This is a genomic window from Streptomyces sp. NPDC039736 (assembly GCF_055596485.1).
The window spans coordinates 168,460-252,378 of record NZ_JBVIUQ010000011.1; the positions used below are offsets into that span (position 1 = coordinate 168,460).

Annotated in this window: 89 protein-coding genes and 4 tRNA genes; 73 read left to right on the plus strand and 20 right to left on the minus strand. The window is 70.4% G+C overall.

All coding sequences use genetic code 11. The features are described from left to right. Positions 1–89 precede the first annotated feature (89 nt). The gene (locus ACZ56L_RS29745; RefSeq protein WP_345228987.1) at positions 90–1,406 is read right to left on the minus strand and encodes a sensor histidine kinase; all 1,317 of its coding nucleotides are present in this window, start codon (positions 1,404–1,406) and stop codon (positions 90–92) included. A gap of 200 nt (positions 1,407–1,606) precedes the next feature. Beyond that, the gene (locus ACZ56L_RS29750; protein WP_471067446.1) at positions 1,607–2,875 is read right to left on the minus strand and encodes a sensor histidine kinase; all 1,269 of its coding nucleotides are present in this window, start codon (positions 2,873–2,875) and stop codon (positions 1,607–1,609) included. Positions 2,876–3,188: 313 nt separating this feature from the next. On the opposite strand from ACZ56L_RS29750, the gene ACZ56L_RS29755 reads away from it, so the two are divergent. The 13 genes from ACZ56L_RS29755 (at position 3,189) to ACZ56L_RS29815 (ending at position 15,425) form a co-directional block, all read left to right on the plus strand. Further along, positions 3,189–3,602: an NADH-quinone oxidoreductase subunit A gene (locus ACZ56L_RS29755; protein WP_471067561.1), complete on the plus strand. Its 414-nt coding sequence runs from the start codon at positions 3,189–3,191 to the stop codon at positions 3,600–3,602. Next, positions 3,593–4,276, plus strand: a complete 684-nt coding sequence (locus ACZ56L_RS29760; protein WP_471067448.1) for an NADH-quinone oxidoreductase subunit B — start codon at positions 3,593–3,595, stop codon at positions 4,274–4,276. Before ACZ56L_RS29755 ends, ACZ56L_RS29760 begins: the two co-directional genes overlap by 10 nt. Further along, on the plus strand, positions 4,273–5,670 hold the full coding sequence (locus ACZ56L_RS29765; protein WP_471067450.1) for an NADH-quinone oxidoreductase subunit C: 1,398 nt from the start codon (positions 4,273–4,275) through the stop codon (positions 5,668–5,670). Before ACZ56L_RS29760 ends, ACZ56L_RS29765 begins: the two co-directional genes overlap by 4 nt. After that, positions 5,667–6,635, plus strand: a complete 969-nt coding sequence (locus ACZ56L_RS29770) for a complex I subunit 1/NuoH family protein (RefSeq protein ID WP_345228983.1) — start codon at positions 5,667–5,669, stop codon at positions 6,633–6,635. The genes ACZ56L_RS29765 and ACZ56L_RS29770 overlap by 4 nt, the downstream gene beginning before the upstream one ends. Positions 6,636–6,637: 2 nt before the next feature. Further along, positions 6,638–7,261 carry a NuoI/complex I 23 kDa subunit family protein gene (locus tag ACZ56L_RS29775; protein WP_471067452.1) on the plus strand — a complete coding sequence of 208 codons (624 nt, stop codon included), beginning with the start codon at positions 6,638–6,640 and terminating at the stop codon, positions 7,259–7,261. Then, complete coding sequence (locus ACZ56L_RS29780) at positions 7,258–7,908, plus strand: NADH-quinone oxidoreductase subunit J family protein (protein WP_471067454.1); 651 nt, start codon at positions 7,258–7,260, stop codon at positions 7,906–7,908. Before ACZ56L_RS29775 ends, ACZ56L_RS29780 begins: the two co-directional genes overlap by 4 nt. Further along, positions 7,908–8,327: an NADH-quinone oxidoreductase subunit NuoK gene (gene nuoK / locus ACZ56L_RS29785; protein WP_468686385.1), complete on the plus strand. Its 420-nt coding sequence runs from the start codon at positions 7,908–7,910 to the stop codon at positions 8,325–8,327. Before ACZ56L_RS29780 ends, nuoK begins: the two co-directional genes overlap by 1 nt. Further along, positions 8,324–10,399: an NADH-quinone oxidoreductase subunit 5 family protein gene (locus ACZ56L_RS29790; RefSeq protein ID WP_471067457.1), complete on the plus strand. Its 2,076-nt coding sequence runs from the start codon at positions 8,324–8,326 to the stop codon at positions 10,397–10,399. The genes nuoK and ACZ56L_RS29790 overlap by 4 nt, the downstream gene beginning before the upstream one ends. Positions 10,400–10,402: 3 nt before the next feature. Continuing rightward, positions 10,403–11,986: a complex I subunit 4 family protein gene (locus tag ACZ56L_RS29795; RefSeq protein WP_471067460.1), complete on the plus strand. Its 1,584-nt coding sequence runs from the start codon at positions 10,403–10,405 to the stop codon at positions 11,984–11,986. Between the two features lie 17 nt (positions 11,987–12,003). Then, positions 12,004–13,602, plus strand: a complete 1,599-nt coding sequence (locus ACZ56L_RS29800) for an NADH-quinone oxidoreductase subunit N (protein ID WP_471067564.1) — start codon at positions 12,004–12,006, stop codon at positions 13,600–13,602. A gap of 158 nt (positions 13,603–13,760) precedes the next feature. Beyond that, entirely contained in the window at positions 13,761–14,624 is an 864-nt protein-coding gene (gene htpX / locus ACZ56L_RS29805; protein WP_345228977.1) for a zinc metalloprotease HtpX, read from the plus strand. After that, a complete protein-coding gene (locus tag ACZ56L_RS29810) occupies positions 14,621–15,013 on the plus strand; it encodes a YccF domain-containing protein (RefSeq protein ID WP_401756810.1) in 393 nt (130 codons plus the stop codon). Before htpX ends, ACZ56L_RS29810 begins: the two co-directional genes overlap by 4 nt. Before the next feature lie 139 nt (positions 15,014–15,152). Then, positions 15,153–15,425: a GlsB/YeaQ/YmgE family stress response membrane protein gene (locus ACZ56L_RS29815; protein WP_345228975.1), complete on the plus strand. Its 273-nt coding sequence runs from the start codon at positions 15,153–15,155 to the stop codon at positions 15,423–15,425. On the opposite strand, the gene ACZ56L_RS29820 is transcribed toward ACZ56L_RS29815, so the two are convergent. The 3 genes from ACZ56L_RS29820 to ACZ56L_RS29830 form a co-directional block, all read right to left on the minus strand. Further along, complete coding sequence (locus ACZ56L_RS29820; protein ID WP_468686388.1) at positions 15,414–16,079, minus strand: alpha-ketoglutarate-dependent dioxygenase AlkB family protein; 666 nt, start codon at positions 16,077–16,079, stop codon at positions 15,414–15,416. The genes ACZ56L_RS29815 and ACZ56L_RS29820 overlap by 12 nt on opposite strands. Beyond that, entirely contained in the window at positions 16,076–16,618 is a 543-nt protein-coding gene (locus ACZ56L_RS29825; RefSeq protein WP_471067465.1) for a methylated-DNA--[protein]-cysteine S-methyltransferase, read from the minus strand. Before ACZ56L_RS29825 ends, ACZ56L_RS29820 begins: the two co-directional genes overlap by 4 nt. A 180-nt stretch (positions 16,619–16,798) precedes the next feature. Continuing rightward, on the minus strand, positions 16,799–17,287 hold the full coding sequence (locus ACZ56L_RS29830) for a YajQ family cyclic di-GMP-binding protein (protein ID WP_189821138.1): 489 nt from the start codon (positions 17,285–17,287) through the stop codon (positions 16,799–16,801). 214 nt (positions 17,288–17,501) lie between these two features. Here ACZ56L_RS29830 and ACZ56L_RS29835 point away from each other — a divergent pair. Then, positions 17,502–17,583: transfer RNA gene (locus ACZ56L_RS29835), tRNA-Tyr, on the plus strand. Between the two features lie 121 nt (positions 17,584–17,704). On the opposite strand, the gene ACZ56L_RS29840 is transcribed toward ACZ56L_RS29835, so the two are convergent. From ACZ56L_RS29840 to ACZ56L_RS29850, 3 genes are all read right to left on the minus strand, one after another. Then, a complete protein-coding gene (locus tag ACZ56L_RS29840; protein WP_345228972.1) occupies positions 17,705–18,202 on the minus strand; it encodes a GyrI-like domain-containing protein in 498 nt (165 codons plus the stop codon). Positions 18,203–18,328: 126 nt separating this feature from the next. Next, positions 18,329–18,985 (minus strand): SDR family oxidoreductase, encoded by a 657-nt coding sequence (locus ACZ56L_RS29845; RefSeq protein ID WP_345228971.1) that lies wholly within the window; start codon positions 18,983–18,985, stop codon positions 18,329–18,331. Between the two features lie 139 nt (positions 18,986–19,124). Further along, positions 19,125–20,399: an amidohydrolase family protein gene (locus ACZ56L_RS29850; protein WP_471067469.1), complete on the minus strand. Its 1,275-nt coding sequence runs from the start codon at positions 20,397–20,399 to the stop codon at positions 19,125–19,127. Between the two features lie 253 nt (positions 20,400–20,652). Here ACZ56L_RS29850 and ACZ56L_RS29855 point away from each other — a divergent pair. From ACZ56L_RS29855 to ACZ56L_RS29880, 6 genes are all read left to right on the plus strand, one after another. Further along, positions 20,653–20,725 (plus strand) — tRNA-Thr (locus ACZ56L_RS29855). Between the two features lie 48 nt (positions 20,726–20,773). Next, positions 20,774–20,846 (plus strand) — tRNA-Met (locus ACZ56L_RS29860). Positions 20,847–20,935: 89 nt separating this feature from the next. Continuing rightward, positions 20,936–21,100, plus strand: coding sequence for a 50S ribosomal protein L33 (gene rpmG / locus ACZ56L_RS29865; protein ID WP_007265873.1), 165 nt, complete (start codon positions 20,936–20,938; stop codon positions 21,098–21,100). A gap of 134 nt (positions 21,101–21,234) precedes the next feature. After that, complete coding sequence (locus ACZ56L_RS29870; protein WP_401756802.1) at positions 21,235–21,690, plus strand: FAS1-like dehydratase domain-containing protein; 456 nt, start codon at positions 21,235–21,237, stop codon at positions 21,688–21,690. Between the two features lies 1 nt (position 21,691). Then, a complete protein-coding gene (locus tag ACZ56L_RS29875) occupies positions 21,692–22,120 on the plus strand; it encodes a MaoC family dehydratase (protein ID WP_468686391.1) in 429 nt (142 codons plus the stop codon). Between the two features lie 94 nt (positions 22,121–22,214). Next, on the plus strand, positions 22,215–23,270 hold the full coding sequence (locus ACZ56L_RS29880; RefSeq protein WP_471067473.1) for a UDP-N-acetylmuramate dehydrogenase: 1,056 nt from the start codon (positions 22,215–22,217) through the stop codon (positions 23,268–23,270). An 8-nt stretch (positions 23,271–23,278) separates the two neighbouring features. Here ACZ56L_RS29880 and ACZ56L_RS29885 read toward each other — a convergent pair whose 3' ends face one another. Next, positions 23,279–23,911, minus strand: coding sequence for an NAD(P)-dependent oxidoreductase (locus tag ACZ56L_RS29885; RefSeq protein ID WP_471067476.1), 633 nt, complete (start codon positions 23,909–23,911; stop codon positions 23,279–23,281). Between the two features lie 134 nt (positions 23,912–24,045). Between ACZ56L_RS29885 and ACZ56L_RS29890 the strand changes: the two genes are divergently transcribed. Continuing rightward, positions 24,046–24,648: a TetR/AcrR family transcriptional regulator gene (locus ACZ56L_RS29890; protein ID WP_471067479.1), complete on the plus strand. Its 603-nt coding sequence runs from the start codon at positions 24,046–24,048 to the stop codon at positions 24,646–24,648. A 1-nt stretch (position 24,649) separates the two neighbouring features. On the opposite strand, the gene ACZ56L_RS29895 is transcribed toward ACZ56L_RS29890, so the two are convergent. Further along, a complete protein-coding gene (locus ACZ56L_RS29895; protein ID WP_345228965.1) occupies positions 24,650–25,702 on the minus strand; it encodes an adenosine deaminase in 1,053 nt (350 codons plus the stop codon). 122 nt (positions 25,703–25,824) lie between these two features. Continuing rightward, complete coding sequence (locus ACZ56L_RS29900) at positions 25,825–27,051, minus strand: pyridoxal phosphate-dependent aminotransferase (RefSeq protein WP_345228964.1); 1,227 nt, start codon at positions 27,049–27,051, stop codon at positions 25,825–25,827. 196 nt (positions 27,052–27,247) lie between these two features. Between ACZ56L_RS29900 and ACZ56L_RS29905 the strand changes: the two genes are divergently transcribed. The 10 genes from ACZ56L_RS29905 (at position 27,248) to ACZ56L_RS29950 (ending at position 40,809) form a co-directional block, all read left to right on the plus strand. Beyond that, positions 27,248–27,320 (plus strand) — tRNA-Trp (locus tag ACZ56L_RS29905). A 107-nt stretch (positions 27,321–27,427) separates the two neighbouring features. Continuing rightward, the gene (gene secE, locus ACZ56L_RS29910; RefSeq protein ID WP_345228963.1) at positions 27,428–27,706 is read left to right on the plus strand and encodes a preprotein translocase subunit SecE; all 279 of its coding nucleotides are present in this window, start codon (positions 27,428–27,430) and stop codon (positions 27,704–27,706) included. A gap of 82 nt (positions 27,707–27,788) precedes the next feature. Further along, entirely contained in the window at positions 27,789–28,733 is a 945-nt protein-coding gene (nusG, locus tag ACZ56L_RS29915) for a transcription termination/antitermination protein NusG (RefSeq protein ID WP_468686395.1), read from the plus strand. A 176-nt stretch (positions 28,734–28,909) separates the two neighbouring features. After that, positions 28,910–29,344 (plus strand): 50S ribosomal protein L11, encoded by a 435-nt coding sequence (gene rplK / locus ACZ56L_RS29920; RefSeq protein ID WP_185027986.1) that lies wholly within the window; start codon positions 28,910–28,912, stop codon positions 29,342–29,344. Between the two features lie 129 nt (positions 29,345–29,473). Beyond that, the gene (gene rplA, locus ACZ56L_RS29925; RefSeq protein ID WP_189821124.1) at positions 29,474–30,196 is read left to right on the plus strand and encodes a 50S ribosomal protein L1; all 723 of its coding nucleotides are present in this window, start codon (positions 29,474–29,476) and stop codon (positions 30,194–30,196) included. 182 nt (positions 30,197–30,378) lie between these two features. Beyond that, positions 30,379–31,302 (plus strand): SCO4651 family lipoprotein, encoded by a 924-nt coding sequence (locus ACZ56L_RS29930; RefSeq protein WP_401756790.1) that lies wholly within the window; start codon positions 30,379–30,381, stop codon positions 31,300–31,302. A gap of 313 nt (positions 31,303–31,615) precedes the next feature. After that, positions 31,616–32,146 carry a 50S ribosomal protein L10 gene (gene rplJ, locus ACZ56L_RS29935; RefSeq protein ID WP_189821122.1) on the plus strand — a complete coding sequence of 177 codons (531 nt, stop codon included), beginning with the start codon at positions 31,616–31,618 and terminating at the stop codon, positions 32,144–32,146. Positions 32,147–32,257: 111 nt separating this feature from the next. After that, on the plus strand, positions 32,258–32,641 hold the full coding sequence (gene rplL / locus ACZ56L_RS29940; protein WP_345228960.1) for a 50S ribosomal protein L7/L12: 384 nt from the start codon (positions 32,258–32,260) through the stop codon (positions 32,639–32,641). 651 nt (positions 32,642–33,292) lie between these two features. Beyond that, positions 33,293–36,778 (plus strand): DNA-directed RNA polymerase subunit beta, encoded by a 3,486-nt coding sequence (rpoB, locus tag ACZ56L_RS29945; RefSeq protein ID WP_345228959.1) that lies wholly within the window; start codon positions 33,293–33,295, stop codon positions 36,776–36,778. A 131-nt stretch (positions 36,779–36,909) separates the two neighbouring features. After that, positions 36,910–40,809 (plus strand): DNA-directed RNA polymerase subunit beta', encoded by a 3,900-nt coding sequence (locus ACZ56L_RS29950; protein WP_345228958.1) that lies wholly within the window; start codon positions 36,910–36,912, stop codon positions 40,807–40,809. A gap of 80 nt (positions 40,810–40,889) precedes the next feature. Here ACZ56L_RS29950 and ACZ56L_RS29955 read toward each other — a convergent pair whose 3' ends face one another. The 5 genes from ACZ56L_RS29955 to ACZ56L_RS29975 form a co-directional block, all read right to left on the minus strand. Next, positions 40,890–42,275 (minus strand): M48 family metalloprotease, encoded by a 1,386-nt coding sequence (locus tag ACZ56L_RS29955; RefSeq protein ID WP_471067491.1) that lies wholly within the window; start codon positions 42,273–42,275, stop codon positions 40,890–40,892. Then, the gene (locus ACZ56L_RS29960; protein WP_471067494.1) at positions 42,272–43,396 is read right to left on the minus strand and encodes a PE-PGRS family protein; all 1,125 of its coding nucleotides are present in this window, start codon (positions 43,394–43,396) and stop codon (positions 42,272–42,274) included. Before ACZ56L_RS29960 ends, ACZ56L_RS29955 begins: the two co-directional genes overlap by 4 nt. Beyond that, positions 43,393–45,576 carry a hypothetical protein gene (locus ACZ56L_RS29965; RefSeq protein ID WP_468686399.1) on the minus strand — a complete coding sequence of 728 codons (2,184 nt, stop codon included), beginning with the start codon at positions 45,574–45,576 and terminating at the stop codon, positions 43,393–43,395. Before ACZ56L_RS29965 ends, ACZ56L_RS29960 begins: the two co-directional genes overlap by 4 nt. After that, complete coding sequence (locus ACZ56L_RS29970; RefSeq protein WP_471067497.1) at positions 45,573–46,379, minus strand: hypothetical protein; 807 nt, start codon at positions 46,377–46,379, stop codon at positions 45,573–45,575. The genes ACZ56L_RS29965 and ACZ56L_RS29970 overlap by 4 nt, the downstream gene beginning before the upstream one ends. Before the next feature lie 88 nt (positions 46,380–46,467). Then, positions 46,468–47,178 (minus strand): Crp/Fnr family transcriptional regulator, encoded by a 711-nt coding sequence (locus tag ACZ56L_RS29975; protein ID WP_345228953.1) that lies wholly within the window; start codon positions 47,176–47,178, stop codon positions 46,468–46,470. 380 nt (positions 47,179–47,558) lie between these two features. Between ACZ56L_RS29975 and rpsL the strand changes: the two genes are divergently transcribed. The 4 genes from rpsL (at position 47,559) to tuf (ending at position 51,982) form a co-directional block, all read left to right on the plus strand. Then, the gene (gene rpsL, locus ACZ56L_RS29980) at positions 47,559–47,930 is read left to right on the plus strand and encodes a 30S ribosomal protein S12 (RefSeq protein ID WP_003948652.1); all 372 of its coding nucleotides are present in this window, start codon (positions 47,559–47,561) and stop codon (positions 47,928–47,930) included. 2 nt (positions 47,931–47,932) lie between these two features. Continuing rightward, positions 47,933–48,403 (plus strand): 30S ribosomal protein S7, encoded by a 471-nt coding sequence (rpsG, locus tag ACZ56L_RS29985; RefSeq protein ID WP_189821113.1) that lies wholly within the window; start codon positions 47,933–47,935, stop codon positions 48,401–48,403. Positions 48,404–48,441: 38 nt separating this feature from the next. Continuing rightward, entirely contained in the window at positions 48,442–50,571 is a 2,130-nt protein-coding gene (gene fusA / locus ACZ56L_RS29990; RefSeq protein WP_345228952.1) for an elongation factor G, read from the plus strand. A 217-nt stretch (positions 50,572–50,788) separates the two neighbouring features. After that, the gene (tuf, locus tag ACZ56L_RS29995) at positions 50,789–51,982 is read left to right on the plus strand and encodes an elongation factor Tu (RefSeq protein ID WP_189821111.1); all 1,194 of its coding nucleotides are present in this window, start codon (positions 50,789–50,791) and stop codon (positions 51,980–51,982) included. A gap of 141 nt (positions 51,983–52,123) precedes the next feature. Here tuf and ACZ56L_RS30000 read toward each other — a convergent pair whose 3' ends face one another. Beyond that, a complete protein-coding gene (locus ACZ56L_RS30000) occupies positions 52,124–54,148 on the minus strand; it encodes a PIG-L family deacetylase (RefSeq protein WP_471067504.1) in 2,025 nt (674 codons plus the stop codon). A 697-nt stretch (positions 54,149–54,845) separates the two neighbouring features. Between ACZ56L_RS30000 and rpsJ the strand changes: the two genes are divergently transcribed. The 32 genes from rpsJ (at position 54,846) to ACZ56L_RS30160 (ending at position 73,045) form a co-directional block, all read left to right on the plus strand. Continuing rightward, entirely contained in the window at positions 54,846–55,154 is a 309-nt protein-coding gene (gene rpsJ, locus ACZ56L_RS30005) for a 30S ribosomal protein S10 (protein WP_003948644.1), read from the plus strand. Between the two features lie 14 nt (positions 55,155–55,168). Continuing rightward, positions 55,169–55,813 (plus strand): 50S ribosomal protein L3, encoded by a 645-nt coding sequence (gene rplC, locus ACZ56L_RS30010; protein WP_189821109.1) that lies wholly within the window; start codon positions 55,169–55,171, stop codon positions 55,811–55,813. Positions 55,814–55,820: 7 nt separating this feature from the next. After that, positions 55,821–56,471 carry a 50S ribosomal protein L4 gene (gene rplD, locus ACZ56L_RS30015; protein ID WP_345228950.1) on the plus strand — a complete coding sequence of 217 codons (651 nt, stop codon included), beginning with the start codon at positions 55,821–55,823 and terminating at the stop codon, positions 56,469–56,471. Then, positions 56,471–56,788, plus strand: a complete 318-nt coding sequence (rplW, locus tag ACZ56L_RS30020; protein ID WP_185028010.1) for a 50S ribosomal protein L23 — start codon at positions 56,471–56,473, stop codon at positions 56,786–56,788. The genes rplD and rplW overlap by 1 nt, the downstream gene beginning before the upstream one ends. Positions 56,789–56,828: 40 nt before the next feature. Further along, complete coding sequence (gene rplB, locus ACZ56L_RS30025) at positions 56,829–57,665, plus strand: 50S ribosomal protein L2 (RefSeq protein WP_345228949.1); 837 nt, start codon at positions 56,829–56,831, stop codon at positions 57,663–57,665. A 12-nt stretch (positions 57,666–57,677) separates the two neighbouring features. After that, a complete protein-coding gene (gene rpsS, locus ACZ56L_RS30030) occupies positions 57,678–57,959 on the plus strand; it encodes a 30S ribosomal protein S19 (RefSeq protein ID WP_138894198.1) in 282 nt (93 codons plus the stop codon). Between the two features lie 41 nt (positions 57,960–58,000). After that, on the plus strand, positions 58,001–58,348 hold the full coding sequence (gene rplV / locus ACZ56L_RS30035; RefSeq protein ID WP_135332555.1) for a 50S ribosomal protein L22: 348 nt from the start codon (positions 58,001–58,003) through the stop codon (positions 58,346–58,348). After that, on the plus strand, positions 58,348–59,184 hold the full coding sequence (gene rpsC / locus ACZ56L_RS30040; RefSeq protein ID WP_345228948.1) for a 30S ribosomal protein S3: 837 nt from the start codon (positions 58,348–58,350) through the stop codon (positions 59,182–59,184). Before rplV ends, rpsC begins: the two co-directional genes overlap by 1 nt. 5 nt (positions 59,185–59,189) lie before the next feature. Then, positions 59,190–59,609 carry a 50S ribosomal protein L16 gene (rplP, locus tag ACZ56L_RS30045; protein WP_189821106.1) on the plus strand — a complete coding sequence of 140 codons (420 nt, stop codon included), beginning with the start codon at positions 59,190–59,192 and terminating at the stop codon, positions 59,607–59,609. Beyond that, positions 59,609–59,833: a 50S ribosomal protein L29 gene (gene rpmC / locus ACZ56L_RS30050; protein WP_028812369.1), complete on the plus strand. Its 225-nt coding sequence runs from the start codon at positions 59,609–59,611 to the stop codon at positions 59,831–59,833. Before rplP ends, rpmC begins: the two co-directional genes overlap by 1 nt. Continuing rightward, complete coding sequence (gene rpsQ / locus ACZ56L_RS30055) at positions 59,833–60,117, plus strand: 30S ribosomal protein S17 (protein WP_028812368.1); 285 nt, start codon at positions 59,833–59,835, stop codon at positions 60,115–60,117. The genes rpmC and rpsQ overlap by 1 nt, the downstream gene beginning before the upstream one ends. 138 nt (positions 60,118–60,255) lie before the next feature. Then, on the plus strand, positions 60,256–60,624 hold the full coding sequence (gene rplN, locus ACZ56L_RS30060; protein ID WP_003966950.1) for a 50S ribosomal protein L14: 369 nt from the start codon (positions 60,256–60,258) through the stop codon (positions 60,622–60,624). Between the two features lie 2 nt (positions 60,625–60,626). Then, positions 60,627–60,938 (plus strand): 50S ribosomal protein L24, encoded by a 312-nt coding sequence (gene rplX / locus ACZ56L_RS30065; protein WP_345228947.1) that lies wholly within the window; start codon positions 60,627–60,629, stop codon positions 60,936–60,938. Then, the gene (gene rplE / locus ACZ56L_RS30070) at positions 60,938–61,495 is read left to right on the plus strand and encodes a 50S ribosomal protein L5 (RefSeq protein WP_345228946.1); all 558 of its coding nucleotides are present in this window, start codon (positions 60,938–60,940) and stop codon (positions 61,493–61,495) included. The genes rplX and rplE overlap by 1 nt, the downstream gene beginning before the upstream one ends. Positions 61,496–61,500: 5 nt before the next feature. Continuing rightward, positions 61,501–61,686 (plus strand): type Z 30S ribosomal protein S14, encoded by a 186-nt coding sequence (locus ACZ56L_RS30075; protein WP_003956452.1) that lies wholly within the window; start codon positions 61,501–61,503, stop codon positions 61,684–61,686. Between the two features lie 222 nt (positions 61,687–61,908). Further along, positions 61,909–62,307: a 30S ribosomal protein S8 gene (gene rpsH / locus ACZ56L_RS30080; protein WP_067163170.1), complete on the plus strand. Its 399-nt coding sequence runs from the start codon at positions 61,909–61,911 to the stop codon at positions 62,305–62,307. A gap of 21 nt (positions 62,308–62,328) precedes the next feature. After that, complete coding sequence (gene rplF / locus ACZ56L_RS30085; RefSeq protein ID WP_345228945.1) at positions 62,329–62,868, plus strand: 50S ribosomal protein L6; 540 nt, start codon at positions 62,329–62,331, stop codon at positions 62,866–62,868. A 3-nt stretch (positions 62,869–62,871) separates the two neighbouring features. After that, entirely contained in the window at positions 62,872–63,255 is a 384-nt protein-coding gene (gene rplR, locus ACZ56L_RS30090) for a 50S ribosomal protein L18 (protein WP_345228944.1), read from the plus strand. A 46-nt stretch (positions 63,256–63,301) separates the two neighbouring features. Then, the gene (gene rpsE / locus ACZ56L_RS30095; RefSeq protein ID WP_345228943.1) at positions 63,302–63,904 is read left to right on the plus strand and encodes a 30S ribosomal protein S5; all 603 of its coding nucleotides are present in this window, start codon (positions 63,302–63,304) and stop codon (positions 63,902–63,904) included. Next, entirely contained in the window at positions 63,904–64,086 is a 183-nt protein-coding gene (rpmD, locus tag ACZ56L_RS30100; RefSeq protein ID WP_345228942.1) for a 50S ribosomal protein L30, read from the plus strand. Before rpsE ends, rpmD begins: the two co-directional genes overlap by 1 nt. A gap of 1 nt (position 64,087) precedes the next feature. Then, positions 64,088–64,543: a 50S ribosomal protein L15 gene (rplO, locus tag ACZ56L_RS30105; protein ID WP_345228941.1), complete on the plus strand. Its 456-nt coding sequence runs from the start codon at positions 64,088–64,090 to the stop codon at positions 64,541–64,543. A 224-nt stretch (positions 64,544–64,767) separates the two neighbouring features. After that, on the plus strand, positions 64,768–66,090 hold the full coding sequence (gene secY, locus ACZ56L_RS30110) for a preprotein translocase subunit SecY (RefSeq protein ID WP_345228940.1): 1,323 nt from the start codon (positions 64,768–64,770) through the stop codon (positions 66,088–66,090). After that, entirely contained in the window at positions 66,090–66,755 is a 666-nt protein-coding gene (locus ACZ56L_RS30115; RefSeq protein ID WP_345228939.1) for an adenylate kinase, read from the plus strand. The genes secY and ACZ56L_RS30115 overlap by 1 nt, the downstream gene beginning before the upstream one ends. A 102-nt stretch (positions 66,756–66,857) precedes the next feature. Continuing rightward, positions 66,858–67,694 carry a type I methionyl aminopeptidase gene (gene map / locus ACZ56L_RS30120; protein WP_345229178.1) on the plus strand — a complete coding sequence of 279 codons (837 nt, stop codon included), beginning with the start codon at positions 66,858–66,860 and terminating at the stop codon, positions 67,692–67,694. Positions 67,695–67,882: 188 nt separating this feature from the next. Next, positions 67,883–68,104, plus strand: a complete 222-nt coding sequence (infA, locus tag ACZ56L_RS30125) for a translation initiation factor IF-1 (protein WP_003956442.1) — start codon at positions 67,883–67,885, stop codon at positions 68,102–68,104. Positions 68,105–68,162: 58 nt separating this feature from the next. After that, the gene (gene rpmJ, locus ACZ56L_RS30130) at positions 68,163–68,276 is read left to right on the plus strand and encodes a 50S ribosomal protein L36 (RefSeq protein ID WP_009740505.1); all 114 of its coding nucleotides are present in this window, start codon (positions 68,163–68,165) and stop codon (positions 68,274–68,276) included. Positions 68,277–68,474: 198 nt separating this feature from the next. Further along, the gene (rpsM, locus tag ACZ56L_RS30135) at positions 68,475–68,855 is read left to right on the plus strand and encodes a 30S ribosomal protein S13 (protein ID WP_345228938.1); all 381 of its coding nucleotides are present in this window, start codon (positions 68,475–68,477) and stop codon (positions 68,853–68,855) included. A 72-nt stretch (positions 68,856–68,927) separates the two neighbouring features. Then, positions 68,928–69,332, plus strand: coding sequence for a 30S ribosomal protein S11 (rpsK, locus tag ACZ56L_RS30140; RefSeq protein WP_003948617.1), 405 nt, complete (start codon positions 68,928–68,930; stop codon positions 69,330–69,332). 182 nt (positions 69,333–69,514) lie between these two features. After that, entirely contained in the window at positions 69,515–70,537 is a 1,023-nt protein-coding gene (locus ACZ56L_RS30145) for a DNA-directed RNA polymerase subunit alpha (protein ID WP_185028035.1), read from the plus strand. Between the two features lie 98 nt (positions 70,538–70,635). Continuing rightward, positions 70,636–71,133 (plus strand): 50S ribosomal protein L17, encoded by a 498-nt coding sequence (gene rplQ, locus ACZ56L_RS30150; RefSeq protein WP_345228937.1) that lies wholly within the window; start codon positions 70,636–70,638, stop codon positions 71,131–71,133. A gap of 111 nt (positions 71,134–71,244) precedes the next feature. Beyond that, positions 71,245–72,126, plus strand: coding sequence for a tRNA pseudouridine(38-40) synthase TruA (gene truA, locus ACZ56L_RS30155; RefSeq protein WP_401756762.1), 882 nt, complete (start codon positions 71,245–71,247; stop codon positions 72,124–72,126). A gap of 127 nt (positions 72,127–72,253) precedes the next feature. Beyond that, positions 72,254–73,045 carry an LppU/SCO3897 family protein gene (locus ACZ56L_RS30160; protein ID WP_471067526.1) on the plus strand — a complete coding sequence of 264 codons (792 nt, stop codon included), beginning with the start codon at positions 72,254–72,256 and terminating at the stop codon, positions 73,043–73,045. 24 nt (positions 73,046–73,069) lie between these two features. On the opposite strand, the gene ACZ56L_RS30165 is transcribed toward ACZ56L_RS30160, so the two are convergent. Further along, the gene (locus ACZ56L_RS30165; protein ID WP_471067529.1) at positions 73,070–74,299 is read right to left on the minus strand and encodes a hypothetical protein; all 1,230 of its coding nucleotides are present in this window, start codon (positions 74,297–74,299) and stop codon (positions 73,070–73,072) included. A 132-nt stretch (positions 74,300–74,431) separates the two neighbouring features. Then, positions 74,432–75,649, minus strand: a complete 1,218-nt coding sequence (locus tag ACZ56L_RS30170) for a hypothetical protein (protein WP_471067532.1) — start codon at positions 75,647–75,649, stop codon at positions 74,432–74,434. An 86-nt stretch (positions 75,650–75,735) separates the two neighbouring features. Here ACZ56L_RS30170 and ACZ56L_RS30175 point away from each other — a divergent pair, with 86 nt between their 5' ends. The 4 genes from ACZ56L_RS30175 (at position 75,736) to glmM (ending at position 80,240) form a co-directional block, all read left to right on the plus strand. After that, on the plus strand, positions 75,736–77,355 hold the full coding sequence (locus ACZ56L_RS30175) for an ABC-F family ATP-binding cassette domain-containing protein (RefSeq protein ID WP_345228933.1): 1,620 nt from the start codon (positions 75,736–75,738) through the stop codon (positions 77,353–77,355). Positions 77,356–77,651: 296 nt separating this feature from the next. Then, a complete protein-coding gene (gene rplM, locus ACZ56L_RS30180; protein ID WP_189821091.1) occupies positions 77,652–78,095 on the plus strand; it encodes a 50S ribosomal protein L13 in 444 nt (147 codons plus the stop codon). A 44-nt stretch (positions 78,096–78,139) separates the two neighbouring features. Then, on the plus strand, positions 78,140–78,664 hold the full coding sequence (gene rpsI, locus ACZ56L_RS30185) for a 30S ribosomal protein S9 (protein WP_345228932.1): 525 nt from the start codon (positions 78,140–78,142) through the stop codon (positions 78,662–78,664). A gap of 217 nt (positions 78,665–78,881) precedes the next feature. Then, positions 78,882–80,240, plus strand: coding sequence for a phosphoglucosamine mutase (gene glmM / locus ACZ56L_RS30190; RefSeq protein WP_345228931.1), 1,359 nt, complete (start codon positions 78,882–78,884; stop codon positions 80,238–80,240). 74 nt (positions 80,241–80,314) lie between these two features. Here the strand turns inward: glmM and coaA are convergent, their stop codons facing one another. Beyond that, positions 80,315–81,301: a type I pantothenate kinase gene (gene coaA, locus ACZ56L_RS30195; RefSeq protein ID WP_345228930.1), complete on the minus strand. Its 987-nt coding sequence runs from the start codon at positions 81,299–81,301 to the stop codon at positions 80,315–80,317. Positions 81,302–81,584: 283 nt separating this feature from the next. Between coaA and ACZ56L_RS30200 the strand changes: the two genes are divergently transcribed. Together ACZ56L_RS30200 and glmS are read left to right on the plus strand one after the other, a co-directional pair. Beyond that, the gene (locus ACZ56L_RS30200; protein ID WP_471067538.1) at positions 81,585–82,388 is read left to right on the plus strand and encodes a hypothetical protein; all 804 of its coding nucleotides are present in this window, start codon (positions 81,585–81,587) and stop codon (positions 82,386–82,388) included. Between the two features lie 101 nt (positions 82,389–82,489). Continuing rightward, positions 82,490–83,919 (plus strand): glutamine--fructose-6-phosphate transaminase (isomerizing) (gene glmS / locus ACZ56L_RS30205; protein WP_471067541.1); only part of this gene is annotated, 1,430 nt, incomplete at its 3' end.

Sequence of the window (83,919 nt, forward strand, 5' to 3'; positions counted from 1 at the left end):
CGAACCGTCGTGCCCCCGTGTGCGCGCCCGCGCACGCACGAACCGGGCCCCCCGGACGGTTCCGGAGGGCCCGCGTCACGGGTCGGGGCTCAGCCCCGCCACGGCAGTTCGGCGGTGACGGTGGTCGGGCCGCCTGCCGGGGAGTCCACCACCAGAACCCCGTCCACGGCGTCCAGCCGCTCGCCCAGCCCGGCGAGACCCGAGCCGCGCGAGGCGTCCGCGCCGCCCCGCCCGTCGTCGGAGACCTGGAGCATCAGACGCCCGTCGGCGGCCCACACGTCGACCGAGGCACGGGTGGCCCGGGCGTGCTTGCTCACGTTCTGGAGCAGCTCCGAGACGGTGAAGTACGCGATGCCCTCGATCGCCGCCGCCGGGCGGGCCGGCAGGTCCACCTCCACCTGCACCGGCACCGTGCAGCGCGAGGCGATGGCGGACAGCGCCGCGTCCAGACCCCGGTCGGTGAGGACCGCCGGGTGGATGCCACGGGCCAGGTCGCGCAGCTCCTGAAGGGCGACCTTCACCTCGCCGTGCGCCTCGTCGACCATCCTCGCGGCGGCCTCCGGGTCCTCGGTCAGCTTCTCCTTCGCCAGCCCCAGGTCCATGGCCAGCGCCACCAGGCGCGCCTGCGCCCCGTCGTGCAGGTCGCGCTCGATACGGCGCAGGTCGGCGGCGGCGGTGTCCACGACCACGCCCCGGTCCGACTCCAGCTCGCTGACCCGGTGGTCCAGCGCGGACGCCCCGAGCAGCGCGGACACCGCGAACCGGTCCACGGACACCAGCGCCCGGGTCACCCACGGCGCGGCCAGCAGGACCACCAGGCCGACCGCGCTGGTCAGCAGCATGGCCACGGGCGCGTCGAGGCGGACCTCGTGGGACAGGTCGGTGTAGAGCAGGACGCCGCCGTCACCGGGGGCGGTCCAGGCGTACAGCGGATACGTGAACCCGGCCAGCCCGACGGACCAGAACACCGTCGCCACCACGAAGGAGAAGATCGCCCACGGCAGGTGCAGGAAGCCGTACAGCAGGTGCCGCCAGGACACGCCGGACTTCAGCACTGCCCCGATCCAGCCCATCACCCCCGGCTTGGCCCCGCGCGCCGGACGCGGCGGCGCCACGTCCAGGCCGAGCAGCGCCCGCGCCCGCTCCCGCTCCACCGCGCCGAGGCCGCGCATCGCCATCAGGCCGCCCGCCAGCAACGGGATGCCGATGAAGGTGACCAGCAGGCCGGCCCCGAGCGAGAGGGTGGTGGCCGCGAGGGAGAAGCCGACGAAGGCGAGCGGCAGGCCGACCAGTACGTAGGCCAGCTCCCGCCAGGCGCGGCCCTCGAACGGCGCACGCAGCACCGCCGGGACGCGGTGCCGCCGGGGCAGGTGTTCCCGGGTGCGGGGTGCGTAGTCCGTGGCCATGATTCGGGTCCGTTTCCTCAGGGGGCTCGTCGGCGGCGGGGCGCCGCGCGGGGGTTCCGGCGGGGTGCCGGGCGGGGAGTGCCGGTGGGGTGCCGGGCGGGCGGGGTCGTACCAAGACTGCACTGGCCGGGCGGGCGGAGCCGTGCCGGACGGTGCCTTCCCAGACTGCCCCCGCCCGGCGGTGCGGACCATGCGGTCAGTCACCGTCTCTTACGGGGGTTTTCCCTACCGGCACCGCCGGCACCGGCCCCCGCGCCGCTCCCGGCCGTGCGCGGCCGCCAGGGCAGCTCGGCCGTCACCGTGGTGCCCGCGCCGGGCGGCGAGTCCACCGTGAACAGCCCGTCCACCGCGCCCAGCCGCTCCGCGAGCCCGGACATCCCGGTGCCGCCGTCCAGCCGGGCCCCGCCGCGCCCGTCGTCCCGTACCTGGATCAGCAGCCGGGTACCCGACCGCCACACCTCCACCGTCGCCGTACGCGCCCCGCTGTGCTTGCTGACGTTCTGGAGCAGCTCCGAGACGGTGAAGTACGCGATGCCCTCGATGGCCTCCGCCGGCCGCTCGGCCAGCTCGGCGCTGACCTTCACCGGCACCGTGCAGCGCGAGGCGATCGCGGAGAGGGCGGCGTCCAGGCCCCGGTCGGTGAGCACCGCCGGATGGATGCCCCGGGCCAGGTCCCGCAGCTCCTGCAGAGCGAGCTTCACCTCGCCGTGCGCCTCGCCGACCATCAGCGCCGCCGCCTCCGGGTCCTCCAGCAGCTTCTCCTTGGCGAGCCCGAGCCCCATCGCGAGGGCCACCAGCCGGGCCTGCGCCCCGTCGTGCAGGTCGCGTTCGATGCGCCGCAGGTCGGCGGCGGCGGTGTCCACCACGACGCCCCGGTCCGATTCCAGCTCCGCGATACGCCGCTCCAGCTCACCGGAGGGGAACAGCAGCCCGCGCACCATCGTCCGGTCGACATTGGTCAGGCCCCGCACCACGAAGCCGAGCACCGGCCACAGCAGGAGGAGGCTCACCAGCGTCACCGCGAACGTCAGTACGCCCCACGGCAGCCGGACCACCGAGTACAGGATGCTCCGCCAGGCCACCGGGTCCTTCAGCGTCGACCACAGCCACGGGAAGAAGCCGTGCTGCGCGCGCGCCGCCCGCAGCGGACTCGGCTCCTCCACCCGCACCCCCAGCAGCGCGCGCGCCCGGGCCCGCTCCCAACGGCCGAGCCCGCGCGCGCCCGTCAGCCCGGCGGCCAGCAACGGCAGCCCGACCACCGTCACGGACAGCGCGACGCCGAAGGCGACGACGAGCACCGCGTACACGAAGCCCACCAGTGCCAGGGGGAGGTCGAGCAGCAGCTGCCCGACCTCCTTCCAGGTCTGCTTGCCGTACGCGAAGGCGGCGGGAGGCGGGAGCGGCGCGTCGGGAGGGGACGACGGGGGCGGCGGAGAGCCGGGCGGGTACGCACCGGGGCTGGCGGTCATGGCACAAGCCTGCCGGGTGCGGTCGCCCCGCCGCCATGGGGTGGGCGTGTCACCGGAGGTGGGGACAACCCCACCCCCCCCGCCGGGCCCGCTGGCTCGTACGCGACTGCTTACCAAGGGTTTACCAGGCCCTAGACTCCCGTGTCGTACAGATCGACGACGGACGGCGCCCCGAACGGCGGGAGCCGCGAGGCCAGGGAGCGAGGTTCGGGACGTGCCGGAACCGACCGTGCCGATCCAGGCGGCAACCCACCACGCGGCGGCGGCCGATCACGCGGCGGCAGCCGATCACGTGATGGCGGCCGACCACGTGATGACGGCCCACCACGCGGTGGTGGCCGATCACGCGGTGGTGGCCGCCTCCTACTTCCAGAGCTACTCGGTCGTCGGCCTGCTCGCCGTGATCGGCGTGCTCTTCGTCGCCGTGGCGTTCGGCGCGGGCCGCCTGCTGCGCCCGGTCGTGCCCACTCCCGAGAAGCTCCTGACGTACGAGTGCGGAGTCGACCCCGTCGGCGACGGCTGGGCGCACACTCAGGTCCGCTACTACGTCTACGCGTTCCTGTACGTGATCTTCGCCGTCGACGCGATCTTCCTCTTCCCGTGGGCGACGGTGTTCGCGGCGCCCGGATACGGCGCCACGACGCTGGTCGAGATGTTCGTCTTCCTCGGCTTCCTGGCCGTGGGTCTGCTGTACGCATACAAGAAGGGCGTCCTCGAATGGACGTGACCCCTGAGCCCCAGTCCGCCCCGGAGCCCCAGCCGCTCCCGGAACCGCGGCGCCTGGGAGTCCTCTCCCGCCTGGCCCCCGAGCCGATGAAGGTGGTCCTCAACTGGGGCCGCCGATACAGCCTCTGGGTCTTCAACTTCGGCCTGGCCTGCTGCGCCATCGAGTTCATCGCGGCTTCCATGGCCCGCCACGACTTCATCCGGCTCGGCGTGATCCCCTTCGCGCCGGGCCCGCGCCAGGCCGACCTGATGGTCGTCTCGGGCACGGTCACCGACAAGATGGCCCCGGCCGTCAAGCGCCTGTACGAGCAGATGCCGGAGCCCAAGTACGTCATCTCCTTCGGCGCCTGCTCCAACTGCGGCGGCCCCTACTGGGACTCGTACTCCGTCACCAAGGGCGTCGACCAGATCATCCCGGTGGACGTGTACGTCCCGGGCTGCCCGCCGCGCCCCGAGGCGCTCCTGCAGGGCATCCTCAAACTCCAGGAGAAGATCGCCCGCGAGTCCCTGGCGGACCGCTACGGGGACGCACCCGCCCGCCCGTCCGCCGCCTCCCTGCGCAGCGGCCTGCTTCCGCCTCCGCCCGCCCCGGGCACGGCCTCCCCCGGTACGGACACGGGGCCGTCCGCCTCCGGTACGGGAGCCACCGACGCGACCGGAGGCGGGGCCCGATGACGATCGCCCACGACGGCCTGCCCGAGAACGTCACCGAGGTCTTCGGCCCGGAGGCCCGCGCCGAGCGCGCGTACGACCTGCTGACGGTCGACGTGCCGCCCGGCGCCTGGATCTCCGCCCTCGAAACCGCCCGCACCGAGCTGGCCTGCACCTACTTCGACTGGCTGAGCGCGGTCGACGAACCCGGCACGGGCTTCCTCGTCTCCGCCCACCTCGTCTCCCTCGAAGGCCGTACGGTCCGCCGCCTGCTCGTGCGCACCACGGTCCCGCACTCCGCTCCCGCCCTGCCCACCGCGGTGGACGTCTTCGCGGGCGCGGCCTGGCACGAGCGCGAGACGCACGAGATGTTCGGCATCGACTTCACCGGCCACCCGCACCTGGCCCCGCTCCTGCTCCCGGACACCTTCGAGGGCCACCCCCTGCGCAAGGACTTCGTCCTGGCCGCCCGGGTGGCGAAGGCGTGGCCGGGCGCGAAGGAACCCGGCGAGTCCGAGCACGGCGGCCCCAAGCGCCGCCAGATGCTCCCCCCGGGCGTCCCCGACCCGAACGAATGGGGCCCCCTCAAGGGCCAGCTCCCGGCCGCTCCGGCCCGCCCGGCCCGCGCCCCCCGCACGGCAGGCGCAGCCCCGGCGACGGACCGCCCCGCCCGCCGCACCCGCACCGCGGGCGAGGGCTCGGCGTCGCAGGCCGAGGGTGCGGCTCCGGTCCGTCGCTCCCGCACCGCGGGTGAAGGCTCGGCGTCGCAGGCCGAGGGCGCGGCTCCGGTCCGTCGCACCCGCACCGCGGGTGAAGGCTCGGCGTCGCAGGCCGAGGGCGCGGCTCCGCTCCGCCGTTCCCGTTCGGCGAGCGAGGGCTCGGCCTCGCAGGCCGCGCCGGGGGAGACGTCCGCCGCTCCGGACACGCCCGAGGCCGCCCCGGCACGCCCGCCGCGCCGCACCCGCACCGCGAGCGAGGGCTCGGCGTCCCAGACCGCCCCCACGTCCCCCGACACCCCTGCGCTCCCCGCCGACCCCGTTGCCCCCGACGCCGCCGGCCCCCTCGCGCCCGACGCCGGCAGCCCCCTTGGGCGGCGGGGCCGCCCCCCGGGGGCGGAACGGGCGGGCAAGGGGGCGGCCCCCGGCGGAGCCGAACCCCCCGTCACCCCCCGGTCCGCCCCCGACCCCGCCTCCCCGCCCCGCCCCCCGGCGACCTCGGACGCCCCCTGGCACCACGCCCGCCCGGCCTTCGAGACCCCCGACCCGGGGCCCGGACCCGGGACCGAACCCGGTCCCGCGGCCGAAGAGGCCGCGCCGGACAGCCCCCCGGACACGGACGCCCCGAAAAGCCGCAACGCCCCCGACGACATCCCCGACGACCACACCCCCGACACCCCCGCCGGAGGCGATCCCGCGTGAACGACGTACTCGACGTCGCCCTCCGCCTGCTCCTCGTCTTCGTGCTGTTCCTGGTCCTGCCCCTCCTGGTCGGCCAGACCGAGCACAAGGTGATGGCCCACATGCAGGGCCGCCTCGGCCCCATGTACGCCGGCGGCTTCCACGGCTGGGCCCAGCTCGTCGCCGACGGCGTGAAGTTCGCGCAGAAGGAGGACGTCGTACCGGCCGGCGCCGACCGCCGCGTCTTCCAGCTCGCCCCCGCCGTCGCCCTCCTCCCGTACCTCCTGGTCCTGCTCGTCATCCCGGTCGGCCCGAGCGAGTCCGCCGTCGGCCAGCAGATCGACGCGGGCATCTTCTACGTACTGGCCGTCATGGGCGTCGGCGTGCTCGGCTCCCTGATGGCGGGCTGGGCGTCGGCGAACAAGTTCTCCCTGCTGGGCGGCCTGCGCACCGCCGCCCAGCTCCTCGCGTACGAACTCCCCATGCTGCTGGCCGCCGCCTCGGTGGCCATGGCGGCGGGCACGCTCTCCCTCCCCGGCATCCTCGACGCCTGGCAGTGGTGGTGGCTGCCCTGGCAGTTGATCGGCGCGTTCGTCTTCTTCACGGCGGGCCTCGCCGAGCTGCAACGGCCTCCCTTCGACGCCCCGATCGCCGATTCGGAGATCATCTTCGGCGCGTACACGGAGTACACGGGCCTGCGCTTCGCCCTGTTCCTGCTCGCCGAGTACGCCGGCATCGTGATCGTCTGCGGCCTCACCACCGTCCTCTTCCTCGGCGGCTGGCACGGCCCCTGGGGCGCCGACGGGCTCGGCTGGGTCTGGACCCTGCTCAAGACCGCTGTCCTGGCCTTCGTCGTCATCTGGCTCCGCGTCAGCTATCCCCGCCTGCGCGAGGACCAGCTCCAGAAGCTGTCCTGGACCGTGCTCATCCCGCTCGCACTCGCGCAGATCGCGCTCACCGGCATCGTGAAGGTGGCGATCCAGTAGCCATGGCTGAGAACCTCCCGCCCACCCGGCCCCGCATCCCCGGCAGCGGCCTGGCCAAGGGCCTGGCCGTCACCCTCCGCACGATGACGAAGAAGACCGTCACCGCGCAGTACCCCGAGACGCAGCCCGAACTCCCGCCCCGCACCCGCGGCGTGATCGGCCTCTTCGAGGAGAACTGCACGGTGTGCATGCTGTGCGCCCGCGAGTGCCCCGACTGGTGCATCTACATCGACTCCCACAAGGAGACGGTGCCGCCCGCCGCCCCCGGCGGCCGCGAGCGCAGCCGCAACGTCCTCGACCGCTTCGCCATCGACTTCTCGCTCTGCATGTACTGCGGGATCTGCATCGAGGTGTGCCCCTTCGACGCGCTCTTCTGGTCGCCGGAGTTCGAGTACGCGGAGACCGACATCCACGAACTCACCCACGAGCGCGACAAGCTCCGCGAGTGGATGTGGACGGTTCCGGAGCCGCCCGCCCTCGATCCCGGCGCGGAGGAACCCAAGGAGATCGCGGCCGCCCGCAAGGCCGCCGAAAAACTCGCCGCCGCCCAGCAGACGGAAACCGCGGCCCCGCAACGGGCCGATGCCACGCCGCGGGACCGCACGGAACAGGAAGGGCCGGCGTGATCCCCACGACTCCCACCCCCGACCCCGCCCTCACCCTCGCCGCCGCCGGCCCCGGCTTCCTCTCCCCGACCGGCGTCGAGATCGCCTTCCTCCTCGTCGGCCTGGTCACCCTCGGCGCGGCCGTCATCACCGTCACCACCAGGCAACTGGTGCACGCCGCCCTCTGGCTGGTCGTGGCCCTCGGCGGCCTCGCCGTCGAGTACCTGCTCCTCACCGCCGAGTTCATCGCCTGGGTCCAGGTCCTGATCTACGTCGGCTCGGTCGTCGTCCTCCTGCTCTTCGGCCTGATGCTCACCAGGGCCCCCATCGGCCGCTCCCCGGACGCCGACTCGGGCAACCGCCCCGTCGCCCTCGCGGTCGCCCTCGCAGCGGCAGCCGCCCTGGTCTGGGTGGTCGTCGACGCGTTCCGCACGACCTGGATCGACCTCGAAGGCCCCGCCCAGGGCGCCACCGAGGTCACCGGCGAGATCCTCTTCCAGCACTGGGTGCTGCCCTTCGAGGCCCTCTCGGTCCTGCTGCTGGCCGCCCTGGTCGGCGCCATCGTCCTCTCCCGCAAGCACCGGGCGGCGGCCGAAGCCGGGACCTCCGCCCCCGAGCCGACGAAGAAGACCTCCGCCCCCGAGCCGACGAAGAAGGAGCAGCGCTGATGCACCTCGCCTACCCGGCCGTCCTCGCCGCCCTCCTCTTCTGCGTCGGCCTCTACGGAGTCCTCGCCCGCCGCAACGCGATCCTGGTCCTGATGTCCGTCGAGCTGATGCTCAACGCCGTCAACCTCAACCTGGTCGCCTTCGACGTCTGGCTCCGCGACGCCCTGCACGGCGGCCAGGCCCTCACGCTCTTCACCATCGCCGTCGCCGCCGCCGAGATCGGCATCGGCCTGGCCATCGTCCTGATGGTCCATCGCAACCGCGGCACGTCGGACATCGACAGACTCCGCGACACCGCCGAAACCGCCGAGGCCGACGACCCCGACGAAGACGACACGGCCGAAAGCGACGCGGCCGACGACGCGACCCCCCACGCCCCGGCACCGAAGGCCCCGAAGGCAGCGGAGGCCGCCGCGTGACCACCACGACCCTCGCCGTCCTCGTCCCCCTCCTGCCGTTCCTCGGCGCGGTCGCGGGCCTGCTCCTGGGCCGGACCGCCCCCGGCTTCGTCCGCCCGCTGGCGATCCTCCCGACGCTCGCCGCGCTCGCCCTGGCGATCACCGTCGCCGTGCACCAGGGCGGCGGGAAGGCCGTCGACGCCGCCACCCGCCTCACCCCGACCGGCGGCGTCCCCATCGACCTGGCCCTGCACGTCGACGGCTTCGCCGCCCTGGTCGCCGTCCTGGTGACCGTCGTCGCGACCTGCGTCCAGGTCTACTCGACGGCCTACCTCCGCGACGACCCCCGCTACGCCTCCTACGCGGCCCTGGTCTCCCTCTTCACCTCCGCGATGCTGCTCGTCGTCTACTTCGGCGACCTGATGGTGCTGCTGGTCGGCTGGGAGATCATGGGCATCTGCTCGTACTTCCTGGTCGGCCACTACTGGGAGACGCCCCAGGCCCGCGCCGCCTCCCTCAAGGCCTTCCTGATCACCAAGCTCGGCGACGTCCCCTTCCTGTTCGGCCTCTTCGCGCTCGCCGCCGACGCGGGCACCTTCCGCATCACCGGCGTCCTCGACGCCGTCGCCACGGGCGGCCTCGACCACCCCACCCTCATCGCCCTCCTCCTCGTCGCGGGCGTCGCGGGCAAGTCCGCCCAGTTCCCCCTCCACACCTGGCTGCCGGACGCGATGGCGGGCCCCACGCCCGTCTCCGCGCTGATCCACGCCGCGACGATGGTCGCCGCCGGTGTCTACTTCGTGGCCCGCCTCCTGCCCGTCTTCGCGGCCTCCGCCGCCGCGATGACCGTGCTCGCCGTCATGGCCGCCGTCACGATGGTCGGCTCGGCCCTCGCCGCGCTGGCCCAGGACGACATCAAGCGGGTCCTGGCGTACTCGACGATCGGCCAGCTCGGCTACATGACCGGCGCCCTCGCCGTCGGCGACCGCGGGGCCGCCGTCTTCCACCTCCTGACGCACGGCGCCTTCAAGGCGCTCCTCTTCCTCGGCGCCGGCGTGATCATCCACGCGGCCGGCACCAACTCCCTGGCCGCCATGTCCCGCATGGGCGGCCTGCCCAAGCGCATCCCGGACGCCTACTGGACGATGACGATCGCGCTCCTCGCGCTCGCCGCCATCCCGCCGTTCGCGGGCTTCTTCTCCAAGGAAGCGGTCCTGGTCGCCGCCGAGCACACCGCCCTCGGCGACTCCGCCACCAGCCCCATCGGCGCGGGCTGGATCGTCCTGATCGCCGGACTGCTCACCGCCCTCCTCACCGCCGCCTACGCCACCCGCCTCTGGCTCCTCGCCTTCCGCGGCCACGGACCCGCCGCCCCCGCCCTTCCCCAAGCTCTCGACTCCGTTCGAGCGGGGGAGACCCCACCCAGGCAGCCGCTCGCCATGAGCGCCGTCCTGTGGGTGCTCGCTGTCCCCTCCCTCGCCCTCGGTCTCGCCGTCGGCCGACTCGCCGGCTGGTTCGACGTCACCTCCCTCGCCCCGACCGTCACCACCGCCGTCCTCTCCACCGGCGTCGCAGCGGTCGGCGGGATCATGACGTACGCCTCCTGGCGCGCCCTGCGCTACAAAGCCGGCACCAACGTCCCCCTCGGCGCGGTCGCCGCCCATCCCCAGGCCCTCGACCCCGTACGAGCAGGGGAGACCCCGCCCGACGCCGACCCCGCCGCCTCCGAGGTGGAGGCCATCGCCACCCATGAGGCCGTCTACGGCAGCGTCGCCTCGGCCCCCGACCCCGGCGACCCCGGCCGCCTCCTGCTCGGACCCCTGCACCGCCACGCCGCCACCGGCTTCCACCTGGACGCCCTCTACGCCGCCCTCTTCGTCCGCCCCGTGCGCGCCGGCGCCGAACTGGTCCGGTTCCTCGACCGCGAGGTCGTCGACACCTACGTCCGCGCCGCCGGCGCCCTCCCGCGTCTGCTCGGCACCGCCGTCCGCCGCGCCCAGACCGGCAACGTCCAGACCTACCTGGCCGCCCTGCTCGCCGGTTCCGTCGTCCTGGCGATCGCCGCCGTCCTCGTCGCCGCAGCCGGAGCGTGAGCCATGATCGGTATCAGTGAATCCGTGATGCAGTTCCTTCTGGCGTTGATCGTCCTCGGCCCGCTCGTCGGCGCCGTCGCCGCCCTCCTCCCGGCCCCGCCCGGGCTGCGGGGAAAGTCCCCGGACCAGGCCGTGCTCCGCCACGGCGTCGTCGTCACCGGCGCGGTCCTCGTCGCCGCGATCGTCCTCGCGCTCGCCTTCGACCACGACCAGCCCGCGAAGATGCAGGCCAACACGGACATCAGCTGGATCCCGGCGCTCGACGTCCGCATCCACCTCGGCATCGACGGCATCTCGCTCCCCCTCCTCCTCCTGACCGCGCTCCTGACCTTCCTCTGCGCGCTCCACAGCTGGTTCCATCCGCCCAAGGGCCCGTCCCCCAAGGCCTTCGTCGCGCTCCTCCTCGTCCTGGAGACCGGCACCCTCGCCACCTTCGCCGTCCTGGACCTGATCCTGTTCTTCCTGGCCTTCGAGACGGTCCTCGTCCCGATGTACTTCCTGATCGCCCGCTGGGGCGGCGCCCAACGGACCCGGGCGGCCGGGAAGTTCATCCTCTACACCCTGCTCGGCTCCGTCGTGATGCTGCTCGGCCTCCTCCTCATCGGCCTGAAGTCCGGCACGTTCGACATGGTGGCACTCGCCACTGACAACGGCCGTGGCCTCACCACATCCGTGCAGGTCACCGCAGTTCTGGCGATCGCCGTCGGCCTCGCCGTGAAGGCCCCGATGTGGCCCCTGCACAGCTGGCTCCCGGACGCCCACACCGCCGCCCCCACCGTCGGCTCGGTCCTGCTGGCCGGCGTCCTGCTGAAGATGGGCACGTACGGCTTCGTCCGCATCGCCCTGCCGATCGCCCCCGACGGCATGCACACCTTCGCGCCCTACCTCGCCGCGTTCGCCGTCGTCGGCATCCTCTACGGCTCCCTCGCCTGCCTCTCCCTGGCCCGCAAGGGCAACAAGGGCGACCTGAAACGCCTCATCGCCTACTCCTCCGTCGGCCACATGGGCTTCGTCCTCCTCGGCATCGCCTCCATGACCCCCACCGGCGTCAACGGCGCGCTCTTCGCCAACATCGCCCACGGCCTCATCACCGGCCTGCTCTTCTTCCTGGTCGGCGCCCTCAAGGACCGTTACGGCACCGCCGACCTCGACACCCTCGCCGGGGCCACCGGCGCCGCCCTCTACGGCCGCGCCCCCCGCCTCGGCGGCCTCCTCGCCTTCGCCGCCGTCGCCTCGCTCGGCCTGCCCGGACTCGCCGGGTTCTGGGGCGAGATGCTGACGATGTTCGGCGCGTTCGACCCCGCCGAGGGCCTCAGCCGCCCCGCCTTCCTCACCTTCATGGCCCTCGCCGGCCTCGGCACGCTGCTCACCGCCGCGTACCTCCTGGTCGTCGTCCGCCGCGTCTGCATGGGAGACCCGGGGGAGCGGCCCGCGGAAACCCCCGCCATCGCCGACGTCCGGCGCCACGAATACGCCACCTGGACCCCCCTCGTCGCCCTCACCGTCCTCGCCGGCCTCTGGCCCGCAGTCCTCCTCGGCCTGACCGACCCGGCCGTCCAGAAGCTCCTCGCAGGAGGCAAGTCGTGACCGTGGCCAGCCACGCCGTGACCCTGGCCGCGCAGGCCGCCGAACCCGTCCACGCGGCCGCCCCGGCCGCGAGCCTCGTCCAGTCCGTCGACTGGCTCGCCGTCGCCCCGCCCGTGGTGGCGGCCGTCGCCGCGCTCCTGGTCCTGGTCGCCGACCTGTTCGTACGAGAGGGCCGCAAGCACCTCCTGGGCGTCGGCGCCGTCGCGGGCCTCGTCGTGTCCCTGGCCGCCCTGCTGCCCCTGCGCGGCGCGACCCGCAAGACCTTCTGCCTGGTCACCGACACCACGGTGTGCAGCTACACGGTCGACCGGTTCGCCCTGGTCGTCCAGGCCCTGGTCCTCGCCGGCGCCCTGGTCGCCGCCCTCCTGTCCCTCACCCTCACCAAGGACGACGAGGACCTCCCCGCGGGCGAGTACTGGTTCCTGCTGCTGTCCTCCGCCGCCGGCGCGGCCCTCCTCCCGGCCGCCCGCGACCTCGCCACCCTCGTCGTCGCCCTCGAAGTCGCCTCGCTGCCCGCGTTCGCCCTCGTCGGCCTGCGCCGCGGCGACCGGCGCTCCTCCGAAGCGGCCCTGAAGTTCTTCCTGTCCTCCGTGACCGCGACCGCCGTGCTGCTCCTGGGCGTCAGCTTCGTGTACGCCGCGACCGGCAGCCTGCACCTCACCGAGATCGCCACCCGCCTCGACAACGTCCCCGCCCAGTTGGACACCCTCGCGCAGGCGGGCGTCGCCCTCACCCTCGTCGGCTTCGCCTTCAAGACGGCGGCCGCGCCCTTCCACTTCTGGGTGCCCGACACCTACGTCGGCGCGCCCCTGCCCGTCGCCGCCTACCTCTCCGTCACCGGAAAGGCGGTCGGCTTCTCCGGGCTCGTCCTGGTCACCGTCGTCGCGTTCCCCTCGTACGCCGACGTGTGGGGCCCGGCGCTCGCCGTCCTCGCCGCCCTGACGATGACCGTCGGCAACGTGGCCGCCCTGCGCCAGAGCGCCGCCCGCGCGCGCGGCGCCGTCCGCCTCCTCGCCTGGTCCTCCGTCGGCCAGGCCGGCTACCTGCTGGTGCCGATCGCCGCCGCCGCGTACACCAGCGACGTCCAGATCGGCTCCACCGTCGCGTACGCCCTGATGTACGCCGTCGTGAACCTCGGCGCCTTCGCCGTCGTCGCCCTCGTCTCCCGTACGCGGCCGGGCGGCCGCCTCACCGACTACCGCGGCCTGTACGCCCGCAGCCCCCTCGCGGCCCTCGCCCTCGCCTTCTTCCTGCTCTGCCTGGCCGGGCTGCCGCCGGGGATCATCGGGCTCGTGGCGAAGGTCACCGTCTTCGCGTCGGCCGTCGACGCCGGCCTGGCCTGGCTGGCCGTCGTCATGGCCGTCAACGTCGTGATCGCGCTCGCCTACTACCTCCGCTGGACCGCCCTCCTCTTCCGCCCGGCGCCTCCCGAGGCGCCGGCACCCGAGGAGGCGCCGGCACCCGAGGAGGCGCCGGCACCCCAGGAGGCGCGAGCGCGCCGGGCGCTCCCCGCCCCCCTCGGCACCGCGATCGTCCTCACCCTGGTCGCCGCCGTCACCCTCTCCGGCGCCCCCCAGCTGATCCTCGACGTGCTCACCGGCTCGCTCTTCCAGTAGGCGGGTACGGCCCGTTCCCCGGACGGCCCAACCCGCTGACCGGTGCACAAGGGAACTAGTGACCCCCGCCTGGCGTTGACCAGTGAGGAAGGGTCCACTGAACGTGGAAGCACCACCCGGTCAGGAGTTCCCCTGCCGCACCACTTGGAGGGCGCACCGTGCACCGCCGGCACAACGGGTTGAAGACAGCCGTACTCCTCGGGGGCCTGTCCGCGCTGATCCTCGTCATCGGCAGCTTCTTCGGCCGTACGGGACTGCTCGTCGCGCTCCTCGTCGCGCTCGGCACCAACGCGTACGCGTACTGGAACAGCGACAAGCTGGCCCTGCGCGCCATGCGCGCCCGCCCGGTCAGCGAGTTCGAGGCCCCCGAGCTCTACCGCATGGTCCGCGAGCTCTCCACGGCCGCCCGCCAGCCCATGCCCCGCCTCTACATCTCGCCGACCCAGGCCCCCAACGCCTTCGCCACCGGCCGCAACCCGCGCAACGCCGCGGTGTGCTGCACCGAAGGCATCCTCCAGATCCTGACCGAACGCGAACTGCGCGGCGTCATCGGGCACGAGCTCAGCCACGTCTACAACCGGGACATCCTGATCTCCTCCGTCGCCGGGGCCCTCGCCTCGGTCGTGATGTTCCTGGTCAACTTCGCCTGGCTGATCCCCGTCGGCAGGTCCAACGACGACGAGGGCCCCGGCGTCTTCGGCATGCTGCTGATCATGATCCTGGGCCCGCTGGCCGCCTCGATCATCCAGCTCGCCGTCAGCCGCTCCCGCGAGTACGAGGCGGACGCCTCCGGCGCGCAGCTCACCGGCGACCCGCTCGCCCTCGCGAGCGCATTGCGCAAGCTGGACGCGGGTACGAAGCAACTGCCGCTGCCCCCCGAACCCCGGATCGAGACCGCGAGCCACATGATGATCGCGAACCCGTTCCGCCCCGGCGAGGGCGCGGCGAAGCTCTTCTCCACTCACCCGCCCATGGCGGAACGCATCGCCCGACTCGAACAGATGGCAGGCCACCGACCGTGAAGACACTCCTCAACCTCATATGGCTGGTCCTGAGCGGCTTCTGGCTCTTCCTGGGGTACCTGCTCGCGGGCCTCCTGCTCTGCGTCACCGTCATCGGCATCCCCTTCGGCCTGGCCGCCTTCCGGATCGGCGTCTACGCCCTGTGGCCCTTCGGGCAGACCGTCGTGGAGCGCCGCGACGCGGGCAGCCCCTCCTGCGTCGGCAACGTCCTGTGGCTCGTCCTGGCGGGCTGGTGGCTGGCGCTCGGCCACGTCGTCACCGGCATCGCGCTGTGCGTCACGATCATCGGCATCCCGTTCGGCATCGCCAACTTCAAGCTGATCCCGGTGTCCCTGCTGCCCCTCGGCAAGGAGATCGTCCCCACCGACCAGCCCTTCGCCGCCCGCTGACCCCGCCGCCCCGGCCGACCCCGGCTGACCTGGCAACCTTCCCGGCACGCGACGCGTCCTCCCGTACGAGAGCGGCCACCGGCGCCACCACGCCGCCCGTCCGCACCACACGGCACACCGCACCCACGGGGGGACCCTCATGAGCATCCTCGGCTGGATCGTCCTCGGCCTGATCGCCGGCGTCATCGCCAAGGTCCTGCTGCCCGGCCGCGACCCCGGCGGGCTGGTCGGCACCACGCTGATCGGCATCGCGGGCGCGTTCATCGGCGGCTGGATCTCCACCCGGTTCCTGGACCGCGAGATCGCCAACCAGTTCTACGACGGCCCGACCTGGATCGCGGCCGTCGGCGGCTCGCTGGTCCTGCTCATCGCGTACCGCATCCTCTTCGGCCACTCCCGCTCACGCCGTTAGCCCCGTCACCCGCAGGGTGACGTTCAGCCGTCCGGCGGCCAGTCCGGTCGCCGGATCGCCCGTCCCCGGCAGCACCTTCGGCACCCCGTGGTACGCGAACCGCGACGGCCCCCCGAAGACGAAGAGGTCCCCCGACCGCAACTCCACGTCCGTGTAAGGGCGTCCCCGCCCCTGCGGATTGCCGAACCGGAACACGCAGCGGTCGCCGATGCTGAACGACACCACCGGCGCCGACGACCGCTCCTCCCGGTCCTGGTGCATCCCCATCCGGGCGTCGCCGTCGTAGAAGTTCACCAGCCCGGCGTCCGGCGCGTACCCGGCGCCGGCCCGCTCGTCCCCGTACGCGTCCGCCACCGCCCGGCGCCCCAGGTCGCCCAGCCACTCGGGGAACTCCGCCACCCCCGCGCCGTTCACGTCGTCCGCCGTGCGCGAGTAGCGGTACGGCTGCCAGTGCCACCCGAGACCCACCGACCGCACCGACATCACCCCGCCGCCGGGCAGCCGCGTGTGCCGCAGCGGCACCGGCCCGGTGGCCCACGCCCGGCACGCCGCCACCAGCCTCCGCTGCTCCGCCGGCGACAGCCACCCCGGAACGTGCACCGCCCCCGGCGCCACCTCCGCCCGCTCCCGGGGCAGCTCGAACAGCTCGCTCACCGCGCCGGACCGCGGGTGCCGTGGGCGCCGTGGGCGTGGAGTTCCAGCTCCAGCAGCAGCCGCTTGCGCTCCAGTCCGCCCGCGTACCCCACCAGCGCCCCGCCCGCCCCCACGATCCGGTGGCACGGCCGCACCACCAGCAGCGGATTGCGTCCGATGGCCGTCCCCACCGCCCGGACCGCCGCCCTGGACGCCCCGATCGACTCGGCGACCTTCCCGTACGAGGTGGTCTCCCCGTACGGGACGCCCTCCACCGCCCCCCACACCCGGCGCTGGAACTCCGTACCCCCGCCGTCCGCGTACGCGAGCTCGAACCGCGTCAGCTCCCCGGCGAAGTACGCCTTCAACTGCGCCGCCGCCTCCCCGAACAGCTCCGGCGCCCGCCGCCACCCGTCCCGGACGACGGCCCCGCCCTTCTGCCCGGGCACCGACAGCGACCGCAGCGCTACCCCGCCGGGCGCCGTGGCGGACTCCTCGCCCACGACCAGCAGTTCGCCCAGCGGGCTGTCGAGGGTCGCGTACACCGTGGTCACGCTCATGACCCCATCCTCTCCGCGCAGTGCTCACCACGCTTCTCGCGTCCGAGTCTGCGCCCGTGCCCGCACCCGGGGCTGGCGGAATTCGGACATGACGCTGCCGCCGGGCACGCGAAGGGGGCGGGAGCCGGCCCGAAGCCGCCCACCGCCCCCGTCCGAAGGCCCGCGTGCCGTGTCAGAGGCTCAGCGGTAGTTCACGAACTGGATCGCGAAGTCCAGGTCCTTGCCCTTGAGCAGCGCCTGCACGGCCTGCAGGTCGTCCCGGCTCTTGGAGGTGACCCGCAGCTCGTCGCCCTGCACCTGCGCCTTGACGCCCTTGGGGCCCTCGTCGCGGATGATCTTGGCGACCTTCTTGGCGTTGTCCTGCGAGATCCCCTCCTCGATGGAGGCGAAGATCTTGTACTCCTTGCCGGACAGCTGCGGCTCGCCCGCGTCCAGCGACTTCAGCGAGATGCCGCGCTTGACCAGCTTGGTCTCGAAGATGTCGAGGATCGCCTTGACGCGCTCCTCGCCGTTGGCCTGCATCAGGATCTTCTCGCCGGACCAGGAGATGGAGGCGTCCGTGTTCTTGAAGTCGTAACGCTGCGAGATCTCCTTGGCGGCCTGGTTGAGGGCGTTGTCGACCTCCTGCCGCTCGACCTTCGAGACGATGTCGAAACTGGAGTCGGCCATGTCCTGTGGCTCCTTGCATGTGGGTGACGGGTGGGTGCCGGATACGGCGCGGGTGCGGCGCAATCCCTTCGGCGTACGCCGCAAAGCCTAGCCACCCGGACCGGCGGCGGGCGCGGATCAACCGGGTGGCGGAGCACCCCCGGCCATCAGGTATTGTTTACGTCGTCCCCAGGGAAAAGCGCCGCGAGGCGAAGATCCCCAGGTGACACCCCATGGCGGTGTGCCCGAGTGGCCAATGGGAACGGACTGTAAATCCGTCGGCTTAGCCTACCCAGGTTCGAATCCTGGCGCCGCCACAGAAGAAGGCCCCCGAGCAGCGGAAACGCTGACCGGGGGCCTTCGGGTTTCCCGGCTGCGACGGCTCCGGCGCGGCAGGCGCCGATGCGGCGGACCCCGGCGCGGCCGGAACCCGTGCCGCTAGCCGTCCGCGAGGCGGAACGCCAGCCGCGTCTGCCACTTGCCCGGGTCCGGCTCGACCCGGGGATCGGTCAGGAACGTCTCCGTCCGGCCCACCCAGTGCTCGCCGTCCCCGGTCCTCGTCATGTCCCACTCCAGGCCCCGCGCGCCCGCCCAGGCGATCAGCTCCCGCGTGACGCCGGTCAGCTCGTCCGGGTGGCCGACGTGCGTCAGCGTCGCGTACCGCCCCGCCGGGAGGGCGTCCGCCCGCACATCCCCCTCCGGCTCCGGTGCGACCGCCACCGGCACCCCCGCCTCGACCTCCAACTCCCCGTCCGCGCCGATCACGTTGTACCGGAAGAACGGGCCGCCGCCCGGTTCGGTTCCCCGCGCCGCCAGCCAGTCGAAGAGCTCCGGGATCCGGTCGGCGACCGGGGCGAAGTGGTCCGCCCGCACCCGCGCCCGGATGCCCACGTAGGGCTGCTCGCCGCGTTCCACGATCTCCGGTTCGTACCGCATGGCACTCCTCAAATCCGTTGTCCTGCATGGCTGTTGACGGCCGCCCCCGCGCCGGGTGCGGCCGTCACGAGGGACGACTGCGCGGCGGCGCCGAACTCGTCGGTCCCGCCGCGCGGTTGGGCCCCGTCAGTTGCCCGCCACGTCCTTCACCGCCACCGACACCGGCACGCTCCCGCCGATGAGCTCCAGCGTCAGCCCCGCCGTCGACGGCGTCTCCAGCAGCTCCGCCAGCACGGCCGCCACGTCGTCGCGCGCCACCGGCCCGCGCCCCGTCGAGGCGCCCAGCTTCACCAGTCCGGTGCCCGCGTCGTCCGTCAACTGCCCGGGCCTCAGGATCGTCCAGTCCAGGCCGCTGCGCGCCCGTAGGTCCGCGTCCGCCGCGCCCTTGGCGCGCAGGTACACGTCGAAGACCTCGTCGCCGGGGTGCTCGGGATCGGCGCCCATCGAGGACACCAGCACGAAGCGGCGCACCCCGGCCCGCTCCGCCGCCTCCGCGAACGTGACCGCGGCGTCCCGGTCGACGGTGTTCTTGCGGCCGGCCCCGCTGCCCGGACCCGCCCCCGCCGCGAAGACCGCCGCCGTGGCCCCCTCCAGGGCGGCCGCGACCTCCGCCACGGACGCCGACTCCAGGTCGAGGACGACCGGTTCGGCCCCCGCCGACCGCAGGTCCTCGGCCTGCTTCCGGTCGCGGATGATCCCCGCGACCTCGCCTCCGCGCGCGGCGAGCAGACGCTCCAGCCGCAGTGCGATGTGACCATGTCCACCAGCGATGACAGTGCGCATGCCCTCGACCGTACGCCCGCGGGCCCGCCGCCGCCGAGAACGCCGCACACACCCCGCGAACGGGTGGCTCCCCGGCCCCGCCGGACGCCGCGCGGGCCCCGCCCCCCCCCACCGGCGGGGCCCCGCGCGCCCCGGGCCCTCAGGGACCCGCCTCCGGCCTCCCCTGGCGCGGCAGTCCGCACTCCGCGGCGCCCGCCGCGTCCCCGTACTCGCGCACCGCGCTGGTGCGCGCCACGATCCGTCCCCGGTGCACCACGACCCTGCCGTACGCCAGCGACAGCGCCCCCGCGAGGCGCTCGCCCCGCACCGCCACCAGCTCCGCCGGGAACCCCGCCTCCAGCCGCACCTCGGGCAGCCCCATCGTCTCCCGCGCCGTCGCCGCCACCGTGTCGTACGCGTCCGGCGCGCGCATCCCGCTCTGCGACGCCAGCAGGTACGCCGCCTCCAGCGGATCGCCGCGCCCCACCGGGTTCGCCAGGTCCCGCAGCGCCCCGCTGCCCGCCGCGAGCCGCACCCCGGCCGCCCGCAGCAGCCGGACCGGAGCCACCCCGCGCGCCTCCACGCCCCCGCAGCCGCCCTGCGGCTGGCACACCACGCCCACCCCGGCCGCGGCCAGTTGGTCGGCCGCCCGCGTCGCCACCTGGAGGGGCAGCCGCGCCAGCCCTCCGCACGGACCCACCACCACCCCCGGCCGCAGCCCGCCCGCCATCGCCGCCAGCCGCGCGAGGCGCGCCGGATCGTCACCCCCGGTGTGCAGGTCCACCGGGCACCCGTGCTCGGCCGCCACCTCCAGCACCCGCTCCACGTAGCCCGCCGGATCGGGGTCCAGGTCCGGGCAGCCGCCCACCACCGAGGCGCCCATCTTCACCGCGTCCCGCAGCATCGCCAGGCCGTCCGCCCCGGCCACCCCCGTCAGCAGCCGCGGCACCGCCACCGCCGACAGGTCCACCAGGCCGCGCAGCGCCCGCCGGGCCCGGAGCACCGCCTCCATCGGCCCGAGCCCCTGCACGCCGCCGATCCGCACGTGCGAGCGCAGCGCCGTCGCCCCGTGCCCGAGCTGGAGCAGCGCCGCCCGGGTGGTGCGCCGCTGCACGTCCTGCCGCGTGTACGAGACGGGGCCGCCCCCGTCGGCGGTCAGGGCGGTGTCGCTGTGCGCGTGCGGCTCCGCCGGCGCCGGCAGCAGCAGGAAGCCCGAGAGGTCGATCCGGGCGGCGGTCCGCGCCGGGAGGCTGCCCGCCGTGCCGACCGCCTCGATGCGTCCCTCGCTGATCCGTACGTCCACCGTGCGCCCGTCGGTGAGCCGGGCCCCGCTCAGCAGCAGGGCCCCGGTGCGCTCCGCGCCGCCCGCGCCGGCGCCGGCGCTCGGACCGGAGCTCCCCGGGCGGCGGGACGGCTGCGGCTGGCTGTCGGACATCGCGCTCCTGGCGGGGGCTCGGGCGGAGAGGGGCGCGTCGGCGCGGGGCGGCCGGCGCCCGGGATCACGCGGCGTCCGACCGAGCCTAGGGGCCCGCCCGCGGGGCTTCGAGGAGGTGCGGATTAGTCGTACCGCAGTGACCTCCGGTGGCCTACGCGACGGGTGGCGGCGACCCGTCCGGGAAGGCTCCGGAGAGGACCTCCGATATGGATTTGGGGGATCGGCGCAGACCCGTGTAATGTCTTCATCGCTCGCCCCAATAGCTCAGTCGGTAGAGCGTCTCCATGGTAAGGAGAAGGTCTGCGGTTCGATTCCGCATTGGGGCTCTGGTGTTCGGAGATCCTCCCCCTCGGGGGAGGTGATCCAGACATCAAAGCGGTGTAGCTCAGTCGGTAGAGCAAGCGGCTCATAATCGCTGTGTCACCGGTTCAAGTCCGGTCACCGCTACGCGCAGTAGCCGATTGTAGGGTCGGTCCTCCGATCGGCTACTCTTTTTTGCGTTCATCCGTACATCCGTCCGTCCAAGGAGCACTCACGTGGCTGCCACCGACGTCCGCCCGAAGATCACGCTGGCCTGCGTGGAGTGCAAGGAGCGGAACTACATCACCAAGAAGAACCGGCGTAACAACCCGGACCGCATGGAGATGAAGAAGCACTGCCCGCGTTGCAACTCGCACACGGCGCACCGCGAAACGCGCTAAGCACAGGCTCGTACCCGAGGCCGTCCCCGAAATCACCGGGGGCGGCCTCGTGTCGTATGTCACCGCGTTTCGCCTCGGTCATGTCGCTCACGTCGGTCACGACGTTTTCACCAGTCACAGGAGGTACGAGTTCCATGGCGCTCGACCAGTCCTTCGTGGGGCGGTCCTATCCGCCCGCCTCGGCGTACGAGGTCGGCCGGGAGAAGATCCGCGAGTTCGCCGAGGCCGTCGGCGACGGCAATCCCGCGTACACGGATCAGGAGGCGGCCAAGGCGCTCGGCCACCCCGATGTGATCGCCCCGCCGACTTTCGTCTTCGCGATCACCTTCAAGGCCGCCGGTCTCGTCATCGAGGACCCGCAGTTGGGCCTGGACTACAGCCGGGTGGTGCACGGCGACCAGAAGTTCGCCTACACCCGCCCGGTGCGCGCGGGGGACCGGCTGTCCGTCACCTCGACCATCGAGGCGATCAAGTCGATGGCCGGGAACGACATCCTGGACATCCGCGGCGAGGTCCACGACGAGAGCGGTGAGCACGTCGTGACCGCCTGGACGAAGCTGGTGGCGCGTGCCGCCGCCGAGGAGGCGTGAGATGACTGCCACGATCGCTTACGCGGACGTCGAGGTCGGCACCGAGCTGCCCGCCGGGTCCTTCCCCGTGACTCGCGCCACACTCGTGCGGTACGCGGGCGCCTCCGGGGACTTCAACCCGATCCACTGGAACGAGAAGTTCGCGGTCGAGGTCGGTCTCCCCGACGTCATCGCGCACGGCATGTTCACCATGGCCGAGGCGATCCGCGTGGTCACCGACTGGGCCGGGGACCCGGCCGCCGTCGTCGAGTACGGGGTGCGCTTCACCAGGCCCGTGGTCGTCCCCAACGACGACGAGGGCGCCCTGATCGAGGTCACCGGCAAGGTCGCCGCCCTCCTGGACGACAACCGGGTCCGGGTGGACCTCGTCGCCACGAGCGCCGGCCAGAAGGTGCTGGGCATGTCCCGCGCCGTGGTCCGGCTCGCCTGAGCAGCGGTACGGAACGCGAGGGGCGGCCTCCCGGGGCCGCCCCTCGCGCGTTGCCCGGCCGGGAGCCCCCGGCCGCTCTCGTAGGCTGGACCCCGTGCAGGAACTCCACGATGCCCCCCTCGCCCCCCTGACCACCTTCCGCCTCGGCGGCCCCGCGGCCTGCCTGGTCACGGCCACCACCGACGACGAGGTGGTCGCCGCCGTCCGCGAGGCCGACGCCGCCGGCACCCCGCTGCTGGTGATCGGCGGCGGCAGCAACCTGGTCATCGGCGACAAGGGCTTCGACGGCACCGCCCTGCGCGTCGCCACCCGCGGCTTCTCCCTCGACGGCACGAAGCTGGAGCTGGCCGCCGGGGAGGTCTGGACGGACGCCGTCGCCCGCACCGTCGCGGCGGGCCTCGCGGGCATCGAGTGCCTCGCCGGAATCCCCGGCTCCGCCGGCGCCACCCCGATCCAGAACGTCGGGGCGTACGGCCAGGACGTCTCCAGCACCCTCACCGAGGTCGACGCCTACGACCGCCGCACCGGCGAGCGCGTCACCCTCACCAACGCCGAGTGCGCCTTCTCGTACCGCCACAGCCGGTTCAAGGAGGACCCGGAGCGCTATGTGGTGCTGCGGGTGCGCTTCGAGCTGGAGGACGCGGGCGGCCTGTCCGCGCCGGTCAAGTACCCGGAGACCGCGCGCACGCTGGGCGTGGCTGCGGGGGACCGGGTGCCCGCCGCCGTCGTGCGCGAGACCGTGCTCGCCCTGCGCGCGGGCAAGGGCATGGTGCTGGACCCGGAGGACCACGACACCTGGTCGGCGGGCTCCTTCTTCACCAACCCGATCCTGGACGACGCCCGGTTCGCGGCCTTCCTCGCCCGCGTCCACGACCGGCTCGGCCCCGACACCGCCCCGCCCGCCTTCCCGGCGGGGGAGGGGCTCACCAAGACCTCCGCGGCCTGGCTCATCGACCGCGCAGGCTTCACCAAGGGGTACGGACAGGGGCCCGCCCGCATCTCCACCAAGCACGCCCTCGCCCTCACCAACCGGGGCGACGCCACCACCGAGGACCTCCTGGCGCTCGCCCGCGAGGTCGTCGCCGGGGTCCGCGACGCGTTCGGCGTGACCCTCGTCAACGAGCCCGTGACGGTCAACTGCGCCCTGTAGCGGCCGGATCAGTACGCCACCCCGACGCCCTGCCGCACCGTCGCCGGGTCCGCCAGCACCGCCAGCATCGCGTGCGCCACGTCGGCCCGCGCGATGGTGCGGCCGCTGCGCGGGGTGCCGCCGACGACCGTGCGGTACTTCCCGGTCAGCCGCCCGTCCAGCAGCCTGGGCGGGCGCACGGAGGTCCAGTCGGCGGCCGAGCGGGACAACTCGTCCTCCATGGCCGCCAGATCGACGTACACGGGCTTCAGGGCCGCGCTCACCAGCTTTCCTACCAGCCGGTCGACGAACGGCTGCCGGTCCGCCGAAGGGCCGACCGGGGCCGCGCTCACCACCACGAGCCGCCGGACGCCCTCGGCCTCCATCGCGCCCAGCACCGTACGGGTGAGCCGGGTCGTGATCCCCGCGTCCTTGCGACCGCGCGCACCCAGACCCGAGAGCACCGCGTCCCGCCCGGCCACCGCCTCCCGCACCCCCTCGGGGCCGGCCAGGTCCGACCGGAAGACGGTCAGCCCCGCACCGGTGGCGGAGAGCCGGGCCGGGTCGCGCACCACCGCCGTCACCTCGTGCCCCGCGGCCAGCGCCTGCCGGACGATCTCCTTCCCGACCCCGCCGGTGGCACCGAACACCGTGAGCTTCATCGCACGACCTCCTCGGGTGGGTGAGCATTCACTCACCAAGCGTCTAAAGTGGGTGAGCATTCACTCACCGCGGGTCCAGAGTGGGTGAGCATTCACTCACCCGTCAACCCCCGCCGACCCACCCCGGAGCCCCCGTGCAGAAGCCCACCCGCGAGCGCATCCTCGACGCCGCTCACGACCTGATGCGCACCCTCGGCCTCTCCCGCACCACCACCAAGGAGATCGCCCGCGCCGCCGGCTGCTCGGAGGCGGCCCTCTACAAGCACTTCGCGGGCAAGGAGGACCTCTTCGTCGCCGTCCTCCGCGAACGCCTGCCCCGGCTCGCCCCCCTGCTGCACCGTCTCCTCGCCGACCCCGGCGCCCGCACCGTCGAGCAGAACCTCACCGAGATCGCCCGCCAGGCCGTGCTCTTCTACGCCGAGAGCTTCCCGATCGCCGCCTCGCTCTACGCCGAGACCAAGCTCAAGGCCCGCCACGACACCGCCATGCGGGACCTGGGCACCGGACCCCACGTGCCCATCGAGAGCCTGGACGCCTATCTGCGCCTCGAACGCGGCACCGGCCGCCTCGCACCCGACGCCGACACCTTCGCGGCCGCCTCGCTCCTCCTCGGCGCCTGCGCCCAGCGCGCCTTCGCCTACGACGCGGACGGCACCACCGGCAAGCGCCCCCCGCAGGACGTCGAGACCTTCGCCGCCTCCCTCGCCCGCACCCTGCTCGCCGGCATCGCCGGCTAGCTCAGTCCGCCAGCCACGCGTCGATCCCGCTCAGCAGCTTGTCCCGCACGTCCACCGGCGCGGCCGACCCGCGCACCGACTGCCGGGCCAGCTCGGCCAGTTCGGCGTCCGTGAACCCGTGGTGCTCCCGTGCCAGCTCGTACTGCGCCGCGAGCCGCGACCCGAACAGCAGCGGGTCGTCCGCCCCCAGCGCCATCGGCACCCCGGCGTCGTACAAGGTCCGCAGCGGCACGTCCTCGGGCTTCTCGTACACCCCGAGCGCCACGTTCGACGCCGGGCACACCTCGCAGGTGACGCCCCGCTCCGCGAGCCGCTTCAGCAGCCGCGGGTCCTCCGCCGCCCGCACGCCGTGCCCGATCCGCGAGGCGTGCAGGTCGTCCAGGCAGTCCCGGACGGACGCGGGACCCGTCAGCTCGCCCCCGTGCGGCGCGGCGAGCAGCCCGCCCTCGCGCGCGATCGCGAAGGCCCGGTCGAAGTCCCGCGCCATCCCCCGGCGCTCGTCGTTGGAGAGCCCGAAGCCGACGATCCCGCGATCGGCGTACCGCACCGCCAGCCGCGCCAGCGTGCGCGCGTCCAGCGGATGCTTCATCCGGTTCGCCGCGACCAGCACCCGCATCCCGAGCCCGGTCTCCCGGGAGGCGCTGTCGACCGCGTCCAGGATGATCTCCAGCGCCGGGATCAGCCCGCCGAGCAGCGGTGCGTACGACGTCGGATCGACCTGGATCTCCAGCCACCCGGAACCGTCCCGGACGTCCTCCTCGGCGGCCTCGCGCACCAGCCGTCGGATGTCCTCCGGCGTCCGCAGGCAGGACCGCGCCGCGTCGTACAGCCGCTGGAAGCGGAACCAGCCCCGCTCGTCGGTCGCCCGCAGCTTCGGCGGCTCGCCGCTGGTCAGCGCCTCGGGAAGGTGCACCCCGTGGCGGTCGGCCAGGTCCAGCAGGGTCGAGGGCCGCATCGAGCCGGTGAAGTGCAGATGCAGATGGGCCTTGGGGAGCAGAGTCAGATCGCGTACACGTGGCGGGTTCGGGGGGGTCCCCCCTGATCGGAGGTGCATCCCAGGATCTTGCCGCACGGGCGACGCGCCCGGAAGCGGCTTTTCTCCAACGGGTGCGCCCCCGAACGCAGAAACGGCCCCCCGGCCGCCTGGGCCGGAGGACCGTCACGGGCCGGGACGCGTCAGTCGCGCGCCTCCGCCAGGAGCTTCTGGATGCGCGACACGCCCTCGACGAGGTCCTCGTCGCCCAGCGCGTACGACAGCCGCAGGTAACCCGGGGTGCCGAAGGCCTCGCCCGGGACGACCGCGACCTCCACCTCCTCCAGGATCAGCGCGGCCAGCTCGACCGAGGTCTGCGGGCGCTTGCCGCGGATCTCCTTGCCCAGCAGCCCCTTCACCGACGGGTAGACGTAGAACGCGCCCTCCGGCGTCGGGCAGACGACGCCCTCGATCTCGCTCAGCATCCGCACGACCGTCCTGCGCCGGCGGTCGAAGGCGGCGCCCATCTCCTCGACGGCGTCCAGCGGCCCGGACACGGCGGCCAGCGCCGCGACCTGCGCCACGTTGGAGACGTTCGAGGTGGCGTGCGACTGGAGGTTGGTCGCGGCCTTCACGACGTCCTTCGGGCCGATGATCCAGCCCACCCGCCAGCCGGTCATCGCGTACGTCTTCGCCACGCCGTTGACCACGATGCACTTGTCGCGCAGCTCGGGCACGATCGCCGGCAGCGAGGTGAACCGCGCGTCGCCGTAGACCAGGTGCTCGTAGATCTCGTCGGTGAGGACCCACAGCCCCTTCTCGTGCGCCCAGCGGCCGATGGCCTCGGCGTCCGCCTCGCTGTAGACCGCGCCGGTCGGGTTGGACGGGGACACGAAGAGCACGACCTTCGTACGCTCCGTGCGCGCCGCCTCGAGCTGCTCGACGGAGACCCGGTAACCGGTCGTCTCGTCGGCCACGACCTCCACCGGCACACCGCCCGCCAGCCGGATCGACTCGGGGTAGGTCGTCCAGTACGGGGCCGGGACGATGACCTCGTCGCCCGGGTCGAGGATCGCGGCGAAGGCCTCGTAGATGGCCTGCTTGCCGCCGTTGGTGACCAGCACCTGGGAGGCGTCGATCTCGTAGCCGGAGTCGCGCAGCGTCTTGGCGACGATCGCGTTCTTCAGCTCGGGGAGCCCGCCCGCCGGGGTGTAGCGGTGGTACTTCGGGTTCGAGCAGGCCTCGATCGCGGCCTGGACGATGTAGTCCGGGGTCGGGAAGTCGGGCTCGCCCGCGCCGAAGCCGATCACCGGGCGTCCGGCGGCCTTGAGGGCCTTCGCCTTCGCGTCCACGGCAAGGGTGGCGGACTCGGAAATTGCACCGACGCGGGCGGAGACCCGGCGCTCGGTCGGAGGGGTAGCAGCGCTCATGAGCCCCATCGTCCCAGACCCCCGGGGGCCCTCGTACAGGGGTTTCACAGACTGGTCGGCGCCCCGTCCGGCCCCTTTCTGTTCGACGCCGGGCCCCGGAGCACGTACACTCACCTGTCGTTGGCCCACAGCAGCCCGTCTCCGCCGAGCGCACTCCGTGCACTCGACCGGATGCGGTAGGTTGGGGGAACCACAAAGGGTCGTAGCTCAATTGGTAGAGCACTGGTCTCCAAAACCAGCGGTTGGGGGTTCAAGTCCCTCCGGCCCTGCTACACACTCCTTCGCCAGGATGTGTGCGCATGTACGTACTTCTCTGCATTTGTCGTGCGGCTCCACCGGGCGCGGCACGGCCACGACCCGGAATCAGGTGAGTAGCGTGACGGACGCCGTGGGCTCCATCGACATGCCTGATGCCCAGGACGAGGTGTCGAAGAAGGCACGCAAGGGCGGCAAGCGGGGCAAAAAGGGCCCGCTGGGCCGCCTTGCTCAGTTCTACCGCCAGATCGTCGCCGAGCTGCGCAAGGTCGTCTGGCCCACTCGCAGCCAGCTCTCGACGTACACCACGGTCGTCATCATCTTCGTCGTGATCATGATCGGCATCGTGACCGTGATCGACCAGGGCTTCGCCGCAGCCGTGAAGTACCTCTTCGGTTAAAGCAGTACTCGCGTAGGGCGCCTGCCACGGGCGCCCCTTTCGCGCGTTCCAACCATTTTGTATCCAGGAAGAAGCAGCCACCGTGTCTGACCCGAACCTGAACGACGCCGGCGAGCCGACGGTGGGCGCCGTCGAGTCCGTTGAGGACGAGACCGCCATCGTTGAGGCGGCGGACGCTGTGGAGCCCGACCAGGCCGAAGCTGCCGACGCCGCCGCGGGCGAGCCCGCCGAGGAGGCCGCCCTCCGCGTCGAGTCCGACGAGTCCCCCGACGACGCGGCCGTCGCCGTCGCGGAGACCGACGAGGACGCCGCTGCCGCCGAGGCCGCTGCCGAGGCCGACGGGACCGACGCCGAGGCCGAGGAGATCGCCGAGGCCGAGGAGGCCGAGGAGCCCTCCGAGTCCGAGCCGGTGGACCCGATCGCCGCGCTCCGCGAGGAGCTGCGCCTGCTGCCCGGCGAGTGGTACGTCATCCACACGTACGCCGGTTACGAGAAGCGCGTGAAGGCCAACCTGGAGCAGCGCGCCGTCTCCCTGAACGTCGAAGAGTTCATCTACCAGGCCGAGGTGCCGGAAGAGGAAATCGTTCAGATCAAGAACGGCGAGCGCAAGAACGTCCGTCAGAACAAGCTCCCGGGCTACGTGCTCGTGCGCATGGACCTGACGAACGAGTCCTGGGGCGTCGTCCGCAACACCCCCGGCGTCACCGGCTTCGTGGGCAACGCCTACGACCCGTACCCGCTGACCCTGGACGAGATCGTCAAGATGCTCGCCCCGGAGGCCGAGGAGAAGGCCGCCCGCGAGGCCGCCGAGGCCGAGGGCAAGCCGGCGCCGGCCCGCAAGGTCACCGTCGAGGTCCTGGACTTCGAGGTCGGCGATGCGGTCACCGTCACCGACGGCCCGTTCGCCACGCTGCAGGCCACGATCAACGAGATCAACGCCGACTCGAAGAAGGTCAAGGGTCTCGTCGAGATCTTCGGCCGCGAGACTCCGGTCGAGCTCAGCTTCGACCAGATCCAGAAGAACTGACGCCAACCAGGCACTTCTGAACAAGAGCTTCCGAACAGGTCGGATCGGGCTGCCAAAGCCGGTCTGACCTGCTCGGTTTTTAGCCGCACGTCTATACCCGTTATCGTTGTGCGGTATGCCTCCATCCGGATGATCGGATGGTCGGCCGAAACTCTCACTAGGACCCGGAGAGAGCAATGCCTCCCAAGAAGAAGAAGGTCACGGGGCTTATCAAGCTCCAGATCAACGCGGGCGCCGCCAACCCGGCCCCGCCGGTCGGCCCGGCGCTCGGTCAGCACGGCGTCAACATCATGGAGTTCTGCAAGGCCTACAACGCCGCGACCGAGTCGCAGCGTGGCATGGTCGTGCCGGTGGAGATCACGGTCTACGAGGACCGCTCCTTCACCTTCGTGACGAAGACCCCGCCGGCCGCCAAGCTGATCCTCAAGGCCGCAGGTGTGGACAAGGGATCGGGCGAGCCCCACAAGACCAAGGTCGCCAAGCTCACGGCCGCCCAGGTCCGCGAGATCGCCACGGTCAAGCTCCCCGACCTGAACGCCAACGACCTGGACGCCGCCGACAAGATCATCGCCGGCACCGCCCGTTCCATGGGCATCACGGTCGAGGGCTGATCAGTCCCTTCCTCGTGCGGAAGCCCCTTTCCGTACGACAGTGGCAGGGCCACGCGCCGGCCCGCACCACGACTCCACACCTGCCACGCGGCGGAAGCCGCATGGTGAATACCTGACACAGGAGCAGCAGTGAAGCGCAGCAAGTCTCTCCGCGCTGCGGACGCCAAGATCGACCGGGAGCGCCTGTACGCCCCCCTCGAGGCCGTCCGTATCGCCAAGGACACCAGCTCGGTCAAGTTCGACGGCACCGTCGAGGTCGCCATGCGTCTGGGCGTCGACCCGCGCAAGGCCGACCAGATGGTCCGTGGCACCGTGAACCTCCCGCACGGCACCGGCAAGACCGCCCGGGTCCTGGTCTTCGCGACCGGTGACCGTGCTGCGGCCGCGGAAGCCGCGGGCGCCGACATCGTCGGCTCCGACGAACTGATCGACGAGGTGGCCAAGGGCCGCCTGGACTTCGACGCCGTCGTCGCCACCCCGGACCTCATGGGCAAGGTCGGCCGCCTCGGCCGCGTGCTCGGTCCGCGTGGTCTGATGCCGAACCCGAAGACCGGCACCGTCACCCCGGACGTGGCGAAGGCTGTCACGGACATCAAGGGCGGCAAGATCGAGTTCCGCGTCGACAAGCACTCGAACCTGCACTTCATCATCGGCAAGGTCTCCTTCGACGAGACGAAGCTGGTCGAGAACTACGCCGCGGCGCTGGAGGAAGTCCTCCGTCTGAAGCCGTCCGCCGCCAAGGGCCGCTACATCAAGAAGGCCACGCTGGCCACCACGATGGGCCCCGGCATCCCGCTGGACGCCAACCGCACCCGCAACCTCCTCGTCGAGGAGGACCCGGCCGCCGTCTGAGTCCCCTGACTCGGCGACAGCCGCGGGTTTTCGCGCACGGAAGCCGGGCCGCACCCCTCTTCGGAGGAGTGCGGCCCGGCTTTTCGCGTAGGGCGCCCCTTCGGGGGCACAAGGTCGTTCCGGCTGTCAGTGGGGTTCGATACGGTCGCGGTCAGACCGACATTCTGGGGAGTTGAGGGCACATGAACAGGGCGCTCGTACGTCGCGCAGGGCTTTCCGTGCTGGCGGCCGCCGTGCTGACCGGCGTCACCGCCTGCGGGGGCGGCACCGGCAAGCAGGCCGAGGGCGGCAAGGAGACCGTGGGCGGGAAGGCGACCGCGGGCGGCAAGGAAGAGACCCGCAGCGCCGTCAGCGTGCTCCAGGCGGCCCAGAAGAAGGCCGGGGCCGCGAACTCCGCGAAGGTCGAGAGCAACCTGTCGGTGGGCTCCGCGATGGGGACGCAGAGCAAGGGCTCGCTCCGCTGGGACGACGGCGTCACCGGTGTCATGGACCTCACGTACACCAAGGGCCAGATGGCCGAGAACCTGAAGAAGATGGGCAGCGACGGGACCATGAAGGCCCGGTACCTCCCGGACGCCTACTTCGTCGACATGGGCCCGGCCTTCGCCAAGGACATGGGCGGCAAGTCCTGGATCCGCTACGGCTACGACGACATGGTCAAGCTGATGGGCCCCAGCGGCGCCCTGCTGAAGGACCAGATGCAGAACAGCACCCCCGAGCAGGGTGTGAAGCAGCTGCTGGCCACCGGGCAGGTCAAGGAGGTCGGCAAGGAGGAGGTCCGCGGCGTGCAGGCGACGCACTACGCGGGCACGCTCGACGTCCGGAAGATGGCCGAGTCCAATTCCCAGCTCGACGCGAAGACCCTGGCAGGGCTCCGCAAGCAGCTGGAGCAGGCGGGCGTCACCACCAGCGTCATCGACATCTGGATCGACGAGGACGACGTCCTGGTCAAGAAGACCGAGCGGTCCCAGTCCAAGGCAGGACCGATCAACTCCACCGTCTTCTACTCCGACTACGGCGTGGACGTCACCGCCGAGGCCCCGCCGACGGCCCGGACGGTCGACTTCAAGGACCTGATGAAGAAGCAGCAGCAGCCGAAGGCCTGACGGGGCCGGGACCCGGCCGGCCGGCTTCCGGGACCGCACCGCGGCCCGGGCCGTCCGGCCGATTTGCCTGATCCCGACACCGTCGCGTACTCTTCCGAGGAAGCCAAAGACCGCTGGTCGTTGCTGCGTGCTCGTTCGAGGGCGTGGTGGCCGAAGGATCCGCTAGAGACACGCGGACGACCTGCGCAGGTGTTCGTGGAAAGTTCCCGGTTCATTCTGGTTGAGCTCAGCCCCGTGCGCTTGCGCCGGGGCGTTTTCGTTTTTACAGCCCCTTCTGAGCGGTCCTCATCACCCGGAAGGAGGCCGACGCTCTATGCCGACGCCCGACAAGGCTGCCGCGGTAGCCGAGCTCGCGGACCAGTTCCGCAGCTCGAACGCCGCCGTGCTGACCGAGTACCGGGGTCTCACCGTGGCGCAGCTCAAGACGCTGCGTCGTTCCCTCGGTGAGAACGCCCAGTACGCCGTGGTGAAGAACACGCTGACCAAGATCGCGGCCAACGAGGCCGGGATCACTTCGCTGGACGACCAGTTCACTGGTCCGACGGCGGTTGCCTTCATCACCGGTGACCCGGTGGAGTCGGCGAAGGGTCTTCGTGACTTCGCCAAGGAGAACCCGAACCTCATCATCAAGGGCGGTGTCCTTGACGGTAAGGCGCTGTCCGCCGATGAGATCAAGAAGCTCGCGGACCTCGAGTCCCGCGAGGTTCTGCTCGCCAAGCTGGCGGGTGCCATGAAGGGCAAGCAGACTCAGGCTGCGCAGCTCTTCCAGGCGCTTCCGTCGAAGTTCGTCCGCACCGCGGAGGCGCTTCGCGTCAAGCTCGAAGAGCAGGGCGGTGCCGAGTAACTCGGCTCGCGCAATGGTCGTAGCCCGCTAGGGAGACGACCGCAGCGGGCCGACAGTACGCCCGCCGACATTTACATCCGGCACCTGCCGACTTATTGGAAGGACGCCATCATGGCGAAGCTGTCCCAGGACGACCTGCTCGCGCAGTTCGAAGAGATGACCCTCATCGAGCTCTCCGAGTTCGTGAAGGCCTTCGAGGAGAAGTTCGACGTCACCGCCGCCGCGGCCGTCGCCGTCGCCGGTCCGGCCCAGGGTGGCGGCGACGCCCCCGCCGCCGAGGAGCAGGACGAGTTCGACGTCATCCTCACGGGTGCCGGCGACAAGAAGATCCAGGTCATCAAGGTCGTGCGTGAGCTCACCTCGCTGGGTCTGAAGGAGGCCAAGGACCTCGTCGACGGCGCTCCGAAGCCGGTCCTCGAGAAGGTCACCAAGGAGGCCGCCGAGAAGGCCGCCGAGTCCCTCAAGGGCGCCGGTGCGGCCGTTGAGGTCAAGTGACCTCCTGAGTCTCTGACTCTTTTCGCCGGAATGCGCCGCGAGGTGTAACGCCGGCACAGCCAAGGGCGATCATCCAATTGGGTGGTCGCCCTTCGGCGTTCCCGTGGCGGCTGTGCGCATCACTCCGTGACGAGTAGGGTGATCTTCGTCGTGCGCCCCGCAGACGCGCTGTGCGCCCGTCGTACGCCCCTGGGGCGGTCCGGCGGGCCGAGGCTCCGAGGGGGCGGGGGCCTTGACGAACGGCACGCAGCGCGCAATTCTCAGGACGCGTCGCCACATCGATCCGACTCCGAGGCATGGATCGGCGGCGCGCAGGGCAGTAATGAGGTGCGTTCGCAGGGCGCGAGGGCTCGCCCGAGGCACAGGACGACGGCAGGACGCACGGCAGGCGCAACGTAATTCGTGACAGTGGCGTTGAGAAGAACAAAGAGGCTGATGAGGGTCCCCAAAAACCCGCTCTGGACATCAGTGGGCCAAGTGGCTACACTGACCCTTTGCGCTGCCTGTTAGCTGCCTCCTGCCCGTCACCAGGGGCATGCCCACTGTCTGGCCACTGAGGAATGAACCGCCCTGATCTGGGCTTTTCTGTCTCCGTGTCCATGTGGGACCGGTACGCGCGTAGTGAGTCCGAGCCCTCGGAAGGACCCCCTCTTGGCCGCCTCGCGCAACGCCTCGACCTCCAATACGAACAACGGCGCAAGCACCGCCCCGCTGCGCATCTCCTTTGCAAAGATCAAGGAGCCCCTCGAGGTTCCGAACCTCCTCGCGCTGCAGACCGAGAGCTTTGACTGGCTGCTCGGCAACGCCGCTTGGAAGGGTCGCGTCGAGGCCGCTCTCGAGAGTGGACAGGACGTCCCCACGAAGTCCGGTCTGGAAGAGATCTTCGAAGAGATCTCCCCGATCGAGGACTTCTCCGGGTCGATGTCGCTGACGTTCCGCGACCACCGTTTCGAGCCGCCGAAGAACTCGATCGACGAGTGCAAGGAGCGCGACTTCACGTTCGCCGCCCCGCTCTTCGTCACCGCCGAGTTCACCAACAACGAGACCGGCGAGATCAAGTCCCAGACGGTCTTCATGGGCGACTTCCCGCTCATGACCAACAAGGGCACCTTCGTCATCAACGGCACCGAGCGTGTCGTCGTGTCGCAGCTGGTCCGCTCGCCGGGTGTCTACTTCGACTCCTCCATCGACAAGACGTCCGACAAGGACATCTTCTCCGCCAAGATCATCCCCTCCCGGGGCGCCTGGCTGGAGATGGAGATCGACAAGCGCGACATGGTCGGTGTCCGCATCGACCGCAAGCGCAAGCAGTCCGTCACCGTTCTCCTGAAGGCTCTCGGTTGGACGACCGAGCAGATCCTGGAGGAGTTCGGCGAGTACGAGTCCATGCGCGCCACCCTGGAGAAGGACCACACCCAGGGCCAGGACGACGCGCTGCTCGACATCTACCGCAAGCTGCGCCCGGGCGAGCCGCCGACCCGTGAGGCCGCTCAGACGCTGCTGGAGAACCTCTACTTCAACCCGAAGCGCTACGACCTCGCCAAGGTCGGCCGCTACAAGGTGAACAAGAAGCTCGGCGCGGACGAGCCGCTGAACGCCGGCGTGCTCACCACCGACGACATCATCGCCACCATCAAGTACCTGGTGAAGCTCCACGCGGGCGAGACCGAGACGGTCGGCGAGTCGGGCCGCGACATCGTCGTCGAGACCGACGACATCGACCACTTCGGCAACCGCCGTCTGCGCAACGTCGGCGAGCTCATCCAGAACCAGGTCCGCACGGGCCTGGCGCGGATGGAGCGCGTCGTCCGCGAGCGCATGACGACCCAGGACGTCGAGGCGATCACCCCGCAGACCCTGATCAACATCCGCCCGGTCGTGGCGTCGATCAAGGAATTCTTCGGCACCTCGCAGCTCTCGCAGTTCATGGACCAGAACAACCCGCTGTCGGGTCTGACGCACAAGCGTCGTCTCTCGGCGCTGGGTCCCGGCGGTCTGTCCCGTGAGCGGGCCGGCTTCGAGGTCCGTGACGTGCACCCGTCCCACTACGGACGCATGTGCCCGATCGAGACGCCCGAAGGCCCGAACATCGGTCTGATCGGTTCGCTGGCCTCGTACGGCCGCGTCAACGCCTTCGGCTTCGTCGAGACCCCGTACCGCCGCGTCACCGAGGGTGTCGTCACCGACGAGGTCGACTACCTGACGGCCGACGAGGAAGACCGCTTCGTGATCGCCCAGGCGAACGCGACCCTCGGTGAGGACATGCGCTTCACCGAGTCGCGCGTCCTGGTCCGCCGCCGTGGCGGCGAGATCGACTACATCCCGGGCGACGACGTCGACTACATGGACGTCTCGCCGCGCCAGATGGTGTCCGTCGCGACCGCGATGATCCCCTTCCTGGAGCACGACGACGCCAACCGCGCGCTCATGGGCGCGAACATGATGCGTCAGGCCGTGCCCCTGATCACGTCCGAGGCGCCGCTCGTCGGCACCGGCATGGAGTACCGCTGCGCGGTCGACGCCGGTGACGTCATCAAGGCGGAGAAGGCGGGTGTGGTCCAGGAGGTCTCCGCGGACTACGTCACCGTCGCCAACGACGACGGCACGTACACCACGTACCGGATCGCCAAGTTCTCCCGCTCGAACCAGGGCACCTCGGTCAACCAGAAGGTTGTCGTGGACGAGGGCGCCCGGGTCGTCGAGGGCCAGGTCCTCGCCGACGGTCCCGCCACCCAGCAGGGTGAGATGGCGCTCGGCAAGAACCTCCTCGTCGCCTTCATGCCGTGGGAGGGTCACAACTACGAGGACGCCATCATCCTGAGCCAGCGGCTCGTCCAGGATGACGTGCTCTCTTCGATCCACATCGAAGAGCACGAGGTCGACGCGCGTGACACCAAGCTCGGCCCGGAGGAGATCACCCGGGACATCCCGAACGTCTCCGAAGAGGTCCTCGCCGACCTCGACGAGCGCGGCATCATCCGCATCGGCGCCGAGGTCGTCGCCGGCGACATCCTCGTCGGCAAGGTCACGCCCAAGGGCGAGACCGAGCTGACGCCCGAGGAGCGCCTGCTCCGCGCGATCTTCGGTGAGAAGGCGCGCGAGGTGCGCGACACCTCGCTGAAGGTGCCGCACGGCGAGATCGGCAAGGTCATCGGCGTCCGCGTCTTCGACCGCGAAGAGGGCGACGAGCTGCCCCCGGGCGTGAACCAGCTCGTCCGCGTCTACGTGGCCCAGAAGCGCAAGATCACCGATGGTGACAAGCTCGCCGGCCGTCACGGCAACAAGGGCGTCATCTCCAAGATCCTGCCGATCGAGGACATGCCGTTCCTGGAGGACGGCACCCCGGTCGACATCATCCTGAACCCGCTCGGCGTGCCGTCCCGAATGAACCCGGGACAGGTCCTGGAGATCCACCTCGGCTGGCTCGCCAGCCGCGGCTGGGACGTCTCCGGGCTGGGCGAGGAGTGGGCCCAGCGCCTGCAGGCCATCGGCGCCGACCGCGTCGAGCCCGGCACCAACGTCGCCACCCCGGTGTTCGACGGCGCCCGCGAGGACGAGATCACCGGTCTCTTCGAGGCCACGATCCCCAACCGCGACGGCGACCGTCTGGTGCAGCCCTCCGGCAAGGCGCAGCTGTACGACGGCCGCTCCGGCGAGCCGTTCCCGGACCCGATCTCGGTCGGGTACATGTACATCCTCAAGCTGCACCACCTGGTGGACGACAAGCTCCACGCGCGTTCGACCGGCCCGTACTCGATGATCACGCAGCAGCCGCTGGGTGGTAAGGCGCAGTTCGGTGGTCAGCGCTTCGGTGAGATGGAGGTGTGGGCGCTGGAGGCTTACGGCGCCGCGTACGCCCTCCAGGAGCTCCTGACGATCAAGTCCGACGACGTGACCGGCCGCGTGAAGGTCTACGAGGCCATCGTCAAGGGCGAGAACATCCCGGAGCCCGGCATTCCCGAGTCCTTCAAGGTGCTCATCAAGGAAATGCAGTCGCTCTGCCTCAACGTGGAGGTGCTGTCCTCGGACGGCATGTCCATCGAGATGCGCGACACGGACGAGGACGTCTTCCGCGCGGCGGAAGAACTCGGTATCGACCTGTCCCGGCGCGAGCCGAGCAGCGTCGAAGAGGTCTGACGGGCCGGCCGGGGGTCTCCGTCACACGAGACCCCCGGCCCTCCCCGGACCCGTTCAGACCATTTGAAGTGCCCACTCATCTCGCGCACAACGCGAGGGGCTCGAACCCCCGAAAGAGGGATTGACGACAAGTGCTCGACGTCAACTTCTTCGACGAGCTGCGGATTGGCCTCGCCACCGCGGACGACATCCGGACCTGGTCCCACGGCGAAGTGAAGAAGCCGGAGACCATCAACTACCGCACGCTCAAGCCCGAGAAGGACGGACTCTTCTGCGAGAAGATCTTCGGTCCGACCCGGGACTGGGAGTGCTACTGCGGCAAGTACAAGCGTGTCCGCTTCAAGGGCATCATCTGTGAGCGCTGCGGCGTCGAGGTCACTCGCGCCAAGGTGCGCCGTGAGCGGATGGGCCACATCGAACTGGCCGCGCCCGTCACGCACATCTGGTACTTCAAGGGCGTTCCCTCGCGCCTCGGCTACCTGCTCGACCTCGCGCCGAAGGACCTCGAGAAGGTCATCTACTTCGCCGCGTACATGATCACCTTCGTGGACGAGGAGCGCCGGACGCGCGACCTGCCCTCGCTGGAGGCGCACGTCTCCGTCGAGCGCCAGCAGGTCGAGAACCGCCGCGACTCCGACCTGGAGGCCCGCGCCAAGAAGCTCGAGACGGACCTCGCCGAGCTGGAGGCCGAGGGCGCCAAGGCCGACGTGCGCCGCAAGGTGCGCGAAGGCGCCGAGCGCGAGATGAAGCAGCTCCGTGACCGCGCCCAGCGCGAGATCGACCGCCTCGACGAGGTGTGGAACCGCTTCAAGAACCTCAAGGTCCAGGACCTGGAGGGCGACGAGCTCCTCTACCGCGAGCTGCGTGACCGCTTCGGCACGTACTTCGACGGCTCCATGGGCGCGGCCGCTCTGCAGAAGCGCCTGGAGTCCTTCGACCTGGAGGAGGAGGCCGAGCGCCTCCGCGAGATCATCCGGACCGGCAAGGGCCAGAAGAAGACCCGTGCGCTCAAGCGCCTCAAGGTCGTCTCCGCGTTCCTGTCGACCAGCAACAGCCCCAAGGGCATGGTGCTGGACTGCGTCCCGGTCATCCCGCCGGACCTGCGTCCGATGGTGCAGCTCGACGGTGGCCGCTTCGCGACCTCCGACCTGAACGACCTGTACCGCCGCGTCATCAACCGCAACAACCGCCTGAAGCGGCTTCTCGACCTCGGCGCCCCCGAGATCATCGTGAACAACGAGAAGCGCATGCTTCAGGAGGCCGTCGACGCGCTCTTCGACAACGGCCGTCGTGGTCGCCCGGTCACGGGCCCCGGCAACCGTCCGCTGAAGTCGCTGTCCGACATGCTCAAGGGCAAGCAGGGCCGCTTCCGTCAGAACCTCCTCGGCAAGCGTGTGGACTACTCCGCGCGTTCCGTGATCGTCGTCGGTCCGCAGCTCAAGCTGCACCAGTGCGGTCTGCCGAAGGCCATGGCGCTGGAGCTCTTCAAGCCGTTCGTGATGAAGCGCCTGGTGGACCTGAACCACGCGCAGAACATCAAGTCGGCCAAGCGCATGGTCGAGCGCGGCCGCACCGTCGTCTACGACGTCCTCGAAGAGGTCATCGCGGAGCACCCGGTGCTGCTGAACCGCGCGCCCACCCTGCACCGCCTCGGCATCCAGGCCTTCGAGCCGCAGCTCGTCGAGGGCAAGGCCATCCAGATCCACCCGCTCGTCTGCACCGCGTTCAACGCGGACTTCGACGGTGACCAGATGGCCGTGCACCTGCCGCTCTCCGCGGAGGCGCAGGCCGAGGCCCGCATCCTGATGCTGTCCTCGAACAACATCCTGAAGCCGGCCGACGGCCGTCCCGTCACCATGCCGACCCAGGACATGGTGCTGGGCCTGTTCTTCCTCACCACCGACGAGGAGGAGCGCAAGGTCATCGGCGAGGGCCGGTCCTTCGGCTCCACCGCCGAGGCGATCATGGCGTTCGACGCCCGGGAGCTCTCGCTCCAGGCGAAGGTCGACATCCGCTTCCCCGTCGGCACCGTCCCGCCGCGCGGCTGGACCCCGCCGGTCGCCGAAGAGGGCGAGCCCGAGTGGCAGACCGGTGACCCGTTCCGTCTCCGTACGACCCTGGGCCGTGCGCTCTTCAACGAGCTGCTGCCCGAGGACTACCCGTTCGTCGACTACTCGGTGGGCAAGAAGCAGCTCTCCGAGATCGTCAACGACCTGGCGGAGCGCTACCCCAAGGTCATCGTGGCGGCGACGCTCGACAACCTGAAGGCGGCCGGCTTCCACTGGGCGACCCGTTCGGGCGTCACCGTGGCCATCTCCGACGTCGTCGTGCCCGAGGCCAAGAAGGCCATCGTCAAGGGCTACGAGGAGCAGGACGAGAAGGTCCAGAAGCAGTACGAGCGCGGTCTGATCACCAAGGAAGAGCGCACTCAGGAGCTCATCGCGATCTGGACCAAGGCGACCAACGAGGTCGCCGAGGCGATGAACGCGAACTTCCCCAAGACGAACCCCATTTTCATGATGGTTGACTCGGGTGCCCGAGGAAACATGATGCAGATGCGTCAGATCGCCGGTATGCGTGGTCTGGTGTCGAACGCCAAGAACGAGACGATTCCGCGTCCCATCAAGGCGTCCTTCCGCGAGGGCCTGTCCGTGCTCGAGTACTTCATCTCGACGCACGGTGCCCGTAAGGGTCTCGCCGACACCGCCCTGCGTACCGCCGACTCGGGTTACCTGACCCGTCGTCTGGTGGACGTCTCGCAGGACGTGATCATCCGCGAGGAGGACTGCGGCACCGACCGCGGCCTCAAGCTGAAGATCGCGGAGAAGGGCGCCGACGGCATCCTCCGCAAGACCGACGACGTCGAGACCAGCGTCTACGCCCGCATGCTGGCCGAAGACGTGGTCATCGACGGCAAGGTCATCGCGCCTGCCAACGTCGACCTCGGTGACGTGCTCATCGACCAGCTCGTGATGCACGGCGTCGAGGAGGTCAAGACCCGCTCGGTCCTGACCTGCGAGTCCGCGGTCGGCACCTGTGCCTTCTGCTACGGCCGCTCGCTGGCCACCGGCAAGCTCGTCGACATCGGTGAGGCGGTCGGCATCATCGCCGCCCAGTCCATCGGTGAGCCGGGTACGCAGCTCACCATGCGTACCTTCCACACCGGTGGTGTGGCCGGTGACGACATCACCCAGGGTCTGCCCCGTGTCGTCGAGCTCTTCGAGGCTCGTACGCCCAAGGGCGTCGCCCCGATCTCGGAGGCCAAGGGCCGCATCCGGATCGAGGAGACCGAGAAGACCAAGAAGATCGTCGTCACCCCGGACGACGGCAGCGAGGAGACGGCGTTCCCGATCTCCAAGCGCGCCCGTCTGCTGGTCGGCGAGGGCGACCCGGTCGAGGTGGGCCAGAAGCTCACCGTCGGTGCGACCAACCCGCACGACGTGCTGCGCATCCTCGGTCAGCGCGCGGTCCAGGTCCACCTGGTCGGCGAAGTCCAGAAGGTGTACAACAGCCAGGGCGTGTCGATCCACGACAAGCACATCGAGATCATCATCCGGCAGATGCTCCGCCGTGTGACGATCATCGAGTCCGGCGACGCGGAACTGCTGCCGGGCGAGCTCGTCGAGCGCTCGAAGTTCGAGACCGAGAACCGTCGTGTGGTCACGGAAGGCGGCCACCCGGCCTCCGGCCGTCCGCAGCTGATGGGTATCACCAAGGCCTCGCTGGCGACGGAGTCCTGGCTGTCGGCCGCCTCCTTCCAGGAGACGACCCGAGTCCTGACGGATGCGGCGATCAACGCCAAGTCCGACAGCCTCATCGGCCTCAAGGAGAACGTCATCATCGGTAAGCTCATCCCGGCCGGTACGGGCCTGTCCCGCTACCGCAACATCCGGGTCGAGCCGACCGAGGAGGCCAAGGCCGCGATGTACTCGGCCGTCGGCTACGACGACATCGACTACTCGCCGTTCGGCACGGGCTCCGGCCAGGCCGTTCCGCTGGAGGACTACGACTACGGTCCGTACAACCAGTAAGAGCGTGTAGCGGTACGTACGAAGGGCGCCTGCCCCGCTTCCGAGCGGGGGAGGCGCCCTTCGGCGTGGGTGGGGGCGGGTCAGCGCTCCCGTGTTTCGAGGTACGGGCGCAGCCGGTGCAGCCTGGTCGCCGTGTTGGCGCGGGTGGTGAGGAGGCGTACCACCAGAGAGGGCCGCCGACCGCGGAACCGGCTGTTCCGGTCCGCGAGTTCCCGTTCGATCGACCGTTCCAGTACGGAGGCGAGCTGCGGCCCGTAACCGAGCACCGCCGCGTGCCGGTCCGCCCGGTACTCGGCGCGGCGCGCGGTGGCCCCGAGCACGAACGGACCCGCCAGCAGTGCGAGCGGCAGCCCCCAGGTGGCGAGGGTCAGCGCCCCGAAGGCCAGCAGCAGCACCAGTACGGCGGTGAGGCGCTGGGAGCGGGCCAGGTCCTTCCGTCGCAGCCAGGCGTGCAGCAGCACCCGGCGCAGCCCCGAGGCGAGCGCCCGTGCGGGCATCCCGTACCAGCGGCCCAGCGGGGCGGCCCAGGAGTGGCCCTCGCGCTGATGGCCCAGCTCATGGGCGAGGACGGCGGCCAACTGGCCGTCCGGCAGGGAGCGTACGGCCTGGCGGGTGACGGCGACGATCCGCCGGCCGGTGGCGAACGCGGTCAGCTCCCGGCTGTCCTCGATCCACAGCGCATACCCCCTGCCGTCCACCCCGGCGCGGGCCGTGACCTGGGCCCAGAGCGGTCGCAGGCGGTCGAGTTCGCGGCCCGAGGGGTGCTCCAGGCGCAGCAGGTAGCGGGCGAGCAGGGTTTCCGAGGACCGGCGGAAGACCAGCAGCCCCGCGCCGGCCCACAGCGCGAGCGGCAACCAGCCCAGCCCGCCCAGCAGGAGAGAGGAGAGCCGGCCGATGAGCAGGGCGCTGCACACGGCCCAGGGGAGCTGCGTCAGGAGCTGGCAGACGGCCGTGGCGTCCATGCGACGCTCCCGGGAGGACAGCCGCAGCCGTGACGCGGCGGCCGCCCCGGGCCCGGCCGGGGGTCGCCGGGGCCAGGGGTCCGGACGGGCCGCGTACGGGACCGGTCCGGGCGGGAAGCCGTCCTCGGCCGCGTCGTCCGCCTCCGTGCCCGCGAACCCGGGCGCGGGCGGCGGGCCCGGGTGCCTGCGGCGCTCCCACGGGCCGGGGGGCTCCGGCCCGTCCAGCAGGTCCCGCAGCCGCGCGAGCAGCGTGTGCGCCTCCTCGTACCGGCTTTCGGAACGGGGCGGCTCCCCGTCGTCCTGACGGTCGCCGTACGAGGACGGACGGCGGCCCGCACCGGCCGCGCGGCGTCGGCGCCCGGCCCGGTCGGGGCGCCCCGGGCCGTCCTCGGGATCCGGGGGCGCGGCGCGGGAGCGGAGCTTCTCCGACAGGTGGGTCACGTCGCGCAGGACCGGGGGCTCCGGGTACCGGGGGCCTTGCGGGGGCTCGGGTGCGGAGGTCACGGGGACTCCTCGGGGGCGGGTTTCTCCGGCTCGGGCAGCGGCCCGAGTGCTTCCGGGCGGGCCTGGGCGAAGGCGTCCTCCAGGAACTGGAGCAGCCGCTTCTTGGGACCCTCCAGCTGGTACGCCTCCACGCCGGGGCCGGTGACCAGTTCCTTGGCGACCGCGTACTGGCTGCGCACCAGCTCCCGTTGTTCCTGAGAGAGGTTCTGGACTGCCAGCAGTGCGTCCTCGGGGTGTTCCGCGAGGTGGAAGGCCCAGGCGGTGACGCCTCCCCTGCGCAGGTGTTCCTGGTAGTACGCGATCTTCTGGTCCCGGTAGTGGCGCAGGGCGCGCTCGTGTTCCTCGCGCAGCACCGCCAGGTCGTGCGCCTGGTGCCGTTCCCGTACGGCTGCCGCGTGCCGGGCGGTGGGCTCGTCGACGGACAGCCGGATGTCGCAGCGGACGGTGATGCCCTGTTCGGCGCCGAGCGGCCCGGCCAGTCCGAGGGCGGCGCGGGCGGACCGTTCCGCGTCCCGGGCCCGGTGCACGGGGTGGGCGGCGGCCACCGGGCGGAGCGTGCGCACCAGAGCCCGGTGCAGCAGCTCGGGAACGTCGCGTTCACCGGAGACGACGAAGGCCGCCGGGTCCGTCACCCGCCACTCGAAGTCCGCTTCGGCGACGAAGGAGAAGGACTCCTGGTCACTGGGCAGCTCCAGTTCCTTGCTCGCCCGCTGGACACCCGTGTCCACCTCGTACACGGCGGTGAACCGGCCGCTGGCTATGTCGGCGCGGGTGGGGCGCGCAGGGGGCACGAACGACCGGTAGTGGTGGTCGGTGGTGGCGAACACCAGCGCGTGGTCCGCGCCCACGGGCAGCCGCTTGGTGGCGTACTCGTACCGGCCCAGGGTCCGCACGCTCAGTACCGGATCGGTCAGCTCGGTGTGGCGGGAAGGGGGTTCGGGCGACCAGGCCCGCTCGTCGGGCGCGGGTCCCCACGGCTCGCCGGGGTCCCAGGGCTCCGGCTCGTCGGACGCCGCGTACGGCCACCCGGGCGGGAAGTCCTCGTCGTCCTCCCGGAGCCCGCCGTGCCACGGAAAGTCGTTCCGCCGCCACTGGTTCGGCCGCCACCGGAGGATGCTCACGAGATCACCGCCAGGTCCGTCGCCGGTCGCTGCCCGACCAGGCGCAGCAGCCGGTCGGCGACCTCCGGGGGCGGCCCGCCGTCCTCCCCCGGCATGGTCCGCAGCAGATGGGTGACCCGCAGCCACCCCCGGTCGGTGGCGGTCAGGGCGGGGAGCAGCGTGCGCAGCGCCGCCTCGGCGGAGGGCTGCCGGTCGGCCTGGAGCACCCAGGAGCGCAGGGCGGCGAGCGCCTCACCGGTGCGGTCGGCGTCCTCCAGCGTGCCGTTCCACAGCGCGGCGAGGTCGCGGGTCGCCTGCGGGGAGGTGCGGTCCTGTCGGGCGTACCGGTCGAGCAGGCTCGCTTCCGCGTCCGCGGTCCCCAGCGACGCGCACGCCTTCAGGAACGCCTCGGCTGTCAGGGCGCGTACGGCGGGGCTGCCGTCGCCGAGCAGTCCGGCCAGCTCGTGCACCATGCTCGACGCGCGGCCCGCGGTCAGCAGGAGCGCCGCCGAGTCCGCCAGCTCCCGCAGTTCGTCCTCCTCGCACTCGGGGTCGCGGGCCCGGCCGACCACCGAGGCCAGGGCCCGCGGCGCGAGCTCGGGGCGCAGGCCCGCCAGCAGGGCCCAGGCGCGGATGCCGGTCCAGCGCCGGCCGGGGCGGTCCAGGTCCGTGCACCACTGGTCAAGGAGGTGGCGTACCGCGGAGACCCCCAACAGGTCCGTCAGGACCAGGGAGTTGGCCGCCGTCAGCCTGTGGGCGTACGACGCGGAGTCCGCCCAGGGGGTGATGAGCAGGCCCACACAGGACGACAGGTCCGCATGAGCGAGAGCGGCGCTCGCCGCGGCGGCCCGGGTGCGCACCAGCGCACGGCCGTCGTCGGCGAGCCGGCGCACCCACTCCACCAGCGCGGGACGGGTGGAGGGCTGCCGGGTCCACGCCTCAGTGAGCAGAACGGGGGCGGTCAGCTCGTTGGCGTACCGGGCCATCGCCTGGGGAACCGGACCCCACTCGGTGGCCTCCTCGCCCTCGTACACCAAACCCCGTGCCTGCTCCAGCCGTTCGGAGGGCGCGGGGCCGAACACCGGCACCCGTGGGTGCGTGCCCGGGTCCTCCGTCCGCTGGAGCCGTACGTAGAGCGGGTCGGCGAACTCGCCGGCCAACGGGTAGGGGGCGTCGTCGAACACGGCGAGGGAGAGCAGGAAGCTCTTGTCCCGCAGGCTCAGCTCGGTACCGCCGAACCAGGCGCGGACCTGCTCCTCCACGGTGGCGCGTCCGAACTCGGCCAGCGCGGATGCGGGGACCGTGCCGCGGTGGTGGCCGACGACCAGCGGGGCGAAGGCCGCCGCCTCGCCGATCAGCCGGGCGCCGTCGAGGAAGTCGCGCACCGGCTCCTGGGCCATCAGCGTGCCGGCGGTCTCCTCGTCGGTGAGGTGCCGCAGGTGGGCGCGGAGCGTGTCCGCCAGCGGGGGCGGTTCCCAGGGGAGGGGGGAGATGCCCTGGTGCAGGGGGGCGGACGGACTCGTGGTGATTACGAGGTGACTGCCGTACTCGGTCAACTTCTCGCGCAGTGCCAGCAGTTGGGCGTCCGTGAACGGGCGGGAGCGGCTGATGGCCAGGTCGCAGGCGAGATGCCCGGTGTCCTCGGTGAGCCGCTCCCCGAGGGCGAGCGGTGAGCTGCCCGGGTCCAGGGCCCGTACCGACCGGGTCCCCAGCCGGTGCAGCAGCATCGTCGCGGCGGCCCGGCGGCCGGTCGCGTGCGCGCCGGTGAGGATCAGCACCCGCTCCTCGCGGAGGCGCCGCAGGGCGGGGGCGAAGCAGGGGCTCTCCTGGTACGTGGCGGACAGTGCGGCCAGCCGTTCGGCGGGGACGGCGCCCGAGGCGTGCCGGGGGCCGTCGGGGGAGGTGTGGTGGTGGATCTGGGTGCGGAAGCTGACCGCGCCGTGAAAGGTGCCGCCCGCGATGCCGGACTGCTCGCCGCCGACGAGGGCGCCGCCGAAGGAGGGGGACCGGCCGAGGATGAACCCGGGTGTGTGGTCGACGAGTTCGCGCCGGGCGGCACGGGCGTTCTGCGGCTGCTCGGGTGGAGCGGCGCTGTCCTGCTGGTCGGGGGCGGACTGCTGGTTCTCCTCGGGGGGTTCCTGGCCGGGGGCGGCGGGCGGCACCTCGGGGCCCTGCGCCCGGCCGGGGGCGGCGGCGCTCACCGGGAGCCGCCCGGGTTCAGGTCGCCGAAGGTGATGGGGGCGGTGAAGGTGCCGCCCGCGATGCCGGTCTGGTTGCCGTGGACGTAGGCCCCGCTGGCCGTGCCGGGGGGCTCGGCCTGGGGTTCGCCCGTCGGCGCGGGGGAGGGCGGCGCGGCGTGCCCTCCGGGAGCCGGGGTTCCGCCTTCACCGGCCGGGACGGGCCCGTACAGCCATGCCTCCATCGCCCCGTTCTTCCCGTCCAGCACCACCGGGTGGAACTTCTCGGCCGGGATGCCCGGGTGGTTGTGCCGCACGATGCCCCGGTGGACCGGGTCCGAGACGCACAGGGCGAAGTCGTCCTCGCTGCGCTTCAGGGCCTTGCGCAACTCGTCGGCGTCGAGCAGGCGGCAGGCGAAGTTGAGGTCGGCGCCCACCCAGCCGTTCTCGTCGATGGCCACGTATCCGGTGGCGAGGACGGCACGCAGCCTGATCTGGGCGCTGGTGGATGCCTTGCGGTTGGTGGCACGGAGCTGGATCGGGGTCTCGCTCAGCAACGCCCGGAGCAGATCGATCAGCGAGGTGTTCGCGTCGATCAGCTCCATCACGGAGTCACCCCGGTCGGCGCGCAGCCGACGGGTGGCGTCGATGCCCGCGGCGATCAGGGTGCGGTCGGTGATCTCGTACAGCATCCGCCGCAGATAAGCCTGTTCGACGTCGTCGCGGTCGCTGTAGCGCTCGATGTCGAGGAGCAGGATGTTCCGGCTCAGCGGCGGCTGCGGCTGGTGGGCGGGGACCTTCTTCGGGGTCGTTCCCTTGGGTGTCATGCACGGCAGAGTGGCCCGCCGGAGCGTGTCGGAGTGAGGGCGGATGACGCTGTCCGAGTGTGACCGTGTGCACTGAACAGGGGCGGGATCAGCCCTGGTGCCCGATCCGGCGCAGTATGTCGGGCCGCAGGATGACGAGCGTGCGGCGGCCGGTGAGCACCACCTCGCGTTCGCGCAGCTCCTTCAGCAGGCGCTGCACCATCTCGCGGGAGGCGCCGATCGCGCCGGCCAGCTCCTGCTTGCTGAGCGGCACGCACAGCTCGATGCCGAGTTCGGTGCGGCTGCCGTGGGTGCGGGCGAGTTCGAGGAGCAGTACGGCGAAACGTTCTCGCACGGTGAGCGCCGCGTTCTCCAGACGGCGTTGATCGCCCTTGTGCATGCGGTCGGTGGTCAGGGTGAGCAGGCTCAGGGCGGCCCCGGAGGAGGCGGTGAGGAAGGCGGTGAACCGCTCCTGGTCGACGGCCACCGCCGTGACCGCCTCCAGGGAGGTCACCGTGGCGGTGCGGGGCCGCCCGCTGAGGGCAGCCGCCTCGCCGACGATGTCGCCGGGCCCGCGCAGCGCGAGCAGCGCTTCGTACCCGTTGACCGCGGCGGCCGTCACCTTGGTCCAGCCGTGCAGCAGGACCAGGACGTACGTCGACGGCTCGTCCTGGCGCAGCACCGTACTGCGCGGGGCGTACCGCAGGGGGCGGCCCAGGGCCAGCAGTGCCCGGCGGTCCTCCGGCTCCAGCCGGGCCAGGAACGGGACCCTGTCCCCGAGGCCCTCGTCCCCGCTCGTTGCTTCCGTGCTCCGGGCCATCCCCGTCGCCCCCCGTGTCCGACCGCCGACCGAACGTGTCCATGACCACGTCAAGCTACTGGAGGCCCCTCCTCGAGGGGGCGGAAACGCGGTGGTTCGCGTCACCCGCATGCCCCGCACCGGGTCCCGCCGACGGATGGACAGCATTTGTTTTGACCCAGGTCGATGAGGTAGGTACGCTCAGACCTTGTGCCTGGGGTGTGCCTGGGCTCCTGTGCGTGTCTACAGCCGCAGAGTGAGCCTGTCTGTACGGGGCCCCCGTGATTCGCGTCGTTCTCCGCTTCCGGCGGAGTGTGCCGGGTCCGACACACCCGACCGCGTGGGTCGGGGATGTTCCAGGTTAGTTTCACAGTGATCGGCACACAGAAACCGGAGAAGTAGTGCCTACGATCCAGCAGCTGGTCCGGAAGGGCCGGCAGGACAAGGTCGAGAAGAACAAGACGCCCGCGCTTGAGGGTTCGCCCCAGCGCCGTGGCGTCTGCACGCGTGTGTTCACGACCACCCCGAAGAAGCCGAACTCGGCGCTCCGTAAGGTCGCGCGTGTGCGCCTGACCTCGGGCATCGAGGTCACGGCCTACATCCCGGGTGAGGGCCACAACCTGCAGGAGCACTCGATCGTGCTCGTGCGTGGCGGTCGTGTGAAGGACCTGCCGGGTGTTCGCTACAAGATCATCCGCGGTTCCCTCGACACGCAGGGCGTCAAGAACCGTAAGCAGGCTCGCAGCCGCTACGGCGCCAAGAAGGAGAAGTAAGAATGCCTCGTAAGGGCCCCGCCCCGAAGCGCCCGGTCATCATTGACCCGGTTTACCAGTCTCCTCTTGTCACGTCGCTGATCAACAAGATCCTGCTCGACGGCAAGCGTTCCACCGCCGAGCGGATCGTGTACGGCGCCATGGAGGGCCTGCGCGAGAAGACCGGCGCTGACCCGGTCATCACGCTCAAGCGCGCGCTGGAGAACGTCAAGCCCTCGCTTGAGGTCAAGTCCCGCCGTGTCGGTGGCGCCACCTACCAGGTGCCGATCGAGGTCAAGCCCGGTCGCGCCGCCACCCTCTCGCTCCGCTGGATCGTGGGTTACTCCCGCGCCCGCCGCGAGAAGACCATGACCGAGCGCCTCATGAACGAGCTGCTCGACGCCTCGAACGGTCTTGGCGCTGCCGTCAAGAAGCGTGAGGACACCCACAAGATGGCCGAGTCCAACAAGGCCTTCGCGCACTACCGCTGGTAGTCGTTACCCACTTCGAGACCGAGAGAAGATTGAGCCTTATGGCCACCACTTCGCTTGACCTGGCCAAGGTCCGCAACATCGGGATCATGGCCCACATCGACGCGGGCAAGACGACCACCACCGAGCGCATCCTCTTCTACACCGGTGTGTCTTACAAGATCGGTGAGGTCCACGACGGCGCTGCCACGATGGACTGGATGGAGCAGGAGCAGGAGCGCGGCATCACGATCACGTCTGCCGCGACGACCTGCCACTGGCCGCTCAACGATGTCGATCACACGATCAACATCATCGACACCCCCGGTCACGTCGACTTCACCGTCGAGGTGGAGCGTTCGCTCCGCGTCCTCGACGGCGCCGTCACCGTGTTCGACGGTGTCGCCGGTGTCGAGCCCCAGTCCGAGACCGTCTGGCGTCAGGCGGACCGCTACGGCGTGCCGCGCATCTGCTTCGTCAACAAGCTCGACCGTACGGGTGCCGAGTTCCACCGCTGCGTCGACATGATCGTCGACCGCCTCGGTGCGGTCCCGCTCGTCATGCAGCTCCCGATCGGCGCCGAGGCCGACTTCAAGGGCGTCGTCGACCTCGTGTCGATGAAGGCGCTCGTGTGGTCCGCCGAGGCCGCCAAGGGCGAGATGTACGACACGGTCGACATCCCGGACACGCACACCGAGGCCGCCGACGAGTGGCGCGGGAAGCTCCTGGAGACCGTCGCCGAGCACGACGAAGAGATGATGGAGCTGTACCTCGAGGGCCAGGAGCCCACCGAGGAGCAGCTGATGGCGGCCATCCGCCGCATCACCCTCGCGTCGAAGGGCGGCGCCGGTTCGGTGACCGTCAGCCCCGTGTTCTGTGGTACGGCGTTCAAGAACAAGGGCGTCCAGCCCCTGCTCGACGCCGTGGTGCGCTACCTCCCCTCCCCCCTGGACGTCGAGGCCATCGAAGGCCACGACGTGAAGGACCCGGAGAAGGTCGTCTCGCGCAAGCCGTCGGACGACGAGCCCTTCTCGGGCCTGGCGTTCAAGATCATGAGCGACCCGCACCTCGGCAAGCTCACCTTCGTCCGGGTCTACTCGGGCCGCCTCGAGGCCGGCAGCTCCGTGCTGAACTCGGTCAAGGGCAAGAAGGAGCGCATCGGCAAGATCTACCGCATGCACGCGAACAAGCGTGAGGAGATCGCATCGGTGGGCGCCGGCGACATCATCGCCGTCATGGGTCTCAAGCAGACCACCACCGGTGAGACGCTGTGCGACGAGAAGGCCCCGGTCATCCTGGAGTCCATGGACTTCCCGGCCCCGGTCATCCAGGTCGCCATCGAGCCCAAGTCCAAGGGCGACCAGGAGAAGCTGGGTGTCGCCATCCAGCGGCTCTCGGAGGAGGACCCCTCCTTCCAGGTCCACTCGGACGAGGAGACCGGCCAGACCATCATCGGTGGTATGGGCGAGCTTCACCTCGAGGTGCTCGTCGACCGCATGAAGCGCGAGTTCCGCGTCGAGGCGAACGTCGGCAAGCCCCAGGTCGCGTACCGCGAGACGATCCGCAAGACCGTCGAGCGCATCGACTACACGCACAAGAAGCAGACTGGTGGTACCGGCCAGTTCGCGAAGGTGCAGATCGCCCTTGAGCCCATCGAGGGTGGCGACGCGTCGTACGAGTTCGTCAACAAGGTCACCGGTGGCCGCATCCCCCGGGAGTACATCCCGTCGGTGGACGCGGGCGCCCAGGAAGCCATGCAGTTCGGCATCCTGGCCGGTTACGAGATGGTCGGCGTCCGCGTCACCCTTCTCGACGGCGGTTACCACGAGGTCGACTCCTCGGAGCTCGCCTTCAAGATCGCCGGTTCGCAGGCCTTCAAGGAGGGTGCCCGCAAGGCCTCTCCCGTGCTCCTCGAGCCGATGATGGCCGTCGAGGTCACCACGCCCGAGGACTACATGGGCGATGTGATCGGCGACCTCAACTCCCGCCGTGGCCAGATCCAGGCCATGGAGGAGCGCAGCGGCGCTCGCGTCGTGAAGGGCCTCGTGCCCCTCTCGGAGATGTTCGGCTACGTCGGAGACCTCCGCAGCAAGACCTCGGGTCGCGCAAGCTACTCGATGCAGTTCGACTCCTACGCCGAGGTTCCGCGGAACGTCGCCGAGGAGATCATCGCGAAGGCCAAGGGCGAGTAACTCTTCGAGTTCACTCACCGGGCGCCCGGCCGCAGGGCCGGTCGCCTGCCGCGAGGACGGGTTCTCACCCGTACGAGCACACGCTTTAGGCTTATCACCGGAGCCACTGGGGCATTCAGCGCAATCCGCGCCGAATGCCCCGGGCGCCGGCATCCCAGCAAAGATCACCTGGCGCCGATGAAGCAAGGCGTACAGAACCACTCCGCAGGAGGACCCAGTGGCGAAGGCAAAGTTCGAGCGGACTAAGCCGCACGTCAACATCGGCACCATCGGTCACATTGACCACGGTAAGACGACCCTCACGGCCGCCATTACCAAGGTGCTGCACGACGCGTACCCGGACCTGAACGAGGCCTCGGCCTTCGACCAGATCGACAAGGCGCCGGAAGAGCGTCAGCGCGGTATCACCATCTCCATCGCGCACGTCGAGTACCAGACCGAGTCGCGTCACTACGCCCACGTCGACTGCCCCGGTCACGCGGACTACATCAAGAACATGATCACGGGTGCGGCGCAGATGGACGGCGCCATCCTCGTGGTCGCGGCCACCGACGGCCCGATGCCGCAGACGAAGGAGCACGTCCTCCTGGCCCGCCAGGTAGGCGTCCCCTACATCGTCGTCGCGCTGAACAAGGCCGACATGGTGGACGACGAGGAGATCCTGGAGCTCGTCGAGCTCGAGGTCCGTGAGCTCCTCTCCGAGTACGAGTTCCCGGGCGACGACCTGCCGGTCGTCAAGGTCTCGGCGCTCAAGGCGCTCGAGGGCGACAAGGAGTGGGGCCAGTCGGTCCTGAACCTGATGGCCGCCGTCGACGAGTCGATCCCGCAGCCCGAGCGCGACGTCGACAAGCCGTTCCTGATGCCGATCGAGGACGTCTTCACGATCACCGGTCGTGGCACCGTCGTCACCGGCCGTATCGAGCGTGGTGTCCTCAAGGTCAACGAGACCGTCGACATCGTCGGTATCAAGGAAGAGAAGACCACCACCACGGTCACCGGCATCGAGATGTTCCGCAAGCTGCTCGACGAGGGCCAGGCCGGTGAGAACGTCGGTCTGCTCCTCCGTGGCATCAAGCGCGAGGACGTCGAGCGCGGCCAGGTCATCATCAAGCCGGGCTCGGTCACCCCGCACACGGAGTTCGAGGCGCAGGCGTACATCCTGTCGAAGGACGAGGGTGGCCGTCACACCCCCTTCTTCAACAACTACCGCCCGCAGTTCTACTTCCGTACCACGGACGTCACCGGTGTCGTCACGCTGCCCGAGGGCACCGAGATGGTCATGCCGGGCGACAACACCGTCATGTCGGTCGCGCTGATCCAGCCGGTCGCCATGGAGGAGGGCCTCAAGTTCGCCATCCGTGAGGGTGGCCGGACCGTCGGCGCCGGCCAGGTCACCAAGATCACCAAGTAATTACTCGGTGTTCGACCTGGTAGCTCGCTGAACTGAGCTCCAAGGGAAGGGCCCCGGCCCCCTCGCGCAAGCGGGGGGTGCCGGGGCCCTTCTCGTCCTTCTTCCTCCCGTGCCGTCTTTCTCCTCGTACGCGTACGGGCCCTACGTCCGCCAGAGCCACGGCGCCGCGTCCGCCCCGAGCCCCGCCACCGCGCCGGCGCCCACCAGGACCGGCGTCCCCACGCACACCCCCCGGTGCCGCCGCGTCCTCCCCCCGGCGTCCCGGAGCCGGACCTCCCCCTGCTCGCCCCGCCCCAGCAGCACCGGGCCCGGGCCGCCGGCCACCGGACCGTACCCCTGGAGGGCGAGGTCGGGCAGCGGCGAGCCGTCGGGGCGCACCGCGACGAGCCCGGGGGAGTGCGGGGCACGGTAGACGACGCCGAGCGAGCCGTCCGGCCGGAGGAAGGCGTGCGGCGGCGTGCCGGGGGCGGGCATCGCGGGCGGGCGCAGCGCGAGGGGCCCGCCGGGCGAGGGCTGCGCCCAGTGCCGTACGGACTTCCGCGCGGCGGCGAGGAGATGGACCAGGCCCTGCCCGTCGACGACCGCCGACAGGCCGTCCTGGATGCCGTCGCCGTCGCCCATGACGTCCCCGCCCGGACCCGCCAGGCCGCGCCAGGGACCCCACCGGCCACGCGGGTCCCGTACCCGCGTGCTCACGCTCTTCGCCGCGTTCCGCACGAAGAGGTGGACACTGCCGTCGCCCGCCGTGACCGCGACCGGGACGCCGATCCGCCGCCCCCGGTCCGGCAGGCGCTCGGGGTTGCCGAGCGAGGTCCAGGCGCGGCCGTCGTACTGGACGACCTCGCGCAGGTTCGCGCCGCCGTGCCCGACGAGGGAGGCGATGCGCACGGCGAACAGCAGCTGCCCGCCGTCCTCCGTCGCGGCGTGCCCGAGCCCGGGGGCCAGCGGACCGCCGCCCAGGTCCTCGGGCGCGCCCCAGCCGGTCCCGTCCGCCCGCCAGCGCACCAGCCGCAGCCCCGCCACCGCGTACGCGGCGCGGGTGCCGTCGACCACCAACTCGCCTCCCGGATAACGGTAGTTGGTGGAGCGCGCCCACCCCTTGTAGTTCGTCAGCGGACGCCCCTGGCCGACGCTGTAGTCCCCGCAGCCCGCCGGGTTCCCGCACTCCCAGTCCGGGTCGCCGCCGTACGCGAAAAGCGTCTCGGCCTTCTCCTGGAGCACGCTCTCGGGGAGGTTCTTGGGCCAGTGCCGGTTGTAGTACCCGCGGAAGGCGGTGGCGGTGAAGCGGGGGAGCGGTTGGCGGGCCGCGGACTTCTCGGCGACCCAGCGGATCAGCGCCGCCCAGCTGAAGCAGGCGACGGCGGTGTGGTCGCGGTGGTCGGAGTAGCCGGGCTGTTCGCTGTCCTTGCTGCGTACGCGCACGGTGCTGCGCTGGATGTCGGGGTCGGGGTCGAGGGTCTGCACGACGGTCGGCCGGTAGTGGTCCAGCAGCCCGACGAGCGCGTCGACGAGTTCGTCGTAGTCGTACGAACTCGGCCTGTCCAGCGGCGAGTTGTCGGCCACCAGGGTCCGCTGGCGCATGCCGCGGTCGGTCCACAGCGCGGGCAGGGACGGCCGGTTGCGGGGCGAGATCACGGAGAGGTTGAGGAAGACCAGCTCGGCGCGGAGGCCGCCGTGCGCGAGGGTGTTCAGCTCGGCGCGCTTGCCGCCGCGCAGCTCCATCACGGTCCGCCGCCACGGCGTGAACTTCGGCAGCCCGAGCAGGGTCGCGTACGCCTGCCGGAGCCCCTGCTGACGGGCGGAGGCGTACGCGTTCTTGTCGGGCTCGGGCCGGGGGCGGCCCGGCGCGTGGTTGATCCCGTTCGCCTCGCCCGCGGTGACGTACACGGAGACGACGGGGGCCCCGGCCTCCAGCAGCCTGCGGGTGTCCGGGTTCATGAAGTACAGGTCGTCGTCCGGGTGGGCGAGGAACTGCATCAGCAGCGACCGCCCGGTGAGCGAGATGGGCCGTCCGGGCGCGGGGTCGGGCCCCGGGTCCCGGCGGCGCGGGGCCGCGGGCACCGTGCAGGCCGCCAGGGGCAGGCCCGCGGCGGCGGCCGTGGCGGCCGTCAGCAGGGTCCGTCTGGGCAGTCGTCCGGGCAGGCCGGGCCCCGTACCGCTGTGCATGTGTCCTCGTACTCCGTCCGCTTCCCCCGCAGCGGATGGTCGTGCGCTGCGTGCCGTCGTGACCGGCGGGACGGTACGGGCAGGCGTCGCCGCCCCGCTGCGGTCAGCTAGACGGCGGGGGAGGGGCGGGGGTTGCCTGCGCAGGGCGGCTCCGGGGCGGGGACTGCGGGGGCGTGGGCGCCCCGGAGGGGGGGGCGGCGTACGCCTGGAGTCCGTCGCGGCGGGGACGTGCCGCACCGCGGGATCCGCTGAGCACCCGTTCGGGTGCAGGACCCGGGTTTGACCTCCGTCACGCTCCGGGTAATGTCTTCGCCCCGATTGGCGCTGCCCGTGCCCCGTATGGCAGACTGTCTGAGTTGCTCGGTTGAGTATCGATGCTGCACGCCTCCCGCCGGGAGGACCGGAAGCGAGTCCCACAGTACTCGTCGCCTTCACCTGCCTCCGGGCAGCAATGGGGCGGACGTACGGGAATCTTTCGGGAAGTGCCAGCGCGGTGCCGGCCAGGCACCCGGTGGGTGTTCTCCCCCGGCTTGCGGTCGCGGACCGTATCCCCTACAGCAGGGAATTCCTTCGGGATTTCGTACTGGCGAGGATGCGACACGCCCGACCGCGTGGGTCGGAGGGGGACGGTGCTGAGCGTTCAGAGCGCAGCCGCCCGGGTTCCAGAGCGTTAAGAGACAAAGGACTACTAGTAGCCATGGCGGGACAGAAGATCCGCATCCGGCTCAAGGCCTACGACCACGAGGTCATCGACTCCTCGGCGAAGAAGATCGTCGAGACGGTGACCCGCACTGGTGCGTCGGTCGCAGGCCCGGTGCCGCTGCCCACTGAGAAGAACGTGTACTGCGTCATCAAGTCGCCGCACAAGTACAAGGACTCTCGCGAGCACTTCGAGATGCGCACGCACAAGCGCCTCATCGACATCCTCGACCCCACGCCGAAGACGGTTGACTCGCTGATGCGTCTCGACCTGCCGGCCGGCGTCGACATCGAGATCAAGCTCTGAAGGGACGGGCCGAGATGAGCAAGAACATCAAGGGCGTCCTGGGCGAGAAGCTCGGCATGACCCAGGTCTGGGACGAGAACAACCGGGTCGTCCCGGTGACCGTCGTCAAGGCCGGTCCGTGCGTCGTGACGCAGGTACGTACGAACGACAACGACGGCTACGAGTCGGTCCAGATCGCCTTCGGCGAGATCGACCCGCGCAAGGTGAACAAGCCCCTCAAGGGTCACTTCGCCAAGGCCGACGTGACCCCGCGCCGCCACCTCGTGGAGCTGCGCACCCCGGACGCCAGCGAGTACACGCTGGGCCAGGAGATCACTGCCGAGGTGTTCGAGTCCGGCGTCAAGGTCGACGTCACGGGCAAGAGCAAGGGCAAGGGCTTCGCCGGTGTGATGAAGCGTCACAACTTCCACGGCGGCAAGGCCTCGCACGGTGCCCACCGCGTGCACCGCAAGCCTGGTTCCATCGGTGGCTGTGCCACCCCCGGCCGTGTCTTCAAGGGCATGCGCATGGCGGGTCGCATGGGTAACGAGCGGGTCACCACCCAGAACCTGACCGTCCACGCCGTTGACGCCGAGAAGGGTCTGCTGCTCATCAAGGGCGCCGTCCCCGGCCCCAACGGTGGCCTCGTCCTGGTCCGCACCGCGGCCAAGGGGGTTTGAGGAACCGATGAGCACCATTGACATCCTTTCGCCGGCAGGCGACAAGACCGGGACCGTCGAACTCCCCGCGGAGATCTTCGACGCCAAGGTCAGCATCCCGCTGATCCACCAGGTCGTCGTCGCTCAGCTGGCCGCTGCCCGCCAGGGCACGCACAAGACCAAGCGTCGCGGCGAGGTCCGCGGTGGCGGCAAGAAGCCGTACCGCCAGAAGGGCACCGGCCGCGCCCGCCAGGGTTCGACCCGTGCCCCGCAGTTCGCCGGCGGTGGCGTCGTCCACGGCCCGCAGCCGCGTGACTACTCGCAGCGCACCCCGAAGAAGATGAAGGCCGCCGCCCTGCGCGGTGCCCTCACGGACCGGGCCCGCAACGCGCGCGTCCACGTCGTCACCGGCGTGGTCGACGGTGCGGTTTCCACGAAGGCCGCCAAGTCCCTGCTGGGCAAGATCAGCGAGCGCAAGCACGTGCTCCTGGTCGCCGAGCGCTCGGACGAGGCCGCGTGGCTCTCCGCCCGCAACCTGCCCCAGGTGCACATCCTGGAGCCGGGCCAGCTGAACACGTACGACGTGCTCGTCTCGGACGACCTGGTCTTCACCAAGGCCGCCTTCGAGTCCTTCGTGTCTGGCCCCCAGGCCGCTGAGACCGAAGGGAGCGACGCCTGATGAGCGCCGTTACCAGCAAGACCTTCACGGACCACCGCGACATTCTTGTCAAGCCGGTCGTCTCGGAGAAGAGCTACGCGCTGCTCGACGAGAACAAGTACACGTTCATCGTCGCCCCGGGCTCCAACAAGACCCAGATCAAGCAGGCCGTGGAAGCGGTCTTCTCGGTCAAGGTCACCGGAGTCAACACGATCAACCGTCAGGGCAAGCGGAAGCGCACCCGCACCGGTTTCGGCAAGCGTGCCGACACCAAGCGGGCCATCGTGACCCTCGCCGAGGGCGACCGTATCGACATCTTCGGCGGTCCGACCGCCTAACGGCGGTCTGGATCGTCCGGAATCGGACGAGGACTGAGAAATGGGAATCCGCAAGTACAAGCCGACTACGCCGGGCCGCCGTGGCTCCTCCGTAGCCGACTTTGTCGAGATCACGCGGTCCACGCCGGAGAAGTCGCTGGTCCGCCCCCTGCACAGCAAGGGCGGCCGTAACAACGCCGGTCGTGTGACCGTTCGCCACCAGGGTGGTGGCCACAAGCGCGCCTACCGCGTGATCGACTTCCGTCGTCACGACAAGGACGGCGTGCCGGCCAAGGTCGCGCACATCGAGTACGACCCCAACCGCACCGCGCGCATCGCGCTGCTGCACTACGCGGACGGCGAGAAGCGTTACATCCTCGCCCCGCGCGGCCTGTCGCAGGGTGACCGGATCGAGAACGGCCCCGGGGCCGACATCAAGCCGGGCAACAACCTCGCGCTGCGCAACATCCCGGTGGGTACCACCATCCACAACATCGAGCTGCGGCCCGGCGGCGGTGCGAAGTTCGCCCGCTCCGCCGGTACCTCCGTGCAGCTTCTTGCGAAGGAGGGCACCATGGCCCACCTTCGTATGCCTTCCGGCGAGATCCGCCTGGTCGACGCCCGCTGCCGCGCCACGATCGGCGAGGTCGGCAACGCCGAGCAGTCGAACATCAACTGGGGCAAGGCCGGCCGCATGCGGTGGAAGGGCGTTCGCCCGACCGTTCGCGGTGTGGCGATGAACCCGGTCGACCACCCGCACGGTGGTGGTGAGGGTAAGACCTCCGGTGGTCGCCACCCGGTCTCCCCGTGGGGTCAGAAGGAGGGTCGTACTCGCTCGCCGAAGAAGGCTTCGAGCAAGTACATCGTCCGCCGCCGCAAGTCGAACAAGAAGCGCTAGGAGCGGGTTTAGATGCCGCGCAGTCTCAAGAAGGGGCCCTTCGTCGACGGACACCTCGTAAAGAAGGTGGATGTCCAGAACGAAGCTGGCACCAAGAACGTCATCAAGACCTGGTCCCGGCGCTCGATGATCATCCCCAGCATGCTGGGTCACACCATCGCGGTGCACAACGGCAAGATCCACGTCCCGGTGTTCGTCACCGAGTCGATGGTCGGCCACAAGCTCGGCGAGTTTGCGCCGACCCGCACCTTCCGCGGCCACGTCAAGGACGACCGCAAGTCGAAGCGCCGCTAAGGCGGGGTGCGATGACTATGAACGACACCGAAGGGACAACCATGGAAGCCAGGGCCCAGGCGCGGTACATCCGCGTCACGCCCATGAAGGCCCGCCGAGTGGTGGACCTTATCCGTGGCATGGATGCCACGGAGGCTCAGGCGGTCCTGCGCTTCGCCCCGCAGGCCGCGAGCGTGCCGGTCGGCAAGGTGCTGGACAGCGCCATTGCCAACGCCGCGCACAACTACGACCACTCCGACGCCTCGTCGCTGTTCATCAGCGAGGCGTTCGTGGACGAGGGCCCGACCCTGAAGCGGTTCCGTCCGCGTGCTCAGGGCCGTGCCTACCGGATCCGTAAGCGGACCAGCCACATCACCGTGGTCGTCAGCAGCAAGGAAGGAACCCGGTAATGGGCCAGAAGGTAAACCCGCACGGGTTCCGGCTCGGCATTACCACGGACTTCAAGTCCCGTTGGTACGCCGACAAGCTGTACAAGGACTACGTCAAGGAAGACGTCGCCATCCGCAGGATGATGACGTCCGGCATGGAGCGCGCCGGCATCTCGAAGGTGGAGATCGAGCGCACCCGTGACCGCGTGCGTGTGGACATCCACACCGCTCGTCCGGGCATCGTCATCGGCCGCCGTGGCGCCGAGGCCGACCGCATCCGCGGCGACCTCGAGAAGCTCACGGGCAAGCAGGTCCAGCTGAACATCCTCGAGGTCAAGAACCCCGAGATGGACGCCCAGCTGGTCGCCCAGGCCGTTGCCGAGCAGCTCTCCTCCCGCGTCTCCTTCCGCCGTGCCATGCGCAAGAGCATGCAGGGCACCATGAAGGCCGGCGCCAAGGGCATCAAGATCCAGTGCGGTGGCCGTCTCGGCGGCGCCGAGATGTCCCGCTCCGAGTTCTACCGCGAGGGCCGTGTGCCGCTGCACACGCTCCGCGCGAACGTGGACTACGGCTTCTTCGAGGCCAAGACGACCTTCGGTCGCATTGGCGTCAAGGTCTGGATCTACAAGGGCGACGTCAAGAACATCGCCGAGGTTCGCGCCGAGAACGCCGCGGCCCGTGCGGGCAACCGCCCGGCCCGTGGTGGTGCGAACGAGCGCCCGGCCCGTGGTGGCCGTGGCGGCGAGCGTGGCGGCCGCGGCCGCAAGCCGCAGCAGTCCGCGCCGGCAGCCGAGGCCCCCAAGGCCGACGCTCCCGCCGCCGCTGCTCCGGCTGAGAGCACCGGAACGGAGGCCTGACCGACATGCTGATCCCTCGTAGGGTCAAGCACCGCAAGCAGCACCACCCGAAGCGCAACGGCATGGCCAAGGGTGGCACTGAGGTCGCATTCGGCGAGTACGGCATCCAGGCGCTGACCCCGGCGTACGTGACGAACCGCCAGATCGAGGCCGCGCGTATCGCGATGACCCGCCACATCAAGCGTGGCGGCAAGGTCTGGATCAACATCTACCCGGACCGTCCGCTCACGAAGAAGCCCGCCGAGACCCGCATGGGTTCCGGTAAGGGTTCCCCCGAGTGGTGGATCGCGAACGTCAAGCCCGGTCGGGTGATGTTCGAGCTGTCCTACCCGAACGAGAAGATTGCTCGTGAGGCGCTTACCCGCGCTGCTCACAAGCTTCCGATGAAGTGCCGGATTGTTCGGCGCGAGGCAGGTGAGTCGTGATGGCGGCCGGTACCAAGGCGACCGAGCTGCGCGAGCTGAACGACGAGGACCTCGTCGCCAAGCTCCGTGAGGCCAAGGAAGAACTGTTCAACCTCCGCTTCCAGGCGGCGACCGGACAGCTCGAAAATCACGGCCGGCTCAAGTCCGTCCGTAAGGACATCGCCCGGATCTACACCCTGATGCGCGAGCGCGAGCTGGGCATCGAGACGGTGGAGAGCGCCTGATGAGCGAGAAGAATGTGACTGAGACGACTGAGCAGCGCGGATTCCGCAAGACCCGTGAGGGTCTGGTCGTCAGCGACAAGATGGACAAGACCGTCGTCGTCGCTGTCGAGGACCGCGTGAAGCACGCGCTGTACGGCAAGGTCATCCGCCGTACGAACAAGCTCAAGGCTCACGACGAGTCCAACGCCGCCGGCGTCGGCGACCGCGTCCTCATCATGGAGACGCGTCCGCTGTCCGCCTCGAAGCGCTGGCGCATCGTCGAGATCCTCGAGAAGGCCAAGTAGCCCGGTAATTCCCGTCGGGGAATTCCGAAATATTTCAGTCCTGGAGGGGGTCTCCCCGCCAGGCAGTTCCGCCAGGCTCGGCGGGGGCCGTAGCGATACGGCCCCCGCCGGGAACCGGCAGACGATCAGGAGATAGACGTGATCCAGCAGGAGTCGCGACTTCGCGTCGCCGACAACACGGGTGCGAAGGAAATTCTCACCATCCGTGTTCTCGGTGGCTCGGGTCGCCGCTACGCGGGCATCGGTGACGTCATCGTCGCCACCGTCAAGGATGCGATCCCCGGTGGCAACGTGAAGAAGGGTGACGTCGTCAAGGCGGTCATCGTTCGCACCGTCAAGGAGCGTCGTCGCCAGGATGGCTCGTACATCCGCTTCGACGAGAACGCCGCTGTCATTCTCAAGAACGACGGCGACCCCCGCGGCACCCGTATCTTCGGCCCGGTGGGCCGTGAGCTGCGCGAGAAGAAGTTCATGAAGATCATCTCGCTCGCGCCGGAGGTGCTGTAAGCATGAAGATCAAGAAGGGCGACCTGGTACAGGTCATCACCGGCAAGGACAAGGGCAAGCAGGGCAAGGTCGTTCAGGCCTTCCCCCGCGAGGACCGCGTCCTGGTCGAGGGTGTCAACCGGGTCAAGAAGCACACGAAGGCCGGCCAGAACCAGGCCGGCGGCATCGTGACGACCGAGGCTCCCATCCACGTCAGCAACGTTCAGCTGGTCGTGGAGAAGGACGGCAACAAGGTCGTTACCCGCGTCGGCTACCGCTTTGACGACGAGGGCAACAAGATCCGCGTTGCCAAGCGGACTGGTGAGGACATCTGATGACTGCCACCACCGCACCGCGCCTCAAGCTGCGCTACCGCGAGGAGATCGCGGGCAAGCTGCGTGAGGAGTTCTCCTACGAGAACGTCATGCAGATCCCCGGTCTGGTCAAGATCGTGGTCAACATGGGCGTCGGCGACGCCGCCCGTGACTCGAAGCTGATCGACGGGGCCATCAAGGACCTGACGACCATCACGGGTCAGAAGCCGGCCGTCACCAAGGCCCGGAAGTCCATCGCGCAGTTCAAGCTGCGCGAGGGTCAGCCGATCGGCTGCCACGTCACCCTCCGCGGTGACCGCATGTGGGAGTTCCTGGACCGTACGCTGTCGCTCGCGCTGCCGCGTATCCGTGACTTCCGTGGTCTGTCGCCGAAGCAGTTCGACGGCCGTGGCAACTACACGTTCGGTCTCACGGAGCAGGTCATGTTCCACGAGATCGACCAGGACAAGATCGACCGAGTCCGGGGAATGGACATCACCGTGGTCACCACGGCGACGAACGACGACGAGGGCCGCGCCCTCCTCCGTCACCTCGGCTTCCCCTTCAAGGAGGCGTAACCGAGATGGCGAAGAAGGCTCTGATCGCTAAGGCCGCTCGCAAGCCGAAGTTCGGCGTGCGTGCCTACACGCGCTGCCAGCGCTGTGGCCGGCCCCACTCCGTGTACCGCAAGTTCGGCCTGTGCCGCGTGTGCCTTCGTGAGATGGCTCACCGTGGCGAGCTGCCGGGCGTGACCAAGAGCTCCTGGTAGTCCAGTACTGCCCTTTGGGCGTACGGATTTCCTTGAGCTCTCGGTAAGTATCTGGTCGGCAGGAGCCCCACCCCGAATGCCGTAGGCTAGAAGGGTTGGGCGCCTGCCGCCCATAACGACTTACTACGCCGTAGGTCCCCGCACCGCACCCGTCCCGCCTCTGAGTGGGGAGAGGGATGGCGCATACAGGAAACCCCGGCGAGAGAGGCCGAAGGCCAATTCATGACCATGACTGATCCCATCGCAGACATGCTCACGCGTCTGCGTAACGCGAACTCGGCGTACCACGACACCGTCGTGATGCCGCACAGCAAGATCAAGTCGCACATCGCGGAGATCCTCCAGCAGGAGGGCTTCATCACCGGCTGGAAGGTCGAGGACGCCGAGGTCGGCAAGAACCTCGTCCTCGAGCTGAAGTTCGGCCCGAACCGCGAGCGCTCGATCGCCGGCATCAAGCGGATCTCGAAGCCGGGTCTGCGTGTTTACGCGAAGTCCACCAACCTGCCCAAGGTCCTCGGCGGCCTCGGCGTGGCGATCATCTCCACGTCGCACGGTCTTCTGACCGGCCAGCAGGCAGGCAAGAAGGGCGTAGGTGGGGAAGTCCTCGCCTACGTCTGGTAGTCGGGAAAGGAAGGAAAGCTCATGTCGCGTATCGGCAAGCTCCCCATCCAGGTTCCCGCTGGTGTGGACGTCACCATCGACGGCCGCACGGTTGCCGTGAAGGGTCCCAAGGGCTCCCTCACGCACACTGTTGCCGCGCCGATCGAGATTGTTAAGGGCGAGGACGGCGTTCTCAACGTCACCCGTCCCAACGACGAGCGTCAGAACAAGGCCCTGCACGGCCTGTCCCGCACGCTGGTGGCGAACATGATCACCGGCGTGACCCAGGGATACAGCAAGGCGCTCGAAATCAGCGGTGTCGGTTACCGCGTCCAGGCGAAGGGCTCCAACCTGGAGTTCGCCCTGGGCTACAGCCACCCCATCGTTGTTGAGGCCCCCGAAGGCATCTCCTTCAAGGTCGAGTCGCCCACGAAGCTCAGCGTCGAGGGCATCGACAAGCAGAAGGTCGGCGAGGTCGCCGCTAACATCCGCAAGCTGCGGAAGCCCGACCCGTACAAGGCCAAGGGCGTCAAGTACGCCGGCGAGGTCATCCGCCGCAAGGTCGGAAAGGCGGGTAAGTAAGCCATGGCATACGGTGTCAAGATTGCTAAGGGTGACGCGTACAAGCGCGCTGCCATCAAGCGTCGCCACGTCCGCATCCGCAAGCACGTCTCCGGTACGCCGGAGCGTCCTCGCCTGGTCGTGACGCGGTCCAACCGCAACGTGACCGCTCAGGTCATCGACGACATCGCGGGCCACACGCTCGCGTCGGCGTCGACCCTGGACGTTTCGATCCGCGGCGGCGAGGGCGACAAGAGCGCCCAGGCCAAGCAGGTCGGCGCCCTGGTCGCTGAGCGTGCGAAGGCCGCCGGCGTCGAGACCGTCGTGTTCGACCGTGGTGGCAACAGGTACGCCGGGCGCATTGCCGCTCTGGCTGACGCCGCCCGCGAAGCCGGGCTGAAGTTCTAAGCCCCGGTTCCGGGACTAACGGACGTAACAGAGAGAGGTAAATCCAATGGCTGGACCCCAGCGCCGCGGAAGCGGTGCCGGTGGCGGCGAGCGGCGGGACCGGAAGGGTCGCGACGGTGGCGCTGCCGCCGAGAAGACCGCTTACGTTGAGCGCGTTGTCGCGATCAACCGCGTTGCCAAGGTTGTCAAGGGTGGTCGTCGCTTCAGCTTCACCGCGCTCGTCGTGGTCGGAGACGGTGACGGCACCGTAGGTGTCGGTTACGGCAAGGCCAAGGAAGTTCCCGCGGCCATCGCCAAGGGTGTCGAGGAAGCCAAGAAGAACTTCTTCAAGGTTCCGCGCATCCAGGGCACCATCCCTCACCCGATTCAGGGCGAGAAGGCCGCGGGCGTCGTCATGCTCAAGCCGGCTTCCCCGGGTACCGGTGTTATCGCCGGTGGTCCGGTGCGTGCCGTGCTGGAGTGCGCCGGCGTTCACGACATCCTGTCGAAGTCGCTCGGCTCGTCCAACGCGATCAACATCGTGCACGCGACCGTCGCGGCCCTCCAGGGCCTGCAGCGTCCCGAGGAGATCGCGGCTCGCCGTGGTCTGCCCCTCGAGGACGTCGCCCCGGCGGCTCTGCTCCGTGCGCGTGCTGGGGCGGGTGCGTAATGGCCCGTCTTGAGATCACGCAGACGAAGTCGTACATCGGCAGCAAGCAGAACCACCGCGACACCCTGCGTTCGCTCGGGCTCAAGCGCCTGAACGACGTGGTTGTCAAGGAGGACCGCCCCGAGTTCCGCGGAATGGTGCACACCGTCCGCCACCTCGTGTCGGTCAAGGAGGTCGACTGACATGGCGGAGAACAACCCGCTGAAGGTCCACAACCTCCGTCCCGCTCCGGGCGCCAAGACCGCCAAGACCCGCGTGGGTCGTGGTGAGGCGTCGAAGGGCAAGACGGCTGGTCGCGGTACCAAGGGCACCAAGGCTCGTTACCAGGTGCCGGAGCGCTTCGAGGGCGGGCAGATGCCCCTCCACATGCGTCTCCCGAAGCTCAAGGGCTTCAAGAACCCGTTCCGCACCGAGTACCAGGTCGTGAACCTGGACAAGCTCGCCGAGCTCTACCCCGAGGGTGGAGAGGTCACGGTGGCCGACCTGGTCGCCAAGGGTGCGGTGCGCAACAACCACCTCGTCAAGGTCCTGGGCCAGGGCGAGATCTCCGTGGCACTGACGGTTTCGGTTGACGCCGCTTCCGCCTCCGCCAAGGAGAAGATCGCTGCCGCTGGCGGCAGCGTCACCGAGCTCGTCTGAGACAGCTCGATGGCTTGAACATCCGACCGGGGATGCCTCTCATATGGGGCATCCCCGGTTGGTCGTTCCTAGGGGGCGGGGTCCGCCGGTATGGTGGCGTGCACTGTTAACTTTCGCGCGGTGTGCCCACAACGCTGTCCGCTCGTTGTTTGACTGATACGTATTCGTCGATCCTCAATACCGTCACCCTTCGACGCAGTAGCGCGGGGGTCGCAGGAGGCACCGTGCTCACCGCGTTCGCCCGGGCGTTCAAGACGCCCGACCTGCGCAAGAAGCTGCTCTTCACACTCGGCATCATTGTGCTGTTCCGGCTCGGCGCGCACATTCCTGTCCCGGGCGTCAACTACAAGAACGTGCAGATCTGCATCGACTCCGCCAAGGAAGGCGGAGGCGGTCTCTTCAGCCTGGTCAACATGTTCAGTGGTGGCGCGCTGTTGCAGATCACCATCTTCGCGCTCGGCATCATGCCGTACATCACGGCGAGCATCATCCTTCAGCTGCTCACCGTGGTGATCCCACGTCTGGAAGCCCTGAAGAAGGAGGGCCAGTCCGGCACGGCGAAGATCACGCAGTACACGCGTTATCTGACCGTGGCGCTCGCCATCCTCCAGGGCACCGGCCTCGTCGCCACCGCCAACTCCGGCGCGCTCTTCCAGGGTTGCGCGGAGTCGGTCCGCTCGCAGATCGTGCCGGACAAGTCGGTCTTCACCACCGCGGTCATGGTCATCACGATGACCGCCGGCACCGCGATGGTCATGTGGCTCGGTGAGCTCATCACCGACCGCGGCATCGGCAACGGCATGTCCATCCTGATGTTCATCTCGATCGCCGCGGGCTTCCCGGCGTCGCTGTGGGCCATCAAGGACGGCGGCAAGATGGCGGACGGCTGGATCGAGTTCGGGATCGTGATCCTGGTCGGATTCGCGATGGTCGCGCTCGTGGTGTTCGTGGAACAGGCCCAGCGCCGCATCCCCGTGCAGTACGCGAAGCGGATGATCGGCCGGAAGTCCTATGGCGGAACGTCCACATACATCCCGCTGAAGGTGAACCAGGCGGGTGTGATTCCCGTCATCTTCGCTTCTTCGCTGCTCTACATCCCTGCTTTGATCGTTCAGTTCTCCGGTTCCACGGCGCCCTGGGCGCAGTGGATCCAGACCAACCTGACCAAGGGCGACCACCCGTACTACATCGTCACGTACTTCCTCCTGATCGTGTTCTTCGCCTTCTTCTACGTGGCGATCTCGTTCAACCCCGAGGAAGTTGCCGACAACATGAAGAAGTATGGTGGCTTCATCCCGGGCATCCGGGCAGGTCGACCTACTGCTGAGTACCTGAGTTACGTGCTGAACCGCATCACGTGGCCGGGATCGCTGTACCTGGGTCTGATCGCTCTCGTGCCGACGATGGCGTTGGCCGGCTTCGGTGCGAGCCAGGACTTCCCGTTCGGCGGCACGAGCATCCTCATCATCGTGGGTGTGGGTCTGGAGACCGTGAAGCAGATCGAGAGCCAGCTCCAGCAGCGCAATTACGAAGGGTTCCTCCGCTGATGCGTATCGTCCTCGTCGGGCCGCCGGGCGCGGGCAAGGGAACGCAGGCCGCGTTCCTCGCCACGAACCTGTCGATCCCGCACATCTCCACGGGTGACCTCTTCCGGGCCAACATCAGCCAGGGCACCGAGCTCGGCCGCAAGGCCAAGGCGATCATGGACGCCGGAAATCTGGTCCCCGACGAGGTCACGATCGGCATGGCGCTGGACCGCATGGCCCAGCCGGACGCCGAGAGCGGTTTCCTGCTCGACGGCTTCCCGCGCAACGTCTTCCAGGCCGAGGCCCTGGACGCCGCGCTGAAGGAGCAGGGGCAGAAGCTCGACGCCGTCCTCGACCTCGAGGTCCCCGAGGAAGAGGTCGTCAAGCGGATCGCCGGCCGGCGCATCTGCCGCAACGATTCCGCGCACGTCTTCCACGCGACGTACAGCCCGCCGAAGGCCGAGGGCGTCTGCGACGTCTGCGGCGGCGAGCTCTACCAGCGTCCGGACGACACCGAGGAGACCGTGCGCAAGCGGCTCGACGTGTACCACACGCAGACCGAGCCGATCATCGACCACTACAAGGCGCAGGGCCTGGTGGTCACCCTCTCCGCGGAGGGCAAGGTCGCCGAGGTGACCAAGCGCGCGATGGACGCGCTGGACAACCTGAAGAAGGACCAGGACTAGGCCCCGGCCGGTTCCCCTGCGCACGACGGAAGGCCGCGGTGTCCCACAGACACCGCGGCCTTACTGTTGAACCGAAGACACACGAGCGTGGAAGGCACACCCATGGTGGAGATCAAGACTCCCGAGCAGATCGCGAAGATGCGTGAGGCGGGCCTGGTCGTCGCCGCCATTCACGCGGCCACCCGCGAGGCGGCCGTCCCCGGCGCCAGCACCAAGGACCTCGACGCGGTCGCCCGCGAGGTGCTCGCCGAGCACGGCGCGAAGTCGAACTTCCTCGGGTACGGCGGCTTCCCCGCCACCATCTGCACCTCGGTCAACGAGGTCGTCGTCCACGGCATCCCGGACGAGAAGACCGTCCTCAAGGACGGCGACATCATCTCCGTCGACTGCGGCGCCATCGTCGAGGGCTGGCACGGCGACGCGGCCTACACCGCCTTCGTCGGCTCGGGCCACGCGCCGGAGCTGCTGGAGCTCTCCCGGGTGACCGAGGAGTCGATGTGGGCCGGCATCGCCGCGATGAGGAACGGCAACCGGCTGGTCGACATCTCCAAGGCCATCGAGGGCTACATCCGCCGCCAGCCTCGTCCGGCCACCGGGAAATACGGGATCATCGAGGATTACGGCGGGCACGGCATCGGCTCCGAGATGCACATGGACCCGCACCTGCTCAACTACGTCACGCGCAAGCGCGGCAAGGGCATCAAGCTGGTCCCGGGCGTGTGCCTGGCGATCGAGCCCATGGTCTCGCTCGGCACCGCGCAGACCGAGGTGCTCGCCGACGACTGGACGGTCATCACGACCGACGGCACCTGGTCCTCGCACTGGGAGCACTCCATCGCCCTCACCGAGAACGGCCCGCTGGTGCTGACCGCGGTCGACGGCGGCAAGGCGAAGCTCGCGGAGTACGGCATCACGGCGGCGCCGGACCCGCTGGCGTGACGGATTACTTCCGGCGGGTTCTCCCCGCCGGGGTGAATGCCGCATAACGATCATCAGTGTTGGGCAAACTTGACGGATTCGTCTTTTCGGGTGGCCTGACGTAGACTGACTCGTCGGCTCGCGTGCATCCGTATGCCTGCATACACAGTGCAAGAGTCGATCAAGGTAGCCGATTCGAAGGGCGAAGCGTGGCCAAGAAGCAAGGTGCCATCGAAATCGAGGGCACCGTGATCGAGTCCCTCCCGAACGCAATGTTCAAGGTGGAACTGCAGAACGGTCACAAAGTCCTCGCGCACATCAGCGGCAAGATGCGTATGCACTACATCCGCATCCTCCCGGATGACCGGGTCGTCGTGGAGCTGTCTCCGTACGACCTGACGCGCGGCCGGATCGTCTACCGGTACAAGTAGATCTTGCCGCGCCCCTTCCGGGGGGCGAGTGGCACTGACCCGGAGAACCTGACATCCCATGAAGGTCAAGCCGAGCGTCAAGAAGATCTGCGACAAGTGCAAGGTGATCCGCCGTCACGGCCGGGTCATGGTCATCTGCGAAAACCTGCGCCACAAGCAGCGCCAGGGCTGACGCACGACCTTTCCTGCATCTCGCAGTTCTTCGCGCGACGCAAGCAATTCGTACATACGCAGAGCACGACCGGTCCAGCGAGGCCGGCGGCACCTCCGGCGGGGGCCGGGGACCCGGACGTACCACCTCACCACCGTGGGGTCGGCGGTCGGGAGCGGCTCTGTGGAAGACCCCCGAACTAACAACTGGAGCCATTGAATGGCACGCGTTTCAGGTGTTGACATCCCGCGCGAAAAGCGTGTGGAGATCGCCCTCACCTACGTCTTCGGCATCGGCCGCACCCTGGCGAAGGAAACCCTCGCCGCCACCGGTGTGAACCCGAACACCCGCGTTCGCGACCTGGCCGAAGAGGACCTGGTCAAGATCCGCGAGTACGTGGACGCCAACCTCAAGACCGAGGGTGACCTCCGTCGCGAGATCCAGGCCGACATCCGCCGCAAGGTCGAGATCGGCTGCTACCAGGGTCTGCGTCACCGTCGCGGCCTGCCGGTCCACGGCCAGCGCACCAGCACGAACGCTCGTACCCGCAAGGGCCCGCGTCGCGCGATCGCCGGTAAGAAGAAGCCGGGCAAGAAGTAGTCCTCAGCCGGACGCTTATCAAGCGGTCTTCGCTGTAGGACCGATCACCTCCCTCTCCATCTGGAGTAAGACATGCCCCCCAAGGGACGTCAGGGCGCTGCCAAGAAGGTGCGCCGCAAGGAAAAGAAGAACGTCGCTCACGGCCACGCGCACATCAAGAGCACGTTCAACAACACGATCGTGTCCATCACGGACCCGACCGGCAACGTGATCTCGTGGGCCTCCGCCGGCCACGTGGGCTTCAAGGGCTCGCGCAAGTCCACCCCCTTCGCCGCGCAGATGGCCGCCGAGTCGGCCGCCCGTCGCGCGCAGGAGCACGGCATGCGCAAGGTCGACGTCTTCGTCAAGGGTCCCGGCTCCGGCCGTGAGACCGCGATCCGCTCCCTCCAGGCCACGGGCCTCGAGGTCGGTTCGATCCAGGACGTCACCCCGACGCCGCACAACGGCTGCCGTCCGCCGAAGCGTCGCCGCGTCTGATCCGTCGCCCGCTCGTCGGGCGTCGTGTCTGCAATACCTCGTGTCGTGAGTGGCCGTGCGGAGACCGACCTCCGTACGGCGCTCGCCTCGCGTTTCGGGCGGTACGGCTCCTCGGGGCCGTACCGCCCGTACCCTTGTGATAGTTGGCGTCAAATAGTGGGCGCCAAGAACAAAGGAACCCCATGCTTATTGCTCAGCGCCCGTCGCTGACCGAAGAGGTCGTCGACGAGTACCGCTCCCGGTTCGTCATCGAGCCGCTGGAGCCCGGCTTCGGTTACACGCTCGGCAACTCCCTGCGTCGTACCCTCCTGTCGTCCATCCCGGGTGCCGCTGTCACCAGCATCCGGATCGACGGCGTCCTGCACGAGTTCACCACCGTGCCGGGCGTCAAGGAGGACGTCACCGACCTCATCCTCAACATCAAGCAGCTCGTCGTCTCCTCGGAGCACGACGAGCCCGTCGTGATGTACCTGCGCAAGCAGGGCCCCGGCCTGGTCACCGCCGCCGACATCGCGCCCCCGGCCGGTGTCGAGGTGCACAACCCGGACCTGGTCCTCGCCACGCTCAACGGCAAGGGCAAGCTGGAGATGGAGCTGACCGTCGAGCGCGGTCGCGGCTACGTCTCCGCCGTCCAGAACAAGCAGGTGGGCCAGGAGATCGGCCGTATTCCGGTCGACTCCATCTACTCCCCGGTGCTCAAGGTCACGTACAAGGTCGAGGCGACCCGTGTCGAGCAGCGCACCGACTTCGACAAGCTGATCGTCGACGTCGAGACCAAGCAGGCCATGCGCCCGCGTGACGCCATGGCGTCCGCCGGCAAGACCCTGGTCGAGCTGTTCGGCCTGGCGCGCGAGCTCAACATCGACGCCGAGGGCATCGACATGGGCCCGTCCCCCACGGACGCCGCCCTGGCCGCCGACCTGGCGCTGCCGATCGAGGAGCTGGAGCTCACCGTTCGGTCGTACAACTGCCTCAAGCGCGAGGGCATCCACTCGGTGGGCGAGCTCGTGGCCCGCTCCGAGGCGGACCTGCTCGACATCCGCAACTTCGGTGCGAAGTCGATCGACGAGGTCAAGATGAAGCTCAACGGCATGGGCCTGGCCCTCAAGGACTCGCCCCCCGGGTTCGACCCGACCGCCGCCGCCGACGCCTTCGGCGCCGACGACGACGCGGACGCCGGTTTCGTGGAGACCGAGCAGTACTGAGTCCTCGCGACTCGCTGAAATCTTCCGTGGGGCAGTAGCCCCTCGGTAACTGACACCGGTACCTGATACGGCCGGTGCAGATCACAAGGAGAAACACCATGCCGCGTCCCGCCAAGGGTGCCCGTCTGGGCGGCAGCGCCGCGCACGAGAAGCTGCTCCTCGCGAACCTCGCGAAGTCGCTCTTCGAGCACGGCCGCATCACGACGACCGAGGCCAAGGCCCGCCGTCTGCGCCCCGTCGCCGAGCGTCTCGTCACCAAGGCGAAGAAGGGCGACATCCACAACCGTCGCCTGGTGCTCCAGACGATCACGGACAAGAGCGTCGTCCACACGCTCTTCACCGAGATCGCCCCGCGCTACGAGAACCGCCCCGGTGGTTACACGCGCATCACCAAGATCGGCAACCGTCGTGGCGACAACGCCCCGATGGCCGTGATCGAGCTGGTCGAGGCCCTCACCGTGCAGCAGAACGCTGTGGGCGAGGCCGAGGCCGCCACGAAGCGCGCCGTGAAGGAGTCCTCCACGGAGGAGACCGCCAAGGCCGAGCAGGCCGAGGTCGTCGAGGACGCGAAGCCCGAGGGCGACGAGTCCAAGTAGTACCTGGTAGTACGTGAACGGGCCCGTTCCCAGTCTTTCTGGGGGCGGGCCCGTTCTGCTGTGCGGTGGCGGGACGGGGGACGGTTTTCGTGGCGAGCGTGGAGGTTGGTTGTGGCTGACGAGGTGGCGGACGGGTTCGTACGGGTGAGGCTGGACCTCTCGTACGACGGCAAGGACTTCTCCGGATGGGCGAAGCAGCCCAGCGGGCGGCGGACCGTGCAGGGGGAGATCGAGGCGGCGCTGCGGACGGTGACGCGGTCGCCGACGAACTTCGACCTGACGGTGGCCGGGCGGACGGATGCCGGGGTGCACGCGCGCGGGCAGGTGGCGCACGTGGACCTGCCGCGGGAGGTGTGGGCGGAGCACGAGGAGAAGCTGCTGCGGCGGCTCGCGGGGCGGCTCCCCCATGACGTACGGGTGTGGAAGGCGGCCCGGGCGCCGGAGGGGTTCAACGCGCGGTTCTCGGCGATCTGGCGCAGGTACCAGTACCGGGTGACGGACCATCCGGGCGGCGTCGATCCGCTGATCCGCAGTCATGTGCTGTGGCACGACTGGGAGTTGGACGTCGAGAAGATGAACGCGGCGGCCGCCCTGCTGGTCGGGGAGCACGACTTCGCGGCGTACTGCAAGAAGCGGGAAGGGGCGACGACCATCCGGACGCTCCAGGAGCTGTGGTGGGAGCGGGGGGCGGACGGGGTCGTCACCGGGACCGTGCGGGCCGACGCCTTCTGCCACAACATGGTGCGCTCGCTGGTGGGCGCGCTGCTGTACGTCGGGGACGGGCACCGGGACGTGGAGTGGCCGGCGAAGGTGCTGGCGGCGCGGGTGCGGGACTCGGCGGTGCACGTGGTGAAGGCGCACGGGCTCACGCTGGAGGAGGTGGCGTATCCGGCGGACGAGCTGCTCGCGGCGCGGGCGGTGGAGGCACGGAACGTGCGGACGCTGCCGGGGAGCGCGGCTGGTGGTGGGGAGAGCGGGGACGGTTGTTGCTGATGCGGGTCGGGGGTCGTGAGGGGCCCTTGATGATGAGGGAGCTTGTCGTGGCTTGTCCGGTCCCGTTGTCAGTGGGCTGTGCGAAGGTGTTTTCAGACATCCACTCGGCTGATGTACGGGGGCTGCGATGACGGGGGCGAAGAAGAGCGGGGTGTGGGTGCTGCTGGTGGCAGTGGCGCTGTTCGCGGCGCTGGTGGTGCCGCGGGTCCTGGCCGGGGACGGCGACGACCGGCCGTCGCAGGCGGCCGGGGTGTCCTTGGGCGTGCCGGAGAAGTCCGGCGAGGACGCGCCGAAGGGGGCGCCCGACGCGGCCAAGGGGGGCGGGCCGGTGCCCGGGAGCACGGGGGGCGGCACGACCTCCGGGGACGGCGCCGGCGACGGTACGGGGGACGGTGCGCAGGAGCGGGCGGCGGACCGGGCGGCGATCGGGGAGGCCTTCGCGGCCGTCCGTGCCGGGGACTGCCTGGCGCTCTTCGACACCGGCGGCGGGTGGAACACCCGCATACCCCAGAAGGTCGGCTGCGGCGGGGACGCGGGGCTGACCCGGGTCAGCGCGGTGCGGACCGGGTGGAGCGCCTGCCCCTCGGGGGACGGACTGTCGTACGTGGTGCACCGGTCGGACAAGGGCAAGCGGGTGCTGTGCCTGACCCGGCAGTACAAGGCCGGGTACTGCGTGCTCGCGGAGAAGGGCACCGGAGCGGCGGGGGCGACCATGCGGCTCGGGTCGATGACCGCGGTCGACTGCAAGGCGAAGAAGCTCACCAAGCCCTACGACACGGTCCTGCACATCACCGGGGTGTACGGGCCGGGGACCGGGCGGACCGGGTGCAGCCGGGCCCTGGACGACAGGACCTTCTACTGGTTCTGGAGGGTCAAGGGCGACGAGACCCTGCTGTGCACGATGGTCTACCGGGGCTGAGGCGACCGGGGGGGGAGGGAGCCGTCAGCGGCGGGTGGCCGCCCAGAGGACGGCGCCGGTCGCGGCCAGGGCGACGAAGGTGATGCTGCCGAGCGCGTAGAGGAACGGGAACCAGAGCAGGGCGATCAGCGCGCAGTAGCCGGCGGCCAGGACGGAGAGGCCGAGCTGGACGCGGGCGGGGCCGTGCTGGTTGAGGCGGACCAGGACGGCCAGGAAGACCGCGGTCCACAGGGCGGCGCGGGGCTGGCCGAAGGTGAGGGCGCCGACGACGTCGCTGAGGACGCCGTACCAGCTCTGCTGCACCAGTTCGGCCTGCAGGTCGGCTATCTCGCGCAGGCCGGCGGAGCCGCCCGCGGCGCGCTGCACCTCGGTGAGGGACTGCACGGAGGTCCGGAAGTATTCGTACACGGTGAGCAGGGTGAAGCCGAGAGCGTGCAGGACGCCGGTGGCGAAGCCGGTGGCGCGGGCGCGGTGCGGGGCGCTGCGGTCTTCCGGGGTTCCGGGGGAGGCCGGTATGGGCTCGGGGGCGTCGTCGGGCTGCTGGCGGTGCTGGCTGTAGCGCCCGGTGGCCGTGCTGGTGCCGGGGTACGGGGTGTGGGCCCGCGCCCGGCCGGGGGCGGAGGACGGTCCCGGCGTCCGGGGGGAGGCGGAGGCCGCCGCGCGGCGGGGTGCGGGGGCGGGGCGGGACGCCGGTGCGGGGGTGGAGCGGCCGGCCGGGGCCGGGCGGGCGGCGGGGACCGGGCGGGCCGTCGGCGGGGGCGGCTGGGGGGCGGCCGGGGACTGCTGGTGCGGGACGGCCTGCGGCCAGCTGCGGCGGGGTGTGGCGGTGGCGGGCTCGGCGGTGCCGGGGCCGGGAGAGGCCGGGACGGGGGTCTTCGGCTCGGGGGCCGGGGGTGGCGGGGTCTTGCCGGGGGCGGGCCGGCGGGGGGTTTCCGGTGTGGCGGTGGTTTCCGGTGTGCGGGTGGTTTCCGGCGTGCGGGTGGTTTCCGGTGTGCGGGTGCCGGGGTGGCGGGTGTTCTCCGAGCGCGGGGGGCGGGTGGGCAGGGGGCGGCGGGTGTCGTCGGGCCGCTTGGTGAGCCGGGCGGGGCGGGGCTCGGCGGGGCCGGTGGGGGTGGGCGCGGTGTCCGGGGCGTCCGAGCCGTCCGAGCCGTCCGAGGGGGTGGGCTCGGTGGTGGCGGAGGGGGCGGGGGCCGGCACCTTGGGTGGGGCAGGGGTGTCCCGGGTGCGCTGTTCTTCGTTCTTGCCCGTGCTCATGTGCTCCAGCTCCCCGTTGGCGTCAGGCCCGAGTGCGGCCCGGCGCCAGGGTAGTCAGGGGGCGGAGGGGTTGCCAGGGGCGGGCCGGGGCCGGTACGGCATCGTCACGCGCCCCGGGCGGGCGGCGCGGCGTCAGCCGCTGGCGGTCGTGCCGGTGGCGGCCGCGGCGGAGGCCTGGGCGCGACCGCGTTCGACGATGCGCAGGAAGGTGTACTTCGCGGCGTCGTCGCCGAGGGCGAAGACGTTCTTGTCCGCGGTGGTGACGTCGCGCTTGTTGTCCGTGAAGCCGCCCACGGTGAAGTAGGCGTAGCGGCCGTAGGAGTTGGCGGTCTTGCGGCAGATCGTGCCGTTGCGGCAGAAGGTGGGGACGCCGGAGCCGGGGAGGGAGGCGACGCCGTCCTTGACCTGGGCCTTCGCCTTGAGGGCCTGGGCCTCGGTGGGGAAGACCGCCACGCCGACGGTGACGGCCGCGCCGCCCTTGGTGAAGGTGGCGCGGATGAGCTGGGTGCAGCCGTTGGCGTTGAGGATGCCGCCCAGGCGGCCCTGGGCGCCCGAGGCGCAGTCGGTGACGCGGTGGGTGGCGCCCTTGGGGTAGGTGCGGTTCTCCAGGGTGAGCGAGGCGCCGGGGAAGAGGGTGTCGGCGCTGAGCGGGGCCTTGTCCTTGTCGGCGCTGGAGATGAAGTCCTTGGGGTCCGGCGGGGGCGGGGGCGCGACCGGCGAGAAGGAGGGGGAGGGGGCGCCGGGGCCGGTGGGCAGGGACTCGGGTGAGGGCAGGGAGGTGTTCTTGCCGTCGGCGGGACCCGTGCCGGAGGAGACGATCGCGGTGGTGACGAGGGCGGCGACGGTGAGGGTGGCGAGGACGCCGCCGCCGATGCCGAGGAGGCGTTTGCGGCGGGCGCGGGCGGCGGCGTCGGCGAGGGCGGACCAGTCGGGGGAGGGGGCCGGGGCCGGAAGGGGCGTGACCTGGGCGGCCGGGCCCTGGGAGGTGAGGGGTGGGGCCGGGTGGCCGCTGTAGGGGTGGTGCGGGACGGGGACGCCGGGGGCCGGGCGGGGGGCGCCGGGCGGGGCCGGCGGCGGGAGGGGCCGTCCCCCTTGGCCGCTCGTTCCGCCCTGCCCGCCCGTTCCGCCCTCGGGGAGCGGGGGTGCCGCCCAGGGGGAGGCGGCGGCGACGTGGGGCGGGAGGGGGCCGGCGGGGACGCGGCCCGGGGAGGGGGCGGCCGGAGGGAGGCCGGTGGAGGGCGCGGGGGGCGGGGGTGGGGTGAAGTGGGGCTGGGGGGTGGGTGGTTGGGGGGTGCCGTGTGGGGGGTTTGCCCCGGGGGCGTCCGAGGGTCCCCCATGCCCGATGCTCATGGGGCGCATCCTAATGACCCCGTCGCCCGCGGCGAGGGGGCGTAAAGCGGTTGGGGCGGACAGGCGCGGGCGGCGAGAATGCCCGTATGGGACATCTTGAGGTCGGACACGTCGAGTACTACCTTCCGGACGGGCGGGTGCTGCTCGGTGACGTCTCGTTCCGGGTGGGGGAAGGGGCCGTGGTGGCCCTGGTCGGGCCCAACGGGGCCGGGAAGACCACGCTGTTGAAGATCATCGCCGGGGAGCTCCAGGCCCACGGGGGGTCGGTCACCGTCAGCGGTGGGCTCGGGGTGATGGGGCAGTTCGTGGGGTCCGTGCGGGACGGGCGGACGGTCCGGGACCTGCTGGTCTCGGTGGCGCAGCCCAGGATCCGGCAGGCCGCGGCCGCCGTCGACAAGGCCGAGACGGCGATCCTGGAGCGGGACGACGAGGCCGCGCAGATGGCGTACGCCCAGGCGTTGAGCGACTGGGCGGAGGTCCAGGGGTACGAGGCCGAGACCGTCTGGGACATGTGCACCACGGCCGCGCTCGGGGTGCCGTACGAGAAGGCGCAGTGGCGGGAGGTGCGCACGCTCAGCGGCGGTGAGCAGAAGCGGCTCGTGCTGGAGGCGCTGCTGCGGGGCCCCGACGAGGTGCTGCTGCTCGACGAGCCGGACAACTACCTGGACGTGCCCGGCAAGCGGTGGCTCGAGGGGAAGCTCAAGGAGACCCGGAAGACGGTTCTGTTCGTCAGCCACGACCGGGAGCTGCTGTCGCGGGCGGCGGAGAAGATCGCGAGTGTGGAGCCCGGCCCGACGGGGTCGGAGGTGTGGATCCACGGGGGCGGGTTCGACACGTACCACGAGGCCCGCAAGGAGCGGTTCGCGCGGTTCGAGGAGCTGCTGAGGCGGTGGCAGGAGGAGCACGCGCGGCTCAAGGCGCTGGTGCTGAGGCTGCGCGGGCAGGCGGCGATCAGCCCGGACATGGCGTCCCGGTACCACGCGATGCAGACGCGGTTCAGGAAGTTCGAGGAGGCGGGGCCGCCGCCCGAGCCGCCGCGGAAGCAGGACATCCGGATGCGGCTCAAGGGCGGTCGGACCGGGGTGCGGGCGCTCACCTGCGAGGGCCTTGAGCTGACCGGGCTGATGAAGCCCTTCGACCTGGAGGTCTTCTACGGGGAGCGGGTGGCCGTTCTCGGGTCCAACGGGTCCGGGAAGTCGCACTTCCTGCGGTTGCTGGCGGGCGAGGACGTCGCGCACACGGGGGCCTGGAAGCTGGGGGCGCGGGTGGTCGCCGGGCACTTCGCGCAGACGCACGCGCATCCGGAGCTGATGGGCCGGACCCTGGTCGACATTCTGTGGGCCGAGCACTCCAAGGACCGGGGCGGGGCCATGTCCGTGCTGCGCCGGTACGAGCTGGAGGGGCAGGGCGACCAGGGCTTCGACCGGCTGTCGGGCGGGCAGCAGGCGCGGTTCCAGATTCTGCTGCTGGAACTGGCGGGGACGACGGCGCTGCTGCTCGACGAGCCGACGGACAACCTGGACCTGGAGTCGGCGGAGGCCCTGCAGGAGGGGCTGGAGGCGTACGAGGGGACCGTGCTGGCGGTCACGCACGACCGGTGGTTCGCGAGGTCCTTCGACCGGTACCTGGTGTTCGGGGCGGACGGGGTGGTCCGGGAGACGGCGGAGCCGGTGTGGGACGAGCGGAGGGTGGAGCGGGTGCGCTGACCGCTCGGGAGGTGCGGGGCGGCCCCGCCGCCCAAGAGGGCGGGGGGATGCGGGGCGGCCCCGCCGCCCGGGGGGCGGGGAGGGCGTTTTGACCCGTGCGGGGGCGCGCGGGTAGTGTCGGGTGTTGTTATACGTATGGGCATAGGCGTTTTCACGCGAAGGGCCCCTGCGTAGGTTCCCTGGAGCAGTTACCAGTGGCTCGCATACGGGCAGTGTCCCGGCGGTTGTGGGCCCCAGCTGCATGATCGCTTCAGGTGTGTCTGGATCCCATCCACTGAAGAAGCGAAGGCTACGAAGTGCGTACGTACAGCCCCAAGCCCGGCGATGTCACTCGCCAGTGGCACATCATCGACGCGCAGGACATCGTCCTGGGCCGTCTGGCGACCACGGCAGCGAACCTCCTGCGAGGCAAGCACAAGCCGACCTATGCCCCGCACATGGACATGGGTGACTTCGTCATCATCATCAACGCCGACAAGATCCACCTGTCGGGCAACAAGAAGACCCAGAAGATGGCGTACCGCCACTCGGGCTTCCCGGGCGGTCTGCGCTCGATGCGCTACGACGAGCTCATGGAGAAGAGCCCGGAGAAGGCCGTCGAGAAGGCCATCAAGGGCATGATCCCCAAGAACACCCTGGGCCGTCAGATGCTCTCGAAGCTGAAGGTCTACGCGGGCGACACGCACCCGCACGCTGCTCAGCAGCCGGTCCCGTTCGAGATCACCCAGGTCGCGCAGTAGTTCCGGCCACCCCCTAAGACGTACAGAAAGATCTGAGGAGAATCGTGGCCGAGACCACTGTTGAGACGCCCGTCGAGGGTACCGAAGAGGAGACCTTCGCGGAGGTCACCACCTTCGAGTCGGAGGTTCCCGTCGAGGGCGAGTACACCAGCGAGTCGCTCGCAGGCCGCTTCGGCGACCCGCAGCCCGCCGCCGGCCTTGGCCGTCGCAAGAACGCCATCGCCCGCGTCCGGATCGTTCCGGGCACCGGCAAGTGGAAGATCAACGGGCGTACGCTCGAGGACTACTTCCCGAACAAGGTCCACCAGCAGGAAGTCAACGAGCCCTTCAAGGTGCTCGAGCTGGACGACCGCTACGACGTCATCGCCCGCATCTCGGGCGGCGGCGTGTCCGGCCAGGCCGGTGCGCTCCGTCTGGGTGTCGCCCGTGCGCTGAACGAGGCCGACGTCGACAACAACCGCGCCATCCTGAAGAAGGCTGGCTTCCTGTCGCGTGACGACCGTGCGGTCGAGCGCAAGAAGGCCGGTCTCAAGAAGGCCCGCAAGGCGCCGCAGTACAGCAAGCGCTAACCACGCGCCTGCGCGGTCCGCTGTCGCGGATCGTCCGCATCACGGCATCACCGGTCGCCCCGGTGGCACTCTCGTGCCGCCGGGGCGTTCGTGTAGTTCGGCTTATAACCCTTTTCTGACGCTAAGTGGACTCTCTCGGGCGCACAACGGGCACGAAACGCTCAGAGCCTGTTGCGGGTCGCGTTTTCGACGTACGACGGCATTTCGGAGGACAGCTGTGGGACGACTCTTCGGCACGGACGGTGTGCGCGGCGAGGCCAATGCGGACCTGACGGCGGAGCTCGCGCTCGGCCTGTCGGTCGCGGCCGCGCACGTGCTCGCCGAGGCGGGCACTTTCGCGGGCCATCGGCCGACGGCAGTGGTGGGACGGGACCCGCGGGCGTCGGGAGAGTTCCTGGAGGCCGCCGTCGTGGCGGGCCTGGCGAGCGCGGGCGTGGACGTCCTGCGCGTCGGTGTGCTGCCCACCCCCGCGGTGGCGTATCTCACCGGTGCGCTGGGCGCCGACCTCGGCGTGATGCTCTCCGCCAGCCACAACGCGATGCCGGACAACGGCATCAAGTTCTTCGCGCGCGGCGGCCACAAGCTCGCGGACGAGCTGGAGGTGCGCATCGAGAACCTCTACGAGCAGCACCGCGGCGGCGAGGCCTGGGACCGCCCGACGGGTGCCGGCGTCGGCCGGGTGACGGATTACGACGAGGGCTTCGACAAGTACATCGCCCACCTCATGGGTGTGCTGCCGAACCGTCTCGACGGCCTGAAGGTCGTCCTGGACGAGGCGCACGGCGCGGCCTCCCGCGTCTCCCCGGAGGCGTTCGCGCGCGCCGGGGCCGAGATCGTCACCATCGGCGCCGAGCCGGACGGCCTCAACATCAACGACGGCTACGGCTCCACCCACATGGAGCGCCTGCGCGCCGCCGTCGTCGAGCACGGCGCCGACCTCGGGGTCGCGCACGACGGCGACGCCGACCGCTGCCTGGCCGTGGACCACCGGGGCGAGGAGGTCGACGGCGACCAGATCCTCGCCGTGCTCGCGCTCGCCATGCGCGAGGCCGGCCAACTGCGCAAGAACACCGTCGTCGGCACCGTGATGTCGAACCTCGGCTTCAAGCTGGCCATGGAGGGCGAAGGCATCGATGTCGTGCAGACCGGGGTCGGCGACCGCTACGTGCTGGAGTCGATGAAGGAGCACGGGTACGCGCTGGGCGGCGAGCAGTCCGGGCACGTCATCGTCCTGGACCACGCGACGACCGGCGACGGCACGCTCACCGGCCTGATGCTGGCCGCGCGCGTCGCCGCCACCGGCCGCCGCCTCGCGGACCTCGCCGGGTGCATGGACCGGCTGCCGCAGATCCTCATCAACGTGCCCGACGTCGACAAGTCGCGGGTGGGCACGTCCGCGGAGCTGGCCGCCGCCGTCGCCGACGCCGAGCGCGAGCTGGGCGCGACGGGACGGGTGCTGCTGCGCCCCTCGGGCACCGAGCCGCTGGTGCGCGTGATGGTCGAGGCCGCCGACATCGAGCAGGCGAAGGCCGTCGCCGGCCGCCTGGCGGACGTGGTCAAGTCCGCGCTGGGCTAGGGGTTTCGGGCGGTACGCGAGAGGGGCCCGGCCGGAAGCGATTCCGGCCGGGCCCCTCTCGCGTACCGCGGTGTCTAGAGCTTGCGCAGGGAGAGGCGCTGGACCTTGTGGTCGGGGCCCTTGCGGACGACCAGGGTGGCGCGGCCGCGGGTGGGGGCGACGTTCTCCAGGAGGTTGGGGCGGTTGATGGTGCGCCAGGTGTTGCGGGCGTAGTCGAGGGCCTCTTCCTCGGAGACCTGGGTGTACTTGCGGAAGTACGAGAAGGGGTTCTGGAAGGCGGTGGCGCGCAGCTTGCGGAAGCGGTTGAGGTACCACTGCTCGATGTCCTCCTCGCGCGCGTCGACGTACACCGAGAAGTCGAAGTAGTCGGCGAGGGCGACGCGGGTGCGGCCGTCGCTGCCGGGGAGGGCGGGCTGGAGGACGTTCAGGCCCTCGACGATGAGGATGTCCGGGCGGTGCACGGTCAGGCGCTCGCCGGGCACGATGTCGTAGATCAGGTGGGAGTAGACGGGGGCGGTGACCTCGTCCTTCCCGGCCTTCACGTCGGCGACGAAGCGGGTCAGGGCCCGGCGGTCGTACGACTCGGGGAAGCCCTTCCTGGCGGTCAGGCCGCGCTTCTCCAGCTCCCGCATGGGGTGCAGGAAGCCGTCGGTGGTGACCAGCTCCACGCGGGGGTGCTCCGGCCAGCGGGCCAGCAGGGCCTGGAGGAGGCGCGCGACGGTGGACTTGCCGACGGCGACGCTTCCGGCCACTCCTATGACGAAGGGGGTGCCGCGCTGGGCGCCCTTCTCGCCGAGGAAGGTGTTGAGGGCGCCGCGCAGGTTGCCGGTGGCTCCGACGTACAGGTTCAGCAGACGGGACAGCGGGAGGTAGATGTCGCGCACCTCGTCGAGGTCGATGACGTCGCCCAGACCGCGCAGCCGCTCGACCTCCTCGGCGGTGAGGGGCAGCGGCGTCTTCTCGCGCAGGGCGCTCCACTCGGCGCGGGTGAGGTCCAGGTACGGGGAGGACTCGGCCCGGCGGTGGGAGCTTCGTGGCGGCGAAGTGATCACACCCTCCATTGTCGGGGGTGGGGCGGGGATGTCGCCGGATGGAGGGGGTGGGCTGGGTCACGTGAGGGGTGGGGGCGTGCGGGCCGCGTATCGATTGGGGGGAGGCGGGGTTGCGCGGACGTCACGATCGGGCAGGCGGCGGGCACGGAGGCGGAATTCGGTGTTCCAAGGGGCGGCCGGTGCCTTACATTCCTGAGCGCGACAGATTCCGCGCGGCCTTTCGAGAGGCGAACCGTGCGCGGGAGGAACGCTGTTCGCTCCCGTCACCCTTCCTGCTCGGAGGAGCACCTTCATGCGCCGTACCGTTTCTCGCCGTGCCGCCGTCGTCCGTACCGTCGCGGCCACCGCTTCCGTGGCCTCGCTGACCCTGCTGCTGGGCGCCTGCGGCGCGGACAAGGGCGCCGAGAGCCCGGCGAAGGGGGCCGGCGCGTCCGCCGGGGCCTCCGCCAAGGGCGAGGAGCCCGCGGCGAAGACGCTGACGGCGGCCGAGCTGGAGAAGGCCGCCCTCGCGCAGGGCGACGTCACCACGCACCAGGTGGTGAACGGCACGAAGGCCGACGAGGTCCCGCCGGGCGCGGTGAAGACCGACAAGCCGGAGTGCAAGCCGCTGCTGGACGCCGCCTCGGCCGTCCCGGTGGGCAAGCCCGCGGCCAAGGTGCTGCGCAAGGCGGTCCAGAAGCCCGAGAAGATGAAGGTCGACCCGACCGCGTCGGCCGAGGACAAGGCCAAGGCGGGCCTGGACGCGCTCAGCCAGCCGGTCACCGCCGACGTGCTGGCCTCGTACGACGGCAAGGGCGCCCAGGAGGGTTACGCGGCCTACGCCAAGGCCGCCGAGGCGTGCGCGGGCGGCTTCGGCGGGGAGCAGGCCGGGGAGAAGCTCGCCTTCACCAAGGTCACGCCGGACGCGGTGACGGGCGGCGACGAGGCACAGGGCTGGACGATCGCCATGAAGGCCGACGGCACCGAGGTGCTCACCAAGCTGGCGGTCGTGCGCAAGGGGAACACGCTGGCCACCTTCTACACGATCAGCCTGGGCGGCACGGTGAAGGAGCAGCCGGCGTCGCTGATCGCGGCGCAGGTGAAGAAGCTGGGCTGAGGGAGCGCGGACCCCGTTCCGGTCTTCGGGCCGGGGCGGGGTTCTTTTTCGTGCCCGCGGGGTCCCGGGACGGGGACGGATCGCGGCATACGCTGCCCCCTATGTGCGGAATCGTGGGATACGTCGGTGGACAGTCGGCGCTGGACGTCGTGATGGCGGGCCTGAAGAGGCTGGAGTACCGGGGGTACGACTCCTCGGGGGTCGCGGTGCTCGCGGACGGCGGGCTCGCGGCGGCGAAGAGGGCCGGAAAGCTGGTCAACCTGGAGAAGGAGCTGGCGGAGCGGCCGCTGCCGGCCGGCGGGACGGGCATCGGGCACACCCGGTGGGCGACGCACGGCGGGCCGACGGACGCGAACGCGCACCCGCACCTGGACGGCGCCGGACGCGTGGCGGTCGTGCACAACGGCATCATCGAGAACTTCGCCGAACTGCGGGCCGAACTCCTCGCACAGGGCCGGGAGCTGACGTCCGAGACGGACTCGGAGGTGGTGGCGCACCTGCTGGCCGAGAGCTTCTCCGGGGACGGTCGCGGGGACCTCGCGGAGGCGATGCGGCGGGTGTGCGGGCGGCTGGAGGGGGCGTTCACGCTCGTCGCGGTGCACGCGGACGTGCCGGACGTGGTGGTGGGCGCGCGGCGCAACTCCCCGCTCGTGGTGGGCGTCGGCGAGGGCGAGTCCTTCCTCGCCTCGGACGTCTCCGCGTTCATCGCCCACACCCGCTCCGCGATCGAGCTGGGCCAGGACCAGGTGGTGGAGCTGCGGCGGGACTCCGTCACCGTCACCGACTTCGCGGGCGCGCCCGCCGACGTACGGGTGTACCACGTGGACTGGGACGCGTCGGCGGCCGAGAAGGGCGGCTACGACCACTTCATGCTCAAGGAGATCGCCGAGCAGCCCAGGGCGGTCGCGGACACGCTGCTGGGACGCGTCGACGCCAACGGAATGCTGACCCTGGACGAGGTGCGGATCGCCGCTTCCGTGCTGCGGGAGGTCGACAAGGTCGTCGTGGTGGGGTGCGGAACGGCCTTCCACGCCGCCATGGTCGCCAAGTACGCCGTCGAGCACTGGACCGGGCTGCCCTGCGAGACGGAACTGGCGAGCGAGTTCCGCTACCGGGACCCGATCCTGGACGGGCGGACGCTGGTGATCGCGATCTCGCAGTCCGGCGAGACCATGGACACCCTGATGGCGCTGCGGCACGCCCGGGAGCAGGGGGCGAAGGTGCTCGCGATCTGCAACACGAACGGCTCGACGATTCCCCGGGAGTCGGACGCGGTGCTCTACACCCACGCGGGCCCGGAGGTGGCGGTCGCCTCGACGAAGGCGTTCCTGACGCAGTTGGTGGCCTGCTACCTGGTGGCGCTGTACCTGGGGCAGGTACGGGGAAGCGCGCGGGGGCACGAAGTGCGGGACGCGGTGGGCGAGTTGGCGGGGATTTCCGGGGCCGTGCAGGAGGTGCTCGCGACGATGGAGCCCGTGCGGGAGCTGGCCCGGTCGCTGGCGGATCGGAACACCGTGCTCTTCCTCGGCCG

Coding starts and splice junctions, on each gene's coding strand:
- ACZ56L_RS29975 (WP_345228953.1), bottom strand. CDS start 47,178: ATGGCCCGGAGCACGGAAGCAACGAGCGGGGACGAGGGCCTCGGGGAC.
- ACZ56L_RS30000 (WP_471067504.1), bottom strand. CDS start 54,148: ATGCACAGCGGTACGGGGCCCGGCCTGCCCGGACGACTGCCCAGACGG.
- map (WP_345229178.1), top strand. CDS start 66,858: ATGGTGGAGATCAAGACTCCCGAGCAGATCGCGAAGATGCGTGAGGCG.
- rplO (WP_345228941.1), top strand. CDS start 64,088: ATGGCGGAGAACAACCCGCTGAAGGTCCACAACCTCCGTCCCGCTCCG.
- rpsM (WP_345228938.1), top strand. CDS start 68,475: ATGGCACGCGTTTCAGGTGTTGACATCCCGCGCGAAAAGCGTGTGGAG.
- ACZ56L_RS29885 (WP_471067476.1), bottom strand. CDS start 23,911: ATGAAGCTCACGGTGTTCGGTGCCACCGGCGGGGTCGGGAAGGAGATC.
- ACZ56L_RS29815 (WP_345228975.1), top strand. CDS start 15,153: ATGAGCATCCTCGGCTGGATCGTCCTCGGCCTGATCGCCGGCGTCATC.
- ACZ56L_RS29840 (WP_345228972.1), bottom strand. CDS start 18,202: ATGCGGTACGAACCGGAGATCGTGGAACGCGGCGAGCAGCCCTACGTG.
- ACZ56L_RS29900 (WP_345228964.1), bottom strand. CDS start 27,051: ATGAGCGCTGCTACCCCTCCGACCGAGCGCCGGGTCTCCGCCCGCGTC.
- rplD (WP_345228950.1), top strand. CDS start 55,821: ATGAGCACCATTGACATCCTTTCGCCGGCAGGCGACAAGACCGGGACC.
- ACZ56L_RS29765 (WP_471067450.1), top strand. CDS start 4,273: ATGACGATCGCCCACGACGGCCTGCCCGAGAACGTCACCGAGGTCTTC.
- ACZ56L_RS29760 (WP_471067448.1), top strand. CDS start 3,593: ATGGACGTGACCCCTGAGCCCCAGTCCGCCCCGGAGCCCCAGCCGCTC.
- ACZ56L_RS30145 (WP_185028035.1), top strand. CDS start 69,515: ATGCTTATTGCTCAGCGCCCGTCGCTGACCGAAGAGGTCGTCGACGAG.
- ACZ56L_RS30170 (WP_471067532.1), bottom strand. CDS start 75,649: ATGAGCATCGGGCATGGGGGACCCTCGGACGCCCCCGGGGCAAACCCC.
- rplW (WP_185028010.1), top strand. CDS start 56,471: ATGAGCGCCGTTACCAGCAAGACCTTCACGGACCACCGCGACATTCTT.
- ACZ56L_RS29930 (WP_401756790.1), top strand. CDS start 30,379: ATGAACAGGGCGCTCGTACGTCGCGCAGGGCTTTCCGTGCTGGCGGCC.
- ACZ56L_RS30175 (WP_345228933.1), top strand. CDS start 75,736: ATGGGACATCTTGAGGTCGGACACGTCGAGTACTACCTTCCGGACGGG.
- nuoK (WP_468686385.1), top strand. CDS start 7,908: ATGCACCTCGCCTACCCGGCCGTCCTCGCCGCCCTCCTCTTCTGCGTC.
- rplC (WP_189821109.1), top strand. CDS start 55,169: ATGAGCAAGAACATCAAGGGCGTCCTGGGCGAGAAGCTCGGCATGACC.
- ACZ56L_RS29795 (WP_471067460.1), top strand. CDS start 10,403: ATGATCGGTATCAGTGAATCCGTGATGCAGTTCCTTCTGGCGTTGATC.
- coaA (WP_345228930.1), bottom strand. CDS start 81,301: ATGGAGGGTGTGATCACTTCGCCGCCACGAAGCTCCCACCGCCGGGCC.
- rpsJ (WP_003948644.1), top strand. CDS start 54,846: ATGGCGGGACAGAAGATCCGCATCCGGCTCAAGGCCTACGACCACGAG.
- ACZ56L_RS30115 (WP_345228939.1), top strand. CDS start 66,090: ATGCGTATCGTCCTCGTCGGGCCGCCGGGCGCGGGCAAGGGAACGCAG.
- ACZ56L_RS30075 (WP_003956452.1), top strand. CDS start 61,501: ATGGCGAAGAAGGCTCTGATCGCTAAGGCCGCTCGCAAGCCGAAGTTC.
- rpsQ (WP_028812368.1), top strand. CDS start 59,833: ATGAGCGAGAAGAATGTGACTGAGACGACTGAGCAGCGCGGATTCCGC.
- rpmC (WP_028812369.1), top strand. CDS start 59,609: ATGGCGGCCGGTACCAAGGCGACCGAGCTGCGCGAGCTGAACGACGAG.
- rplJ (WP_189821122.1), top strand. CDS start 31,616: ATGCCGACGCCCGACAAGGCTGCCGCGGTAGCCGAGCTCGCGGACCAG.
- ACZ56L_RS29755 (WP_471067561.1), top strand. CDS start 3,189: ATGACGGCCCACCACGCGGTGGTGGCCGATCACGCGGTGGTGGCCGCC.
- rplB (WP_345228949.1), top strand. CDS start 56,829: ATGGGAATCCGCAAGTACAAGCCGACTACGCCGGGCCGCCGTGGCTCC.
- ACZ56L_RS29745 (WP_345228987.1), bottom strand. CDS start 1,406: ATGGCCACGGACTACGCACCCCGCACCCGGGAACACCTGCCCCGGCGG.
- rpsG (WP_189821113.1), top strand. CDS start 47,933: ATGCCTCGTAAGGGCCCCGCCCCGAAGCGCCCGGTCATCATTGACCCG.
- rpsE (WP_345228943.1), top strand. CDS start 63,302: ATGGCTGGACCCCAGCGCCGCGGAAGCGGTGCCGGTGGCGGCGAGCGG.
- ACZ56L_RS29830 (WP_189821138.1), bottom strand. CDS start 17,287: ATGGCCGACTCCAGTTTCGACATCGTCTCGAAGGTCGAGCGGCAGGAG.
- rpmD (WP_345228942.1), top strand. CDS start 63,904: ATGGCCCGTCTTGAGATCACGCAGACGAAGTCGTACATCGGCAGCAAG.
- ACZ56L_RS30165 (WP_471067529.1), bottom strand. CDS start 74,299: ATGAGCACGGGCAAGAACGAAGAACAGCGCACCCGGGACACCCCTGCC.
- rplR (WP_345228944.1), top strand. CDS start 62,872: ATGGCATACGGTGTCAAGATTGCTAAGGGTGACGCGTACAAGCGCGCT.
- ACZ56L_RS29825 (WP_471067465.1), bottom strand. CDS start 16,618: ATGAGCGTGACCACGGTGTACGCGACCCTCGACAGCCCGCTGGGCGAA.
- rpmJ (WP_009740505.1), top strand. CDS start 68,163: ATGAAGGTCAAGCCGAGCGTCAAGAAGATCTGCGACAAGTGCAAGGTG.
- rplF (WP_345228945.1), top strand. CDS start 62,329: ATGTCGCGTATCGGCAAGCTCCCCATCCAGGTTCCCGCTGGTGTGGAC.
- ACZ56L_RS29850 (WP_471067469.1), bottom strand. CDS start 20,399: ATGTCCGACAGCCAGCCGCAGCCGTCCCGCCGCCCGGGGAGCTCCGGT.
- rpsS (WP_138894198.1), top strand. CDS start 57,678: ATGCCGCGCAGTCTCAAGAAGGGGCCCTTCGTCGACGGACACCTCGTA.
- ACZ56L_RS29845 (WP_345228971.1), bottom strand. CDS start 18,985: ATGCGCACTGTCATCGCTGGTGGACATGGTCACATCGCACTGCGGCTG.
- ACZ56L_RS29870 (WP_401756802.1), top strand. CDS start 21,235: ATGGCGCTCGACCAGTCCTTCGTGGGGCGGTCCTATCCGCCCGCCTCG.
- rpsK (WP_003948617.1), top strand. CDS start 68,928: ATGCCCCCCAAGGGACGTCAGGGCGCTGCCAAGAAGGTGCGCCGCAAG.
- rplV (WP_135332555.1), top strand. CDS start 58,001: ATGGAAGCCAGGGCCCAGGCGCGGTACATCCGCGTCACGCCCATGAAG.
- ACZ56L_RS29750 (WP_471067446.1), bottom strand. CDS start 2,875: ATGACCGCCAGCCCCGGTGCGTACCCGCCCGGCTCTCCGCCGCCCCCG.
- ACZ56L_RS30200 (WP_471067538.1), top strand. CDS start 81,585: ATGCGCCGTACCGTTTCTCGCCGTGCCGCCGTCGTCCGTACCGTCGCG.
- rplK (WP_185027986.1), top strand. CDS start 28,910: ATGCCTCCCAAGAAGAAGAAGGTCACGGGGCTTATCAAGCTCCAGATC.
- ACZ56L_RS29875 (WP_468686391.1), top strand. CDS start 21,692: ATGACTGCCACGATCGCTTACGCGGACGTCGAGGTCGGCACCGAGCTG.
- ACZ56L_RS29970 (WP_471067497.1), bottom strand. CDS start 46,379: ATGACACCCAAGGGAACGACCCCGAAGAAGGTCCCCGCCCACCAGCCG.
- fusA (WP_345228952.1), top strand. CDS start 48,442: ATGGCCACCACTTCGCTTGACCTGGCCAAGGTCCGCAACATCGGGATC.
- ACZ56L_RS29775 (WP_471067452.1), top strand. CDS start 6,638: ATGGCTGAGAACCTCCCGCCCACCCGGCCCCGCATCCCCGGCAGCGGC.
- rplP (WP_189821106.1), top strand. CDS start 59,190: ATGCTGATCCCTCGTAGGGTCAAGCACCGCAAGCAGCACCACCCGAAG.
- rplL (WP_345228960.1), top strand. CDS start 32,258: ATGGCGAAGCTGTCCCAGGACGACCTGCTCGCGCAGTTCGAAGAGATG.
- rplX (WP_345228947.1), top strand. CDS start 60,627: ATGAAGATCAAGAAGGGCGACCTGGTACAGGTCATCACCGGCAAGGAC.
- ACZ56L_RS29895 (WP_345228965.1), bottom strand. CDS start 25,702: ATGCACCTCCGATCAGGGGGGACCCCCCCGAACCCGCCACGTGTACGC.
- rpsC (WP_345228948.1), top strand. CDS start 58,348: ATGGGCCAGAAGGTAAACCCGCACGGGTTCCGGCTCGGCATTACCACG.
- rplQ (WP_345228937.1), top strand. CDS start 70,636: ATGCCGCGTCCCGCCAAGGGTGCCCGTCTGGGCGGCAGCGCCGCGCAC.
- rpsH (WP_067163170.1), top strand. CDS start 61,909: ATGACCATGACTGATCCCATCGCAGACATGCTCACGCGTCTGCGTAAC.
- rplE (WP_345228946.1), top strand. CDS start 60,938: ATGACTGCCACCACCGCACCGCGCCTCAAGCTGCGCTACCGCGAGGAG.
- ACZ56L_RS30160 (WP_471067526.1), top strand. CDS start 72,254: ATGACGGGGGCGAAGAAGAGCGGGGTGTGGGTGCTGCTGGTGGCAGTG.